This is a genomic window from Actinomycetospora chibensis (assembly GCF_028737215.1).
Taxonomy (GTDB): Bacteria; Actinomycetota; Actinomycetes; order Mycobacteriales; family Pseudonocardiaceae; genus Actinomycetospora; species Actinomycetospora chibensis.
The window spans coordinates 1-87,406 of the sequence record NZ_JAQZAM010000020.1 but is presented as its reverse complement, the minus strand read 5'-3'; the positions used below and the strand labels follow the sequence as shown (position 1 = coordinate 87,406).

The following is an 87,406-nucleotide window of genomic DNA, read 5'->3' as shown; positions in this document are numbered from 1 at the left end:
ACCTTCCGCGCCACCCTGGCCTGGCTCTCATGAACCACCAGACACGCGCTAGCGGACCACCGTCGCGTCGTCGTGACCGCTCTCCCCCGCGGCGCGCAGGCTGCCGCAGGAGCGCTCGACCTCGTCCCAGACCCGGCGCGCGTCCGGGTCGGTGCTGATCCACTGCCCCGCCGCATCGGCCGCCTCGCGGTCGCCGTGCTCGGCGAGGACGTGCAGGTCCACCAGCCGGTCCAGCCACGGCGCCCGTCCGACCTCCAGCGCCACCAGTTCGGGAGCGGCGTCGTCGTCCCAGGGATTGCGGGTCAGCATCCGTCTCTCCTGCCGTCGTGGCGTGTGTGTGGGCCTGTGTGTACGCCGCCCCGGGCCGTCCGCCGGGAGGTGTGAGCGGGAGCACGGATCGCGATCGCCGAGCGGACGGGGACTGTCGACCGGGCCACGTCGGGCCGTCTGTCGGTTTCGGCAGGTGGCCCCGACGAGAACTCTGCGATCAGGTACCCCGTGTACCGAAGGTCGCCCGGACCCGCGTCCTCCCCACCGCACACGCGATCCGCAGGCCCGCGCCGGGCCCTGGAGGACCTTTGAGCATCACCCCGAGTGCCACCACCACGACGATCGAGACCACCGCGCACCTCTCCGACGCCGACGTCGAGGCGCTGGGTGCCGAGCTCGACGCGATCCGTGCCGAGGTGATGGACGACCTCGGCGACGACGACGCCCGCTACATCCACCGCGTGATCGCCGTGCAGCGCGGCCTGGACGCCGGCGGCCGGGGACTCCTGCAGTTCTCGCTGCTACCGCCCGCGTGGCTGGCCGGCACCGCCGCGCTGTCCGTCTCCAAGATCCTCGAGAACATGGAGATCGGGCACAACGTCCTGCACGGCCAGTGGGACTGGATGAACGACCCCGAGATCCACTCCACGAACTGGGAGTGGGACTCCGCCTCCTCCGCCGAGGGCTGGAAGTACTCCCACAACTACGTCCACCACACGTACACCAACGTGCTCGGCAAGGACCGCGACCTCGGCTACGCCGCCTTCCGGATCGACCCCGACCAGCCGTGGAAGCCCTGGCACCTGCTCCAGCCCTTCTACAACGTCGCGCTGGCCGCCGGGTTCGAGTACGGCATCGCGATCTACGACATCGAGCTCGAGGAGGTCGCGGCCGGTCGCAAGCCGTGGGCGCAGGCGAAGACCGAGCTCGGCGGCCTCTGGCGCAAGATCCGTGGCCAGATTCTGAAGGACTACATCGGCTTCCCGCTGCTGTCCGGCCTCGCCGCCCCCACCACGCTGCTCGGCAACCTCACCGCGAACGTGACCCGCAACGTCTGGAGCCACGCGGTGATCTTCTGCGGGCACTTCCCGGCCGGCGCGGAGACCTTCACCGAGGACCAGCTCGACGGCGAGACCCGGGCGCAGTGGTACCTGCGCCAGATGCTCGGGTCGGCGAACCTCGAGGGCTCGCGGGTGTTCCACCTGATGACCGGCAACCTGTCGCACCAGATCGAGCACCACCTGTTCCCGGACATGCCGTCCAACCGGTACGCCCAGGTCGCGCCCAAGGTCCGCGCGCTGTGCGAGCAGTACGGGCTGCCCTACACCAGCGGCTCGCTGCCCCGCCAGTACGGCAACGTGCTCGCCACCATCGCCCGTCTCGCGCTGCCCGGCGGTGGCACCCCGACCGACCCGGAGACCCCGCCGACCACCACCGCGACCCGCGGCGACCCGGTGCGTGCCGAGCCGACGGCCGCGTGAGCACGGGCCCCGGGACCCTCGAGCACCCGGTCGTCGACCCCGACCCCGCCGGCGGGGCGGTGACATCGCGCGGGACACCGCGGGCCCGCGGGTGGATCCACCTGTGGGCGTCGGTGGTGGCCGTGGGGCCGGGGATCGCCCTGGTCGTCCTGGCCGCGTCCACCGTCTCGGCGGCGGCGGCGACCGCCACCGCGGTCTACGCGGTCACGGTCCTCGCGCTCTTCGGGGCCAGCGCCGGCTACCACCGGGGACGGTGGGCCTCCGGGCGGACACGCGAACGCATGCGCCGTCTCGACCACTCGACGATCTACGTGTTCATCGCCGGCACCTACACACCGATCGCGGTCCTTGCGATGTCCACCCCGACCGGCCCGATCATCCTCGCCGTCGTGTGGGGTGGAGCCCTGGCCGGGGTGGCCCTGACCCTGCTGTGGCCCACCGCACCGCGATGGGCCGGGGTACCGCTGTACCTGGCACTGGGGTGGGTGGCGGTGTTCGCACTGCCCGACCTGCTGAGCGTCGGCGGCGTCGCCGTCCTCGTGCTGGTGGTCGCCGGTGGCCTGGTCTACAGCGTCGGAGCCTTCGGCTTCGCGCTCCGCCGTCCCCACGGGCGGCCTGCCACGTTCGGGTTCCACGAGTACTTCCACACCGCCACCGTGGCCGCCGCACTGTGCCACCACGTCGCGATCTGGCTACTGCTGTACGCGTGACGACACAGGATCGGCCGGCGCGACCGAGAAGTCGGCGTCGTGGTTGCCATCCGTCGCTCCGAGCGCCATGCTGATATCACGGTTGTGGGCAATCGAGGTCGTCGGACACTCGCCCCACGACCTGGCGGTCCCCCAGCCCCGGAGCTGTCGTGCGTCACCTCCCTGTGACGCCCCGACGTCCGGAGAGGCTGCCCGGCCTGATGACCACGATGCGAACCCCGCCCACCGAGTCGGTGGACCCCTCGAGCAGGCTGATTCTGGCGCTGCACCATCCCCGGCCCGGAGCCGTGCTGGTCCGCGCCCATGGTGAGGTGGACCTCGGCACGGTCGAGGACCTGCGGGCCGTGCTGGAGCGAGCCGGCCGGGAGCCCCACCCCGACACCGATCGCGAACCCGATCACCTGGTCTGGGACCTGGACGGGATCACCTTTCTCTCGGCGGCCGGGGTCGGCGCCCTCGCCGAGGCCGGCGACGCGGCCCGCCGGCGTGGCGCAGACGTGCACCTGATCGCCTCGACCCGCCCGGTCCGTCGCGTGCTGTGCCTGTGCGGCCTGGACGAGGAGCTGCCGATCGCCCCCCGGCTGGTCGACTCCCTCTCCCCGGGGACACCCGGGATCCCTGCTCCCCGGAGCGCGACGTGACCCGCCACGATGACCGGCCCGCGGCACCGGGCCTGGCCGAGGCCATCGCCATGGGCCTGCGCGCGCTGCGGGACCTCACCGCTCCGCCGGCCGGGGTCACCTCGGGCGACCTCGAGCACGTCCTGCGGGTCGCCGCTGCGCGCCACGAGACCTCCTGCGGCCTGACCTCGGGCGACAGCGCGGTCCCCCGCCCCCTCGAGAACGCGGCCGTCGCGGTCCGGACCGCCTGTGCCCACCTCAGCGCCGGCGACCTCCCGGACACCTACCTCGCCCTGTGCACCGCGCGCGACGCCCTTCCGCTCGAGCTCCTCCGAGCCGAGCAGCCCGTCCTGCGGGACCCGGGCTCTCCCGGCGACGCCCAGGTCCGGCGTGCCGGTGCGGTCGCCGGGAACCGGCAACGCGCGCTCGGCGAACGCGCCGCCGTCGAGCAGGCCGCCGGCGTGCTCGCGCAGCACGCCGACACCTCGGTCGACGAGGCGCTCGCCCTGCTGCAGGCCCATGCCGAGCGGCACCAGTTCGTGCTCGCCGAGCTCGCCGCCGACGTCGTCGCCGGCCGCGTCGACAGCACGGCCGTCGCCGGCACGGCCACCGGGACGCGCCACCGGCGTCGAGAGCCGGTCAGTGACCGGTCCGTGTGAGAGGTCTGGCCCGATGGTCTACCGTCCGTGGTGTCGTCGTGACCCCGAGCCGTCGGCTCGCGAAGCCCCGGACCCGGCTTCGGCGTGGACGCAGAGCGGATGGCTGCGCGTGCCGGCAGGGATGTTCCGTGAGCAACGAGAACGACGCGTTCGAGGGTGCCGCACCGGCCGACGAGGCTCGGCGGCGTCGTCTGGCGGCGCGCCTCGACGATCAGACCGCCCGGGCGAACGGTCGAGGGCGGCGGTCGCGACCGACCCGGGGGACGACCGGGGTGCGGGAGCGCCTCCAGCAGGTGTGCGTGGTCACGGTCCACGTCGTCGGGGTGGACGGCGCCGGTGTCACGGTGATGGGCAGCGTCGAGGCCGGTCTGGACGGGCACCGCGACCAGCTCGCGGCCACCGGTGGGTTGGCCCGCCGGCTGGAGGACCTCCAGCTCACCGCTGGCGAGGGCCCGTGCCTGGACGCCTTCCGGGAGGGCAGACCGGTCCTGATCCCGGACCTGGCGGGCGAATCGGGTCGCTGGCTCGGGTTCGGACCGGAGGCGGTGGGGGCCGGAGCCGCGGCCGTGTTCTCGCTGCCCCTGCAGGTCGGCGCGATCCGGCTGGGGACCTTCGACCTGCACCGCCGGACCGCGGGTCCGCTCACGGACGAGCAGCTCGCCGACGCGCTGGCGATGGCGACACTGGCGACCGAGGCGCTGCTCGAGCTCGCCGAACAGGACGGTCCCCCGGACCCCGGCGGCGGTCGCGAGGTGGCTGCGGGGTGGCTTCCGGACGTGCACGCCGACGTGCACGCCGCCTCGGGGATGGTCTCCGCCCAGACGGGATCCGACGTGCGTTCGGCGCTGCTGCATATCCGGGCGCACGCCTTCGGCAGCGGCGAGCCGATCCACGAGGTCGCCCGGCGCATCATCGACCGCGACCTGACCTTCCCGCTCCCTGACGACAACGGTCCCGGACACGGACCCACCGCACCCGACGAGGAGGGAGAGCCGTGAGCAACGGCCGAGAGCCCCAGGTCATCGACACGTTCCTGGCGCTCACCGACACCCTGACCCGCGATTTCGACGCTCTCGACATGCTCACCACGCTGAGCGAGAGCTGCGTCGAGCTGCTCGACGTCTCGGCCGCGGGGGTCATCCTCGCCGACGGCCAGGGCGGCCTGTCCGTCGCCGCGGCGTCCTCCGAGCGCACTCGGCTGCTCAGCGTCTTCGCGGTGGCCATCGACGCGGGCCCGTGTGTGGACTGCGTGCGCACCGGTCTCCCGGTGATCAGCGAGGACCTCAGGACCCCGACCGCCCGCCAGCGGTGGCCGCGCTACGTCTCCGGCGCCGACGAAGCCGGGTTCCGCGCGACGCACGCCCTGCCGATGCGGCTGCGCGACGACGTCATCGGTGTGTTGACCCTGCTGCACACCGACCACCACGCGCTCACCGACGCCGATACCCGCCTCGGCCAGGCCCTGGCCGACGCGGCCACCATCGGCCTGCTGCACGAACGCGCCGTCCGCCATGCCGAGACCGTCCAGGAGCAGCTCCAGGGCGCCCTCAACAGCCGCGTGATCATCGAACAGGCCAAGGGCGTGCTCGCCGGCAGCACCGCCCTCGCCCCGGAGGACGCGTTCACCGTGTTGCGCAGCCACGCCCGCGGGCAGGGCATCCGACTGACCGACCTGGCCCGCGGCGTCGTCGACGGCACCATCGACCTCACCAGCGTCGTCCGGCCGGCACTCTGACGCGACCGGCCTGGTCGTCGAACACGGCCTCGGCGTCGGCGGCCTTCCTGCGGATGCACCCGGCCGACGAGCGCGAGGGGTCACCCCCGTGGAAGGCGATCCCGCCGTCGGCGAAGAACGTCGAGAAGGGCATCGGGGCGGGGCGGCCCTCGGCGGTCCGTGACGCGAGGAGATCGCGGGGCGGGCGCCCTGCACGTGCCGCTTCCCCGTCCCCATCGACTCGAACGGGTCGGCCCCGGAGCCTCCGGACGGGTGACGCCGGGATCTCGAGCAAGGACGCTCTGGACGAGGATGAGCGCGTGCCGTCACCGGACATCGCCGTGGGCCGCGTCTACGACCCGCGGGAGCCCGACCGCCTCCGGGTCCTGGTGGACCGGCTGTGGCCCCGGGGCCTGCGCAAGGACGCCGCCGACCTCGACCGGTGGGCCAAGGACGTCGCGCCGTCGAGCGAGCTGCGCTCCTGGTACGGGCACGCCCCCGACCGCTCCGACGAGTTCGCGCGCCGCTACCGCGCCGAGCTCGCCGAGCCGGAGCGGGCACAGGCCCTCGACGACCTGTGCGCGTGGCAGGACGGACGCGACCTCACCCTGCTCACCGCCACCAAGGACCTGTCGACGAGCCACGCGACCGTCCTCGCCGAGGTCCTCGCGGGCCGGCCTCGACGGCCCTGATCCTCGTCGAGCGCGGCCCGGCGGAGGAGGATGGCCGGTTCCTCCGAGGAAGGAGCCCTGAGATGTCGAAGGACGAGATCGAGCAGAAGGCGACCCTGTCGCGCCAGGAGGTCGCGCGGTGGCTGGCGGATCTGGCGAAGGCGATCGAGAGCGGCGGCACCATGCAGGTCTCGCTCACCGGCCCGCCCGTGACGCTGGAGCTGCCCGAGGAGTTCCGCTGCGAGCTGGAGGTCGAGCCCCACGGCGACACGGTCGAGCTGGAGATCGAGCTCACGTGGCCGAGGACCCGCGCTCGGGCCCGTCACGACGCGCCCACCGCGGCTACTCTCGCCCGACCGGAGTGAGATCGATTTCCCAGGAGAGGAGGCACCCATGGCGGGTGGAAAGATCGAGCAGAGGGTCATCCTGTCGCGCCAGGAGGCCGCCAAGTGGCTCCACTCGCTCGCGAACGCCCTCGAGAACGGCGGCACGACGGAGGTGGCGCTGGTCGGACCGGGCGTGGCGCTCAACCTGCCCGACGAGTTCGAGGTCGAGCTGGAGCTGGAGCCCTACGGCGACAAGATCGAGCTGGAGTTCGAGCTCATGTGGCCGAACTCCGGCGCCGAGCCGGCGGCCGAGGAGAAGCGCTCGAGGGTCGCGGCCGCCGACGGCCTGCGCTGATCAGCTCGTCTCGGCGGTCAGGGCCTCGTCGAGGATCGCGACCCCACGGTCGATCTCGGCGTCGGAGGCCGTGAGCGGCGGGGCGATCCGGAAGATCCCGCCCATGCCCGGCAGCTGCACGATGTTCATGTGCAGGCCGAGGTCGGCACAGCGCCGGGTGACGGCGCCGCCGAGCGCGTCCGCGTCGCCCGATCTCCCGTCGCTGCGCCCGCCCCGACCCACGTCGACCAGCTCGAGCCCCACCAGCAGCCCGCGTCCCCGGACGTCGCCGATCACCTTGTGCCGCTCGGCGAGCTCGAGCAGCCCGCCCTGCAGGCGGTCGCCGAGTTCGCGGGCGCGCTCGTCGAGGCGGTCGCGGATCAGCACGTCCAGCACGGTGTTGCCGACGGCGGCGGGCAGCGGGTCGTTGACGTGGGTGGTGAAGAACAGGAACCCGCGGTCGTGGGCCTCCTGCTCGATCGCCTCGCTGGTCAGCACCGCCGCCAGCGGCAGCCCGGCGCCGAGGGTCTTCGAGAGGGTCAGGATGTCCGGGATGATCCCTTCCCCCGTCGCTCCGCTCGCCCTCTTACCGTCGCGCTCGAACGCGTACCAGTCCCCGGTGCGGCACAGGCCCGTCTGCGCCTCGTCGACGATCAACAGCATGCCGCGCTCGTGGCACTTGTCCCGCAGCGCGGCGAGGTAGCCGGGCGGGAGGTCGATGACGCCTCCGGAGCTCAGGATCGGCTCGACCAGGCACGCCGCAAGGCTGCCGACCGACTGCGCGTCGATCAGGTCGAACCCGAGGTCGAGCTGGCGTCGCCAGTCCAGCTCCCCGTCAGCGTCGACGAGGTCGGGCCGGAACCGGTCGGGCACCGGTAGGGCGAAGTTGCCGGGCGCGGCGGGTCCGTACCCCGTGCGTCCGGCGACGTAGGTCGCGTTCGCGGCCGCCCCCGTCATGCCGTGCCAGGACCGGGCGAACGAGACGATCTCGTGGCGGCCGGTGACGAGCTTGGCCATCCTTAGCGCCGCCTCGTTGGACTCGGCGCCCGTGGTCAGCAGCATCGCCTTCTCCAGCGGCGCCGGGAGCGTCTCCGACAGCCGCCGGGCGAGGTCGAGGACCGGGCGGCTCAGCATCCCGCTGTAGAGGTGGTCGAGGCGGCCGACCTGCTCGCGGACGGTCGCCACGATCTCCGGGTGGCCGTGCCCGAGGATCGCGCTCATCTGGCCGGACGTGAAGTCCAGCAGCTCGCGCCCGTCCTCGGTGATCACCGTGCTGCCGCCGGCCCGGTCGGCGATCCCGGGGCTGAACCCGCCCCGGCCGGAGTACCGGATCAGATGTCGCTCGCGCTCGGGAGGGGTGGGCTCCGGCATGGTCGGCGACGCTACGGCCTGGACGTCGCCGCCGTCAGGTCCTCGTCGCCGTGCCGCCGGGGGAGACGACCGTCACGGGACACCGACGCTTGACCATGCCGCAGCGGCACGGTCTTCACTGTCGTCGGCACACCGGTCCCGAGGCCCGTCGACAGGAGGAGCAGCCCCCATGGCGTGGAGCACCCGGCAGCTCGCCGAGCTCACCGGCACCACCCTGCGTACGGTCCGGCACTACCACGAGGTCGGCCTGCTCGAGGAGCCGAAGCGGCGCGCCAACGGCTACAAGCAGTACGGCGTGGCCCACCTCGTGCGCGTGCTGCGGATCAAGCGACTGACCGATCTCGGGCTCTCGCTCGCCGAGATCGCCGAGATGGGCGACGCCGACGAGCACCCCGAGGCGGCGCTCCGGAGGCTGGACACGGAGCTCGCCGCGACCATCGAGCGGTTGCAGCGGGTCCGCGCCGAGCTCGCCCTCATCCTGCGCGAGGCGGCGCCGACCGACCTGCCGCCCGAGATCGCCCCGGCCGCCGCCCGCGCGGACCTCTCGGACGCCGACCGCTCCTACATGGTCGTCCTGTCCCGGGTCCTCGGGCCGAAGGGCATCCAGGCCTACGCGAACCTGATGACGAACTACCAGCACGAACCCCTGATGACGGAGTTCGACGAGCTCTCCCCCGAGGCCGACGAGCAGACCCGCCAGGACCTGGCCGAACGGATGCTCCCCCACGTCCGCGCCCTGCGGGCCGAGCACCCCGAACTGCGGACCGCGGACGAGGACGCTCCACAGGGCGCGAAGTTCGCCGCCCGCACCATGGGTCAGGCGATGGTCGAGCTCTACTCCCCGGCCCAGCTCGACGTCCTGAAGCGGGTGGGGCGGGTGATCGCCGAGACGCCGGTCGAGGGCGACTGATCCGGGCGGATGCTTCGGAGACCGAAGCATCCGTGTCGGGGGAACGGGTGGCGGTGCCGAGGACACCGGCGGACACCGCCCGCGCTCAGCGGGCGTTGTGGAAGATGATGCCGAGCACGTGCCGCTCGCCGGTGTGCACCGCCGAGACGCCGTGGCGCATCTGCACCCGGTGGTGGCCGCGCGAGCCCTGCTTCGGGCGGTGGCGCACCGGGAAGACCACGGCCTGGCCCAGGCCGGGGCGCGCCACCATCGGGCGCGACTGCTGGCGGGGTCGCTGCTCGACGAACACGCTCTCCCCGCCGGTGAAGTCGACGTCGGGCGTGTTGAGCATGACGAGCACCTGCAGCGGGAAGGTCAGGTCGCCGTAGACGTCCTGGTGCAGGCAGTTGTAGCCGGTCGGGCCGTAGCGCAGCACGAGCGGCGTGGGCTTGTGCTGGCCTGCTGCCGCGCACGCCTCGACGAGCCCGTCGTGGCACTCCGGGAAGGTGTCCTCCCCGAGCAGCCCGGCCCAGCGGTTCGCGATCTGCGCGAGCGGCGGGTACAGCCGGGTCCGCACCGTCTGGACCAGCGACGGGAGCGGATCCGCGAAGTAGCGGTAGCGGCCCTCGCCGAACGACAGCCGCGCCATGTCGATGGTGGACCGGAACGCGTCCTCGTCGTCGAAGACGTCGATCATCTGCCGGCACTGGTCGGGGTCCAAGAGCGGCGCGGTCATCGCGAACCCGTCGCGATCGAGGCGGGCGGCGAGGTCGTCCCAGTCGACGCGGTCGAGGGCGGGGAGCTCCTCGGTCGTGGTGGGACTCGTCGTCATCGGTTCTCCTGGAGGGTCGGCCACCGGTCGTGCTCGCGGGACGGGCACCACCGCGCAGGGTCGGGGCGTCCGTCGCGCCGTGGCACGAGGGAGAACCCCGATCGGGTCGTGGGCGTGGCACGCGCGGGCCCGGGTGTCGGAGCGCCATCGGTCATGAGGCACCGTGCGGACAGGCATTCCGCTGCGGAAACGGCGCCCGCCGAAGCGTCCTGGGAGGAATCAGAAGTATGTCCGACACGACTCGCAACGAGACCGTGGCGACGGACGATCCGCCGGTCGGGGACGGCGAGGCCGGGACCGGGACCGACAGCACCACCGCGACGGAGAGCGCCACCCCGGCGGACAGCACGCCCGACGAGGACGCCGACACCCCGGCCGCCGCGGTCGACGATGACGACTCGGGCAATTCCGACGACGACCTCACCGACGAGGACGACGACGAGGACGACGACGAGCCCGCGGGCCGTCCGATGGGCCTCGTCATCGCACTCGGCGCCGTCGCCGCGCTCGCGGTGGTGGCGCTGGCGGTGACGGCGCTGCTCTACCCCGGCTTCCTCGTCAAGCCCGGTTCACCGGACGCGCGGGCGACGGAGATGACCACGGCGCTCGCGAACAAGGACGCGGCTGCGCTCGAGTCGCTGTCGTGCCACGACCAGCAGGGGCTGTCGTCGAACCCGTTCCCGCCGGACGTCATGTCGATCGTCCAGTCGGCGACGCCGAGCGGACCTGCGGAGCTCAAGCTGGACACGCAGGCCCGGGCACCCGTCGACATCGTGGTGAGCGCCGGGGGACAGACCCAGACCCTGCCGGCCGATCTCGTGCTGGCCGTGACCGACGGCAACTGGTGCATGACGGGCGTCTCCCAGCGCGGGTGAGCTCAGTGGACGACCGGGAGTCGGGCCGGGGATGATTCGGGCAACCGCCGACCCCGCCCGACCCCCGAGGACCCTGTGGACCCCGCGGACCAGCACCGCCTGCGTGACCTCGCGCGGCTGCGCCGTGTCCGCGACCGGATCGACCGCGAGTACGCGCAGCCGCTCGACGTCGAGGCGCTCGCGCGCGGCGCGGCCATGTCGGCGGGGCACCTGAGCCGCGAGTTCCGGCGCGTCTTCGGCGAATCGCCCTACAGCTACCTGATGACGCGGCGCATCGAGCGCGCCATGGCCCTGCTGCGCCGGGGCGACCTCAGCGTCACCGAGGTCTGCTTCGCGGTGGGCAGCTCGTCGCTGGGCACCTTCAGCACCCGCTTCACCGAGCTCGTCGGCATGTCGCCGAGCGCCTACCGGAAGCAGGCGGCGGGCCCGGGTCCGGGGATGCCGCCGTGCGTGTCGAAGCAGGTGACCCGACCGGTCAGGAATCGAGAAGCACGGGTCTCCGGGGCGCCCCTAGCGTCACCGTCATGAGCACACCCGACCTCACCATCCACCACGCCTTCCTCCCCCACACCGACAACGACGCCTCGCTCGCGTTCTACCGCGACACCCTCGGCTTCGAGGTGCGCAACGACGTCGAGTGGAACGGGCTGCACTGGCTCACCGTCGGCCCCGTCGACCAGCCCGCGACCTCGATCGTGCTGTACCCGCCCGCCGCCCAGCCCGGGATGACCGAGGAGGAGCGGCGCACCGTGGCCGAGATGATGGCCAAGGGCACGTTCGCGTCGATCAATCTCGCCACCACCGACCTCGACGGCACCTTCGAGCGCCTGCAGTCCGGCATCGCCGACGGGGCCGAGGTCGTCCAGGAGCCCACCGAGCAGCCGTGGGGCATCCGCGACGCCGCCTTCCGCGACCCCGCGGGAAGCATGATCCGGATCTTCGAGGTGAAGTGACGCATCCACCCGCAGGAACGGAGCCCCCGATGAGCACGGCCATCCGCACCGACGCGCCGGCACAGGCCGCGGCCGACAGCCACGACCTGATCCGCGTCCACGGCGCGCGCGAGAACAACCTGCGCGACGTGAGCGTCGAGCTGCCCAAGCGCCGGCTCACGGTCTTCACCGGCGTCTCGGGCTCGGGCAAGAGCTCGCTGGTGTTCTCGACGATCGCCGCCGAGTCCCAGCGGATGATCAACGAGACCTACAGCGCGTTCCTGCAGGGGCTGATGCCCACCCTCAACCGGCCGGACGTCGACGTCCTCGACGGGCTGACCACCGCGATCGTCGTCGGCCAGGAGCGGATGGGCGGCGACGTCCGCTCCACCGTCGGCACCGCCACCGACACCGGCGCCATGCTGCGCATCCTGTTCAGCCGGCTCGGCGAGCCGCACATCGGAGGGCCGCAGGCCTTCTCGTTCAACGTGGCGTCGATCAGCGGGGCGGGAGCGGTCACCCTCGAGAAGGGCGGCCGGGAGATCAAGGAGCGCCGCGAGTTCAGCATCACCGGCGGCATGTGCCCCCGCTGCGAGGGCCGGGGTACCGCGTCGGACTTCGACCTCACCGCGCTCTACGACGACGCCAAGTCGATCGACGAGGGCGCGATCACGATCCCCGGCATGAGCATGGACGGCTGGTTCGGCCGGATCCTGCGCGGCTGCGGCTTCTTCCCGGCGGACAAGCCGATCGCGCAGTTCACGAAGCGGGAGCTGAACGACCTGCTCTACAAGGAGCCGACGAAGCTCAAGATCGAGGGCATCAACCTCACCTTCACCGGGCTGATCCCGCAGATCCAGAAGTCGTTCCTGTCCAAGGACCGGGAGGCGATGCAGCCCTACGTCCGCGCGTTCGTGGACCGGGCGGTCGTCTTCGCGGAGTGCCCCGAGTGCGGCGGCACCCGCCTGTCCGAGGCCGCGCGGTCATCGAAGATCGCGGGCGTCCACATCGGCGAGGTCAGCGCGTGGCAGATCAGCGACCTCGCCGACTGGATCCGTGGGCTCGACGAACCCTCCGTCGGGCCGCTCCTGTCGTCGCTCTCGGAGACCCTGGACTCGTTCGTCGAGATCGGGCTCGGCTACCTCTCCCTCGACCGCCCGGCGGGCACGCTCTCGGGCGGCGAGGCGCAGCGCACCAAGATGATCCGGCACCTCTCCTCGGCGCTCACCGACGTCACCTACGTCTTCGACGAGCCCACCATCGGGCTGCACCCGCACGACATCGACCGGATGAACACGCTCCTGCTGCGCCTGCGCGACAAGGGCAACACCGTGCTCATCGTCGAGCACAAGCCCGAGACGATCGCGATCGCCGACCAGGTCGTCGACCTCGGCCCGGGGGCCGGCACCGCCGGCGGGGAGATCGTCTACCAGGGCAGCCTCGACGGGCTGCGGGCCAGCGGCACCCTGACCGGCCGGCACCTCGACGACCGCGCCACGCTCAAGACGTCGGTGCGCACGCCGGACGGCGCGATGGAGGTGCGCGGCGCGGACTCCCACAACCTGCGCAAGGTCGACGTCGACATCCCGCTGGGCCTGCTCGTCGCCGTCACCGGCGTGGCCGGCTCGGGCAAGACCTCCCTGATCCACGGCTCGGTGGCGAAGCGGGACGGCGTGGTGCTCGTCGACCAGACCGCGATCAAGGGCTCGCGACGCAGCAACCCGGCGACCTACACCGGCCTGCTCGAGCCGATCCGCAAGGCGTTCGCCAAGGCCAACGGCGTGAAGCCGGCGCTGTTCAGCGCGAACTCCGAGGGCGCCTGCCCGAACTGCAACGGGGCCGGCGTGATCTACACCGACCTCGGGATCATGGCGGGCATCTCGACCCTGTGCGAGGTGTGCGAGGGGAAGCGCTTCGACGCCTCGGTGCTCGAGTACACCCTTGGTGACCCCTCCCACCCCAAGGACATCAGCGAGGTCCTGGCGATGCCGGTGGCCGAGGCCGTGGAGTTCTTCGGGGCCGGCGACGCGAAGACCCCCGCCGCCCACAAGATCCTCGTCCGGCTCGCCGACGTCGGGCTCGGCTACCTCACGCTCGGCCAGCCGCTGACGACGCTCTCGGGCGGCGAGCGTCAGCGGCTCAAGCTGGCCACGCAGATGGGCGAGGAGGGCGGGGTCTACGTGCTCGACGAGCCCACCACCGGCCTGCACCTCGCCGACGTGGAGCAGCTGCTGGGCCTGCTGGACCGCCTCGTCGACTCCGGCAAGTCGGTGATCGTCATCGAGCACCACCAGGCGGTCATGGCGCACGCCGACTGGATCATCGACCTCGGCCCGGGGGCGGGGCACGACGGCGGCCGCGTGGTGTTCGAGGGGACACCGGCCGACCTCGTCGCCGGCCGTTCCACCCTCACCGGCGAGCACCTGGCGGCCTACGTCGGGGCGTGACCCGAGTCGTCATTGTTGACGACGTACAGCGCCGATCGGGTGATAAGTACAGACGTCTCCTCGGCCTCGCTGTCACCGTGGGTGACCTTCGCGTCGTCATCGGAGGTCCCCATGTCGCTGAGCACCCTGCCCCGGTCCGTCCGCACGCCGTCCGGGCCCCGTCACGAGCACACCCGCGCCTGCTACTGGGACCACCTCGAGTGCCGCTGGGCCTGCACGCCGCGGGAACGGACCGTGCCCGCGCCGCGACGATCCCCCGAGCGCTGACTCACTCCGTCGCCGCCGAGCGCCGGGGCAGCCTCGTCGCCCCGATGACGGCGACGAGGCAGAAGGCGAGCGTCCACCAGAAGGTGTCGGCGAAGGCCAGCGCCACCCCCGGCTCCCCCCGGTGGGCGCGCGCCTCGAGGCGGGTCTGCAGGACCACGGCGAGGACCGCCGTGCCGATCGAGCCGCCGAGGACGTTGAGCAGGTTCAGCGCGCCGGAGGCCCGCGGGAGCTGCGCGTGCGGCATCGACGAGTAGACGATGTTCATCACCGGCGCCCCGATCATGCCGAGGCCGATCCCGCGCACGAGCAGTGACGCGATGATGAGCGGGTCGGACGGCGCGCTGCCGAGCTGGGTGAACAGCACCGTGCCGAGGGCGATCAGCCCGATGCCGGTGAGCACGAGGGTGCGCGGGGCCACCTTGTCGATCGTCCGGTTCACCACCACCGAACCGAGCGCCGCCCCGAGACCCTGCGGGACGAGAAGAAGGCCGGCGGCGAACGGCGTCAGGCCGCGTCCCGCCTGGAAGTAGAGCGGCAGCAGGAACACGGCGCCGTACACCGAGGCGCCGAGGATGATCAGTGCGCTCGCCGCGGCCCCGAACGGTGGGCGCGTGAACAACCTCAGGTCGATGAGCGGGACGCCACGCATCCGCACCGCGTGCACCGCGTAGGCCATCAGCAGGACGACGCCGCCGACGAGGCCGAGGAGCACCGGGACGAAGTCGAGGGAGCGTCCGTTGCCGACCTCCGTGAGCCCGAACACGAGCGCCGCCACCCCCGGCGGGAGCAGGGCCGCACCCAGGACGTCGAACGGGGCGCCCTGGGCCGCGGGCGGATGGGGCGCGACGAACCGCAGGGCCAGCAGCACGGCGACGAGACCGATCGGCAGGTTGACGTAGAACAGCCACGGCCAGCCGGCGACGCCGAGGATCGTGCCGCCCACGATCGGCCCGATCACCGGCGACAGCAGGGGGATGACCCCGACGATGCTGATGATGCGCCCGATGCGCTTCGGTCCGGCCTCGCGGGCGACCAGGGCCTGGCCGACCGGCGGGAGGAGCCCGCCCCCGAGCCCCTGGATCACCCGGAACACGACCAGGCTCTCGACCGACCACGCGAGGGCGCACAGCAGCGAGCCGGCGAGGAACAGCACGACCGCGGAGATCCAGGTGCGGCGGCCCCCGAACCGGTCGACGATCCAGCCGGACGAGGGCACGGCGAGCAGGAGCGCGAGCAGGTACGCCGTCGTGACCCACTGGATCTCGGTCACCGACGCCCGGAACTCCTGCGCCAGGGTGTCGATGCCGACGTTGACGATCGTCGCGTCCAGCGTCGCCATGAAGGTGCCGAGGACGAGGACGAACGCCGTGCGCAGGAGTCGTCCGTCGATCTCGGTGGGCGCGGGGGGCGGCTCGGAGGCCTCGGGCGGGGAACCGGCGGCGGTCACGAGGTCGGGGTCCTCCGAGGTGTGGGCGTGGGGGTGGGGAACGGGGACGGATCCGGACTCGGCCGAAGGATAGGGTGCCCTAACAACCAGCGCCCGGTGCGGCATCCGGCGAGACGACCCAGGAGGGACCGACCCATGGACCGCGAACGACCCCGCGAGCGCGTCGCGGAGGCCCGACTCGGCGCCGGGGGCGCGAAGGTGCCCTACCCCATCCGCATCCGCCGCCTCGAGGTCGTCGGCCGGCAGACGATCACCCCGACGATGCTGCGCCTGACCCTCGGCGGCGAGGACCTCGTGGGCTTCGAGAGCCACTCGGTCGTCGACGAGCACGTCAAGATCGTTTTCCCGGACCCGGACGGCGGGCTGCGCGTCCCCGAGCCGAACGGGTCGATGGTCCGCTGGCCCCACCCCATGCCCCCGACCCGCGACTACACGGTGCGCCGCTACGACCCGGCGGTCGGTGAGCTCGACCTCGACGTCGTGCTGCACGCCGGCGGCCTCGCCTCGGAGTGGGCGGCGCGCGTGGGCCCCGGCGAGCCGGTGTGGGTCGCCGGGCCGCCCGCGGGGCTGGCCGTGCCGGAGCACTACGACCGCTACCTGCTCGCGGGCGACGCCACCGCGCTGCCCGCGATGGCGCGCTGGGTCGAGGGGATGCCGGCGACCGCCCGCGGGTGGGTGTTCGTCGAGGTCGCCGACGCCTCCGAGGAGGTCGACCTCGCCGCACCCGAGGGCGTCACCGTCACCTGGCTGCACCGCGACGGCGTCGCGGCCGGGCGGAGCGACGTCCTGGCCCGCGCGGTCCGCGGCGTCGCGATCCCCGCCGGGGAGTCGGTGTACGTGTGGGTCGCCGGCGAGGCCGGGTCGATCAAGCCGCTGCGGCGCTGGGTGCGCGACGAGCTCCGCCTCCCGCCCGCGGACTGCTCGATCACCGGCTACTGGAAGGTCGGCCTCGCGATGTTCGACGAGGACCACAACCCCGGCGACGGGGAGGACCACGGACACGGGCACGGGCACGGGCATGACGAGGCCGCCGTGGGTTAGCGGGCGCCGGGATCGGAGGGGGTGTCGGCGAGGGCGTCGGCGACGATCGGCCCGATCGCCGCCCACCCGCGGGGCGCCACCATCGCCGCGTGGTCGCCCTCGACGGGGTGGGCGACGAGGCGGTCCGGTCCCACGAGGTCGCGCCAGGCGTCGGCCAGCCGGTCGGCGTCGGTGCCGTCGGTGCCGGGGGCGCCCGCCGCCGCGAACAGCATCAGACGGCCGTCGTAGACGGGCGCGTGGGAGTTCGTCCGGATGGCGACGGTCCGCTCCACCGCGGACCGCACCGCCGCGAGCAGCTCCGGCGCGTCCTCGGCTGCCCCCGGGGGCAGCGCGGCGCGCAGCTCGCGCTCCACGACGTCCGCGGACGGCCCCCGCCCGTCGGCCCGCTCGGCGGCCAGCGGCCCCGAGTCGATCATCCCGGCGAAGGCGACCTCCTCGCCGTCGCCGGCGAGCAGGGCCGCGAGCGCGTGCACCACGTTGCCGCCGAACGAGTACCCGAGCAGGTGGTACGGGCCCTCCGGCTGGATCCCGCGGATCGTCTCGAGGTAGCTCGCGGCGAGCTCGTCGATCGTCGTCGCGGGCACCGGAGACCCCTCCAGCAGCGGCAGCTGCAGCCCGATCACCGGCCGGTCGGACGGGAGCTCGCGCACCAGCCCGGTGAAGACCGTCGCGAAGCCGCCGGCGGGGTGGACGCAGAACAGCGGCGCCGGACCGGTGCCGACGGCACCCCGCAGGGTCAGGACGTGGTCGCGCGGCAGGTCGATGCCCGGCGCCCCGGGGTCGACGTCCGGCCCGACGGTCGCGAGCGCCGCGATCCCGGCGACGGTGCCGCCCTCGAGGACGTCGCGGACGGACAGGGCCACCCCCTGGCGCCCCGCCCGCGAGACGAGCGCGAGGGAGACGATGCTGTCGCCGCCGACGTCGATGAACTCGTCGTCGAGCTCGATCGCGTCGTTCTCCAGCACCTCGCGCAGCACGCCCAGCAGCACGGACTCGGCCGGCGTGGCGGGCGCGCGCGACGGCGTCGACACGTGGTCGGGGGCCGGCAGCGCGCCGCGGTCGAGCTTCCCGCTCGGGCCCAGCGGCAGGCGGTCGAGCGGCACCAGGGCGGTCGGCACCATCGCGCTCGGCAGGACCGCCGCGAGCTCCGCGCGGAGCGCGGCGGGCTCGATCCGCGCGCCGTCGACCGGGACGACGTAGCCGACGAGGCGCCGTTCGCCGGGACGGTCCTCGCGGACCTCGATCACGCCCGCCCGCACGTCGGGGTGGCGCGCGAGCGCGGCCTCGATCTCGGCGGGCTCGATGCGCACCCCGCGGACCTTCACCTGGTCGTCGGTCCGGCCCAGGTAGACGAGCTGGCCGTCGGCGCGCCAGCGCACGCGGTCGCCGGTGCGGTACATCCGCTCGCCCGGCGGGCCGAAGGGGTCGGCGACGAACGCCTGGGCGGTCTGCCCCCGCAGGCCGAGGTAGCCGCGGGCGAGCCCGGGCCCGGCGAGATAGAGCTCGCCCATCATCCCCACGCCGACGGGCAGCAGCCCGCTGTCGAGGACGTAGGCGCGGACGTCGGGATCGGGGCGCCCGATCGGCAACGTCCCCTCGTCGGTGTCGAGGGCGGGCTCGGCCGGATCGTAGCGCCAGGTCACCGCGTTGATCGTCACCTCGGTGGGGCCGTAGGCGTTGAAGAGCGCCCGCCGCCCGTCGCCCCAGCGCCGCGCGAGCCCCGGGTCGAGGCGCTCGGCGCCGACGACGAAGAAGACGTCCGGGTCGACCTGCGCGTCGTCGGGCATCGCGGCGAGGAACGACGGGAGCAGGTTGATCCCGGTGACGCGGTGCGCGGCGGCGTAGTCGAGCAGCTCGTGGCCGGGCAGCCGGACCTCCTCCGGGGCGATCACCGAGGTCCCGCCCGAGAGCAGCGGCAGCATCATCTGCCACACCGCGACGTCGAAGCTCGTCGAGGCGAAGTGCAGGTAGCGCTCCCGGTCGGTGACGCCGACGACGTCCTCCTGCAGCGCGATGAGGCCGGCGAACCCGGTGTGGCTCACCGCGACGCCCTTCGGGCGGCCCGTCGTGCCCGAGGTGTAGATGACGTAGGCGAGCGCGTCGGGCGTGAGACCGCGGCGCGCGTCGGCGGGGTCGTCGTCCCAGGTGGCGGGCTGCTCCCCCACCAGCTCCGGGTCGTCGAGGCGCAGCACGGCCACCGCGTCGGCGAAGGGCAGGCGCCCGAGGTCGTCCAGCACTCCCCCGGTGGTCACGGCCGCCGCGGCGGCGGCGTCGCCGACCATGTACTCGAGCCGGTCCCGCGGGTAGCTCGGGTCCATCGGTACGTAGACCGCGCCGGCCTTGACGATCCCGAAGACGGCCACGACCATCTCGACGTCGCGCTCGAGCAGCACCGCGACCGGCTGCTCGGGCCGGACGCCGCGGGAGATCAGGGCGTGGGCGAGGCGGTTGGCCCGCCGGTCGAGCTCGGCGTAGGTCAACGCGCGGTCGCGGCACTCCACGGCGGTCGTGTCGGGCCGCCGGCGCACCTGGGCGGAGAACTCCTCGAGGCAGCCCCCGCGGACGCGGTGCCCGGCGACGTGGTCGGTGCCCGCGGCGAGGACCCGGGCCTCCTCGGCCGGCTCCAGCAGCCGCAGGCGCGACACCGCACGGTCCGGGTGAGTGATCATCTCGCGCAGCAGCGTGCGCAGCCGGTCGCTGTACTCGCGCACCGTGGCGGGGTCGAAGGCGCCCGGCTGGTAGCCGAAGCGGATCACGATCTCCGGTTCGGGCAGCACCACCACGTTCATCGGGTACTGGGTGCCGTCGTCGGTGTCGACCCCGGCCAGCTCGATCCCCGGCGTGAGCGTCACGCCGGTGCGGGCCGACATCGGCAGGTTCTCGGTGACCATGAGCGTGTCGAAGAGGTCGCCGACGCCGACCGCGCGCTGCACGTCCGCGAGGCCGACGTGGTGGTGGTCGGTCATGGCCATCGACTGCTCGTGCATCGCGGCGAGGACCTCCCGCACGGTGTCCCGGTCGGAGTACGCGAGCCGGACGACGACCGTGTTGCCGAGCTGGCCGATCATCGTCTCGATGCCGTCGATCTGGCCGGAGCGCCCCGACACCGGGCTCGCGAACACCACGTCGTGGCGGCCGGTGAGCCGGGCGAGCAGCAGGCCCCACGCGGTCTGCACGACCGTCGCGAGCGTGAGCCCGTGCGCCCGCGCGAAGGCCCGGATGCCCTCGCTGAGCTCGGCGTCGAGCGCGGTGTGCAGCCGCTCGGGCCGCTCGAGGGCGGCACCCCGCGCGGCGGGCGCCAGCCGGGTGCCCTCGTCGATCCCGGCCAGCAGCTCGCGCCACGCCGCCAGCGACGCGCTGCGGTCCTGACGGGCGAGCCAGCGCAGGAAGTCGGTGACGGGCGCGGTGCGCGGGGCGGGGGCGCCGCCGCCGATCTCGTCGTAGATCGCGAACAGCTGGCGGCAGACCAGCGGCATCGACCAGCCGTCGAGCAGCGCGTGGTGGTTGGTGAGCACCAGCCGGTGCTCGGTCGCGCCCAGCGTGACGAGCACGAACCGGATCAGCGGCGGCCGGGCGGGGTGCCAGGGGCGGTCCAGCTCGGCCCGGGCCGCGGCGGCCACCTCCCGCTCCTGCTCGACGCGTGGCCGGGACGACACGTCGACGTGCTGCCAGCCGAGGACGACGTCCTCGGGCACCACCTGGACGACCGCGCCGGTGGCCGCCGTGGTCAGGACGCTGCGCAGCGCCGGGCTGCGGGCGAGCAGCTCCTCGGCGGCGTCGCGCAGGCGTCCCGGGTCGAGACTGCCGACGAGGTGGTGCACGCCCTGGACGAGGTAGACCTCGGCCTCGCGCTCGTCGCGGGCCAGGCTGTGCACGACGAGCCCGGCCTGCAGGTCGGTGGCGGGGAGCGCCTCGCGGAGGCGCAGCCCGTCCTCCAGCGGGTCCACGTCGGCCGGGTCGACGAGGACCTCGGGCGCCTCGTCCCCGTCCTCCGCCCCCTCGTCCGCCTGCCGCGCGAGGGCGGCCAGGGACGCGACGTCGGGCGCCGCCAGCAGCTCGCGGGGACGGAGCTCGAGGCCGTGCGCCCGCAGGCGCGAGCACACGGAGATCGCGGTGATGCTGTCGCCGCCGATCCCGACGAAGTCGTCGTCCACACCGACCCCGTCGAGCCCGAGGACGTCGAGCCCGATGACGTCGGCGAGGACCTCGCACAGGACGCGCTCCTGCGCGGTGCTCGGCGCCCGTCCCGTCCGGGTCGTCGGGGGCGCCGGGAGGGCGAGGCGGTCGAGCTTGCCGCTGGTGGTGGTCGGCAGCGCGTCGAGCACCACCACGGTCGAGGGAACCATGTGCTCGGGCACGCGCGCCGAGAGCGCGCGCCGTACCTCGTCCGACGACGGCGCGCCGCCCGGCTCGGGCACCACGTAGCCGACCAGCTGGGGACGGCCGGTGCCGGTGCGGATCGCCGCGGCCGCCGCGCGCACGCCGGGCAGCTCGACCAACTGCCCCTCGACCTCGCCGATCTCGACCCGGAAGCCGCGGATCTTCACCTGGCCGTCGCCGCGGCCGAGGTAGTCGAGCCCGCGTCCGGGGACCCAGCGGGCGAGGTCGCCGGTGCGGTACATCCGCGCGCCGGCCGGGCCGAACGGGTCGGCGACGAACCGCTCGGCGGTCGTCCCGGGGTGCCCCAGGTAGCCCCGCGCCAGGTGCGGCCCGGCCAGGTAGAGCTCGCCGACGGCACCGTGCGGCACCGGCTGCAGGGCGACGTCGAGCACGTAGGCGCGCGTGCCGGGCAGGGGGTGGCCGATGGTCGGGGCGCCGGTGGTGACCGGGGCGACCGTGGCGTCGACCGCGGCCTCGGTCGGGCCGTACATGTTGCGGGCGGCGACGCCGGAGTCGGCGACGCGCTGCCACAGCGCGGGCGGGGTGGCCTCGCCGCCGAGGATCAGCAGCGACGGCGGGTGCCCGCCGGTCAGCAGGCCCGCCTCCACCAGCTGCGCGGCCATCGACGGTGTCGTGTCGACGACGTCGATGCGGTCGCGGGCGTACGCCGCGAGCAGCTCCTCGGCGTCCTTGGTCAGCTCGGTGTCGTAGACGTGCAGCTCGTGCCCGCCGAGCAGCCAGAGCAGCTGGTCGATCGAGGCGTCGAACGCGAACGAGTAGGTGTGCGCGACGCGCAGGACACCGTCGGGCACCCTGCCGGCCACATCGGCGGCGGTCTCCCGGTGGTGCGCCAGCAGCCCGGCGAGACCGCCGGCCCGGCCGAGCACGCCCTTGGGGCGCCCGGTCGAGCCGGACGTGTAGATCACGTAGGCGAGGCGGTCCGGGGACTCGTCACCCCGCGCGAGCGACCCCGCCTCCTGGGCGTCGGCGTCCGCACGCAGGTCGGCCACGTCGACGGCGCCGAGCTCGTCGACCGCCGTGTCACTCCCCAGCACCAGCGCCGGGCGGGCGTCGTCGAGCAGCTCCTCCTGACGCCGGCGCGGGTGGGCGAGGTCCAGGGGGAGGTAGGCCGCCCCGGCGTCCATCACCGCGAGGAGCGTGACGACGAGGTCCACGCCACGCGGGAGCGCGAGCGCGACGACGTCGTCGGTGCCGATGCCGCGCGCTTGCAGGGCCCGGGCCGTCCGGTGCACGCGGTCGACGAGCTCGACGGCCGTGAGCCGGTCCGGTCCGCAGACCAGGGCGGTGCGGTCGCCGACCTCGGCGCGCAGCCGGTCGAGCGCGGTCGGCAGGTCGTCGGGCGGGCCGGTCGGCGCCGGTCCCGGTCCCGTCCACTCCCCCACCAGCCGGTCCTGCTCGTCGGCGGGGAGGAGGTCGACGCGGCCGATCGGCGGCGCCTCGTCCGAGGTGAGCGCGTCGATCACCCGCAGCAGGGCGTGCGCGCGCCACTCGACGCCGGCCTGGTCGGTGAGCCGGTCGTCGACCTCGAAGCCGAGCCGGATGCCGCCGTCCGCGGTGGGCGTCGCCGTCAGCTCGAAGTCCTGCGGCGGGCCGCCCGCCACGTTGCGCATGACTCCGGTCGACCCGGCGAAGTCGATCGTGTAGTCGAAGGCCTTGAGGTTGATGCCGCCGATCAGCATCGCGCCCAGCCCGGGCACCCCGAGCTCCCGCGGGAGGTCGGCACCCCGGAAGCGCTGGTGGGAGCGCATCTCCCTCATGAGGCCCGCGACCCGGCGGGCGAGGTCGTCGAGGCGGTCGTCCCCGCGCACGGTGACCCGCAGCGGCAGCAGGTTGACGGCCATCGCCGGGGTGCGCAGCGCCGCCCTCCCGACGCGGCACATCAGCGGCATGCCGATGACGACGTCGGTCTCGCCGTGGGCCCGGTGCAGGAAGGCCGCGAAGCAGCCGATGAGGACGTCGGCCCAGGTCGTCGAGGTCTCGTCCCCGAGGGCGCGCAGCCGGGCGAGCGTGTCCGGCGCGACCACGACCGACGCGGCGACCGTGCGCTCCGGCGCCCCGGACGCCGTGCGCGCGGCACCCGTCGGGTCGGGCAGCGGCGAGAGGCGGTCGCGCCAGTAGGCCCGGTCCTTCTCGTAGCGCTCGCCCGCCCGGTACTCCTGGTCGGCCGCGACGAGGTCGGCGATCGCGCCGAACTCGGGCGGCGGACGGTCGGTGCCCCGGACCAGCGCCGTGTAGTGCGCGGCCGCCCGCCGGGCCATCATCGCCGCGGAGTACCCGTCGATGATCACGTGGTGGTAGAGCTGCACCCACCACACGGCGCGGTCGGAGAGGCGCAGCAGCGTCTGGCTGTCCAGCCGGCGGTCCACCAGCCCGCGGCACGCCTCGGCCGCCCGTGCCCGGATCGACGCCACGGCCGCGTGGGCCGCCGTGACGGGGTCGGGCTCGGCGCGGAGGTCGACGATCTCGGGGGGCCGCGCGCGGTCGTCGGACAGCGACTGGCGTGGGCCGTCCGGGGTGTCGTGGAAGCGCAGGTGCAGCGTCTCGGCCTCAGCGAGCGTGGCGCGGACGGCCTCTGCCAGGGACGCGAGGTCGAGCGGCTCCGTCCCGTCGATCTCCACGACGTCGCCGACGAGGTAGTGCGGGGAGTCCGGCTCCAGCCACTGCGCGTTCCAGATCCCGAGCTGGGCGCCGGTCAGCTCCAGCAGCGCGTCCGCAGGGGTCCGCGTCCGGACAGCAGTACTCAACCCGTCCTCCTGTGTCGCCCGGCCGGAGCCGCTCCCGAAGTCGGTTAGGCATGCCTAACCCATCATTCCGAGCCCCGTTGCCGCAAGCGAGCCCGGACGTCGCATGAGTCACGGTGAGTGTCAGGACCACCACGTCGGGCGATCGCCCGTCTGGTGTCTTATGGAAGGCTGCCCTAACGTCGCGACCGACGCGCGGTCGACGACGCCACCGACGAGAGGAGTGACCAGTGGGCCCTGTGGGCGAGCACGCCACGGCCGTCGGGCGAGGGATGCGGGAGGGATCCCGGCGCGCCGGCGGGGGCGCCGGGCGCCTCCCCGCGGCGCGCCTGCTGCTCGCGGGGCTGGCGGCCCTCCTGGTGCTGACCGCGTGCGGCGGCGAGCCCGCCGGCGGCGCGGCCCCCTCGGGCCCCACGCGCACGGTCGACTCCGAGCGCGGCCCCGTGCAGGTCCCCGCCACGCCGCAGCGGATCGCCGTCCTCTCCGGCAGCCTCGCCGGGGACCTGTTCACCCTCGAGGCGCCGGTCGCCGTGGCGGAGCCCCGCGTGCTCGGCGTCCCGCCGGACGCCACCGGCTTCCCGCCGAGCTGGTCGGCCCAGGCGACGGCGCAGGGCACCCAGCGGCTCGCGAGCGAGGGCGCCGGGCTGTCGATCGAGCAGATCGCCGCCGCCCGCCCCGATCTGATCATCGGCGGCGGGCAGGGCTTCACGGCCGCGCAGGCCGCGAACGCCTACCCGCAGCTGCAGCAGATCGCGCCGACGGTGCTGCTCCCGGCCTTCACCCAGTGGCAGGACCAGCTGACACGGATCGCCGACGTCGTCGGGCGCCCGGACCGCGTGCCGGGCCTCCTGCAGGCCTACCAGGACCGGGCCGCCCAGGTCCGGGGCGCCCTGCGGCTGCCCCCGCAGCCGACGGTCTTCCTCTACCAGGCCCGCGACGGCAAGCCCTACGTGATCACCCCGACCGCGGCGCTCCCGCGCATCGCGAGCGACCTCGGCTTCGTCCCCGACGACGTCCTCGCCAAGGCGGGCAACCCGCCGCTGTTCGGCACGGGCGACTCGTTCGAGACCAGCCCGGAACTCCTCCCCCGGGTCGCCGACGCGCCGACCGCGATCGTGCTCCCGATCGGCCAGCGCCCCCTCGCCCAGCTCCGGGCGGACCCGGTCTACGCACGGCTGCCGGCATTCAGCAGCGGCCAGGTCTACGAGCTGCCCTCCACAGCCTTCCGTCCGGACTACGCGGGCGCGATGAGCACGCTCGACGCCTTCGCCGCCGAGTTCCGCTGACCGCCTGGCCCAGAATCCGGCCGGCCCAGAACCCGAGCGGCCCAGAACCCGAGGAGCCCGTCGATGCGCGTCGTCCTGTTCGGCTACCAGAAGTGGGGCGCACGGCTGCTGGCCGCGCTGCTGGAGTCCCGCCACGAGGTGGTGCTCACCGTCAGCCACCCGGAGGAGGGCGAGTGGGCACCCGCGATCTTCGAGGAGTCGATGGGCGACCTCGCCCGGGCCCACCACATCCCGGTGGTCTACCGCGAGAAGGCGGTCGACGACGAGCTCGTCACGGCGATCGAGGAGTCCGGGGCGGAGATCGGGCTGGCCTGCAACTGGCGCACGTGGATCAGCCCGGAGGTCTTCTCCGCGCCCACCCGCGGCACGGTCAACACCCACGACTCGCTGCTGCCCAAGTACGCGGGCTTCTCCCCGCTGAACTGGGCGCTGATCAACGGCGAGAGCCAGGTGGGCATCACCGCGCACTGGATGGACGCCGACCTCGACCGAGGCGACATCATCACCCAGCGCACGGTGCCGGTGACGCCCACCGACACCACCGAGGACCTGTTCCACCGCACCGTCGGCCTGTTCGGGGAGCTCTCGCTCGACGCCTTCGACCGGATCGAGCACGGCCCGCACGACTGGCTGCGCCAGGACCCCGAGCACGCATCGTTCTTCCACAAGCGCGCCGACCCGGACAACAGGATCCACTGGGAACGGCCGGCCCGCGACCTCGTCAACCTCGTGCGCGCCCAGACCGGGCCGTACCCGAACGCCTGGTGCCTGCACGAGGGCCGGCGGCTGCGGGTGCTCGAGGCGTCGGTGTCGAAGGAGAAGGCCGGCGGCACGCTCGGGCGCGTGTTCGCCCGGGAGGGCCGCGGCGTCATCGTCGTCGCCGGGCCGGACGCCTGGCGGGGTGGTCAGCACGGGCTGGTGCTGCAGCGGGTGCGCGACGACGAGGGCGTCGAGCACGTCGCCGGCGACTGGTTCCGGCGCATGGGGGACTACCTCGCATGAGCGTCTCGCCGCCGGCCGCCCCGAAAGCCGACGAGCGCGGGACGCCCCCGCTCGCGGGCGGGGCGTCGCGCGCGGCGGGCCTGGTGGTCGGGGTGGGGCTGCTGGTCCTCGCGACCCTGCTGTCGCTGGCGGTGGGCGCGCTGCCGGTCTCACTGACCCAGGTGATCACGGCGTTCACCGACTTCGCGGGCACCGACGCCCACGTCGCCGTGCGGGAGCTCCGGCTGCCGCGGACGCTGGTCGGCATCGCGGTCGGCGCGGCGCTGGGCGTCGCGGGCACGGTGATCCAGGGCGTGACGCGCAACCCGCTCGCCGATCCCGGCATCCTCGGCATCGAGGCCGGCGCGGCGTTCGCCGTGGTGACGTCGATCTACGTCCTGGGCATCACGAGCGTGTCCGGGTACGCGTGGTTCGCCCTGCTCGGTGCGGCGGTGGCGGCGGTGGTCGTCTACACCCTCGGGGCGTCGGGCCGAGCGGCGGCGAGCCCGGTGACCCTGGCGCTGGCGGGCGCGGCGGTGGCCGCGCTGCTCACCGCGCTGACCTCCGCGATGGCGCTGCTCGACTCCGGCACCCTGGACGCCTTCCGGTTCTGGGTGGTCGGCTCGCTCGCCGGCCGCGACCTGGAGATGCTGGCCGGAGCGGCGCCGTTCCTGGTGGTCGGCGTGGTGCTCGCCCTCCTGTCCGGCCGCGCGCTCAACGCGCTGGCCCTCGGCGAGGACGTCGCGCGGGCGCTCGGACAGCGGGTGCCCCTGTCCCGGGGCCTCGCCGCGGTGGGCATCGTGTGCTGCGCCGGCGGGGCGGTGTCGGTCGCCGGACCGATCGGGTTCGTCGGGCTGACCGTGCCCCACGCGGCCCGCGCGCTGGTCGGCCCGGACTACCGCTGGGTGCTGCCCTACTCGATGCTCATCGGCCCGATCCTGCTGCTCGTCGCCGACGTGGTCGGCCGGGTGCTGGTGCGGCCGGGCGAGCTGCAGGTCGGCATCGTCATGGCCGCGATCGGCGCTCCGGTGTTCATCGCGCTGATCCGGCGCGGACGGCTGGTGCAGCTGTGACCCGGGCCGACCCGCGACCGATGTCGCGCCGCGTGCCGGTCCGCGCGGGCGGGTTCTCGCGGCTGCTCGATCTGCGGCTGCTCGCGGTGTGCGCCGGCGCGCTCGTCGTCGGCGTCGTCGCGGTCGCCCTGTCGGTGAGCGTCGGCGAGTTCCCCATCCCGCTGGGCGACGTGGCCGCGACCCTGGTCGGCTCGGGGACGTTCAGCGACGAGTTCATCATCGTCGGCCTGCGGCTGCCGCGGGCGCTCGTCGGCCTCGGCTGCGGGATGGCGCTCGGCGTCTCCGGGCTGATCTTCCAGACGCTGGTGCGCAATCCCCTGGCGGCGCCGGACATCATCGGCGTCACCGGGGGCGCGAGCCTGACCGGCGTCGCCATCCTCATCCTGGGCGCCCCGCCCGCCCTGCTCCCCCTCGGGGCGTTCGCCGGCGCCGTCGCGTCGGCGACGCTGGTCTACGCCCTGGCCTGGCGCGGCGGGCTCTCGCCGTACCGCCTGGTGCTGATCGGCATCGCGCTCGCCGCGGTCTCCGTCGCGGGCACCCAGTACCTGCTGGTGATCGGCGACCTCATCGACGTCCAGCGCGCCGCGGTGTGGCTCGTCGGCAGCCTGGGCGGCGTCACGTGGGCGGAGTTCTGGCCCCTGCTCGTGGGCCTGGTGCTGCTCCTCCCGGCCACCGCGGCCCTCGCGCGGGCCCTCGACGCGCTCTCGCTCAGCGAGGAGTCCGCCACCGCGCTCGGGGTGCGCGTGCAGCGCTCGCGCCTCGGGCTCGTGGTCGTCGGCGCGGCGCTGGCGGCGTTCGCGGTGGCCGCGGCCGGGCCGATCGGGTTCGTCGCCTTCATCGCCCCGCACCTCGCCCGCCGGCTGACCGGGCTGACCGGCGCGGCCGTGCTACCCGCCACCGCCCTGCTCGGCGGGGTGCTGGTGATGGTCTGCGACCTCGTCGCCCGCCTGGTGCTCGCGCCGGTCGAGCTGCCGGTCGGCGTCGTCACCGCCGTCGTGGGCGCGCCCTTCTTCCTCTACCTGCTCCACCGCGCCAACAGACCCGTCCGTGGAGGGTGACCGCATGAGCCTGCGCGCCCATGACCTGACCCTGGGCTACGGCGGCACCCCGGTGGTCGCCGACCTCTCGCTCGAGCTGCCGCCCGGGTCCGTCACCGCGATCGTCGGCGCCAACGCGTGCGGCAAGTCCACCCTGCTGCGCGGCCTGATCCGGCTCCTGGCGCCGAGTTCCGGCGCGGTGCTGCTCGACGGCACCGAGCTGGCCCGCCTCGGCACCCGGGAGGTCGCCCGGCGCCTCGGGCTCCTGCCCCAGTCCCCGTCCGCGCCCGAGGGGCTCACCGTCGAGGACCTCGTCGCCCGGGGCCGCTACCCGCACCAGAGCTGGCTGCAGCAGTTCTCCCGCGACGACCAGCACCACATCGACTGGGCCCTCGAGGTCACCGACACCGCCGGGCTGCGGCGCCGCTCGCTCGACGCGCTGTCCGGGGGTCAGCGCCAGCGGGCCTGGATCGCGATGGCCCTGGCGCAGGACACCGAGACCCTGCTGCTCGACGAGCCCACGACGTTCCTCGACATGGCCCACCAGGTCGAGGTGCTCGACCTGCTGTCCGACCTCAACCGCGAGCAGGGCCGCACGATCGTCATGGTCCTGCACGACCTCAACCAGGCGTGCCGCTACGCCGACCACATCGTCGCGATGCACCGGGGCCGGATCCACGCGCAGGGCCCGCCGTCGGAGGTCGTCGACGCGGAGATGGTGCGCACGGTGTTCGGCCTCGACGTCCGCATCGTCCCGGACCCCGAGGAACACACCCCGATGTGCGTGCCGGCCAAACGGCGACGGCGTCGCGTCGACGCCCCCGAGCAGCAGCCCACCGTGACGTGACGCTGCCCGAGGGCAGCACGAGGGAGAGGACCGCCATGGCAGAGCAGACCCCGACGACCGGAACGACCGGGAGCGTCGACCGTGACCGCATCCGGACCGACGTCGCCGCGGCACTCGGCGAGGAGCCCCAGGAGGTCGGCGACGACGACGACCTCTTCGACCTCGGCCTCGACTCCATCCGGCTCATGAGCCTCGTCGAGCGGTGGCGGGGCGAGACCGGCTCCGACATCGGTTTCGTCGACCTCGCCGAGGAACCCACCGTCGCGGCCTGGAGCCGCCTGTTCACCGGAGCGTGACGACGTGCCCAACCCCTTCGACGACCCCGACGGCCGCTTCCTCGTCCTCGTCAACGACGAGGGCCAGCACAGCCTCTGGCCGGTCTTCGCCGACGTACCGGCCGGCTGGACGGTCGTGTTCGGCGAGACCGAGGACGGTGCCGGCGCCGACCGGGCCGCCGCGCTCGAGTACGTCGAGCAGCACTGGACCGACATGCGCCCGCGCAGCCTCGCCGAGCGGATGGAGCGGGCGGAGACCTGACCCCGCCGGCTCAGCGCGGGTCGCGCCGCATGCTGAGCGCGAGGCCGACGTCGGCGGCGCCGCGGAAGATGAAGGCCAGCCCCACCAGGATCCCGATCCAGACGATGGCGGTGAACGGCGACACGAGCAGGACGAACGCGGCGATCAGGCTGAGCACCCCGAGGACGATGTTCCACCCGCGGTGCTCGGACTGCGAGAACCCGACGAGCAGATCGTGGACGCCCGCGATCACGAACCACAGGATGAGCCCCCAGACGAGCGCGACGACCCCGCCGCCCGGGTTGAAGAGCACGAGGATGCCGGCCACGAGGACCAGCACACCGAACGCGGCAAGCCACCCGCGACCCGTCGAGCCGGTCTCGGCACGCCAGGCGACCCCGATCTCCAGGGCGCCCTGCACGATCAGAGCGATCCCGAGGAAGACGGCGGCGACCACGGTCGTCGCCAGGGGATTGATCAGCGCGATCACTCCGACCACCAGGCCGAGGACGCCGGACGCGAGGATCCAGCCCCATCCGCTCGACGCCCGGCGCACGCCGGGTCCACCCACCGCGCTGGTCATCAGCGTTCTCCTCTCAGGGAACAGATCCTTCGGGGCACATCGAAGCCCTGTTCACACCCCGTGTCGAGAGGGCGCACTTGACCCGTCTGCTGCGATGATCGACGTGAGCGGAGCCTTGCTCGACCCCACCGTCGCCGTCGACGCCCACGCCGGGGAGCGTCTGGCCTCGGAACCCGTGATCTGGCTGGGCACGGTCGCGCCGGACGGCCGCCCGCACACGGTGCCGGTGTGGTTCGCCTTCGACGACCCGATCGTGACGATCTTCAGCCGTCCGGACACCGCGAAGATCGGCCACCTCCGGGCGAACGGGGCCGTCAGCATCGCCCTCGACACGGCCGGCCAGGGCGCCGACGTCGTGACCGGCGGTGGCGACGCCGTCCTCTCCGAGCTCGCGCGGGTGGAGGACGCCCTCGACGCCTTCGGGCGCAAGTACGCCCCGATGCTCGGCGACCAGCCCCTGGACGCCTGGCTCATGACGTTCTCGCAGCCGATCGTCGTCACCCTCGACCGGCTCGTGGCGTGGCGCAGCACGGCGAACGGGCTCGAGTACCGGTCGCTACCCTCCCGCGAGTGATCACTCCGACCCGCCGGGCGGTGCTCCTCGGCGGTGTCGCGGCGGTGCTCGCCGGGTGCTCGGCGGGCGTGCCGCCGGCCGGCCCTGCGGCTTCCCCTGATCGGCCGAGATCGGCCCGCACCGTGCTCGACCCGGCCGCCCTCGACGACCTGGAGCGCCGGTCAGGCCGGCGGATCGGCCTCGTCGTGCTGGACACCGGCACCGGGCAGGCGGTGCGGCACCGCGCGGACACCCGGGTGCTGATGTGCTCGACGGCCAAGGTGCTCATCGTCGCGGCGATCCTGCGCCGGCGCCTCGAGGACCCCGGCCTGCTCGGGCGCACCGTCCGCTACACCCGCGCCGACCTGCTCTCCTACGCGCCGACGACCACACGCTTCGTCGACACCGGCATGACCGTGGCCGCGCTGTGCGAGGCCGCGATCGTGGTCAGCGACAACACCGCCGCGAACCTGCTCACCGGCCTGCTCGGCGGGCCGGCGGCGACGACGGCGTTCGTCCGGACGCTCGGCGACCCGGCGACGCGTCTGGACCGCCTCGAGCCGGAGCTCAACGAGACCGGACCCGGCGACGAGCGCGACACCAGCACGCCCGACGCCGTGGCGGCGGACCTGCGCGCCCTCGTGGTGGGGGACGCCCTCGACCCCGTGGGCCGCGATCTCCTCCTCGGCTGGATGGACGGCGCGACCACCGGCACCCTGCAGATCCGCGCGGGCGTGCCCGGCGACTGGCGCGTCGGCGACAAGACCGGCTCCGGGGCCCGGGGCGAGAGCCACGACATCGCCGTCGCCCGCCCGCCGGGGCGGGCGCCGCTGGTGATCGCGGTCTACACGACCCCGGACGACCCGGCGAGCACGAACGGCAGGCAGACCATCGCGGAGGCGACGCGGATCGCCGTCGCGGCCCTCCCGCCGGGCGGTCCGGCACGGTAGGACGGGAGCCGTGGAGTACACGGTCAGCCGGGACGTGGACGCCGACGCCGGGACGGTGTGGGCGGTGATCGCCGACGTGGAGCGCATGCCCGCGTGGACGTCGACCATGACGCGCGTCCGCGTGCTCGACGGCGGGGAGCTGCGCGTCGGCACCCGCGTCCGGGTCGAGCAGCCGCGGCTGCCCACCGCGACGTGGGAGGTCACCGAGCTCGAGCCCGGCCGGTCCTTCACGTGGGCCTCGCCCGCCCCCGGCCTGCGGAGCGTCGCCTGGCACGCGGTCGAACCGACCGACGCAGGTCGCAGCCGGGTCACGCTCGGCATCCGCCAGACGGGGCCGCTCGGGGTGGTCGCGACGCTGCTGGGCCCGCTGACCCGGCGCTACGTCGACACCGAGATCGCCGGAATCGTCGCGGAGGCGACGCGGACTACGTGAGGACCAGCGTGAGGTGCACGCTGTGGTGGTCCTCGGGGTAGTCGGCGAACGGGGCGCACGGCACGAAGCCGTGGCGCGCGTAGAGCCGGCGGGCGGGGGCGAAGTACTCCTCCGCGCCGGTCTCCAGGCTCAGCCGCCGGTACCCGCGACGGCGCGCCTCGGCGACGACGTGCTCGACGAGCCGCGTCGCGGTCCCGCGACCCCGGTGCGCCGACGCCGTGCGCATCGACTTGATCTCGCCGTGGGACGGGTCGAGCTCGCGCAGGGCGCCGCAGCCCAGGAGCGAGGCGCCGTGCGTGTCGTCCCAGACCGTCCAGAAGGTCACGTCCGGGGCCCGCAGACCCTCGAGGTCGAGGGCGTGCGTGCTCTCCGGCGGCGACACCGCGCGCATCTCCTCGAGGTGCTCGTCGAGCAGGGCGGCGATCTCGGGGCCGGTGAGGTCGTCGGCGAGGATCCTCATGGCAGGGGAGCGAGCTGCGGGCGCTTCGGCGGGCGGTGGTCGCCCGTGCTACGGCCCTGCGCGCGCCGCTGCAGCCACGGCCACAGGTGCTCGCGGGCCCAGCGGGCGTCCTCGGTGCGGCGCGCGGTCCACGTGGTGGGTGCCTCGGGCGGCCAGGGCTCGCGCCAGTCCTGCTCCGGCGGGAGGCCGAGGACCTCGCAGACCCGGGCCGCGACCTTCGCGTGACCGGCCGCATTGAGGTGCAGGCGGTCGTCGGTGCGGGCCCGGGCATCGGCCAGCGGCGCCATCGCCCACAGGTCGACGAGGTAGGCGTCCTGCCGCGCGGCGATGTCGCGGATGTGCTGGTTCATCGCGGCGAGCCGCCGGGCGATGAGGTTGAGCAGCGGGCTCTCGCGGGTGTTGAACCCCGTGAACACGAGCACGTCGGCACCTGTCGCGCGCAGCGTCGCGACGGCGCCCTCGAGCCGCTCGGCGAGGGCGTCCGGGTCGGCCGACGGGCGCAGCAGGTCGTTGCCGGCCGCGCAGATGCTCACGAGCTCGGGAGCCAGGCGCACGGCAGCCGGGACCTGGGTGGCGACGACCCGGTCGAGCAGGAGCCCCCGGATCGCGAGGTTGGCGTACCCGACGTCCGGCCGTCCGCGGGCCAGGGCGGCGGCCACGCGGTCGGCCCAGCCGCGCTCGACCCCCGTCGCGGGATCGGGGTCGCCGACGCCCTCGGTGAAGCTGTCCCCGAGTGCCACGTAGCTGCGCCAGGCCCCACGCGCGGGCCGCGGGCCCGGCACGTCGAGTGACGCCTCGTTCCTCGTCACCCGCGCGATTCTGCTCCGCGGGCCCGACGGTGCGCGCCACCGCCCCGATCATGTCCGGTTCCTACCGACCGCCCGCGACGTCGAGGACGCTGCCGGTGCAGTAGGACGCCTCGTCGGAGAGCAGCCACGTCACGGCGGCGGCGACCTCGTCGGCCGTGCCGGCGCGCCCCACGGGCGCCGAGGGACCGAGACGCTCCACGCGGTCGGGCTGCCCGCCGGACGCATGGAGCTCCGTGTCGATGATCCCGGGGCGCACGACGTTGACGCGCACGCCCTCGCCCGCGACCTCCTTGGCCAGCCCGGCGCCCAGGGTGTCGACGGCGGCCTTCGAGGCGGCGTAGTCGACGTACTCCCCCGGCGAGCCCAGCCGGGCCGCGGCCGAGGACACGAGCACGATCGACCCGCCCGGGCCTCCGTGTCCGGTGGAGAGCCGTCGCACGGCCTCGCGGCAGGTGACGACCGCGCCGACGACGTTGACCGCGAGCATCCCGCTGACGCGCTCGGCGGACATCGCGTCGACCCGCGCCTTCGGGGCCACCACCCCGGCGTTGACCACGACGCCGGCGAGCGGGCCCATCGCGTCCGCGGCGGCGAACGCGGCCTCGACGTCGGCCTCGACCGCGACGTCGGCCCGGACGGCCTTCGCGTCGACGCCGTGCTCGCGGGCTGCGGTGACCACCTCCTGCGCGGCCTCGGCCTCCCCGCGATAGGTCAGGCACACCGCCCACCCGGCGGCCGCGGCCCGCGCGACCACCGCGGCACCGATGCCGCGACTGCCGCCGGTGACGAGGAGGACGGCCATCAGACGGTGAACCCGAGGCTCGACTCGCGTCCGGCGGCGCGCGCCGCACGGTGCTCGGCGATCGTGGTCTGGTCGGCCAGCGAGCGCCCCTGCCCGAGCCCGGCGAGCACCGCGGCCTCGGCGCGCTCGATCGCCTCGGCGCCGGCCAGCGCGGCGCGTACCTGGTCGGGGGTGGCGACGGCGAGCCCGTCGTCGTCACCCAGCACGACGTCGCCCGGCCGCACGGCGACCCCGCCGACGGCGACCGTGCCCTCGTCGAACCCGCGCGGGTCGCGCGCGGTGCCCGACGCCGGCGTCGACCCGCGGGCGAACACCGGCAGCCCGAGCGCCCGCAGCCCGGCGACGTCGCGGCAGTGGCCGTCGATGACGATCCCGGCCAGGCCCCGGCGGCGCGCCTCGGCGGCGACGAGCTCGCCCGCGATCGCCCGGGAGCCGCGGGGGTTGGCGACGACCAGCACCGAGCCCGGCGCCGCCTCGCCCGCCGCGACGAGCACCGGCAGGTGGTCGTCGGGGGCCACGACGGTGACCGCGGGCCCGGCCATCCGCACGTCGGGCACCATCGCCCGGATCGCGGGGTCGGGCAGGGCGAGGGTCTTGTCGGCATCGCACAGCGAGGAGGTCGCGAGGGCACGGGCGCGCGCGAGCTCGTCGGCGGTCAGGGGATCCACGGGCGGCCATGATGCTCGACTCCGCGCCGCGTGGCGACGATCCTTCTGCGGCGTGACGTCTCCCGTGATCCTCGAGGTCGCCGTCAACGGGGCGACGCCCCGCTCGGTCAACCCGCACGTGCCGCTGACCCCCGCCGAGGTCGCCGACGAGATGCTCGCGTGCGTGGCCCGCGGGGCGAGCATCGCGCACGACCACCACGAGGCGATGTTCGTCGCCGACGGCGTGCACCCGGTCGAGCCCTACGTCGAGGCGTGGACGCCGGTGCTCGCCCAGTACCCCGACCTGCTGCTCTACGCGACGATGGCCGCCGGGGCGCGCGGCATCCCGATCGAGCGGCGCTGGGCGCACCACGAGGAGCTCGCCCGCCGCGGGATGGGCGGGCTCTCGCTGGTCGACCCCGGGTCGGTGAACCTGGGCCTGACCAGCGACGGGGTCGTGGCCGAGGCCGCCGCGCCGGGCCCGTACCAGAACAGCCTGGCCGACACCGAGCACATGTTCGCCCGCTGCGCGGCGCACGGGACCGGGCCGTCGATCTCGATCTTCGACCCGAGCTTCCTGCGGGTGGCGCTCACGTGGCACCGCCACGGGCGCGTGCCGCGCGGCGCGATCGTGAAGCTGTACTTCGGGGGCGCGCTGGAGTTCGGGCTGCCGCCGACGACCACGGCGCTGGAGGCCTACCTCGAGATGCTCGAGCCGTCGGGGCTGCCGTGGTCGGTGGCCGTGCTGGGCGGCGACGTCGTCGCCTGCGGGCTCGCCGAGACCGCGGTGCGCCGGGGCGGGCACGTGCGGGTCGGGCTGGAGGACTTCGCGGGGACGACGACGCCGACGAACACCGAGCTCGTCGACGGTGCCGTCGCCCTGCTCGCCGACCTCGGGCACCGGCCGGCGACCATTGCCGAGACCCGCGGGATCCTGGGTCTGTGAGCACGGTGGTCGACCGCCTGCGGGCGGCCGGGTGCGTGTTCGCGGAGGAGGAGGCCGCGTTGTTGCGCGCGGCCCCGGGCGACCTCGACGCGCTGGTGGCCCGCCGGGTCGCCGGCGAGCCGCTCGAGCAGGTGCTCGGATGGGCGGAGTTCGCGGCGCTGCGGGTGCGCGTCGCGCCCGGGGTGTTCGTGCCGCGGCGCCGCAGCGAGTTCCTCGTGGCGCGGGCGCTGGCGGTGCCCGGCGAGGTCGTCGTCGACGCCTGCTGCGGCAGCGGGGCGATCGGGGCGGCGCTGCTGGCGGCGCGGCCGTCGCTCGTGCTGCACGCCACCGACCTCGACCCGTCGGCCGTGGCCTGCGCGCGGGAGAACCTGCCCGGGGCCGCGGGCGTGCACGTCGGTGATCTCCTGGACGCCCTGCCGGTCGCGCTCGCCGGGCGGGTCGACGTGATCGTCGCGAGCACCCCGTACGTGCCCACCGACGCGCTCGCGGACATGCCACCCGAGGCCCGCGACCACGAGCCCCGCGCCGCCCTCGACGGCGGCGGCGACGGGATCGACGTGGTGCGCCGGCTCGCTCACCGGGCGCCGGCGTGGTTGCGACCGGGCGGTCATCTGCTCGTCGAGTGCGCCGAGCACCAGGCCGACGCGGCCCGCGAGGCGCTCGTCGCGGCGGGGTTCGACGCCGTCGTGCACCACGACGACGACCGCGACGCCACGGTGATCGCCGGCGTCCTCTAACCCTCGTCGGTCTTCTCCGCGGCGCGCTTGCGGCGCTTGCCCTCGTGCATGGCCTGGACGCGGGCGACGGGGATGGTGCGGCCCTCGGCGACGAGCTCCTCGGGCAGCGCCTGGGCCGCGGGGCGGGACGTCGCGTCGGACCACGGATCGGGGCGGTCGGGCGCCGTGCGGACGGTGATCTCCGAGGGCACCACGGTGTCGAGCTCGTCCCAGGTCACCGGGAACGACACCGGCAGGCCCGGGCGCACGCGCGGGCTGTACACGGCGGCGATCGTCGAGCCGCCGGCGCGGGTGGGGTCGACGAACACCTTGCCGTCGCGGTCGGCGCGGATGAACGCCGTGGTCGCGACGGTCGGGTCGAGGCGCTCGGTGCGCACCGCGAGCGCGCGGGTGGCGCCCGCGACGTCCTCGTGGGTCGGCCCGGGCGCCAGCGGCACGAGGATGTGCACGCCCTTCGACCCCGTGGTCTTCACGACGCCGGCGAGCCCCACGTCGTCGAGCGCCCGGCGCACGAGGTGCGCGGCGGCCACGACCGCGTCGAACCCGGCGTCCTCGGGCGGGTCGAGGTCGAGGACGAGGTGCTCGGGCATGCCCATCGCGTCCGCGCGGGTGAGCGTGGGGTGGTACTCGATGGCGCGCTGGTTGGCGAACCACAGCAGCGTCGGACGGTCGTCGCACAGGGCGTAGGCCACCTCGCGGTGCGACGACTCGGCCCAGAACGACACCGTGCGCACGAAGTCCGGCGTGTACTTGGGCACGTTCTTCTGCATGAACGGCTTCTGCCCGCGCAGCGCCCGCACCACGGACAGCGGCCGTCCGGCGAGCGCGGGCAGAAGCCGTGGCGCCATCGCGTCGAGGTAGTCGACGAGCTCGCGCTTCGTCACTCCCGCCCCGGTGAACAGCTCCTGGTCGAGGTTCGTGAGCGCGACGCCGTCGCGCTCCTCGCCCGTGCTGTCGGACCCGCGCCCGCGGGATCCCGTTGCGGCCACGGCGTCACTTTCCTGCTCAGGGGCACATCGGGCAAGCGCCACACGCGGGGCGGGGGGTCCCGGCGGACGCCGTCGAGGATGAGAGAGTCCCCGCCCGGCAGCCGAGATCGGCACGGAGAGCGACGGGACGGTCACCGCGAGGGACCACCCGGACAGACCACTCGTCCGTGTCGACCCCGGTGCCGTTGAGAGGGAGGCGCCGCGCAGCGGTGCCCCGTCGAGAGGAGCAGGGTGGGTCGGCACACGTGGAGGGACGTCCGGGCCGAGGCGCGTGAGGGCGCCCATCGGGTCGGGCGTCGGATCGGCAGGCGCGCGGCGGCCCTGGGGCTCGGACTGACCGCCCTCGCCGGCATCGGCGGCGTCGGGGCGGTCGCGATGGCGGTGCCGGTCGCGCCCATGCCGTGCGAGGACAACGTCAAGGCCTGCGCCCGCCTGTCCACCAACGAGGCGTGGCTCTCCGACGGCAAGGGGACGATCCTGCGCGGCCCGGTGCGGATGAACCACGGCGCTCCGGGCAGCGAGACCCCGGTCGGCATGTTCGCCGTGCAGCGCAAGGAAGAGGTCCACCTCTCCAAGGAGTACGACAACGCGCGCATGCCGTGGTCGGTGTTCTTCGACAACAACGGCCGCGCGTTCCACGGCGGCGACCCCGCCCGCCAGTCCGCGGGCTGCGTGCGCATGGCCGACCCCGACGCCCAGGCCTTCTTCAACGGCCTCAACGTCTACGACCGGGTGCAGATCGTCCCCTGACCCATGTGAGCACTTTCCGCCCCTCCGAGGGCGGAAAGTGCTCACGGACGGAGGCGCAGGGAGCGGAGGCGGTTGAGGGCGGCGGCGACCTCGTGGCGGCGGGGGCGGGCGACGTCCTCGGACCGGCCGTCGAGCAGCGCCTCGGTCCCGCGGCGCTCGAGCTCGGCGTCGAGCAGATCCAGGCCCTCGGCCAGGGTGATCGTCCCGTCGAGCACGCCGTCTCCGAGCAGCGCGAGCGCGCGCCCGATGCCGGCGACCTGCGAGCGGTCGGCGATCTGCTCCACCGCCGAGAGGTCGACGTCGTCCTCGCCGAAGCTCAGCCGGTCCCGACCCCGCGCGGTCACCCGCCGCTTGCCCTTCGCCGTCGGGTCCAGCGACGCCGGGTCGACGACGCGCGGTGTCACCGCCGGGAAACCGGTGTGCTCCACCGTGCGCGACGGCCCGGAGGCGGCGATCTCGTGGGCCCGCGCGGTGACGTCGGACGCCCGGTAGGCGTCCATCATGATCACCGTGTCGGCGACGCCGAGGTAGTCGCCGGACCCGCCCATCACCAGCACCGTCGACACCCCGTGCTCGGCGTGCAGGGGGCGGACCCGCTCGACGAACGGCACCAGCGGCTCGGTCGCGATCAGCTGCTGCATCCGCGCGTCGCGGATCATCATGTTGGTCGCCGACGTGTCCTCGTCGATGAGCAGGACGTCGGCGCCCGCCTCCACCGCCTCGACGGTCGACGCGGCCTGGCTCGTCGAGCCCGAGGCGTTGGTCGTCGAGAAGTCGTCGGTCGGTTCGCCGGACGGCAGGTGCGCGACGAACGCGGACACGTCGTCGTGGGTCACCGCGCGCCCGTCCTCGGCGCGCAGCTTCACCGCGTCCGGCCGGGTGACCACCTGCTCGCGGCCGTCGCCGGGCACGTGGTCGTAGACGCCGGCCTCCAGCGCGCGCAGCAGCGTCGACTTGCCGTGGTAACCGCCGCCGACGATCAGCGTGACGCCCTCGGGCACCCCCATCCCGCGCACCGGCCCGGCGTTCGGCGCCTCGAGCGTCACCGACCGCTCGTCCGGCCCTGCGAACGGCGTCGCCCCGTCGAGCGGCCGGTCGTCGACGCCGCTGCGCCGCGGCAGCACGGCCCCGTCCGCGACGAACCCGACGAGCCCGCGGTCGGCGAGCGCCGCCCGTAGCGCCACGGCGTCCTCGACCGTCTCGACGAACGCCCGCGCCGCCGCGTGGTCGGCGGAGTGGACAGCCTCCCGCACCGCGGTCGGGAGGGTCTCCCCCAGCAGCGTCGCCGCCTCGCGCCCGAGGATCCGGCGCTTCGGCCCGGGGAACGGGACGCCGACCTCGAGGACCACGACGCCGTCGTCGCGGACCGTGCCCGCGCTGCGCTCGAGGACCTCGGGGCCCCCCGCGTCGACGTTCACCGGTGTGCCCCGCAGCGACCGGCGCAGGCCACGGAGCAGGAACGACGCGAGGGCGCGGCGACGGTCGGCGGTCGACCACAGGTCCGCGGGCAGGCCGGCGTCGTGCACGGTCATCCGCACCCGGCTCGGCGGGGCGAACGGGTCGGCCTGGACGCGCAGCACCTCGAGGTCGAGCGACGCCACGGACCATCGCCCGGACAGCGACCTGTAGCGGCCGTAGCTGGCGCCGTCCATCGAGCGCAGGGACGCGGCGAGATCGTCGCGGGGAGCCATGGCCGGAGGTGTGCCCGTCCCGCACCGACCTCACGCCCGGCCCCACGCCCGGCCTCACGCCCGGCCTCACGCCCGTCCGACCGGTGCCGGGGCACCGTGGGAGCCGTGCGTCGATCGTCACCCCGAGCGCGGGATCTCATCGCCCGGAGTGCGTCCGATCCGTCCCGTCCGGTCACGATGCGCGACCCGTGACCGTTCCACGGGCCACCCCCCGGGCACCGGGGGTCCGACCCCCGCGCGATAGTGGAAACGCTCACAACGTCGTGTCCGCAAGACCGAGGGGAAGCTCCGTGATCGTCCTGGGTCTCTCCGGCCTGCCGCACGCGCAGGAGCACCTGCGCCGCACCCACCCCGACCTCTCGCCGCTCGACGAGCGGATCGTCCAGGGCCTCGACAGCGCCGCGGCGCTCGTCGTCGACGGGCGTCTGGTCGCCGCCGCGTCCGAGGAGCGGTTCACCGGCGAGAAGGGCACCGGACGCCTGCCCGAGCAGGCGATCGCATGGTGCCTGCGCGAGGCCCGGGTCACGCCGGACGACGTCGACCTGATCGCCCACGGCTTCGACTACGACCGCCACCGCCGCACTTTCGAGATCACCGGCGCGCCGTTCGACGAGGTGTACTCGAGCGCCACCGTCATCGACGGGCTCACCGGCCTGGGCTGGACCCGCGTGGCCGAGCGCTTCCGCTCCGTGCGCCACCACGAGGCGCACGCCGAGTCCGCGCTGGTGCCGAGCGGGTTCGACCGGGCGCTGTGCATCGTCAGCGACGGCATGGGCGAGACCGAGTCGCTCTCGGTGTTCCGGGCCGTCGACGGGACGCTCGAGCGCCTGCACACCACGCCGATCGCGTCCTCGCTGGGCATCCTCTACTCGATCGCGACCCGGTTCCTCGGCTTCCAGTTCAACAACGACGAGTACAAGGTCATGGGGCTCGCCCCGTACGGCGACCCCGAGCGCTTCCGCCCGGTGTTCGAGAAGCTCGCCCGCGTCGACGCCGACCGCGGCACGGTGTCCATCGACTGGCCCACGAACGGCCTCGCCGACGCCGAGCAGGGCTACCCCCACGCCCGCGCCTTCCTGGCCGAGGCGTCGTTCACCCCGCGGACGCCGGACGGCGGCATCCACCGCGACGAGGCCGACTTCGCCGCCGCCCTGCAGGACCGGCTGACGACGCTGCTCGTCGAGCTGACCTCCGTGTGGCTCGAGCGCACCGGCGAGCGGAACCTCTGCCTCGCCGGCGGAACCTTCCTCAACTGCAAGTCCAACCAGTCGATCGCCGCGCTGCCGGGCGTGGACGCGATGTTCGTCCAGCCCGCCTCCGGCGACGACGGCACCGCGCTCGGCGCGGCCTGGCACGTCGCCCGCGGCGAGGGCGGCGGGCTCGCCCCGGTCACCGGCGCGTTCGACCCCTACCTGGGCCCGCGCTACGACCCCGACGAGGTGCGCGCGGCCCTCGAGGCGCGCCCCGACCTGCGGTGGACCCACGTCGGCGAGACCGCGGAGTACTTCGCCGCGGCCGCCGCGGACATCGCGGCCGACCGGATCGTCGCCTGGTTCTCCGGGCGCATGGAGTTCGGGCCCCGCGCGCTGGGCAACCGCTCGATCCTCGCCCGGCCCGACGGCGACCGGATCAAGGAGCGGATCAACGGGGCGGTGAAGTTCCGCGAGGCGTTCCGTCCGTTCGCCCCTGCGGTGCTCGACGAGGACGTCGACCGGCTCTTCGTCACCCGCGGCTTCGAGCCCGACCGCTACATGCTCTGCACCGCGCAGGTGCGGCCCGAGGCCCGCACCGTGGTCGAGGGCATCGTGCACGCGGACGACTCGGCGCGGATCCAGACGGTGCGCGACGACCTCGCCCCCGGCTTCACCCGGCTGCTGCGCGAGGTCAAGGCCCGCACCGGGGCCGGCGTCGTCGTCAACACGTCGTTCAACGTCAAGGGCCAGCCCCTGATCATGGATCCCGGCACCGCGCTCGACACCTTCGCCGGCATCGCCCTCGACCGCCTCTACATCGAGGGGTACGTCGTCGAGGGCACGGCCACCGGGGTCGCATGAGCTCGATCCGACCTCTGACGCGCGAGGACCTGCCCGCCGTCGCGTCGCTCTACGAGCGCGTCGCCCGGTCGGGCGGGGCCACGCCGCCGGCGCCGCTCGCCGGCTACCTCGAGCGCCTGTGCCTGGACGCCGTGTGGGCTGACCCGGACATCCCGCCGCTGGTCGCCGAGGGCGGCGACGGCGCGATCATCGGTTTCCTCGGCTCGTACCCGCGGCGGGTCCGGCTCGACGGCCGGGCGCTGCGCGTGGGCTGCTCCGGTCACCTCGTCGCCGAGCCGTCGAACCCCGGCATCGGCGCGCTGCTGACCCGCACGTACATGCAGGGCCCGCAGGACCTCACGATCACCGACGGGGCCACGGACTACATGCGCCAGATCTGGCGCACGCTGCGCGGCCGGGTCCGCACGGCGCCGTCGTTCGGCTGGTACCGCGTGCTGCGACCGACGTCGACGGTCGCCTCGCTGCTCGGCGACCGCGGCCGGCCCGTCCCCGGTCCCCTGCGCAGCGTCGGCGGCGGGCTGGACGCGCTCGCCCGGCGGGTCCCCCGCATCGGCGCCCGCCCGGCCCCGCCTCAGGACCCGGACGTCACCGCCGAGCCCCTGACCGTCGAGGCCCTGGTCGAGCAGACGTCCTCGGCGCCCCGGCACTGGCGGTTGCACCCGGACTACGACGAGCGGTACCTGACCGGCCTGTTCGCCGAGCTCGACGCGGTCGTCCCGGTCCGCGGCGAGGTGCTGCGCCGCCTGGTGCGGGGGCGCAACGGCCGGGTGCTCGGCTGGTACGTGGCCTTCGTGCCCACCGGCGGGATCGCCCAGGTCCAGCAGCTCGCGGCGACCGGTCCCGACCCCGGCCCGGTGCTCGACCACCTGATCGCGGAGGCCGACGCCCGCGGCGCGGCCGCGGTGGCGGGACGGCTCGAGCCGTCGCTCGCCGACGCGGTGCGCCGGCGCCGTTGCCTGATCCGGTCGAGCGCCTGGGCGCTGGTGGACTCCGACGACACCGGCGTGCTCGCGGCGCTCGACGCCGACGACACGCTGCTGACCCGGCTCGACGGCGAGTGGTGGATGGGCCACCACCTGCTCTGGCGTGAGAGGGAAGCCGCATGACCCCGACCGGACTCACGGTCTACTCGACGTGCCCGCAGTCCAAGGACGTGCCTGCTGCCGACTACCTCGACGCGGTGGCCACCACCGCGCGCTGGAGCGAGGACGCCGGCTGCGCGGGCATGCTGGTCTACACCGACAACGGCATCGCCGACCCGTGGCTGGTGTCGCAGACGGCGATCGCGGCGACGCAGCGGCTCGCCCCGCTCGTCGCGGTCCAGCCGGTGTACATGCACCCGTACACCGCGGCGTCGATGGTGTCGTCGCTGGCGTACCTGCACGGCCGCTCGGTGCACCTGAACATGCTCGCGGGCGGGTTCAAGAACGACCTCGTCGCGCTCGGCGACCAGACCGAGCACGACGACCGCTACGCCCGGACCGTCGAGTACACGCAGATCCTCACGGCCCTGCTGCGCGGGGAGACGGTGACGGTCGACGGGCGGTGGCACCAGGTGCACAACCTGCGCCTGGCCCCGGCGCTGCCGCCCGAGCTCATGCCCGAGGTGCTGATCTCCGGCTCCTCCCCCGCCGGCCGGGCCGCGGCCGAGGCGATCGGCGCGACGCCCATCCGCTACCCCGAGCCGCTCGGCGCCGGTTCCGTCACCGACGCCGACGCACCCACCGGCGGCGGCGTGCGGATGGGCATCATCGCCCGCGACGACGCCGACGAGGCCTGGCGCGTCGCCCGCGAGCGCTTCCCGGCCGACCGCGCGGGCCAGGTCGCCCACGCCATGGCCATGCGCGTCTCGGACTCGCACTGGCACCACCAGCTCGCGGCGGCCCGGGACGCAGCGGCTCCGACGCCGCGGGCCGACCTCGGCGCCGAGCCCGAGCCCTACTGGCTCGGCCCGTTCGAGAACTACCAGTCGTTCTGCCCGTACCTGGTGGGCTCGCACGACCGCGTCGCCGCCGAGGTCGCGCGCTACGTCGAGCGGGGCACGGAGGTGTTCGTGCTGGACATCCCGCCGGCGGCCGAGGACCTCGGCCACGCGGGCGAGGTGTTCGTCCGCGCCGGAGCGGCGGTCCGCGCATGACCCGCCACCTCCAGGACCTGCTCGCCGCGTCCGCCGACCGGCACGCCGACCGGCCCGCGCTCGTGGGCGCCGACGAGACCCTGACCTACGCCGAGCTCGACGCCGCGGTGAACCGGGTCGCGCACGTGCTGCTCGCGCACGGCCTGACGCCGGGCGCGCGGGTGTGCGTGCTCGCGGAGAAGGCGCCGTGGACGGTCGCGGCGCTGATCGGGACGCTGCGCGCGGGCGGCGCCTACGTGCCGGTCGACCCGGCCGGGCCGGCCTCGCGGGTGGCGCGGATCGTCGGCGCCGCGGAGCCCGAGGTGGTGCTGGTCGACGCCGGGTCGCGTGCCCTGCTCGACGAGGTGCTCGCCGAGCTTCCCGGTCCGCCGCCGGTGGTCGGCGCGATCGACGACGCCCCGGCCGCCTTCACGCGCGCCGACCTGCTCGCGGCGCCCGCGGACGCCCCCGCCGCCGCGCCCGCCGACCTCGCCCACCTGCTCTTCACGTCCGGCTCCACCGGCGCGCCCAAGGGCGTGATGATCACCCACGACACGGTGCTCGCGTTCGTGGACTGGGCGCTGCGCCACTTCGGTGCGAAGCCCGGCGACCGGATCTCGGGGCACCCGCCGCTGCACTTCGACCTGTCGACGTTCGACATCTACGCGACGCTCGCCGCGGGTGCCGAGCTGCACCTCGTCCCCGCGTCGCTGGGGATCGACCCGCGCGGCACGGCGTCCTTCATCCGCGACCGCGCGCTCACCCAGTGGTTCTCGGTGCCGAGCGTGCTGACCTACCTCGCGCGCTTCGACGCCGTCGCCCAGGACGACTTCCCCGCCCTCGAGCGGCTCCTGTGGTGCGGCGAGGTGCTGCCGACGCCGGTGCTCGCGCACTGGATGCGCCGGCTGCCCCACGTCCGGTTCACCAACCTCTACGGCCCCACCGAGGCGACGATCGCGTCGAGCTACTTCGACGTGCCCGAGGTCCCCGCCGACGAGACCCTCCCGGTGCCGATCGGGCGGGCGTGCGACGGCGAGGAGCTGCACGTCCTCGACGAGGCGATGGCTCCGGTGCCCGCCGGGGAGATGGGCGAGCTCTGGATCGGCGGCGCCGGACTCTCGCCCGGGTACTGGCGCGACCCGGAGAAAACGGCGGCCGCCTTCCGCGCCGACCCCGTCGCGGGCGAGCGGCTCTACCGCACCGGCGACCTGGCGCGCGCCGACGTCGACGGTGTCGTGCACTTCCTCGGGCGCGCCGACTCGCAGATCAAGAGCCGCGGCTACCGCATCGAGCTCGGCGAGATCGAGGCCGCGCTGGCCACCGTCGCCGGCATCCGGGAGTGCGCCGTGGTGGGCGTCGACACCGGTGGCTTCGAGGGCACGACGATCTGCTGCGCCTACTCGGTGGCGGAGGGCCACGAGCTCCCGCCCACCGAGCTGCGCAGCGCCGTCGCCGAGCTCGTGCCGCGCTACATGGTGCCCGCGCGGTGGGCCGAGCTCGACGACCTGCCCCACAACGTGAACGGGAAGATCGACCGCCCGGCACTGCGGGAGCGCTTCACCCCCGCGGGCGCCGCGACAGGAGGACGTTGACCATGCCGGACGCCAGCACCGGAGCGGTGAACGACCAGCTGATCGACCTGGTGCGTGACCGTCTCGGGGTCGAGGTGCCCTCGTCCGACACCGATCTCGTCGCCGACGGCCTGATCGACTCGCTGGCGCTCGTGACGCTGATCGTCGGGATCGAGGACACCTTCGGGTGTCGGTTGCCGCTCGACGACTTCGACATCGAGCGGTTCCGCAGCGTCGACGCGATGGCCGCGTTCCTCGCCGAGGTCGGGGTCACGGGCTGAGCACCGGATGACCGGCTCGTAGGCTGCCGGGCATGATCGTCGGCCTCACCTTCGCGGTGCTCGCCCTCGCGCTGGCGTGGGCGCTGTGGTGCGCGGTGTCCGCGGTCGTCGGCCAGGCCCCGACCAAGGCGCACCGCCTCGGTCTCGTGGCGCTCGAGGCCGTCGCGCTCGTGCAGGCGCTCGTGCTCGTGGTCGGGCTCGTCGTGCTGGGCGGGCGCTCGGCAGGCGCCGTCATCGAGATCGTCGGCTACCTGATCGCGACGCTGGTCGTGCTGCCCATCGGCGCGGCGCTGGCCCACGGCGAGCGCACCCGCTACGGCTCGGTGGTGCTCGCGGTCGCGGGCGTCACGCTCGCGGTGCTGTCGCTGCGCACGGGGCAGGTCTGGACGGTGACCGGTGCCTGAGACCCGATCCCTGTCGGCCGGTCCCGGCCGGGTGCTGCTCGTGGTCTACGTGGTGTTCGCGATCTCGGCGGGTGCTCGGGCGATCTACCAGATCGCGGTGCAGTTCGAGCGCGCGCCGGAGGCGTACCTGCTCTCGGCCTTCGCGGCGGCCGTCTACCTCGTCGCGGCGGTGGCGCTGGCCCGCGGCGCACGGCGGGTCGCGCTCGTCGCGGTGGTGATCGAGCTCGTCGGCGTCCTCGGGATCGGCACGCTGTCCCTGCTGCGGCCCGAGGACTTCCCCGACCCGACGGTCTGGTCGGACTTCGGCGTCGGCTACGGCTTCGTCCCCGTGATCCTTCCGATCCTCGGCCTGCTCTGGATCGGTCGCGTCCGTGAGTGACGTTCACGGCGACAGCCGTGAACGTCACGCACGTGGGCCGGTCAGCCCAGCCCCGTGCCCGCCACGCCGCGGCGCCAGTAGCCGTCGAGGTCGACCGCCGCGGTCGGCAGGAACGCGCGCAGGCGCCGGCGGACCGGGCGCAGCTCGCCCGCCTCGGCACCCATCCACGCGAAGCCCTCGCCGGGCGGGGGCGTGAAGCCCGCGACGACGTCGTCGAGCAGGCCGGTGGTGCCCGCCGGGGCGCCGTCGCGGTGGCGCCAGTGCACGGTGACGTGGGACGGGACGTCGGGGAGGTAGGCCTCCTCGGCGACGTCGGCGACGTCGACGGCCACGGTGATCGGCACCGGGGGCAGCTGGTCGAGCCAGCGGGCGAGCGCGGGCAGGGCCGTCTCGTCACCCCCGAGCAGGTACCAGTCCCGCGCCGCGACCGACGCGCTCGAGCGGGGCCCGTAGAGCCACAGGGCCCCGCGCGGGTCCTCGGCCCACGTCCCGGCGAGCCCGCCGCCGTGGCGCACGAAGTCGACGTCGACGGTGCCTGCGGGGGGGTCGTGACGGCGCAGCGTGTACTCCCGGTAGGGCCGGGACGTGCCCGCGGGCGGGGCGGCGAGACCGCGGGCGGTCAGCTGCGGCTCCGGCGGCTCCTCTCCCGGCGCCGGCGGGAAGAAGAGCTTGGCGTGGTCGGTCGGGCCCGTCACCGGCAGGTCGTGCAGGTCGCCGGCGAGGCGCACGCGGCGCATCCGCGGGGTCACGTCGAGCACCTCGACCACCTCGACGCGCCGCGGCCGCCGGGCGTGCTCGGAGTGCTCGACGTGCGAGACGACCGGGGCGTCGCGGACCACCATGGCCGGAGACGTTAACGAGTCCGGTAGCGCAGGTGGACCGCCCCGCTGTCGAAGCGCCGCTCCTCGACGAGCTCGAGGTCGAGGCGCACGCCGTCGGGGAGGAAGCGCGTCCCGCCGCCGACCACGACGGGGACGACGATCGGCCCGATCTCGTCGACGAGCCCGGCCGCGAGCGCCGCGGCGGCGAGGCCGGGGCCGTCGACGGTGAGGTCGCCGCCCTGCTTGAGCTCCCGGATCGCCTCGGGGTCGAGGTCGCGGGCGATCGTGGTCCGGGCGCTGGACACGGTCTCCAGCGTCCGCGAGAAGACGATCTTGTCGGCCGCCTGCCAGGTCCGGGCGAACTCGGCCATCTCCGGCGGCTCGTCGGGCAGCTCGTGGGCGGTCTCCCAGAAGACCATCGTCTCGTACATCCGGCGGCCGTAGAGGAAGGTGCGGACGGGCCGCATCAGCTCCTCGAAGTAGCGGTGCAGCTCCATGTCCTGCTCGATGCCCCAGCCGAAGTCGCCGTCGGCGTCGGCGGTGTAGCCGTCGAGCGTCGTCATCATCGAGTACATCAAGCGGCCCATACGACGCCTCCTCGTCCTGATTGCATTTCGCAACCGGTTCGGAGCGTAGCGGATCGTGCTAGGACTCGGGGATGTTCCAGGCGCTCGCCGACGCCGTCGGCGCCGAGCACGTGATCGCGGGCGACGACCCGTCGGTGGCCGACCTGTGCGCCGACGAGGCGCTCGGGGTCCCGGCCGGTAAACCCGCGTACGTCGTGTGGCCCGCCGACCGGGAGGAGGTCGTCGCCGTGGTGAACGCGGCCCGGGCCGCGGGCATCTCGGTGACCGCGCGGGGCGCAGGCACCGGCCTCTCGGGCGCCGCGACCCCCGACGACGGCGCGGTGCTCCTGTCGTTCGCCCGCATGGACCGGATCCTCGAGATCGACCCCGTCGACGCCGTCGCCGTGGTGCAGCCCGGGGTGGCGCTCGACGTCCTCGACGCCGCGGCGGGCGAGCACGGGCTGACCTACCCGGTGCACCCCGGTGAGCAGTCGGCGTCGCTCGGCGGCACCGTCGCCACCAACGCCGGCGGGATGCGCGCGGTGCGCTACGGCGTCACCCGCGCCCACGTGCTCGGTCTCGAGGCGGTGCTCGCCGATGGGACCGTGGTGCGCACCGGCGGGCGGCTCGCGAAGATTTCCTCGGGGTACGACCTCACCCAGCTGCTCATCGGCTCGGAGGGCACGCTCGCGCTGGTCACCGAGGTGATCGTGCGCCTGCATCCGCACCTGCCCGCCCGGCGCACGGTGCTGGCGCCGTTCACCGGTGGGGCCGACGCCGTCACCGCCGCGGTCGGGCGCATCGTCGGCGCGGGGCTCGCGCCGTCGGTGTGCGAGTACCTCGACGGCCCGACCATGCGCGCGGTCTGCGCCGCCGCCGACCTGACCCTCGGCCTGCCCGAGGACCTCGTGGACGCCGACCACCTGCTCGTCGAGCTCGCGGGGCGCCGCGTGGAACGGGTCGACGAGGACGCCGAGGAGCTCGCCGACACCCTGTCGGCGCTCGGCGCCGCGGAGGTTTTCGACCTGCCCGCGGGGTCGGCGCGACGGCTGGTCGAGGCGCGGGAGAAGGCGTTCTGGGCGGTCAAGGCGGCCGGCGCCGACGAGATCGTCGACCTCGTCGTGCCGCGCTCGGCGATGGCGGCGTTCCTCGGGCGGGCCCGCGCCGTCGGCGACGCCCACGGCTCGCGGGTGCTGGGCTGCGGACACGCCGGGGACGGGAACGTGCACCTCGCGGTCTTCCAGCCCGACCCGGAGCAGCTGGCGGCCACGCTGCACGGGGTGTTCGCCGCCGGGATCGCGCTGGGCGGCGCGGTGTCGGGCGAGCACGGGGTCGGGCGCGCGAAGGCCCACCACCTCGCCGAGCTCGGCGACCCCGGCGCCCTGGACGTCCTGCGGCGCGTGCGGGCCGCGCTGGACCCGGAGGGGACGCTGAACCCGGGCTGCTCGGTCCGCTGATCGACGCCCGGTCCCCGCTAGGGTTCCGGTCGTGGCGGAGCTCGTCGTCGCCCGCAATCCCGATCCGGGATCGTCGCTGGGCTTCCTGCTGTGGATACCGCTGGGCGACGGTCTGCTGTTCCGGACGTCCGGCACCTGGCCGCGGACCACGGCGCTGTACTGCCATCCCGCCGACCTCGACGAGTGGCCCGCCGGAGACGACCTCGAGATCGTCGAACGCGTCGCCCTGCGGTCGTGCGCCCGACGCGGCGCCGCCGTGGACGTCGTGCTCGACCGCGCCCGGGAGAACCGGTCCCAGATCGTCTACACCCGGGGCCGCGGGCGGGACATGGTCTTCTGGCAGTCGCCCAGGACCCGGAAGCAAGCCCGTCCCCAGGTCCGGACGCCGAGCGCCCGACCAGCCGCTCTCGACGGGACCGGCGCCGACGAGATCGAGATCGTCGTCGACGCCCACGAGCGCTACCCCTACCGGTTCGCGTCCCAGCAGACCCGCACCGTGCGGCGTGCCCTCCCGGCCGGCGACTACGGCGTCGTCCTCGGGGACACACTCGTGGCCTCCGTCGAGCGCAAGTCACTGCCCGACCTGATCTCGAGCGTCGCGAACGGGCGCCTGCGCTTCGCGCTGGGCGAGCTCTCGGCGCTCCCCCGCGCGGCGGTCGTGGTCGAGGACCGCTGGTCCCAGGTGTTCGCCCAACGGCGCGTGCGCCCGGCCCAGGTGGCCGACTCGCTGGCCGAGCTGCAGGTCCGGTGGCCGGACGTCCCGATCGTCTTCGCCGAGACGAGGCCGCTGGCCGAGGAATGGACCTTCCGCTACCTGGCCGCCGCCCTCGCGTGGGCGCTTGACGAGCACGCCGTCGGGGCGAGAGTGCCGGGCGCCACCACCGAGCTGACGGTGCCCATGGCCCCCGGGCCCTCGACCGCCGAGGTCCGGGCCTGGGCCCGAGGCGCCGGGATCGAGGTGCCGGATCGGGGCCGGCTGCGTCCCGAGGTCTGGGCGCAATTCCGCGAGGCCCGCGGAACCGTGTCCGGCGGACCGTGATCGGGACTCGTACCTCTCGTCGACGACGCGCGCTGGCCGTCCTGGCCGCCCGGCGCCGGCGAGGATGTGGCTGTTCCGGCGTCGAGTGCCAGCGTGGACGCAGGGCTGGCACGCGCGACGTGCCGCCGGGTGATCGTGAGGGCTCTCCTGACGATGAACGTCAGCGTGGCCCCCGGGCCGGCACGGCGCAGGCGCTCAGCTCTGCAGGGCCGGGCGGTCGGGGTGGTCGGCGCGGACGACGAGGTCGGCGACGGCGAGGGGGTCGACCTCGTCGTCGTAGCGGGCGTAGGCCGGCAGGGTCCAGGCCTCGTCGGCCGGGGTGCGGCGCTCGAGCACGGTGGCCGAGAGCGCGAGGTGGACCGCCAGCTCCGCCGGCAGGCCGCGGCCGAGCAGCAGCGGGCCGTCGACCACCACGACGCCCGACTCCGCCACGGCGACGCGGTCGGCGCGCGCCGCGCGGTCGACGTCGACGTCCCACAGACGCGGCAGCACCCACCCGCTCCCGCCGGGACCCAACGGTGCGAGGACCTCGCGGACCAGCCCACCGGCGTCGAGCCAGTCGTCGTAGAACGAGTCCGGATCGGTGCGCCCGCGCTCGAGACGCACCGAGGCGGGGCGCAGGAAGTCCCAGGCCGACACGCGCACGACAGGCCGGGAACGCACCCGCAGCGGGTCGACGAGAGCGTCGGCCAGCACCTCCGTCCGGGCCGGCGGGGCACCGTCGACGAGCACCCGGACCCGGCCGGGCCCGGCGCGCTCGATCGCCGCGACCAGCTCGTCGGTGAGGGCGTCGGGGGTCAGCGGGCGGATCGGCATCCGCCCCATCATCCCCGGTCCGTCATCCCGGGGCCGGGGACCTCACGTGGCCGTGCGCTCCGAGCGCGCGGCGTCCGCGATGGCGTCCTCGCCCGCGTGGTCCTCGGAGGCGAAGTCCGCCTCGTCGGCCTCCGGCGGCCGCGGGTGCATCATCAGCAGCGCCCCCATGGAGATCGCCGCGCAGATGATGATGTAGATCGAGATCCACGTCGTCGTCCCGGTGCCCGCGAGGATCGCGGTCGCGATGAGCGGCGCCGGTCCGCCCGCGGTGATCGAGGCGAGCTGGTAGCCCAGGCCGGCGCCGGTGTAGCGGATGCCGGTGCCGAAGCTCTCCGAGATCAGCGCCGCCTGCGGGCCGTACATCATGTCGTGGAAGATCAGACCGAGGATGATCCCGAGCAGGATCAGGCTCCCCGTCTTCGTGTTGAGCAGGGCGAAGTACGGGAACGCGTAGAGCCCGGTGAGCACGACGCCGACGCCGTACACCAGACGTCTGCCGAGGACGTCGGAGAGCCAGCCGAAGAACGGCACGCTCACGATGCCGATACTGGCCGCGATGATGAGGTAGAGCAGCAGGTCGCTGCGTGCGAGGTCCAGCTCCTGCGTGCCGTAGGCCAGCACGAACGAGGTGAAGATGTAGAACGGCGCCTGCTCGGCCGTGCGCACGAACATCGCCTTGAGCACGTCGCGCCACTGCGTCCTCAGCGTCTCGGCCAGCGGCAGCTTCGCGACCTTGCCCGACGTCTTGATCTGCGCGAACGCCGGCGACTCGAGCACGGTCAGTCGCACCCAGAGCCCGATCCCGATGAGCACGATGCTGGCGATGAACGGCACGCGCCAGCCCCAGGCGAGGAACTCCGGGCCGGAGAAGAAGTAGACGACCGCCGTCCCGAGCGCGAGCCCGATCGGCACACCCGCCTGCGGCCACGCCGCCATCAGCCCGCGCTGCTTGCGGGTGCCCCACTCCATGCTCATGAGCACAGAGCCACCCCACTCGCCGCCGACCCCGACGCCCTGCAGCACCCGCAACAACGTGAGGATGATCGGCGCCGCGACGCCGATCGTCTCGTAGGTCGGCAGGAAGCCGATGAGCACCGTCGCGCCGCCCATGAGCAGCAACGTGGCCACGAGGCTGTACTTGCGCCCGATGCGGTCGCCGTAGTGGCCGAAGATCGCGGCGCCGATCGGTCGGGCCGCGAACCCCACGAACTGCGTGGAGAAGGCGAGCAGCACCCCGCCGGCCGCGTTGTTGTTGAAGAACAGCGGCCCGAAGACGAGGGCAGCCGCCGTGTTGTAGAGGAAGAAGTCGTACCACTCGATGGTCGTGCCGACCGTGCTCGCGAACACGGCCCGACGCTTCAGCGTCCGGCGGCTCGTCACGGGTGGGGTGCTCATGGGCGCCCATGTTCGCCATCACACCCACACGGGGCAATAGCTCACACGGACCTGACCGAATCGGCCGATCAGATCACGGAGAAGCGATCGGTCAGTGGCTCACCGTCAGCACGCGAGATGACGCAGCTGACCTGGCGCGCACCGGAGGACGACGCCCCCGACGTGCGCGGCGCGTCGAACGCGGCCTCGGAGGGGATCACTGCGGTCATCCGCAGGTCGGCGCGGTCGACGCCCCCGGAGGTCGGCACGAGCAGCTCGGAGTCGGCGAACAGTGCGCAGTACGCCCGCCCGAAGTCGGCGAGCGCGGCCTCGCCCGGGTAGGCCACGGGACGCCCCTCGTCGATCGGGGCGCGTGAGGCCACCACCTCGACGTCGTGGGGCGTGCCGCACTGGGCGTCGGCCGCGTCGCCGAAGTCCCCGCCGCTCGCGAGCTCTCCGCGGGCGCACTGCCCGTCGAACAGGACGAACTGCTCGAGGTCGCCGCCGGGCCCGAACGTCAGCACGTCGGGCGCGGCGGTGAAGGGTCGCCAGCCGCCCATGAGGGCGCCGACGAGCACGAGCAGCACCGCGAGCCCCACGGCGCCCGCGGCCAGCACCACCCGTCGCGGCACCTCGGGGCGCGCGACCCCCCGCGCGCTCAGTTCTCCTGCTCCACGTGCATGGCCTGCTCCTCCGCGGTGCCCGGCTCGTTGTCGAGGGCCGCGACCTCGCCGATCGCGTCGTCGGCGGGCAGCCCGGTGGCCTCGACGGCGCCCGCGGCGGACGAGACGCCGAGCTCGATCTCGCGCGCGTCCTCGGCCAGGAGCTCGCCCTCGGTCGCCCCGTCGGCGCCGGTGGCGTCGAGCACGACACCACCGCCGACCCCGTCGACGGCGTTCTCCGGGTCGTCGATCGACTCGTCCAGCTCGTCGATCGGCTGCGCCGCGAGGGGACGGTCGGGGATCTCCTCGTCGGCGCCGGCCTCGGGCTGCTCCTGGGGCAGGCGCCGGTCGATGGTGGCCGGCTCGGTCTCCCACTCCTGGGTGCCGCCGAGCCGGACGTCGCGGCTGTAGCCGTCGGCGCCGTCCATGCCGTCCTCGAGCGGGTCGGCGTCCAGGCGGTCCTCGTCCAGGATCTCGGACGGCTCGGCGTCCAGGGCACTCGTGTCGTTGTCGACGACGGTCTCGGCCTGGTCCACGAACTGCTCGCTCACGCGCCCTCGCTCCTCGATGCCACTCGACGGACATCCTCCGTCGTCCGTCAGCGGTTCCCGCCACCGCCCCCTCCCATGCGTGGCGGGCGGCGGGTCTCAGCCGCGGATGCGCGTCGTGGCGTCGCCCCACTCCTTGGCACGCAGCTCGAACTTCTGGATCTTCCCGGTGGACGTCTTCGGGAGCTCCTCGACGATCTCGACGTCGCGGGGCGCCTTGTAGCGCGCGATCTCGCCCTTGACGTGCTCGATGATGGCGTCGGGCTCGGCGTCCTGGCCCTGGCGCAGGACCACGAACGCCTTGGGGCGCTCGCCCCACCGCTCGTCGGGGACACCGACGACGGCCGCCTCGAGCACGGCGGGGTGGGAGAGCACGGCCTGCTCGACCTCGACGGTCGAGATGTTCTCGCCGCCGGAGATGACGACGTCCTTGGCTCGGTCGCGCAGCTCGACGTAGCCGTCGGGGTGCATGACCCCGAGGTCGCCCGAGTGGTACCAGCCGCCGGCGAAGGCCTTGGCCGTCGCCTCGTCGTCGCGGAAGTAGCCCGACATGACGTTGTTGCCGCGCATGACGATCTCGCCCATCGTCGTCGCGTCGGCCGGCACGTCGACGAGCTCGACCGACGCCCAGTCACGGACGTCCTCGTTCATGGTCTCGACCACCCGCAGCGGCTCGGCCTGCAGCATCCCGACGCCCTGGCGGGCCTGCAGCCGCGCCCGCGCGTTCGCCTCGTGGCCGCGCCAGTCCTCCTGCCACTGGCACACCGAGTACGGGCCGTAGGTCTCGGTCAGCCCGTAGACGTGGACGATCCGGAAGCCCATCTTCTCCATCTCGAGGATGGTCGTCGGGCTCGGCGGGGCGCCCGCGGTGGTGACGACGAGCGCGTAGTCCAGGGTGCGGGCCTCGGCGGCGTTCATGATCGTGGTGACGACCGTCGGCGCGCCGTTGAGGTGCGTGACCCGGTGCTCGCCGATGAGCGCCCAGATCCGGTCGCCGCGGACCTCGCGCAGGCACACGTGGGTCCCGCCGATCGCGGTGATCGCCCAGGGGGTGCACCAGCCGTTGCAGTGGAACATCGGCAGCGTCCAGAGGTAGACGCTCGACGGGTCGTGGTACGAGTGCACGATCTCGCCGAACGAGTTCAGGTACGCCCCGCGGTGGTGGTACTGGACGCCCTTCGGCCGCCCGGTGGTGCCGCTGGTGTAGTTGATGCTGATCGTCGAGCGCTCGTCGGCGACCTCCCAGGCCAGGTCCTCCCCGTCGTCGCCGCGCGCCAGCAGGTCGTCCCAGGTCGTGCCGTCCACCGTGGCGCCCGCGTCCGGACCCTCCGGGTCGACGAGGGTGACGATCTCGCGGACCGTCTCCAGCGAGTCCGCGATCGGGTCGACGGTGGCGCGCAGGGCCGAGTCGACGACGAGCACGCTCGCCCCGGAGTGGTCGAGGATGTAGCGCACCTCCTCGCTGGACAGGCGCGTGTTCACCGCGACGAGCACCGCTCCGCCGAGCGGCACGCCGAAGTGCGCGACGAGCATCGGCGGCACGTTCGGCAGCAGGCACGCGACGCGGTCGCCGGGCGCGACCCCGCTCGCGCGCAGGCCGCGCGCCAGGCGCTGCGCGTCGCGGGCGAAGTCGGCGTAGGTGTGGCGCGCCGTCCCGTGGACGATCGCGACCTTGTCCGGGTAGACCGCGGCCGACCGGCGCAGGAACGAGAGCGGCGTGAGCGGGGTGATCCAGGTCTCCGGCGTGTCCACACCGGGATCATCGCTCAGTCGTCGTGTGTCGGGCCAGGGCCCTGTCCGTGACGGGGCCGGGCATGACGGGGTTGCGCGTAGCCGGGGCGCTCGTCGGATCCCGGCGCCGTGGGCAGCCCGGCGTCGGACCAGGCACGGAAGCCCCCGACGACGTCCGTCGCCCGGTGCAGGCCGATCTCCTGGAGCGCCGCGGCCGCGAGCGACGACGTGTAGCCCTCGGAGCAGAGCACGATCCACTGCCGGTCGGGCGAGTCCGCCTCGGCGATGCGGGCGTCGGACGTCGGGTCGAGACGCCACTCGAGGTGGTTGCGCTCGATCACCACCGCGCCCGGCACCGTGCCCTCGTCGAGGCGCTGCCAGCCCGGACGGATGTCCACGAGCAGGGCACCGGCGTCGACCGCCTCGGCCGCGTCGCGCGGGTCGAGCCGCCTCAGGCGGGCCCGGGCGCGGTCGAGGAGATCGGAGATCGCGCTCACTCGGGAGGCTGCCCGGGCGCGACGAGCTCGGAACGCGTGCGCCGCAGGACGCCGCCCTCGACGCCGTAGTACGACATGGCCGACAGCGGCGGGGAGTAGGCGTGCACGCTGACCGCCGTCTCGACCGCGCGGTTGCTGACGTCGTGGACGTGCCCGAGGCCGAACGCGACGCTGCGACCGGGCTCGAGGACCCGGCGGCGGAGCCCGGGCCCGCGGGAGGCGAGCTCCTCGGCACGGCAGGCGTCGTCGTCCTCGCCGCCGGCGGTCCAGCGCCACTCGGTCAGGCCGCCGCGCACGACGGTCAGCGCGCCGAGGGAGCCGCCGTGGTCGTGCAGCTCGGCGGCCTGGTCGCGGGCCCAGGAGATCAGCCAGACGTCGAGGTGCTCGTCGGCGTGCAGGCGCTGCGACCAGCGGTGCACGGGGTCGACCTCGACCGCGTGGCGGCCGGCGTGGACCTCGTCGGCCACCTCACGGGTGAGGGTGACGAGGTCGGCGAGGCTCGCCGGGGTCGGGCCGTCCTGCCAGCGGCGGCGGTCGGCGCGCAGGGTGCGGGGACGGGCGAACGGGCTGACGTGCGTGGGTGTGTCGACCAGGGCGGTCACGACGGTCGTTCCTCCGGGTGCGGGCGTCCACGCGCGCACGAGCCCCCGGGGTCAGGGAGGGATCGGTACGGCGCGCGGGCGACGGGACGTCGCGGCCGGGTCGGCTCGCGACGGTCGGCTCGTCAGGCCCGTCGACACCGCTCGTCGAACACGTGCGCGCGGCGGCTCTCCCAGAGGGGGCCGAGCAGGAACTGGCGCACGGGGGGTATTCGACCACGACGCCGGACGTTCGTCACGTCGGGGTCGGCGATCGGGCGAGCTGTCGGGGTGCCGTCCTAATCTGGGAGGAGACGTCCTTCCCACCACCACTTCTCCACCACTTCTCCGGAGGGCACCACGGAGCGCACCACCGAGCACGTCCCCGCGCGTGAGGACGTGCCGACCGGTCGCGCCCGCGGCTGGATGCGACGTCTCGCGAGCGACTGCTGGCGCCGCCCCTCGCTCACCGTGGCCGCCCTCACGGCCTCGGTGCTGGGCGTCAGCCTCGAGGCCGTCGGGCCCCTGCTGATCGGCACGGCGGTCGACCGCGCGGTCGCCGGATCCACCGCGGGGCTCGGCCCGCTGGTGATCGCGATGGCCGCCATCGCCGTCGTCCGCTTCGGCGCCGCCTTCCTGCGCCGCTACCTCGGGGGGCGCCTCTCGCTCGGGGTCCAGCACGACCTGCGCCGGCGCGTGTTCGGCTCGGTCTCGCGCCTCGACGGGCCCAAGCAGGACGCCCTGCGCACCGGGCAGGTCGTCTCGCGCGCCAACTCCGACCTGCAGCAGGTCCAGGGTCTGCTGGGGATGGTCCCGCTGGTCGCGGGCACGCTCGGGCAGCTGGTGGTCTCGATCGGCATCATGCTGTGGCTCTCGCCGCTGCTCACGGTCGCGTCGATGATCATCCTGCCGGTGGGCGTCCTGTTCACCGCGCGCATGCGCCGGCGCCTGTTCCCGGCGACGTGGGCCGCGCAGCAGAGCGCCGCCGAGGTCGCCCAGCACGTCGAGGAGGCCGTCACCGGCGTCCGCGTCGTCAAGGGCTTCGGGCAGGAGGACCGCGAGACGGGCCGGCTGCGCGACGCCGCGCGCCGGCTCTACGCCCAGCGGCTGCGGGCGGCGCGGTTCAACGCCCGCCTCACCCCGACGCTGCAGGCGCTCCCGACGCTCGGCCAGCTCGGGGTGTTCGGTCTCGGCGGGGCCCTCGCGGTGAGCGGGCAGATCTCGCTCGGGGTGTTCATCGCGTTCACCTCCTACGTCGCGGCGCTCGTGGGGCCCGCGCGGCTCGTCGCCGGACTGGTCGTCACCGGGCAGCTCGCCCGCGCGGGTGTGGAGCGGGTCTACGAGCTCATCGACTCCCAGCCCGAGATCGTCGACGCCCCGGCGGCCCGCGAGGTCCCGGCGGGGCCGCTCGGCGTCGAGCTGGACGACGTGCGGTTCGGGTACGCGCGCAGCGAGCCCGTGCTCGACGGGCTGACGCTCGAGATCACGCCCGGCGAGACGGTGGCGCTCGTCGGCACCGCGGGGTCGGGCAAGTCGACCGTCGCGCTGCTCGCCCCGCGCTTCTACGACGTGCAGGGCGGCGCGCTGCGCATCGGCCCGCCGGGCGAGGCCGTCGACGTGCGCGAGCTGCGCCTCGACGCCCTGCGCCGCGCGGTCGGCGTGGTGTTCGAGGAGGCGTTCCTCTTCTCCGACACCGTGCGCGCCAACATCGCCTACGGCTGCCCCGACGCCACCGAGGACCAGATCCGCGCCGCCGCGGCCGCCGCGCAGGCCGACGGGTTCATCACCGACCTGCCCGACGGTTACGACACCCGCGTCGGCGAGCGGGGCCTGACGCTGTCCGGCGGCCAGCGTCAGCGCGTGGCGCTCGCGCGCGCCCTGCTCTACGACCCCCGGGTCCTCGTGCTCGACGACGCGACGTCCGCCGTCGATCCCACCACCGAGGCCGCGATCGGCGAGACCCTCCGGGCGGTCACCGCGCAGCGCACCACGCTGGTGATCGCCCACCGGCGCTCGACGCTCTCGCTCGCCGACCGGATCGCGGTGCTCGACGGCGGCCGGGTCGTCGACGTCGGGACCCACGCCGAGCTCGAGGGCCGCTGCCGGCTGTTCCGTGAACTGCTCGCCGGGCCCGCGGAGCTCATCGACGAGCCGGGCTGGGTGCTCGACGAGCCCGCCGACCCCACCGACCCGGCTGCCCCGGGGCCCGAGGGTCGGGGCACCACCATCACCCCGGGACTGTGGCCCGACGATCCGGCGCCCGACCGCCCGGTGCCCCCGCCCGGGCCGATCACGGTCTCGTCGGGCTCGGAGGCGCTGGCCGGCGGGCTCGACGGCGCGGCGCCCACCGAGATGACCGCCGCGCTGGAGAAACTGCCACCCGCCACCGAGGAGCCCCGGCTCTACGGCGAGGACCCCACCGCCCCCGACCCGGGCTTCCGGCTCGGGCGGCTGATGCGCCCCGTGCGGTGGGCCCTCGTGCTCGCCGTCGTCCTCCTCGGCCTCGACGCCGCGGCCACCGTGGCGTTCCCGTCGCTCGCGCGCCTCGCCGTCGACGGCGGCATCCAGGCGGGCTCGCTCGACATCCTGTGGCTGTCCGTCGGGCTCGGCCTGGTGGTGGTCTCCGTCGACTGGGTGGTGGTCGCGGCGCAGACCGTGCTCACCGCCCGCATCGGCGAGGGGCGCCTGTTCCTGCTGCGCACGCGCAGCTTCGCGCACCTGCAGCGCCTCGGGCTCGACTTCTACGAGCGCGAGCTCGGCGGCCGGATCATGACGCGGATGACGACGGACGTGGACGCGCTGTCGTCGTTCCTGCAGACGGGCATGGCGCAGGCCGTGGTCAGCCTGCTCACGGTGCTCGGCGTGGCCGTGGCGCTGCTGGTCACGGACCTCGAGCTGGCGCTGGTCTCGTTCGCCGTGATGCCGGTGCTGATCGTCGCCACGCTCGTCTTCCGGCGCATGGTCTCCGCGGCGTACGCGGAGGCGCGCGAGCGGGTCAGCGTCGTCAACGCCGACCTGCAGGAGAACGTCGCCGGCCTGCGGGTGGCCCAGGCGCACACCCACGAGGAGCGCTCGGCGGCCACGTTCGCGGACAACAGCGACGCCTACCGCCGCGCCCGGGTCCGCGCGCAGCGCATGATCGCGACGTACTTCCCGTTCGCCGCGATGCTCTCCGACCTCGCGCAGGCCGCCGTGCTCGGCGTCGGCGCCGCCCGCGTCGCCACCGGCGGCCTCTCCCCCGGCATCCTCGCGGCCTTCCTGCTCTACCTCGCGATGTTCTTCGGGCCCGTCCAGCAGCTCTCCCAGGTGTTCGACGGCTACCAGCAGGCGCGGATCGGGCTCACCCGCATCGGCGAGCTGCTGCGTACGCCGACGTCGGTGCCCTCGCCGGAGCACCCGGTGGTGCTCGACGACCTGCGCGGCGAGGTCGAGATGCGCGACGTCGGCTTCACCTACGCCGGCGCGAGCACGCCCGCGCTCGCCGACTTCTCCCTGCACGTGCCGCCCGGGCGCACCGTCGCGCTCGTCGGCGCCACCGGGGCGGGGAAGTCGACGGTGGTCAAGCTCGTCGCGCGGTTCTACGACGTCACCGCGGGCACGGTGCTGCTCGACGGCGTCGACATCCGCGACCTCGACATCCCGACGCTGCACCGGCGTCTCGGGGTCGTCCCGCAGGAGGCGCATCTGTTCGTCGGCGACGTCGCCTCGAACATCGCCTACGGCGACCCGGAGGCCACGCCCGCGAGGATCGAGCAGGCCGCGCGCGACGTCGGCGCCGTGGACATGATCGCGTCGCTGCCGGCGGGGTTCCGTCAGCCGATCGGCGAGCGGGGCGGCGGGCTCTCGGCCGGTCAGCGCCAGCTCGTCGCCCTCGCCCGCGCCGAGCTCGTCGACCCCCGGCTGCTGCTGCTCGACGAGGCCACGGCCTCGCTCGACCCCGCCACCGAGGGCGCCGTGCTGGCCGCGGGCGACCGCGTCTCGCGCGGCACCGGGGAGGCACCCCGCACGACGTTCGTCGTGGCCCACCGCCTGGCCACCGCCGCGCGCGCCGACCACATCGTGGTGATCGACGGCGGACGGATCCTCGAGGAGGGCGCGCACGGCGAGCTCCTGGCGCGCGACGGTGCCTACGCGCGCCTGTGGCGTGCCGGGGCGGGCACGGTGGACGACGCGATCGAGGCGGTCGACCCGTTCGACGACGACGACCTCGCGCGCACGGGCTGATCCGTTCCCGGAGGGGATCGACCGCGGCGCGGTCCGTGCCCTGACCAGCCCGGACGGCGTCAGGAATTGTCCGGCGAACGAAATCCGGGAATCGGCCGACACCATTCGTCCCGGCGGCCGGATCCGTTCGGTTTCTCGTCGAATCCGACCATTTCCGAACCGGGCGGCCGTGGGGCGCGGAGGAGAGGCGTCAGCTCAGCACCGACGCTGATCTCGCCTCCGGAAGGCCTTCTCGTGACCCTTCGTCGTACGTTCGCCACCCTGCTCGTCAGCGGTGTGTCGGCCCTGGCGCTGGCCGGGCTCACCGCCGGTACCGCGGCTGCCGCCGACCCGGTCGCCACCATCCCCGACCTGACCGGCCAGTCGTCGTCGGTCCGGCTCGACCCGGGCTTCACCGACGCCCTGACCCAGCTCGAGGTCACCCCCGGCACGATCGGCGACGCCACGCTCGCCGACGGCAGCGTCAAGTTCCCGATCACCGGGGGCAACGTCACCGTGTACGAGCCCGGCACCGTCAACCCCTACGTCCAGGGCCGCATCGAGCACGACGGCAGCGGCCTGAGCCTGACCAAGGGTGAGACCAAGGTCGAGCTGACCGACTTCGTCATCGACCCGGGCAACCCCGCGACGCTGAGCGGCAAGGTCAGCGCGGGCGGGCAGACCATCGCCGAGTCGGCGGTGCTGTTCGACCTCGACGGCTCGACCCTGCAGCCCATCTCGACCGACGCCGCGGCCGGCACGGCCACTCTGACCGGCACCACGGTGCGGCTCTCGCAGACCGCCGCGACCGCGCTCAACCAGGCGTTCGGCACCGACGCGATCCAGGGCGGGCTGACCATCGGCGTCGCCACCATCGTCGTCAACCTGCCCGGCCAGATGCCGGCCATGCCGGCGGGCGGCGTCGAGACCGGCGGCGGCTCCACCAGCGGACCGTCCCCCGTCCTGCTGACCGCGGGCGTCGTCGCCCTGGTCGCCGCGGGTGGCGTGGGCATCGCCGCCCGGCGCCGCGCGGGCGCCCGGCACTGACCGTGCCCTGACTGATCCTGCCCTGATTGATCCTGCCCTGATTGATCCTGCCCTGACTGATCCTGCACCGACTGATCCTGCACCGACCCACTGATCGGTTACTGGCTGGTATCGCTCGCGCAGCGAGCGATACCAGCCAGTTGTCGTCGACCACCGGGAGCATGCGATGACCGAGCCCACCGCACCGACCCGTCGCCGGGTGCTGCTGGTGGTCGCCGGAGCGCTCGCGGTGCTCGGGCTCGTGCTGGGCGGCGCCGGGCTGCTGGGGGCCAACCCGCCCGCCCCGCCCGCCCCGGCCGCCGCCGTCGCCGCGGACCCGCCGCCCACGACCCCACCGGCCGCCGCGGGACCCCGCCAGCAACCCGCCACCGGGTCTCCCCCGGCCGAGATCGCCATCCCCGCGATCGACGTCTCGTCACCGGTGGACTCGGTCGGGCTCCGGCCCGACGGCACCCTCGAGGTGCCGATGCCGGGCCCGGCCTACGACCACGCCGCCTGGTACCGCGGCTCGCCGACGCCCGGTCGGGTCGGGCCGTCGGTCATCCTCGGGCACGTCGACTCGGCCGCGAACGGCCCGTCGGTGTTCTACGACCTCGGGCGGCTGCGTCCCGGCGACCGGATCACCGTCACGTCGGCGGACCGGTCGGCGCGCACCTTTGCGGTCGACGCCGTCCGCTCCTACCCGAAGGACGAGTTCCCGAGCCTCGCGGTCTACGGCGACACCGCGGGCCCCGAGCTGCGCCTCATCACCTGCGGCGGCGACTTCGACGACGCCGCGCGCTCCTACCGCGACAACACCGTCGTCTTCGCCCGGCTCGTCACGTGAGTCGCACGGCGTGCACCACGAGGTTGTCGGTGTAGCTGCGGGCGCCGCGGGCGAAGTCGCCGGCGCAGGTCACCAGCCGCAGGACGTCGGTGGCGGTCGCCCCGAACACCGCGAAGGTCGGGAACGCGTCCTTGGCCACCTGCTCGATGCGCTCGACGCCGTAGCGCGCCACCGATTCGTCCGACCGGCCGACCTCGACGACGTCCCCGGGGCGCAGGTCGCGCAGGCGGAAGAACACCGCGGGGCCGGCGCGGGAGTCGACGTGCCCGAGCAGCACGGTCGGTCCGCGGCCCGCCGGGACCGGGACCTCGGCAGGCGCCGCCCCGGCGCGCTGCGCCGCGAGCGTGCGGTCGAACCAGCCGACGCGCCCGAAGTCCTGCGGGACCTCGGCGGTCCCGTCCGGGGCGACGCCGAGCCCGACGAGCGCCGGCTCGTCGACGTCGATGGCCGGCACCCGCACCGAGATCGGCACGACCGCTCCGGGCAGGGCCCGATCCGTGGTCGTGACCTGCGGCGGGGCGGACGCCGCCCCCGGGACCGCCCCGCCGCCCGCACACCCGGCGAGCAGCAGGACGACCCCGAGGACGAGCGCGGCGAGACGCATCGTCAGGAGCTGGTGCCACGTCGGCGAGAGGCGACGGCCCCGGCCGCGGCGGCCGCGACGAGGGCACCCGCACCGAGCGCGGCCGGTGCGACGTCGCCGGCTCCCGTGGCGCCTGCGGTGGCGCCCCCGCCGGTCTCGACGCCACCCATCGGCACCGCCATCAGCTGACCGCGCACGGCGCCCGCCGAGTACTCGGCGGTGTGGGTGTCACCGAAGAAGGCGGAGGGGTTCTCCTCGATCTCGCGGACCGAGAAGCCGGTGCCCGTGTCCTGGCCGTTCGCCATCACCCCGGTGGTGAACGGGCCCTCCAGGCAGCCGGAGCTGGTGCGGGTGTCACCGTCGCCCTCGGGGTTCGGGAAGGCGATGCGCGGCGGGCCCGCGGCACCCTCGGCGGCCTCGTGGATGTGCGTCGCCGTCCGCGCCGGGCTCTGGTACTCGCCGGTGACGCCGGTGAGCGTGAGGTCATAGCAGATGACGTTCTCGTCCGAGTTGATGCGGTAGTTGAACGTGCCGGTCGCGCCCGGCTGGCCGGGTGCGGGCTGGCCGTTGGTCCCGATGACCGTGTCGGGGGTCGCCATCACGGTGAACATGCTCGTGAAGCTGTCGGGCTCGTCGACCGGGGTGTCCGCGAGCGCGGTGCCTCCCGAGAAGAGGACCGCGCCCGCGGTCAGCACGGACAGGGCGGCGAGCTTCGGGAGTGCACGGTGCACGAGGGCCTCCTGGGAACGGGCGGGATGTCCGGATCGCCCGTCTCTACGGAGCCCTCGGCGGCCGCGTTCACCACGGTCCGCCGCGATTTCTCCCGAGTTCCTCCCGATGTCGGTGAACGCCCCCGGCCGGCGACCCGTACCGACGGGAGTGACCCGTGCCGTTCCGCTCCGTGCCGTCCCGTCGCGGGCACGCATCACGACGCGGTCACACCCGGGCGATCACGATGCTCCGGACGTCGCACTGCGCAGGGGGAGCCGGGTGAGCGAGGCCGCTGGGACCGCGCACGCGCCGGTGGACCTGCGCCGGACCGAGGACCTCGAGGCCGCCTACCGCGCCCACGCCGGCGAGCTCGAGCGCTTCGCGCTGCGGCAGCTGCGCGACCCGGGTGCCGCGTCGGACGTGGTGCAGGAGGTGTTCGTGCGGGCCTGGCGCCACGCCGACCGCTACGACGCGACGGTCGCGAGCCTGCGGGTGTGGCTGTTCACCATCGCCCGGAACGCGGTGATCGACCACGTCCGCCACGCCCGGAGCCGCCCGGGCACCCCGACCGCCCCCGCCGACCTGTCGCTGGTGTCGGACCGGCCCGGGCGCGCGGGCCGGGACGACTTCAGCGACGACCAGCGCAGCGCCATCGTCGAGACCTCGGTGCGCGGCCGCCCCTACGCCGAGGTGGCCGAGGAGCAGGGTGTCCCGATCGGCACGCTGCGCAGCCGGGTCTTCTACGGCCTGAAGAACCTGCGGCAGATCATGGACGACATGGGAGTCCCGCTGTGACCACGACGCCCGACGGCCACGAGCGGCTGCGCGAGCAGCTCGGCGCCCACGCGCTCGGGGCGCTCGACGACGGGGAGCGCGCCGAGGTCGAGGCCCACCTGCGCACCTGCGCGTCGTGCCGTGCCGAGCTCGCCGAGCTGCTGCCGCTCGCCGGGCCGCTGCGGCACGTCGACCCGGACGCCGCAGGGACCGCCGGGATCGCGACCGGGACCCCACCGTCCCCCGACGGCTTCGCGGCGGTCCTCGACCGTCTCGGCGCGGAGGATGCGGAGGATGCGGAGGACGAGCCGCGGGAGGCACCCCGGCCCCGGCGCCGGGTCGCGTCCCTGCTCGCCACGGCCGCCACCGCGGCGGTGGTCGGGCTCGCCGGCGTGGGGATCGGGCTCGCGGTCGGGGCCGCGGGCGAGCCGCCCGTCGATCCGGTCGCGGTGCAGTCCCTCGACCCCGCGGTCCGGGCCACCGCGGGCACGATCGACCACACCTGGGGCGTCGAGATGGTGCTCACGGCGTCGGGCTTCGCCGAGGGGCAGACGTACGACGTCACCGTCCTCGACCGCGCCGGACGCCCGGTCCCGGCGGGCGCGTTCCGCGGCACGGGCCCGGCCGAGATGGTGTGCCGGCTCAACTCCTCGGTGCTCCGGGACCAGGCCGGCGGCTTCGTCGTCACCGACGCCGAGGGCGACGAGGTGCTGCGTTCGCGCTTCGCCTGACCGGGAACCCCGACCGGGAACTCCGTGGCCAGCCCGGTGCGAGGACGCCCTCGCGCCCCGCGCAGGTGGAGCAACGGTCGTGTGGACCGGTGCAGTGTGCGACAGGGGCCCCACCCCGGGCGGTGTCAAGCGCTAATCTGGACACGCTTCCGACGCCAGCGCGATGACTGATTGAGGCGATTTCGAGTCGTGTCGAGTAGTAGCCCGACCGCCCAGTTCGGACCCAACGAGTGGCTGGTCGACGAGATGTACCAGCGCTACCTCGCCGACCCCTCCTCGGTCGACAAGGCGTGGCACGAGTTCTTCGCCGACTACGCCCCTGCCGACAGCCAGTCCGACGGTGCCGAGCAGCAGCCCGGCGACGCCGACCAGCAGACCGACCACGCCGACACGGCGCCGGCCGGCGACGGCGCGACGGCCGCCCCCGCGTCCGCCCCCTCCGGCGGCGGCAACGGGCAGGGATCCACGAGCAGCGCGTCGTCCTCCCAGGACGCCCCCCGCTCGTCGGCCAACGGCAGCGCCCCCGCCGGCAGCACCACCGGCACCGGCTCGCCGTCCGCGCCGTCGACCGACGGCGCGCGCACGACCTCCTCGCGCAGCGGCGAGACCCCGAGCAAGCCGCCGGCCGGCACCACGAGCCCCGCCAAGGCCGCCCAGCCCGGCGCGGGCACCGACGCCGACCAGACGACGAAGCCGCTGCGCGGCGCCGCGAACGCGATCGCGAAGAACATGACCGCGTCGCTGCAGCTGCCCACCGCGACGAGCGTGCGGGCGGTGCCGGCCAAGCTGCTGGCCGACAACCGCATCGTCATCAACAACCACCTGCGGCGCTCGCGCGGCGGGAAGGTCTCGTTCACCCACCTGCTCGGGTACGCGATGGTCCGCGCCCTCGCGGACTTCCCGAACATGAACCGGCACTACGGGGAGGACGACAAGGGCAAGCCCGCCGTCGTCGACCCGGGGCACGTCAACCTCGGCCTGGCGATGGACCTGCCGGGCAAGGACGGCTCGCGCACGCTCGTCGTCGTCGCCCTCAAGGGCACCGAGAACATGAGCTTCGCGCAGTTCTGGGCCTCCTACGAGGAGATGGTGCGCAAGGCGCGCAACAACGCGCTGACCGGCGAGGACTTCTCCGGGGTCACGATCAGCCTGACCAACCCGGGCACGATCGGCACCAACCACTCGGTGCCGCGCCTCACCGTCGGCCAGGGCACGATCGTCGGCGTCGGCGCGATGGAGTACCCCGCCGAGTTCCAGGGGGCGAGCGAGGAGAAGCTCGCCGACATGGGCATCAGCAAGATCATCACGCTGACGTCCACGTACGACCACCGGATCATCCAGGGCGCCGAGTCCGGCGATTTCCTGCGGCGCATCCACCACCTCGTGCTCGGCGAGGACGGCTTCTACGACGACATCTTCGCGTCGCTGCGGATCCCCTACGAGCCGATCCGCTGGCGTCAGGACCTGCCGTCGTCGCAGATCGACCGCACCGCGCGGATCATCGAGCTGATCGACGCGTACCGGACGCGCGGCCACCTCATGGCCGACACCGACCCGCTGTCGCACCCGCAGCGCAAGCACCCCGACCTCGACATCGCGTCGCACGGGCTCACGCTGTGGGACCTCGACCGCGAGTTCCCCGTCGACGGCTTCGCCGGGCGCGACTGCCTGAAGCTGCGCGACGTGCTCGGGGTCCTGCGTGACTCGTACTGCCGCACCATCGGCATCGAGTACATGCACATCCTCGACCCCGAGAAGCGCGACTGGCTCCAGGAGCGCATCGAGCGCCCGCACGAGAAGGTGCCGGTCGCCGAGCAGAAGTACATCCTCTCGAAGCTCAACGCCGCCGAGGCGTTCGAGGCGTTCCTGCAGACCAAGTACGTCGGGCAGAAGCGCTTCTCGCTCGAGGGCGCCGAGACGGTGATCCCGCTGCTCGACGCCGTGCTCGACACGGCCGCGGCGCACGAGATGGACGAGGTCGTCGTCGGCATGCCCCACCGCGGGCGGCTCAACGTGCTGGCGAACATCGTCGGCAAGCCGGTGTCGCAGATCTTCCGCGAGTTCGAGGGCAACCTCGACCCGGGCCAGGCCCACGGCTCCGGCGACGTGAAGTACCACCTCGGCGCCGAGGGCAAGTTCTTCCGGATGTTCGGCGACGGCGAGACGACGGTGTCGCTGACGTCGAACCCGTCGCACCTCGAGGCCGTCGACCCCGTCATGCAGGGCATCGTGCGGGCGAAGCAGGACGTGCTCGACAAGGGGCCCGAGGGCTTCACCGTCCTGCCGGTCGCCCTGCACGGCGACGCCGCCTTCGCCGGCCAGGGCGTGGTCGCCGAGACGCTCAACCTCGCGCTGCTGCGCGGCTACCGCACCGGCGGCACGGTGCACGTGATCGTCAACAACCAGGTCGGCTTCACCACGGCGCCCGAGCACACGCGTTCGACGCACTACTGCACCGACGTGGCGAAGATGATCGACGCACCGGTCTTCCACGTGAACGGCGACGACCCCGAGGCCTGCGTCTGGGTGGCGCGCCTCGCCGTCGAGTTCCGCGAGCGCTGGAACTCCGACGTCGTGATCGACATGATCTGCTACCGGCGCCGGGGCCACAACGAGGGCGACGACCCCTCGATGACCCAGCCGGAGATGTACGACGTCATCGACGCCAAGCGCTCGGTGCGCAAGACCTACACCGAGTCGCTCATCGGCCGCGGCGACATCTCGCTGGACGAGGCCGAGCACGCGCTGCGCGACTACGGCAGCCAGCTCGAGCACGTGTTCAACGAGGTCCGCGAGCTGGAGAAGGCCGACCCGGAGCCCAGCCCGTCGGTCGAGTGGGAGCAGGCCGTCCCCAACTCCCTGCAGACCGCGGTGCCGCTCGAGGTGATCCAGCGGATCGCCCGCGCGCACACCGAGCTGCCCGAGGGCTTCGCGGTGCACCCACGCGTCAAGCCCGTCCTCGAGCGCCGCGGCAAGGCCGCGGCGACGGACACCGAGGAGGGCATCGACTGGGCGTACGCCGAGCTGCTCGCCTGGGGCTCGTTGCTCATCGACGGCAAGCTCGTGCGTCTGTCGGGCCAGGACTCGCGGCGCGGCACGTTCGTGCAGCGCCACTCAGTGATCATCGACCGGCACAACGGCGAGGAGTACGTCCCGCTGCGGAACCTCACCGCCGACCAGGGCAAGTTCATGCCCTACGACTCGGCGCTCTCGGAGTTCGCCGCGGTCGGCTTCGAGTACGGCTACTCGGTGGCGAACCACAACGCGCTGGTGCTGTGGGAGGCCCAGTTCGGCGACTTCGTCAACGGCGCGCAGTCGATCATCGACGAGTTCATCTCGTCCGGTGAGGCCAAGTGGGGCCAGACGTCGGACGTCGTGCTGCTCCTGCCGCACGGTCACGAGGGCCAGGGGCCGGACCACACCTCGGGGCGCATCGAGCGGTTCCTGACGCTGTGCGCCGAGGGGTCGATGACCGTCGCGGTGCCGTCCAGCCCGTCGAACTACTTCCACCTGCTGCGCCGCCACGCCTCCGACGGCGTGCGCCGCCCACTGGTGGTCTTCACCCCGAAGTCGATGCTGCGCAACAAGGCGGCCGTCAGCCCGGTGGAGGACTTCACCAGCGGCGGCTACCGGCCGATCCTGGACGACCCCGCCTTCGCGAGCGGCGACACCGACGGCGTCTCGCGCGTCCTGCTGTGCGCCGGCAAGATCTACTACGAGCTGGTCGCCGCCCGGGAGAAGGCGGGCCGCGCGAACGACATCGCGATCGTGCGGATGGAGCAGCTCTACCCGCTGGCCACCGAGGAGCTCACGGCCGTCCTCGACCGCTACCCGAACGCGGGCGACATCCGCTGGGTGCAGGAGGAGCCGGCCAACCAGGGTGCCTGGCCGTTCCTGGGTCTGTGGCTGCCGGAGCGCATGAACGGCCGCCTGCCCCACCTCACGCGCGTGTCCCGCCGCCGCATGGCGGCCCCGGCCGCCGGCGTCGCCAAGGTGCACGAGGTGGAGCAGAAGGCGCTCATCGCCGAGGCCCTGGCCGACTAGTGGCTGCCGACTAAACGTGTACTTCACGGATCGCGGGATCGAGGAGCTCGAGGACCGACGGGGCGAGGAGGAGGTCAGCCTGGCGTGGCTGGCCGACCGCCTCCGCGCGTTCGTCGACGCCCACCCCGAGCACGCGGGCGCCGCCGACCGGTTCGCGACGTTCCTGGCGCGCGACGACAGCGACGACGAGTAGGTCGCCGAGCGGAGCGAGGGGCGCCCTGACTACGTGGCACGCAGTCAGGGCGTCCCTCGCTCCCGCCGCCACCGGCGAAGGCGCTCGCGCGCTCAGACGGCGTCGACCCGGTCGGACTCCTCGTACCGCAGGACCGGGAGCAACGAGGGCTCGCTCATCGCGGGGTCGGCGGCGCAGGCGTCGAGCGCGGCGTGCAGGGCGGCCGCGTCGAACCCGGCGCCGAGGAACACGAGCCGGGCGCCGGCCACGTCGACGGACCGGGGCGCCGGTCGCACCCGGATCGCCGTCCCCACCGTCTGCACGACGAACGGTGCGGCGCCGGGGAACCGCACCACGCCCTTGGCGCGGAAGACGCCGGCCGGGCCCGCCTCGAGGAACGCCGCGAACCGCGCCGGATCCAGCGGGGCGTCCCGATCGACCGCGACGCTCTCCCAGGCGGCGTGGGCGTGCCCGACGGCCGTGTGGTCGGCGTCCTCGCGCAGCAGCGCGTCGAACGACAGCTGGCCCGATCGCGTCGGGCCGCGCCGGGCCGGCGGGTCGACGAGCAGCGCGGGGTCGAGGGCGCCGCGCACGACGGGGAGCACGGGGCCGGGGGCGGTCGCCCGCAGGGAGGCGAGCAATGGGGCGGGGTCGTCGACGCGGTCGACCTGGTTGAGCACCACGAGGTCGGCGAGGCGGACCGCCGGGTCGGGTTCGCCGGCCCTCACCGCGTCGACCACCACCACCAGCCCGCCGTACGCCGCGTGCCGCGCCTCGCCCGCGACGGCGTCGAGCAGGAGGCGCACGAGCTCGCGGGGCTCCGCGAGGCCGCTGGCCTCCACGACGACGAGGTCGAGGCGGGCAGCCGGGGCCGTGAGCTCGGCGAGCAGCGCCGCGAGGCCGTTGGCGTCGGTGGTGCAGCACAGGCACCCGTCGGCCAGCGACGTGACGGCGCTGGCCTGCCCGGCGACGAGCATCGCGTCGATCCCGATCGCCCCGAAGTCGTTGACGACGACGCCGATCCGGACCCCGTCGGCGCGGCGCAACAGGTGGTTGACCAGCGTCGACTTGCCGGCCCCGAGCTGACCGGCGACCAGCACCACGGGGACGCGACGGGGCACGCCGACCACCCTGGCACAGGGGGTCGGCGAGCCCCGGGACTCCCTACCGGATGCCGGCCGAGTTCAGCCACTCGCGGGCGACGGTCTGCGGGTCCGGGCGGTCCGGGCCGGCGAGGCGGGCGTTGAGCTGGGTCAGCTGGGTGGTGTCCATGGCCGCCGAGATCTGGTTGAGCGTGTCGGTGACGCGCGGGTCGGAGGACTTGGCGCGGTTGACCAGCGGCACGACGTTCTGGGCGGCGAAGTTCGACCGCGGGTCCTCGAGCACCACGAAATCGTTCTCGGGGATCGAGGCGTCGGTGGTGAACAGGTCCGCCGCCTGCACCGTGCCGTCGCGCAGCGCCGCCACGGTGAGCGGGCCGCCGGCGTCGAGGGCCCGGAACTCCTTGAAGGTGCAGTTGTAGAGCCGCTGCAGGCCCGGGATGCCGTAGGCGCGCTGCTGGAACTCCGGTGGGCCCCCGAAGGAGACCGTCGGGCACAGCGGCGCGAGGTCCTCGATCGAGCGCAGGTTGTTCTGCGTCGCGAAGGCCCGCGTGACGACGACGGCGTCCTTGTCCTCGGCGGGGCTCTGCTGAAGGAGCTGGAGCTGGGGCGGCAGCTTGGAGGAGACCTGCTGGTAGACCTGGTCCGACGCCGTGGCCGTGGCCTGCGGGTCGAGGAACTGCAGCAGGTTGCCCGTGTAGTCGGGCACCAGGTCGATCTCGCCGCGCTCGACGGCGGGGTAGTACGTCTCGCGGCTGCCGATGCCGAATCGGCGCTCGACGGTGACGCCCTTGCCCTCGAGGGCCGTCGCGTAGATCTCCGCGAGCAGCCGGTTCTCGGTGAAGTTCGCCGAGCCGATGCGGACCGTGCCCTGGGCGGAGGGCCCGGCGGGGGCGGTGGCGAGCGGGTCGGAGCCGCCGCCGCAGCCGGCGAGCAGCGCGCCGGCGGCCAGCACGGCCCCGACCAACAGGGCACGCGGGGATCGGATCACGGGGAGACCTCTCTGGTGGTGACGGGGTGGGGTGCACGGCGCAACCGCGCGCGGTCGGGGCCGGGCGTGACGAGGCGTCCGAGGCCCTGCAGGACGAGCTCGACGACGATCGAGAGCACGGCGACGACGAGGGCGCCGCCGAGCACCTGCGGGTAGTCGCGGACCGAGAAGCCGTCGAGGATGTAGCGCCCGAGACCACCGAGTCCGACGTACGCCGCGATGGTGGCGGTGGCGATCACCTGCAGCGTCGCGAACCGCACCCCGCCGAGCACGAGCGGAACGGCCGAGGGCACCTCGACCTGCAGGAGGATCTGGGACTCGCGCATCCCCATCCCGCGAGCGGCGTCGACCGCGCCCGGATCCGCCCCGGCGACGCCGGAGTAGGCGCCGGCGAGCATCGGCGGGATCGCGAGCAGGACCAGGGCGAGCGTCGGCGGCAGCAGCCCGAGGCCGAGCAGCAGGACGAAGAGCACGAGGACGCCGAGCTCCGGGAGCGCGCGCAGGCCGTTGGCCACGCCGACGACCGCGAGCTCGCCGCGCCGGGTGTGCCCGATGAGCGCGCCCAGCGGCAGGGCGATGACGGCGGCGATGACGACGGCCAGCAGGGTGTAGCCGAGGTGCTCGAGCACCCGGGCCGGGATCGCTTGGGGCCCGCTCCACTGCGCCGGAGCGGAGAACCAGTCGACGAGGCGACCGAGCACGCCCTACACCCCCGTCCGTGCGCGGACCCAGGGCGTGAGCGCCCGTCCCAGCGCGAGCCACAGCGCGTCGAAGACGAACGCGAGCACGATCGAGCCGATGATGCCGGCGGCGACCATGGCCGGGTACGCCTGCTGGAAGCCGTCGGTCATCAGGGTGCCCAGCGACTGCACGCCGACCAGGGCACCGACCGTGACCAGCGAGAACGCCGACACCGACGCGACCCGGATCCCGGCGGTGAGCACCGGCACGGCCAGCGGGAGCTGCACGCCGAAGAAGAGCCCGGACGGCTGGTAGCCGACGGCGACCGCCGCGGTGGTGACGGTGACCGGCACGGCGTCGAGGGCCTCCGCGACGCTGCGCACGAGCAGCGCCACCGTGTAGATCACGAGCGTCAGCCCGACGTTGAGCGGGCTGAGGATCGGCGTGCCCACCAGGATCGGGATGAACACGATCAGCGCCAGCGACGGGATCGTGTACAGCGCGCCGGACAGCGGCACGAGGACCCGGCGCGCCCCGGGCGACCGGTGCGCCCACCAGCCCAGCGGCAGGGCGATCACCAGGCCCACCAGGACCGGGACCAGGGCGAGCAGGACATGGGCGACCACGAGCTCGCCGATGTCGTAGCCGAAGGCCCTCACGGGACCGGGTCCGGCCGGAGCAGCGCCAGCACGTCGTCGGGGGCGACGCCGCCCCGGAAACGGCCCTCGCGGTCGACCGCCACGCCCCGGCCCGCCGGCGAGCTCAGCGCCGCGTCCAGGGCGCCGCGCAGCGTGCCGGCCGCCTCGGAGGCCGCGTCAGCACCCTCGGTGACGTAGACCGAGCCCAGCTCGTGGCGCGCCCCGTCGGGCCCGAGCCACGCCGCGGGACGCTCGGCCCCGTCGAGCAGGACCGTCCACTCCCCCGGCACCGCTGGACCGGCCGTATCGCCGTTCGCGCGCGTCGGCAGCTCGGTGAGCTTCAGCGCGGTGGCCGGCACGAACCCCAGGCGCCGGTAGCCACGGTCGCGCCCGACGAACCCGGAGACGAACTCGTCGGCCGGGTGCGCGAGCAGCTCGTCGGGCGGCGCGAACTGCGCGAGGCGGCCGCCGACGCGCAGCACGGCCACGCGGTCGCCCAGGCGGATGGCCTCGTCGATGTCGTGGGTGACGAACAGGATCGTCTTGCCGAGGTCGGCCTGCAGGCGCAGCAGCTCGTCCTGCAGCTCGACGCGCACCACGGGGTCGACCGCCGAGAAGGGCTCGTCCATGAGCAGTACCGGCGCGTCACCGGCCAGCGCCCGGGCCACACCGACGCGCTGCTGCTGGCCGCCGGAGAGCTGCGCGGGCCAGCGCTGCGCCATCGCCTCGTCGAGGCCGACGCGCTCGAGCACCTCGGCCGCCCGGGCCCGCGCCTCCTTGCGCGGCAGGCCCTGGAGCACCGGCACCGTCGCCACGTTGTCGAGCACGCGGCGGTGCGGGAACAGGCCTGCCTGCTGGATGACGTAGCCGATGCCGCGGCGCAGCAGCGCCGGATCACCCTCGGCGACGTCCCTGCCCTGCAGGAGCACCGAGCCCGAGGTGGGCTCGACCATGCGGTTGACGGTGCGCAAGGAGGTGGTCTTGCCGCAGCCCGAGGGCCCCACCAGGACCGTGATCTCGCCCTCGCGGGCGGTCAGCGACAGCGACTCCAGGCCGACGGTGCCGTCGGCGAAGCGCTTTCCCACGTCCCGGAACTCGATCACGTACGACGCCCCCGGGATCCGCCGGCGGCCACGAGTCGGCCACCGAGTCGACGCGTGAATCTAGCCCGAGCCCCCGACGGTCGCGACCGATCACGACGAGCCGCCGCCACGCGGTGTGACGGCGATCACCCCGCCGCGCGCGTCTCCGGGACGATCGGGCCGCGGCGGACCAGCTCGGTGAACGCCTCCGCCGGCATGGCGCGGGCGAACAACCAGCCCTGGTAGGCGTGCACGCCGAGGTCGCGCAGCACGGCGAACTGGTCGGAGTCCTCCACTCCCTCGGCCACACACACCTGCCCGATCGCGGCGGTGAGGTCCACGACCGCGCGCGCCACGGCCCGGTCGGACTCGCCGGTGGCGACCCCGCGGACGAAGGCCCGGTCGAGCTTGACGATCTGTGCGGGCAGGCCGGTGAGACGCGAGAGCGACGAGTAGCCCGTGCCGAAGTCGTCGACCGCGAAGCGCACGCCCGCGGCGATGAGCTCGTTCATCTCCCGCAGCGTGTGCGAGGGCAGGTCGGCCAGGCAGGTCTCGACGAGCTCGAGCACCAGGCGGTCCCACGGCAGCCCGGACTCGGCGACGGTGGCGCGCACGACGGGCAGGAAGTCCGGGTCGCCGGGCAGCAGGCCCGCGAGGTTCACCGCCACCGACGGCGCAATCCCGTCGGGCGCCGTGCCCGGCCACGTGGCGGCCTCGCGGACCGCGGCGCGCAGCACCCAGCGGTCGAGGTCGCCGAGCAGGTCGGCCGCCTCGGCCACCGGCAGGAACTTGTCGGGGAAGAGCAGGCCGTGCTCGGGGTGCTGCCAGCGCACGAGGGCCTCGGCGGTGACCACCCGGCCGTGGGGGTCGACGACCGGCTGGTAGTGCAGCACCAGCTCGTCGTTGACCATCGCCTCGCGCAGCTGGGTCTCCATGCGCAGCGCCTCGTCGGCGCCCCTCATGATCGCCTCGTCGGCCAGCGCGAAGCGACCGTTGCCGCCGCTCTTGGCCTCGAACAGCGCGGCGTCGGCGAAACGCATGAGGTCCCCGGTGCCCGGGTGTCCCGGCGCGGGCTCGAGCCCGGCCAGCTCCGTGGCCCGTTCGCGGCGCAGCACCTGCGCCACGGGGTCGTCGGTGGGGTCGATGTCGGGGCCCGACGGGTCGGCGCGATAGCCGTCGGGGTCCCCGACGCCGAGCCCGATCGTGGCGCCGACCGCGGCGCCGACCGTCGCCGAGATGCGCACGAGCTGGCCGTGCACGGGGATGGCGGTGCGCAGGATGCCGGCCACGGTCGCCGACAGGGCGTCCAGGCCTCCGTGCAGGTCGACGTCGGCGCAGACCACGACGAACTCGTCCCCGGCGCTGCGCGAGGCCGCGCACCCGGCGGGCAGGCGGTCGCGGAGGCGCTGCGCCAGCTCGACGAGCAGCTCGTCGCCGGCGTCGTGGCCGAGCGAGTCGTTGACGCGCTTGAAGTTGTCGAGGTCGCAGAACAGCACCCCGGTGCGCCGCGCCGTCGGTCCCGCCAGGAGCCGCGAGACCGTGGTGGTGAGCGCGCGACGGTTGGGCAGGCCGGTCAGCTCGTCGTGCATGGCCTGGTGGCGCAGGCTCGCCTCGACCCGTCGCGCGTCGGTGACGTCGGTGAACACCACGAGGTGGGTGACGCCGCCGTCCTCGTGCACCGACACCGACACGTGCAGCTCGCACCACACGGGCTCGGCGACCGCGCCGCCGGCGCCGCGCTCCCGGGTGCGCAGCGCGCGGGGGGTGCACGACCAGCTCACCGAGCCCGCCGAGCCCGCCGGACGGGCGAGCAGCGGGGTCACCGGGCCGGGGCCCGCGGCCGACTCCGCCGAGAGGTCGAGCAGCTCGTCGGCCCGCCGGCCGCGCAGCGCCTCGGGGCCCTGGCCCAGCAGGCGGCACAGCGCCTGGTTCGCCTTGACCAGCCGCTCGTCGTCGTCGAAGAGCGCGATCCCGACCGGAGCGACGGCCAGCAGGTCGGTGAAGCGCTGGTTGGAGGCCCGCAGCCGCTCCTCGGCGTGGCGCCGCGCGGTGACGTCGGCGGCCGTGCCGAGCACCGTGCCGCCCCGCAGGGCGGCGTGGAGGGCGACGATGCGCCCGCTGCCGTCGCCGAGGCGCACCTCGCACTCGAGCGGGGCGCCCTCGGTGACCAGGGCCTGCCACCGGCGCGCCAGCCCGGCGCGGTCCTCGGCGTGCAGGGCGGCGAGGAGCGTCCCGGTGCTGCGGGGGGCGTGCGGGTCGATCATCAGGAGCTCGGCGAGCACCGGCGAGAGCCACGCCGACCCCGTGGCGAGGTCGACCTCCCAGTGCCCGAGGCCCGCGATCCGCTCGATGTCGGCGGCGGACGGGGCCGAGGGGTGCGACGGGGCCGACGGGGCCGGCGGGGTCGACGCGGCCGCGGGCACCGACGGCGCCGCGGGGACCGGGACGTCCGGCACCAGCACGAGGGCGGCGCCGCCGTGGGCGTCCGGCCAGGCCACGACCCGCACCGGCAGCGGCGCCCCGGCCACGCGGCGCAGCCGGGCGGTGTAGAGGCCTCCCATGCCCTGGTCGGCCGCGCCCTGGTCGGCCGGGCCCAGGTCGCCGAGCAGCTCCCGCACGGGCCGTCCGAGCATCGTCCGCGGGTCGAGGCCCCCCGTGGGATCGACCAGGCGGGCCACCTGCTCACGGACCGCGGTGATCCGGCCCTGGGCGTCGTGGCGCAGCGCGGGGCCGGCCGGCAGGACCGGGGCGCCGGCGTCGGGACCAGCGCCCGCGTCGGGCCGGCGGGGCGTCGTCGTCGCGTGGACGACGGCAGGGCCCCGCGAGCCCGGCACCGACACCCCACCGCTCACGTCTCGACTCCTTCGCCGCCCGGGCCCCCACCGCTCCCCGGAGGAGGAACGGACCGACCACGTCTGTCTCAGCAACGAAGGAGACCCGGTCGGGGATCGGCACCATCACCGGAGTGGGGGAGGTCGCGCGGCGACCGTGGCCCGCGACGCGTCGTGCTGCATCACCTGATCGTTCAACCTTGAGTCCACCGACCGGTCGTCGCGCCGAAGCAGACGGAGTCCACGACGAACGGCAGGTGGCCCAACGCGACTCGACCGATGGAACGGACGATCACCCACGTGCGGCTCGACACCTCACGGTCGGTGCGATCTTGCCGCTACGAACGGTCCGTTCCCGGCCACGAACGACGTGCCACCGCCGAACGTGGACGATCCCTGCTCCGGGCGGGCGACACGGCATCCGGGCGCGTGGGGTCGACGGGACTGCTACCCGCTTCTCGTGGACCGCAATCCCGTCGTGCCCCACCGGTTCCTCCGGCGTCACTCAGGGGTCAGTGGTGGCCGTCGACGGCGACCTCGGCCACGTGCCGGCGCACGACCCCCTCCTCGGCGGCGGCCTTGGCCACCGCCTCGGCGACGGCGGGCGCCACCCGCGGGTCGAGTGCGCTGGGGACGATGTGGTCGGGCCCGAACTCCTCGTCGCCGGCCGCGATGTCCGCGATGGCCTCGGCGGCCGCGAGCTTCATCGCCTCGGTGATGCGCCGGGCGGCCGCGTCGAGCGCCCCGGCGAACACGCCGGGGAAGGCGAGCACGTTGTTGATCTGGTTCGGGTAGTCGCTGCGCCCGGTGGCGACGACCGCGGCGTGCTTGCGCGCGACGGCGGGGTCGATCTCCGGGTCGGGGTTGGACAGCGCGAGCACGACGCCGCCCTCGGCCATCGAGGCGATCACCGACTCGGGGACCGTCGAGCCCGACAGGCCCAGGAAGACGTCGGCCCCCTCGACGGCGGCGGCGAGGTCGCCGCGCACGCCGCGGGGGTTCGTCATCTCGGCGAGGGCGATCTTCTCGACGTTCATGCCGTCGCGGCCCTCGTGGATGACGCCGCGGGAGTCGAGCACCACGACGTCGTGCGCCCCGGCCGACAGCAGGATCTTCGCGCAGGCCACCCCGGAGGCCCCGGCACCACTGACGACCACCTTGAGGCCGGCGAGGGCGCGGTCGAGGACACGCGCGGCGTTGCGCAGGGCGGCGAGCACCACGATCGCCGTGCCGTGCTGGTCGTCGTGCATCACCGGGCAGTCGAGCGCCTCGATCAGCCGGCGCTCGATCTCGAAGCAGCGCGGGGCGGCGATGTCCTCGAGGTTGACCGCCCCGAAGCTCGGGCGCAGGTGCACGATCGTGTCGACGATCTCGTCGACGTCGGTGGTCTCGAGCACCAGCGGGATCGAGTCGAGGTCGGCGAACGCCTTGAACAGCGCGGACTTGCCCTCCATGACCGGCAGCGACGCGCGCGGGCCGATGTCGCCCAGGCCGAGGACGGCGGTGCCGTCGGACACGACGGCCACGAGGCGGTGTGTCCAGGTGTAGCGCGCGGTGAGGGCCTTGTCGTCGGCGATGGCGCGGCACACCTTGGCCACCCCGGGGGTGTAGGCGATCGCGAGGTCACGTCGTCCGGAGAGGCCCACGGTGGGCGCGACGGAGAGCTTGCCGCCCTCGTGCGCGGTGAAGACCTCCTCCTCGGTGATGTCGCGGCCGTCGAGGGACGGGGTCGTGTCGGCAGCCTCATTCACGGGGTCGCTCACGGGGGCTCCAAGCGGGGTAGGGGTCGCGGCACGTGGCCAGGATCGGTGTCGCGCCGGATCGGTCCGGGCTGCACGCGCGCCGGGGCCTGGCGCTGCCGAGGTTAGGGTCGGCGTCCGTGGAGGCGCGGGAGCTCGGTGTGCCCGGCGCGTGGCTGTTCAGCCCGCCGGTGTTCCCGGACGCGCGGGGCGCGTTCGCGGCGCCCTTCCAAGCCGGGGTGTTCGCCGACACGGTGGGGCACCCCCTGCATGTTGCGCAGGCGAACACGAGCGTATCCCGGCGCGGTGTGCTGCGCGGGGTCCACTTCGCCGACGTGCCGCCCGGCCAGGCCAAGTACGTGCAGTGCAGCGCGGGCGCCGTGCTCGACGTCGTCGTCGACGTGCGCAGCGACTCCCCCACCTTCGGGGCCTGGGACGCGGTGCGCCTCGACGGCACGACGCTCCAGGCGGTCTACCTCGCCGAGGGCCTCGGGCACGCCTTCCTCGCCCTCGCCGACCACACGGTGACGACGTACCTCTGCTCCCGGGAGTACGAGCCGGCCGCCGAGCACGGCGTCTCCCCGCTCGACCCCGCACTCGGCCTCCCCTGGGAGCGGTGGATTCCGCGCGACGAGCTCGTCCTGTCGGACAAGGACGCCGCGGCTCCCGGTCTCGACGAGGCGCGCGCGGCGGGGACGCTGCCCACCTGGGCGGCGTGCCGGGAGCGCCGGAGGGCCCTGCGGGCCCCGTGAGCCGGCTGTCGGGCCCCACCGCGGCCCCCTAGCGCGCCCGCACGCGCCCCGGGCGTGGCCACAGCCGCCAGCGCACCGGCCCGAGCACCTCCGCGGGCCCGAGGGTGCGCGAGTCGGTCGAGGACCCCGGGGCGTCGCCGACGGCGAACCAGCCGTCGGCGTCCTCCAGCGCCGCCCGTTTGACCGAGAGCTGGCCCGGCCGCGAGGCCCAGCGCACGAGGGCGACCTCGCCCGGTCGCACCCGGGACCCGGGCAGCGCGAGCACCACGTCGCCGTCGCGCAGCGTGGGCACCATCGACGGGCCGCGGACGAGCACCCGGCGCGGACGCCGTCCCACCAGCGTGATCAGCAGCTCACGGGGTGTCCTCACCAGCGGCGCTCCACGTGTCGGGGTCGGGTCACGGGGGTACGTTGACTGACGTCGGAACGATCACCATTTCCCGTGAGGAAGAGGGAGGCGAGATGGGACTGCTCTCCAGCGTCCTCCGCCCGCGCCTGGAGGCCACCGCACACTGCGACCTCCCCTGTGGCGTCTACGACCCGGCTCAGGCCCGGATCGAGGCCGAGTCGGTCAAGGCGATCCAGGAGAAGTACCAGGGCAACGAGGACCCGGCCTTCCGGGCCCGCGCCATCCAGATCAAGGAGGAGCGGGCGGACCTCGTCAAGCACCACCTCTGGGTGCTCTGGACGGACTACTTCAAGCCGCCGCACTTCGAGAAGTACCCGCAGCTCCACGAGCTGTTCAACAAGGCCACCAAGGCCGCCGGTGGCGGTGAGGGCGGCGCCAAGTCGTCCATGGACCCGCAGTCCGGGCAGCAGGTGCTCGACTACATTGCCGAGATCTCGGACATCTTCTGGGAGACCAAGAAGGGCTGAGTCCCGCGACACGACGCGCCCGTCCCGGGTCTCGGGGCGGGCGCGTCGTCGTCTGCGAGCCAGGGTAGGAGGGTGGCCGTGAGCGCGAGCTCGACGGGACGCATCTACGTGCTGCGTCACGGCGAGACCGAGTGGTCCCGCGACGGACGGCACACCAGCCGCACCGACCTGCCGCTGACCGAGCGGGGTCGCGAGGCGGCCCGGACCGCTGGTCGGCTGCTGGTCACCCTGCGCGGGCCCGACGTGCCGCCGCCGGTCGTCTGGACGAGCCCGCGTCAGCGGGCGACGGAGACCGCCCGCCTGGCCGGCCTCGAGCTCGACGCCGTCCGCGAGGACCTCGTCGAGTGGGACTACGGCGCCTACGAGGGCCGCACCACCCCGGAGATCCGCGAGGAGGTGCCGGGCTGGACGGTGTGGACCCACCCGTGTCCCGGCGGCGAGACGGGGGCCGAGGTGGCCGCCCGGCTCGACCGCGTCCTCGCCGACGCGGACCGCGAGCTCGCCGACCGCGACGTCGTGCTCGTCGGGCACGGCCACGCCGGGCGCGTGCTCACCGCCCGCTACCTCGGGCTGGAGCCGGCCGCCGGGGTCGGCTTCGCGCTCGACGCCGCGTCGGTGACCGTGCTGGGCCACGAGCGCGGCGCGCCGCGCATCGACCTGCTCAACGCTCCCGGCGGCCTCGTCGAGGCGCCGCCGCCGCCCGCGGACCGGTACTAGGTACCCGCCCATTCGCGCGCCGGGCGCGAGATCAGCGCCGCCAGCACCGCCGCGGCCAGCAGGATCACCGGCACGCCCCAGTCGGGCCGGCCCGAGGGCACCGCGGCGTAGAAGGCGCAGCCGAGGGTCAGCAGCTGCACGACGATCGACGGGCCGCGGGCCCCGCGCGCACCGCGCAGCAGGGCGACGCCGGCCACGGTGATGCCCACCCCGAGCAGGACCAGGAAGCCCCACACCGAGAAGGTCAGGCCCGCGGCCACCATCAGCGCCGCCACGACGAGCGCGACGACACCCTCGGTGAGCACTCCGAGTGCTGCGAGGCGCACAGGGCGTGGCGTCGTCACGGGATCAGCCTAGGCGCCGGGGTGTGTGGTCCACCGCTCGGTGGAGAGATCGGCGACATCCCTACCCGGCACCCCCCGGACGGACGGGGCACCCGGTCTACGGTGAGGGCCGTGCGTGCGCTGCTCGTGGCCAATCCCTCGGCCACCACGACGACGGCGGCCGGTCAGGACGTCATCGCGCACGCGCTCGCGAGCGAGATCAAGCTCGACGTCGTCGTGACCCGGTACCGGGGCCACGCCGCCGAGCTCGCCGCCCGGGCGCGGGCCGAGGCCGTCGACCTGGTGGTCGTGCTCGGCGGCGACGGGACGGTCAACGAGGCCCTCAACGGCCTGCTCGCGGACGGGCCCGGCGAGCACGTGCCCGCGCTGGGCGTGGTGCCCGGGGGGTCGGCGAACGTCTTCGCCCGCGCCCTGGGCGTCCCCCGCGAGCCGCTCGAGGCCACCCACACCCTGCTCGGCGCGATCGCCGAGGGCCGCTCGCGCAGCGTGGGGCTCGGGCGCGCCGACGAGCGGTGGTTCAGCTTCAACGCCGGCCTCGGCTGGGACGCCGACGTCATCGCCTCGATGGAGCGCGCCCGCGGGCGGGGCCACGACGCCACACCGACGCGCTACGTGGCCACCTCGATCCGGCGCTGGTCGCGCGCCCGGATCGACCCGCCGGACCTCACCGTCGAGATCCCCGGCGAGGAACCGGTCAGCGGCGTGCGCCTGGCCCTCGTGTCGAACACCGATCCGTGGACCTACCTCGGGCCCCGCCCGGTGCGCACCAACCCCGGCTGCTCGTTCGACAGCGGTCTCGGGCTCTTCGCCCTGCACTCCCTGGGGCTGCCGACCGTCCTGCGGCTCGTCCGGCAGGTCCTGCGCCGCGACGGGGCCTCCGGGCTGCCCTCGGTGCTGCGCCGCGACGACGTGCCCGCGATCCGCATCACGAGCGACGAGCCCGTCAACCTCCAGGTCGACGGCGACCACCTCGGAGAACGCAGCGACGTCGAGTTCGTGGCCGTCCCGGACGCCCTGCGCGTGGTCGTCTGAGGCCGCCGGCGGGCGCGATGTGAACTCCGTGTGAGATCTGATGGCGGCCGACGCCTTCTGAATCGAGCCGTGCTGCTGACCGCTCGTCGCGCTCGCTCACACGGGTGGACGGTTCGTCGTGCCTGAATCGTCGCTCGTCGCAGCCGGGCGCTCATGACGGTCCGCGCTATTCCACTCACCGACCGAGTTCGCCCGTCGAGCCGCTTGCCACTCGATCCTTCTGGTCACGTCCTGCAGATTGAGTCGCATCCCCCGCGAATACCGGGAAGGGCGCACCACCCGAGAGGGACGTGCACCCGGACCGGAGGGTCCGACGTTCGTGAATGTGCGAGCGACGGGCACGAGGCAGGGGACGGCGACACCGCATTCGTCCGTGGCACCGACGTCACAGTTCGAACGGGAGTTGACGTCCTCAGTCTCTCCTGACAGGTCGCGGGCCCTACACGGGGCCCACGACGAGGTCGAGACGATGACGACCACGACCGGCGCGCACCCCGAGGCGCGCCCACCGAGGAGCTCAGAACGATGGACTGGCGGAACGACGCTGCTTGCCGCGACGAGGATCCGGAACTGTTCTTCCCCGTCGGCACGAGTGGCCCCGCTCTCTCTCAGATCGCCCGCGCGAAAAGCGTCTGCCGGCGTTGCCCCGCGATGACCGAGTGCCTCACGTGGGCGCTGGAGTCCGGTCAGGACGCGGGCGTCTGGGGTGGAGCGAGCGAGGACGAGCGCCGTGCGCTGAAGCGTCACGGCATCCGGCCCGAGGTGCACACCGCCTGATCGGCGGCACACCTCGGCATCGTGGCCGGGCGCTCGCTCCCCAGGCGGCCGACCACGATCGAGACCCACGAGGGCCCCGGCCCCGTCCCACGGACGGGACCGGGGCCTTCGTGCTGCTGTGGGGCTCTCCAGGGCCCGTCCCGGGCCGCCGTGGCCCTGTCAGCGCCCCCGGTGCTGCAGCGGGACCTTGAGGACCGCCCGGGTGCCGCCGTCCTCGGCGGGCCGGATGCTCAGGGCCCCCGCCAGCTCGGAGTCGACGAGCGTGCGCACGATCTGGAGCCCCAGGCCGGTGGCCCGCTCCAGCGAGAACGTCTCCGGCAGGCCGCGACCGTCGTCGGCGACCTCCACCTCGAGGACGGCGGCGGTCCGCGTCGCCGTGATGACGACGGACCCCGAGGCCCGCTCGGCGAACCCGTGCTCGAGGGCGTTGGCGACGAGCTCGGTGAGCACCATGACCAGGGGCGTCGCCATCACCGCCGGCAGCACGCCGACCTCGCCGGTCCGGCTCATGGCCACGCGGGCACCGGGCCGGGCGAGGTCGTTCATCATCGGCAGCACGCGGTCGAGCACCTCGTCGATGTCGACCCGCTCGTCGACGGACGCCGCCAGCGCCTCGTGCACGAGCGCGATCGACGCCACCCGTCGCACGGACTCCGTCAGGGCCTCCTGCGCCTCGGCGTGCGGCGTGCGGCGGGCCTGGAGGCGCAGGAGGGCGGCGACGGTCTGCAGGTTGTTCTTCACGCGGTGGTGGATCTCGCGGATCGTGGCGTCCTTGCTGAGCAGGGCGCGGTCGCGGCGGCGGACGTCGGTGACGTCGCGGGCCAGGACGACCGCGCCGGACGGCACCCCTCGCGGGTGCAGCGGTAGGGCCCGCAGGACCGCCGACGCCCCGTGGCCCTCCAGCTCGGCGCGCTGCGACGGAGTGCCCGCCAGCGCGCCCCGCACGTGCTCGGCGGCCTCGGTGCCCTCGAAGGCGTCGTCGGCGACCTCGCGCACCACCCCCGCCAGGTCGGCGCCGACCAGCTCGTCGCTCCACCCGAGCCGGTGGAAGGCCGAGGCGGCGTTCGGGCTGGCGTAGAGCACCCGGCCCGTCGAGCTGATGCGCACCAGCCCGTCGCCCACCCGCGGCGTCGAGCGGCCCTCGTCCTTGCTCTGCGCCGTCGGGAACGTGCCGTCGGCGACCATCTGCAGCAGGTCCGCCGCGACCGCGAGGTAGGAGATCTCCAGGGTGCTCGGCACCCGGGGGGCGGCGAGGTTGGTGTCGCGGCCCAGGACGGCGATCACGTCACCCTGGCCCGAGGCCTCCCGTGCCTGCGGCGCGCGCACCGGCACCACCTCGCGGCGCACCGACCGCCCGCGGTGCCACCGCGGCTGGTCCTCGCGGCGCAGCATGGTGTCGGTCGTCGCCCGCTGCAGCTGCGACACCAGGCTCTCGGCGGGCGCGCTGCCCACCATGTCCTCGGGGTGCGCGGTCGCCGTCGTCGTCGGGCGGCTCTGGGCCATGCAGAGGAACCGCCGAGTCCCGTCCTGGCTCGTCACGGGCACCCACAGCAGGAAGTCCGCGAACGACAGGTCGGCCAGCAGCTGCCACTCGGCGACGATGCGCTGCAGATGGGCCACCGACGCCCCCGACAGGTCCGTATGGGCCGCCAGGAGGTTCGAGAGCGTCGACACCGGCCGGCCGCGGTTCCCGCTGCCCTGCATGGCGATCATCCAACCACCGCGCCGGGCGCGGTCTCCCCACGTGCGACGATGGACGCATGTCGAAGCGCGCGCGCCAGAAGCGGGACCGCAAGAAGAAGGCCAGCAACCACGGCAAGCGCCCCAACGCTTAGCCTCGCGGCAAGCCGTTCCGGCCCCTCACGCTCCTGCGTCGCGTGAGGGGCCGGCGTGCGGCGCCGCGCTCCGTCGGGGTCGTGTCTCGGTGTCGGCGGCTCAGCTGCGCCAGGACTCGACGCGCGTCTGGTTGACCTCGACGACCGTGCCGCCGGGCCCGCGCTCGACGGTGACCTCGGCCTGCTCGAGCACCGTGGCACGGATCTGCTCACGCAGCCGCTGGTGCAGCTCCGCCGGCGCGTGCTCGCCGCCGCAGCTGCGGCCCAGCAGCGTCTTGACCTTCTCCTCGAGCCCGTAGCGCGCCAGGCACGGCCCGCACTCGTCGAGATGGCGACGGAGCTGGGCGTCGCGCTCGGCGTCGCACTCGTGGTCGAGCAGGAGCCAGACCTCGGCCAGCACCTCGGAGCAGTCGGTCTCGTGGGGTTCACCGCAGCTCATCGTGCCGCCCCCTCTCCGGAGGCCACCCGCGCGCCGTCGGCGTCGCGCAGGAAGCCGCGGTCGCGGGCCGTGTCGGTGAGCGCGTCACGGAGCTGCTTGCGGCCACGGTGCAGCCGCGACATCACGGTGCCGATCGGGGTGCCCATGATCTCGGCGATCTCCTTGTACGCGAAGCCCTCGACGTCGGCGAGGTACACCGCCATCCGGAAGTCGTCCGGCAGCGCCTGCAGCGCGTCGCGGATGTCGGTGTCGGGCAGGTTCTCCATCGCCTCGACCTCGGCCGACGGCAGGCCGAGCGAGGTGTGCTCACCGGCCTGGGCGAGCTGATAGTCGCTGATCTCGTCCGTCGGCGACTGCTGGGGCTGACGCTGCCGCTTGCGGTAGGTGTTGATGTAGGAGTTGGTCAGGATGCGGTACATCCAGGCCTTGAGGTTGGTGCCGGGGGTGAACGAGGCGAACGAGGAGTAGGCCTTGAGCACCGTCTCCTGCACCAGGTCCTCGGCGTCGGCCGGGTTGCGGGTCATCCGCAGGGCCGCCGCGTAGAGCTGGTCCACCAGGGGCATCGCGTCGCGCTCGAAACGCGCGGCCCGCTCCTCGGGTGTCTCGGTGGCCACGTCGACCGTTTCGGGTCGCCCCTGGTCGGTACTGGTGTCGCCGGGGGTCTGGTCAGGCACAGCCCTCGCCGCGTCGGCCACGGGGCTCCCTTCGGACCGCGCCCGGGGCGCGGTCGGAACGTCGACGGATCCCGCGGAGACTACCCGCGTCAGCTCCCGGACATCCCACTCCGCGGACGACGTCACGCCGGGGAGCGGCGTCACGGGGGCCGTGCCGGCCTCCGTCATCGTCATCACTGCTGGCATGTCCGCGTCAACAAGGTTTCGGGGTGCGGGATTCCCGCCGGTCGCGGGGTGGGCGTCGCTAGGCTCGCCGGTCGTGGCGCGACGAGCGGCGGCGGCGACCCCGGCCCTGGTGGCGCTCGACGACGCAGGCGTCCCGTACACGACCCACCCCTACGCGGCGCCCGGCAGGGCCGCGTACGGCACGGAGGCCGCCGACGCCCTCGGCCTCGACCCGCGGCGGGTGCTCAAGACCCTGGTCGCCGAGGTCGACGGCCGCCCGGTGCTCGCGATGGTGCCGGTCGCCGGGACGCTGGACCTCAAGGCGCTCGCGGCGGCCTGCGGGGGCAAGCGGGCCGTGATGGCCGACCCCGCGGTGGCCCAGCGCCTCACCGGCTACGTGGTCGGCGGCATCGCCCCGCTGGGCGGGCGCCAGCCGCTCGACGTCGTGATCGACCTCTCGGTGGCCGAGCACGGGAGCGTGTTCTGCTCGGCCGGCCGTCGGGGGCTGCAGATGGAGCTGGCCCCCGACGACCTCGTCGCCGCCACCGGCGCCGAGCTGGCCGAGATCGGTGCCGGCTAGGGCGTGTCTGATGAATCGTCGGGTAGGGCTCTGACAAGATCTTGGTGTGC

Annotated in this window: 88 protein-coding genes; 52 read left to right on the top strand and 36 right to left on the bottom strand. The window is 74.3% G+C overall.

The window, feature by feature from the left end; all coding sequences use genetic code 11:
* Nucleotides 1–48 precede the first annotated feature (48 nt).
* A complete protein-coding gene (locus PH189_RS25335; RefSeq protein ID WP_274191622.1) occupies nt 49–309 on the bottom strand; it encodes a hypothetical protein in 261 nt (86 codons plus the stop codon).
* A 269-nt stretch (nt 310–578) separates the two neighbouring features.
* Here PH189_RS25335 and PH189_RS25330 point away from each other — a divergent pair, with 269 nt between their 5' ends.
* From PH189_RS25330 to PH189_RS25305, 6 genes are all read left to right on the top strand, one after another.
* Entirely contained in the window at nt 579–1,751 is a 1,173-nt protein-coding gene (locus tag PH189_RS25330; RefSeq protein ID WP_337994191.1) for a fatty acid desaturase family protein, read from the top strand.
* A gap of 59 nt (nt 1,752–1,810) precedes the next feature.
* Nucleotides 1,811–2,461 (top strand): PAQR family membrane homeostasis protein TrhA, encoded by a 651-nt coding sequence (trhA, locus tag PH189_RS25325; protein WP_274191629.1) that lies wholly within the window; start codon nt 1,811–1,813, stop codon nt 2,459–2,461.
* A gap of 200 nt (nt 2,462–2,661) precedes the next feature.
* A complete protein-coding gene (locus PH189_RS25320) occupies nt 2,662–3,102 on the top strand; it encodes an STAS domain-containing protein (RefSeq protein WP_274191621.1) in 441 nt (146 codons plus the stop codon).
* Nucleotides 3,099–3,740 (top strand): ANTAR domain-containing protein, encoded by a 642-nt coding sequence (locus PH189_RS25315; protein WP_274191620.1) that lies wholly within the window; start codon nt 3,099–3,101, stop codon nt 3,738–3,740. Before PH189_RS25320 ends, PH189_RS25315 begins: the two co-directional genes overlap by 4 nt.
* Nucleotides 3,741–3,868: 128 nt before the next feature.
* On the top strand, nt 3,869–4,738 hold the full coding sequence (locus tag PH189_RS25310; RefSeq protein WP_274191619.1) for a GAF domain-containing protein: 870 nt from the start codon (nt 3,869–3,871) through the stop codon (nt 4,736–4,738).
* Nucleotides 4,735–5,475: a GAF and ANTAR domain-containing protein gene (locus tag PH189_RS25305; protein ID WP_274191618.1), complete on the top strand. Its 741-nt coding sequence runs from the start codon at nt 4,735–4,737 to the stop codon at nt 5,473–5,475. Before PH189_RS25310 ends, PH189_RS25305 begins: the two co-directional genes overlap by 4 nt.
* Here the strand turns inward: PH189_RS25305 and PH189_RS30365 are convergent.
* Nucleotides 5,447–5,791, bottom strand: a complete 345-nt coding sequence (locus PH189_RS30365) for a L,D-transpeptidase (RefSeq protein WP_337994190.1) — start codon at nt 5,789–5,791, stop codon at nt 5,447–5,449. The two genes, PH189_RS25305 and PH189_RS30365, sit on opposite strands and share 29 nt — an antisense overlap.
* Here PH189_RS30365 and PH189_RS25300 point away from each other — a divergent pair.
* From PH189_RS25300 to PH189_RS25290, 3 genes are all read left to right on the top strand, one after another.
* Entirely contained in the window at nt 5,775–6,146 is a 372-nt protein-coding gene (locus tag PH189_RS25300) for a DUF488 domain-containing protein (RefSeq protein WP_274191617.1), read from the top strand. The two genes, PH189_RS30365 and PH189_RS25300, sit on opposite strands and share 17 nt — an antisense overlap.
* Before the next feature lie 62 nt (nt 6,147–6,208).
* Entirely contained in the window at nt 6,209–6,490 is a 282-nt protein-coding gene (locus tag PH189_RS25295) for an amphi-Trp domain-containing protein (protein WP_274191616.1), read from the top strand.
* A gap of 28 nt (nt 6,491–6,518) precedes the next feature.
* Nucleotides 6,519–6,806, top strand: coding sequence for an amphi-Trp domain-containing protein (locus PH189_RS25290; protein WP_274191615.1), 288 nt, complete (start codon nt 6,519–6,521; stop codon nt 6,804–6,806).
* Here PH189_RS25290 and PH189_RS25285 read toward each other — a convergent pair whose 3' ends face one another.
* Nucleotides 6,807–8,156, bottom strand: a complete 1,350-nt coding sequence (locus PH189_RS25285; RefSeq protein ID WP_274191614.1) for an aspartate aminotransferase family protein — start codon at nt 8,154–8,156, stop codon at nt 6,807–6,809.
* 169 nt (nt 8,157–8,325) lie between these two features.
* Between PH189_RS25285 and PH189_RS25280 the strand changes: the two genes are divergently transcribed.
* The gene (locus PH189_RS25280) at nt 8,326–9,066 is read left to right on the top strand and encodes a helix-turn-helix domain-containing protein (RefSeq protein WP_274191613.1); all 741 of its coding nucleotides are present in this window, start codon (nt 8,326–8,328) and stop codon (nt 9,064–9,066) included.
* An 85-nt stretch (nt 9,067–9,151) separates the two neighbouring features.
* Here the strand turns inward: PH189_RS25280 and PH189_RS25275 are convergent, their stop codons facing one another.
* Nucleotides 9,152–9,877, bottom strand: coding sequence for a 2OG-Fe(II) oxygenase (locus tag PH189_RS25275; protein WP_274191612.1), 726 nt, complete (start codon nt 9,875–9,877; stop codon nt 9,152–9,154).
* A gap of 227 nt (nt 9,878–10,104) precedes the next feature.
* Here PH189_RS25275 and PH189_RS25270 point away from each other — a divergent pair, with 227 nt between their 5' ends.
* The 5 genes from PH189_RS25270 (at nt 10,105) to PH189_RS25250 (ending at nt 14,398) form a co-directional block, all read left to right on the top strand.
* Entirely contained in the window at nt 10,105–10,752 is a 648-nt protein-coding gene (locus PH189_RS25270; protein WP_274191611.1) for a hypothetical protein, read from the top strand.
* 75 nt (nt 10,753–10,827) lie between these two features.
* Nucleotides 10,828–11,280 (top strand): helix-turn-helix transcriptional regulator, encoded by a 453-nt coding sequence (locus tag PH189_RS25265; RefSeq protein ID WP_274191610.1) that lies wholly within the window; start codon nt 10,828–10,830, stop codon nt 11,278–11,280.
* Nucleotides 11,277–11,705, top strand: coding sequence for a VOC family protein (locus tag PH189_RS25260; RefSeq protein ID WP_274191609.1), 429 nt, complete (start codon nt 11,277–11,279; stop codon nt 11,703–11,705). The genes PH189_RS25265 and PH189_RS25260 overlap by 4 nt, the downstream gene beginning before the upstream one ends.
* A 29-nt stretch (nt 11,706–11,734) precedes the next feature.
* On the top strand, nt 11,735–14,131 hold the full coding sequence (locus tag PH189_RS25255) for an excinuclease ABC subunit UvrA (protein ID WP_274191608.1): 2,397 nt from the start codon (nt 11,735–11,737) through the stop codon (nt 14,129–14,131).
* Between the two features lie 111 nt (nt 14,132–14,242).
* Nucleotides 14,243–14,398, top strand: a complete 156-nt coding sequence (locus tag PH189_RS25250) for a hypothetical protein (RefSeq protein ID WP_274191607.1) — start codon at nt 14,243–14,245, stop codon at nt 14,396–14,398.
* A gap of 1 nt (nt 14,399) precedes the next feature.
* Here the strand turns inward: PH189_RS25250 and PH189_RS25245 are convergent, their stop codons facing one another.
* Complete coding sequence (locus tag PH189_RS25245; protein WP_337994189.1) at nt 14,400–15,845, bottom strand: MDR family MFS transporter; 1,446 nt, start codon at nt 15,843–15,845, stop codon at nt 14,400–14,402.
* A gap of 135 nt (nt 15,846–15,980) precedes the next feature.
* Between PH189_RS25245 and PH189_RS25240 the strand changes: the two genes are divergently transcribed.
* On the top strand, nt 15,981–16,886 hold the full coding sequence (locus tag PH189_RS25240) for a siderophore-interacting protein (protein ID WP_274191606.1): 906 nt from the start codon (nt 15,981–15,983) through the stop codon (nt 16,884–16,886).
* On the opposite strand, the gene PH189_RS25230 is transcribed toward PH189_RS25240, so the two are convergent.
* Nucleotides 16,883–24,031 (bottom strand): amino acid adenylation domain-containing protein, encoded by a 7,149-nt coding sequence (locus PH189_RS25230; protein ID WP_337994188.1) that lies wholly within the window; start codon nt 24,029–24,031, stop codon nt 16,883–16,885. The two genes, PH189_RS25240 and PH189_RS25230, sit on opposite strands and share 4 nt — an antisense overlap.
* A 227-nt stretch (nt 24,032–24,258) precedes the next feature.
* Between PH189_RS25230 and PH189_RS25225 the strand changes: the two genes are divergently transcribed.
* From PH189_RS25225 to PH189_RS25195, 7 genes are all read left to right on the top strand, one after another.
* A complete protein-coding gene (locus PH189_RS25225; protein WP_274191605.1) occupies nt 24,259–25,314 on the top strand; it encodes an ABC transporter substrate-binding protein in 1,056 nt (351 codons plus the stop codon).
* 63 nt (nt 25,315–25,377) lie between these two features.
* On the top strand, nt 25,378–26,316 hold the full coding sequence (locus PH189_RS25220) for a methionyl-tRNA formyltransferase (RefSeq protein WP_274191604.1): 939 nt from the start codon (nt 25,378–25,380) through the stop codon (nt 26,314–26,316).
* Nucleotides 26,313–27,368: a FecCD family ABC transporter permease gene (locus PH189_RS25215; protein ID WP_274191603.1), complete on the top strand. Its 1,056-nt coding sequence runs from the start codon at nt 26,313–26,315 to the stop codon at nt 27,366–27,368. The genes PH189_RS25220 and PH189_RS25215 overlap by 4 nt, the downstream gene beginning before the upstream one ends.
* 20 nt (nt 27,369–27,388) lie before the next feature.
* Nucleotides 27,389–28,426: a FecCD family ABC transporter permease gene (locus tag PH189_RS25210; RefSeq protein ID WP_274191602.1), complete on the top strand. Its 1,038-nt coding sequence runs from the start codon at nt 27,389–27,391 to the stop codon at nt 28,424–28,426.
* Nucleotides 28,427–28,430: 4 nt separating this feature from the next.
* Nucleotides 28,431–29,252, top strand: a complete 822-nt coding sequence (locus tag PH189_RS25205; RefSeq protein WP_274191601.1) for an ABC transporter ATP-binding protein — start codon at nt 28,431–28,433, stop codon at nt 29,250–29,252.
* A 35-nt stretch (nt 29,253–29,287) separates the two neighbouring features.
* Nucleotides 29,288–29,548, top strand: a complete 261-nt coding sequence (locus PH189_RS25200; protein ID WP_274191600.1) for a phosphopantetheine-binding protein — start codon at nt 29,288–29,290, stop codon at nt 29,546–29,548.
* A gap of 4 nt (nt 29,549–29,552) precedes the next feature.
* Nucleotides 29,553–29,789 carry an MbtH family protein gene (locus PH189_RS25195; RefSeq protein WP_274191599.1) on the top strand — a complete coding sequence of 79 codons (237 nt, stop codon included), beginning with the start codon at nt 29,553–29,555 and terminating at the stop codon, nt 29,787–29,789.
* 10 nt (nt 29,790–29,799) lie between these two features.
* On the opposite strand, the gene PH189_RS25190 is transcribed toward PH189_RS25195, so the two are convergent.
* Nucleotides 29,800–30,351 (bottom strand): HdeD family acid-resistance protein, encoded by a 552-nt coding sequence (locus PH189_RS25190; protein ID WP_274191598.1) that lies wholly within the window; start codon nt 30,349–30,351, stop codon nt 29,800–29,802.
* Between the two features lie 103 nt (nt 30,352–30,454).
* Between PH189_RS25190 and PH189_RS25185 the strand changes: the two genes are divergently transcribed.
* From PH189_RS25185 to PH189_RS25175, 3 genes are read left to right on the top strand one after another with little or no spacing between them, the layout of a single operon-like run.
* Nucleotides 30,455–30,925, top strand: coding sequence for a pyridoxamine 5'-phosphate oxidase family protein (locus PH189_RS25185; protein ID WP_274191597.1), 471 nt, complete (start codon nt 30,455–30,457; stop codon nt 30,923–30,925).
* On the top strand, nt 30,922–31,854 hold the full coding sequence (gene bla, locus PH189_RS25180; RefSeq protein WP_274191596.1) for a class A beta-lactamase: 933 nt from the start codon (nt 30,922–30,924) through the stop codon (nt 31,852–31,854). The genes PH189_RS25185 and bla overlap by 4 nt, the downstream gene beginning before the upstream one ends.
* Nucleotides 31,855–31,864: 10 nt before the next feature.
* Nucleotides 31,865–32,287 carry an SRPBCC family protein gene (locus tag PH189_RS25175; RefSeq protein ID WP_274191595.1) on the top strand — a complete coding sequence of 141 codons (423 nt, stop codon included), beginning with the start codon at nt 31,865–31,867 and terminating at the stop codon, nt 32,285–32,287.
* Here the strand turns inward: PH189_RS25175 and PH189_RS25170 are convergent.
* The 4 genes from PH189_RS25170 to PH189_RS25155 form a co-directional block, all read right to left on the bottom strand.
* Nucleotides 32,280–32,747 (bottom strand): GNAT family N-acetyltransferase, encoded by a 468-nt coding sequence (locus tag PH189_RS25170; RefSeq protein ID WP_274191594.1) that lies wholly within the window; start codon nt 32,745–32,747, stop codon nt 32,280–32,282. The two genes, PH189_RS25175 and PH189_RS25170, sit on opposite strands and share 8 nt — an antisense overlap.
* Nucleotides 32,744–33,556 (bottom strand): SGNH/GDSL hydrolase family protein, encoded by an 813-nt coding sequence (locus PH189_RS25165; RefSeq protein ID WP_274191593.1) that lies wholly within the window; start codon nt 33,554–33,556, stop codon nt 32,744–32,746. The genes PH189_RS25170 and PH189_RS25165 overlap by 4 nt, the downstream gene beginning before the upstream one ends.
* A 61-nt stretch (nt 33,557–33,617) precedes the next feature.
* The gene (locus tag PH189_RS25160; protein WP_274191592.1) at nt 33,618–34,358 is read right to left on the bottom strand and encodes an SDR family oxidoreductase; all 741 of its coding nucleotides are present in this window, start codon (nt 34,356–34,358) and stop codon (nt 33,618–33,620) included.
* Complete coding sequence (locus tag PH189_RS25155) at nt 34,358–35,026, bottom strand: RraA family protein (protein ID WP_274191591.1); 669 nt, start codon at nt 35,024–35,026, stop codon at nt 34,358–34,360. The genes PH189_RS25160 and PH189_RS25155 overlap by 1 nt, the downstream gene beginning before the upstream one ends.
* Before the next feature lie 52 nt (nt 35,027–35,078).
* On the opposite strand from PH189_RS25155, the gene PH189_RS25150 reads away from it, so the two are divergent.
* Both PH189_RS25150 and PH189_RS25145 read left to right on the top strand, forming a co-directional pair.
* A complete protein-coding gene (locus tag PH189_RS25150) occupies nt 35,079–35,951 on the top strand; it encodes a beta-keto acid cleavage family enzyme (protein ID WP_274191590.1) in 873 nt (290 codons plus the stop codon).
* Entirely contained in the window at nt 35,948–36,688 is a 741-nt protein-coding gene (locus PH189_RS25145; protein ID WP_274191589.1) for a putative protein N(5)-glutamine methyltransferase, read from the top strand. The genes PH189_RS25150 and PH189_RS25145 overlap by 4 nt, the downstream gene beginning before the upstream one ends.
* Here the strand turns inward: PH189_RS25145 and ligD are convergent.
* The gene (gene ligD / locus PH189_RS25140) at nt 36,685–37,677 is read right to left on the bottom strand and encodes a non-homologous end-joining DNA ligase (protein ID WP_274191588.1); all 993 of its coding nucleotides are present in this window, start codon (nt 37,675–37,677) and stop codon (nt 36,685–36,687) included. The genes PH189_RS25145 and ligD overlap by 4 nt on opposite strands.
* 231 nt (nt 37,678–37,908) lie before the next feature.
* Here ligD and PH189_RS25135 point away from each other — a divergent pair, with 231 nt between their 5' ends.
* Entirely contained in the window at nt 37,909–38,427 is a 519-nt protein-coding gene (locus PH189_RS25135; protein WP_274191587.1) for a L,D-transpeptidase, read from the top strand.
* A gap of 41 nt (nt 38,428–38,468) precedes the next feature.
* On the opposite strand, the gene PH189_RS25130 is transcribed toward PH189_RS25135, so the two are convergent.
* Nucleotides 38,469–40,118 carry an ABC-ATPase domain-containing protein gene (locus PH189_RS25130; RefSeq protein ID WP_274191586.1) on the bottom strand — a complete coding sequence of 550 codons (1,650 nt, stop codon included), beginning with the start codon at nt 40,116–40,118 and terminating at the stop codon, nt 38,469–38,471.
* A 290-nt stretch (nt 40,119–40,408) separates the two neighbouring features.
* Here PH189_RS25130 and PH189_RS25125 point away from each other — a divergent pair, with 290 nt between their 5' ends.
* The 7 genes from PH189_RS25125 to PH189_RS25095 are packed head-to-tail and all read left to right on the top strand — an operon-like array spanning nt 40,409 to nt 46,923.
* Nucleotides 40,409–42,172: a carbamoyltransferase family protein gene (locus PH189_RS25125; protein WP_274191585.1), complete on the top strand. Its 1,764-nt coding sequence runs from the start codon at nt 40,409–40,411 to the stop codon at nt 42,170–42,172.
* Nucleotides 42,169–43,278: a GNAT family N-acetyltransferase gene (locus PH189_RS25120; protein ID WP_274191584.1), complete on the top strand. Its 1,110-nt coding sequence runs from the start codon at nt 42,169–42,171 to the stop codon at nt 43,276–43,278. The genes PH189_RS25125 and PH189_RS25120 overlap by 4 nt, the downstream gene beginning before the upstream one ends.
* Nucleotides 43,275–44,309 carry an LLM class flavin-dependent oxidoreductase gene (locus PH189_RS25115; RefSeq protein ID WP_274191583.1) on the top strand — a complete coding sequence of 345 codons (1,035 nt, stop codon included), beginning with the start codon at nt 43,275–43,277 and terminating at the stop codon, nt 44,307–44,309. The genes PH189_RS25120 and PH189_RS25115 overlap by 4 nt, the downstream gene beginning before the upstream one ends.
* The gene (locus tag PH189_RS25110) at nt 44,306–45,880 is read left to right on the top strand and encodes an amino acid adenylation domain-containing protein (protein ID WP_274191582.1); all 1,575 of its coding nucleotides are present in this window, start codon (nt 44,306–44,308) and stop codon (nt 45,878–45,880) included. The genes PH189_RS25115 and PH189_RS25110 overlap by 4 nt, the downstream gene beginning before the upstream one ends.
* A gap of 2 nt (nt 45,881–45,882) precedes the next feature.
* Nucleotides 45,883–46,140, top strand: coding sequence for an acyl carrier protein (locus PH189_RS25105; RefSeq protein WP_274191581.1), 258 nt, complete (start codon nt 45,883–45,885; stop codon nt 46,138–46,140).
* A gap of 32 nt (nt 46,141–46,172) precedes the next feature.
* Nucleotides 46,173–46,544 (top strand): hypothetical protein, encoded by a 372-nt coding sequence (locus PH189_RS25100; protein ID WP_274191580.1) that lies wholly within the window; start codon nt 46,173–46,175, stop codon nt 46,542–46,544.
* Nucleotides 46,537–46,923 carry a hypothetical protein gene (locus tag PH189_RS25095; protein ID WP_274191579.1) on the top strand — a complete coding sequence of 129 codons (387 nt, stop codon included), beginning with the start codon at nt 46,537–46,539 and terminating at the stop codon, nt 46,921–46,923. Before PH189_RS25100 ends, PH189_RS25095 begins: the two co-directional genes overlap by 8 nt.
* 41 nt (nt 46,924–46,964) lie before the next feature.
* Here PH189_RS25095 and PH189_RS25090 read toward each other — a convergent pair whose 3' ends face one another.
* Nucleotides 46,965–47,765 carry a siderophore-interacting protein gene (locus PH189_RS25090; protein WP_274191578.1) on the bottom strand — a complete coding sequence of 267 codons (801 nt, stop codon included), beginning with the start codon at nt 47,763–47,765 and terminating at the stop codon, nt 46,965–46,967.
* Between the two features lie 11 nt (nt 47,766–47,776).
* Nucleotides 47,777–48,331 carry a dihydrofolate reductase family protein gene (locus PH189_RS25085; RefSeq protein WP_274191577.1) on the bottom strand — a complete coding sequence of 185 codons (555 nt, stop codon included), beginning with the start codon at nt 48,329–48,331 and terminating at the stop codon, nt 47,777–47,779.
* Nucleotides 48,332–48,402: 71 nt separating this feature from the next.
* Here PH189_RS25085 and PH189_RS25080 point away from each other — a divergent pair, with 71 nt between their 5' ends.
* Nucleotides 48,403–49,767 (top strand): FAD-binding oxidoreductase, encoded by a 1,365-nt coding sequence (locus PH189_RS25080; protein ID WP_274191576.1) that lies wholly within the window; start codon nt 48,403–48,405, stop codon nt 49,765–49,767.
* 31 nt (nt 49,768–49,798) lie between these two features.
* The gene (locus PH189_RS25075) at nt 49,799–50,806 is read left to right on the top strand and encodes an ERCC4 domain-containing protein (RefSeq protein ID WP_274191575.1); all 1,008 of its coding nucleotides are present in this window, start codon (nt 49,799–49,801) and stop codon (nt 50,804–50,806) included.
* A gap of 195 nt (nt 50,807–51,001) precedes the next feature.
* Here PH189_RS25075 and PH189_RS25070 read toward each other — a convergent pair whose 3' ends face one another.
* The 7 genes from PH189_RS25070 to PH189_RS25040 all read right to left on the bottom strand — a co-directional run bounded on the left by PH189_RS25070 (nt 51,002) and on the right by PH189_RS25040 (nt 57,036).
* A complete protein-coding gene (locus tag PH189_RS25070; protein WP_274191574.1) occupies nt 51,002–51,622 on the bottom strand; it encodes a nucleoside/nucleotide kinase family protein in 621 nt (206 codons plus the stop codon).
* Nucleotides 51,623–51,664: 42 nt separating this feature from the next.
* Nucleotides 51,665–53,017, bottom strand: coding sequence for an MFS transporter (locus PH189_RS25065; RefSeq protein WP_274191573.1), 1,353 nt, complete (start codon nt 53,015–53,017; stop codon nt 51,665–51,667).
* Between the two features lie 68 nt (nt 53,018–53,085).
* Entirely contained in the window at nt 53,086–53,616 is a 531-nt protein-coding gene (locus PH189_RS25060; protein ID WP_274191572.1) for a hypothetical protein, read from the bottom strand.
* A 38-nt stretch (nt 53,617–53,654) separates the two neighbouring features.
* Nucleotides 53,655–54,209: a hypothetical protein gene (locus PH189_RS25055; RefSeq protein ID WP_274191571.1), complete on the bottom strand. Its 555-nt coding sequence runs from the start codon at nt 54,207–54,209 to the stop codon at nt 53,655–53,657.
* 96 nt (nt 54,210–54,305) lie between these two features.
* Nucleotides 54,306–55,958 carry an acyl--CoA ligase family protein gene (locus tag PH189_RS25050; RefSeq protein WP_274191570.1) on the bottom strand — a complete coding sequence of 551 codons (1,653 nt, stop codon included), beginning with the start codon at nt 55,956–55,958 and terminating at the stop codon, nt 54,306–54,308.
* A 14-nt stretch (nt 55,959–55,972) separates the two neighbouring features.
* Nucleotides 55,973–56,434: a rhodanese-like domain-containing protein gene (locus tag PH189_RS25045; RefSeq protein WP_274191569.1), complete on the bottom strand. Its 462-nt coding sequence runs from the start codon at nt 56,432–56,434 to the stop codon at nt 55,973–55,975.
* The gene (locus PH189_RS25040; protein ID WP_274191568.1) at nt 56,431–57,036 is read right to left on the bottom strand and encodes a cysteine dioxygenase; all 606 of its coding nucleotides are present in this window, start codon (nt 57,034–57,036) and stop codon (nt 56,431–56,433) included. Before PH189_RS25040 ends, PH189_RS25045 begins: the two co-directional genes overlap by 4 nt.
* 402 nt (nt 57,037–57,438) lie before the next feature.
* Between PH189_RS25040 and PH189_RS25035 the strand changes: the two genes are divergently transcribed.
* From PH189_RS25035 to PH189_RS25025, 3 genes are all read left to right on the top strand, one after another.
* Nucleotides 57,439–61,236 carry an ABC transporter ATP-binding protein gene (locus tag PH189_RS25035; RefSeq protein WP_274191626.1) on the top strand — a complete coding sequence of 1,266 codons (3,798 nt, stop codon included), beginning with the start codon at nt 57,439–57,441 and terminating at the stop codon, nt 61,234–61,236.
* Nucleotides 61,237–61,470: 234 nt separating this feature from the next.
* Entirely contained in the window at nt 61,471–62,262 is a 792-nt protein-coding gene (locus tag PH189_RS25030; protein ID WP_274191567.1) for a hypothetical protein, read from the top strand.
* A gap of 166 nt (nt 62,263–62,428) precedes the next feature.
* A complete protein-coding gene (locus tag PH189_RS25025; RefSeq protein ID WP_274191566.1) occupies nt 62,429–63,088 on the top strand; it encodes a class F sortase in 660 nt (219 codons plus the stop codon).
* Here PH189_RS25025 and PH189_RS25020 read toward each other — a convergent pair.
* Together PH189_RS25020 and PH189_RS25015 are read right to left on the bottom strand one after the other, a co-directional pair.
* Nucleotides 63,081–63,692, bottom strand: coding sequence for a sortase domain-containing protein (locus PH189_RS25020; protein WP_274191565.1), 612 nt, complete (start codon nt 63,690–63,692; stop codon nt 63,081–63,083). The genes PH189_RS25025 and PH189_RS25020 overlap by 8 nt on opposite strands.
* A 2-nt stretch (nt 63,693–63,694) precedes the next feature.
* Entirely contained in the window at nt 63,695–64,402 is a 708-nt protein-coding gene (locus tag PH189_RS25015; protein ID WP_274191564.1) for a CHRD domain-containing protein, read from the bottom strand.
* 259 nt (nt 64,403–64,661) lie between these two features.
* Between PH189_RS25015 and PH189_RS25010 the strand changes: the two genes are divergently transcribed.
* From PH189_RS25010 to PH189_RS24995, 4 genes are all read left to right on the top strand, one after another.
* Entirely contained in the window at nt 64,662–65,177 is a 516-nt protein-coding gene (locus PH189_RS25010; RefSeq protein ID WP_274191563.1) for a sigma-70 family RNA polymerase sigma factor, read from the top strand.
* Nucleotides 65,174–65,887 carry a zf-HC2 domain-containing protein gene (locus PH189_RS25005; protein WP_274191562.1) on the top strand — a complete coding sequence of 238 codons (714 nt, stop codon included), beginning with the start codon at nt 65,174–65,176 and terminating at the stop codon, nt 65,885–65,887. The genes PH189_RS25010 and PH189_RS25005 overlap by 4 nt, the downstream gene beginning before the upstream one ends.
* Before the next feature lie 246 nt (nt 65,888–66,133).
* Nucleotides 66,134–69,931 (top strand): multifunctional oxoglutarate decarboxylase/oxoglutarate dehydrogenase thiamine pyrophosphate-binding subunit/dihydrolipoyllysine-residue succinyltransferase subunit, encoded by a 3,798-nt coding sequence (locus PH189_RS25000; RefSeq protein ID WP_417281530.1) that lies wholly within the window; start codon nt 66,134–66,136, stop codon nt 69,929–69,931.
* 16 nt (nt 69,932–69,947) lie between these two features.
* Nucleotides 69,948–70,124, top strand: coding sequence for a DUF6104 family protein (locus tag PH189_RS24995; protein ID WP_274191560.1), 177 nt, complete (start codon nt 69,948–69,950; stop codon nt 70,122–70,124).
* A gap of 92 nt (nt 70,125–70,216) precedes the next feature.
* Here PH189_RS24995 and PH189_RS24990 read toward each other — a convergent pair whose 3' ends face one another.
* The 7 genes from PH189_RS24990 to PH189_RS24960 form a co-directional block, all read right to left on the bottom strand.
* Nucleotides 70,217–71,224, bottom strand: coding sequence for a CobW family GTP-binding protein (locus PH189_RS24990; protein ID WP_274191559.1), 1,008 nt, complete (start codon nt 71,222–71,224; stop codon nt 70,217–70,219).
* 43 nt (nt 71,225–71,267) lie between these two features.
* Complete coding sequence (locus tag PH189_RS24985) at nt 71,268–72,194, bottom strand: ABC transporter substrate-binding protein (RefSeq protein ID WP_274191558.1); 927 nt, start codon at nt 72,192–72,194, stop codon at nt 71,268–71,270.
* Complete coding sequence (locus PH189_RS24980; RefSeq protein ID WP_274191557.1) at nt 72,191–72,895, bottom strand: ABC transporter permease; 705 nt, start codon at nt 72,893–72,895, stop codon at nt 72,191–72,193. The genes PH189_RS24985 and PH189_RS24980 overlap by 4 nt, the downstream gene beginning before the upstream one ends.
* A 3-nt stretch (nt 72,896–72,898) precedes the next feature.
* Nucleotides 72,899–73,534, bottom strand: a complete 636-nt coding sequence (locus PH189_RS24975) for an ABC transporter permease (protein WP_274191556.1) — start codon at nt 73,532–73,534, stop codon at nt 72,899–72,901.
* Nucleotides 73,531–74,616, bottom strand: coding sequence for an ABC transporter ATP-binding protein (locus PH189_RS24970; protein ID WP_274191555.1), 1,086 nt, complete (start codon nt 74,614–74,616; stop codon nt 73,531–73,533). The genes PH189_RS24975 and PH189_RS24970 overlap by 4 nt, the downstream gene beginning before the upstream one ends.
* Nucleotides 74,617–74,741: 125 nt before the next feature.
* Nucleotides 74,742–77,447: a putative bifunctional diguanylate cyclase/phosphodiesterase gene (locus tag PH189_RS24965; RefSeq protein ID WP_274191554.1), complete on the bottom strand. Its 2,706-nt coding sequence runs from the start codon at nt 77,445–77,447 to the stop codon at nt 74,742–74,744.
* A gap of 491 nt (nt 77,448–77,938) precedes the next feature.
* On the bottom strand, nt 77,939–79,189 hold the full coding sequence (locus tag PH189_RS24960) for an NAD(P)-dependent malic enzyme (protein WP_274191553.1): 1,251 nt from the start codon (nt 79,187–79,189) through the stop codon (nt 77,939–77,941).
* Between the two features lie 116 nt (nt 79,190–79,305).
* Here PH189_RS24960 and PH189_RS24955 point away from each other — a divergent pair, with 116 nt between their 5' ends.
* Complete coding sequence (locus PH189_RS24955) at nt 79,306–79,917, top strand: dTDP-4-dehydrorhamnose 3,5-epimerase family protein (RefSeq protein WP_274191625.1); 612 nt, start codon at nt 79,306–79,308, stop codon at nt 79,915–79,917.
* A 28-nt stretch (nt 79,918–79,945) separates the two neighbouring features.
* Here PH189_RS24955 and PH189_RS24950 read toward each other — a convergent pair whose 3' ends face one another.
* A complete protein-coding gene (locus PH189_RS24950) occupies nt 79,946–80,287 on the bottom strand; it encodes a S24 family peptidase (protein WP_274191552.1) in 342 nt (113 codons plus the stop codon).
* A 92-nt stretch (nt 80,288–80,379) separates the two neighbouring features.
* On the opposite strand from PH189_RS24950, the gene sodN reads away from it, so the two are divergent.
* Together sodN and PH189_RS24940 are read left to right on the top strand one after the other, a co-directional pair.
* A complete protein-coding gene (sodN, locus tag PH189_RS24945) occupies nt 80,380–80,793 on the top strand; it encodes a superoxide dismutase, Ni (protein WP_274191551.1) in 414 nt (137 codons plus the stop codon).
* Nucleotides 80,794–80,871: 78 nt separating this feature from the next.
* Complete coding sequence (locus tag PH189_RS24940) at nt 80,872–81,510, top strand: histidine phosphatase family protein (protein ID WP_274191550.1); 639 nt, start codon at nt 80,872–80,874, stop codon at nt 81,508–81,510.
* Here PH189_RS24940 and PH189_RS24935 read toward each other — a convergent pair.
* Nucleotides 81,507–81,854 carry a hypothetical protein gene (locus PH189_RS24935; protein ID WP_274191549.1) on the bottom strand — a complete coding sequence of 116 codons (348 nt, stop codon included), beginning with the start codon at nt 81,852–81,854 and terminating at the stop codon, nt 81,507–81,509. The two genes, PH189_RS24940 and PH189_RS24935, sit on opposite strands and share 4 nt — an antisense overlap.
* A gap of 111 nt (nt 81,855–81,965) precedes the next feature.
* Between PH189_RS24935 and PH189_RS24930 the strand changes: the two genes are divergently transcribed.
* Nucleotides 81,966–82,886 carry a diacylglycerol/lipid kinase family protein gene (locus PH189_RS24930; protein WP_274191548.1) on the top strand — a complete coding sequence of 307 codons (921 nt, stop codon included), beginning with the start codon at nt 81,966–81,968 and terminating at the stop codon, nt 82,884–82,886.
* Between the two features lie 525 nt (nt 82,887–83,411).
* Entirely contained in the window at nt 83,412–83,663 is a 252-nt protein-coding gene (locus tag PH189_RS24925; protein ID WP_274191547.1) for a WhiB family transcriptional regulator, read from the top strand.
* 159 nt (nt 83,664–83,822) lie between these two features.
* Here the strand turns inward: PH189_RS24925 and PH189_RS24920 are convergent, their stop codons facing one another.
* The gene (locus tag PH189_RS24920; RefSeq protein WP_274191624.1) at nt 83,823–85,337 is read right to left on the bottom strand and encodes a sensor histidine kinase; all 1,515 of its coding nucleotides are present in this window, start codon (nt 85,335–85,337) and stop codon (nt 83,823–83,825) included.
* Between the two features lie 86 nt (nt 85,338–85,423).
* Here PH189_RS24920 and PH189_RS30560 point away from each other — a divergent pair, with 86 nt between their 5' ends.
* The gene (locus PH189_RS30560) at nt 85,424–85,498 is read left to right on the top strand and encodes a 50S ribosomal protein bL37 (protein ID WP_378014965.1); all 75 of its coding nucleotides are present in this window, start codon (nt 85,424–85,426) and stop codon (nt 85,496–85,498) included.
* A gap of 100 nt (nt 85,499–85,598) precedes the next feature.
* Here PH189_RS30560 and rsrA read toward each other — a convergent pair whose 3' ends face one another.
* A complete protein-coding gene (gene rsrA, locus PH189_RS24915; protein WP_274191546.1) occupies nt 85,599–85,937 on the bottom strand; it encodes a mycothiol system anti-sigma-R factor in 339 nt (112 codons plus the stop codon).
* The gene (locus tag PH189_RS24910; RefSeq protein WP_274191545.1) at nt 85,934–86,551 is read right to left on the bottom strand and encodes a sigma-70 family RNA polymerase sigma factor; all 618 of its coding nucleotides are present in this window, start codon (nt 86,549–86,551) and stop codon (nt 85,934–85,936) included. Before PH189_RS24910 ends, rsrA begins: the two co-directional genes overlap by 4 nt.
* Nucleotides 86,552–86,870: 319 nt before the next feature.
* Here PH189_RS24910 and PH189_RS24905 point away from each other — a divergent pair, with 319 nt between their 5' ends.
* Nucleotides 86,871–87,356, top strand: a complete 486-nt coding sequence (locus PH189_RS24905; protein WP_378014964.1) for an aminoacyl-tRNA deacylase — start codon at nt 86,871–86,873, stop codon at nt 87,354–87,356.
* The last annotated feature ends 50 nt before the right edge of the window (nt 87,357–87,406 follow it).

Coding starts and splice junctions, on each gene's coding strand:
- rsrA (WP_274191546.1), bottom strand. CDS start 85,937: ATGAGCTGCGGTGAACCCCACGAGACCGACTGCTCCGAGGTGCTGGCC.
- PH189_RS25035 (WP_274191626.1), top strand. CDS start 57,439: ATGCGACGTCTCGCGAGCGACTGCTGGCGCCGCCCCTCGCTCACCGTG.
- PH189_RS25220 (WP_274191604.1), top strand. CDS start 25,378: ATGCGCGTCGTCCTGTTCGGCTACCAGAAGTGGGGCGCACGGCTGCTG.
- sodN (WP_274191551.1), top strand. CDS start 80,380: ATGGGACTGCTCTCCAGCGTCCTCCGCCCGCGCCTGGAGGCCACCGCA.
- PH189_RS25295 (WP_274191616.1), top strand. CDS start 6,209: ATGTCGAAGGACGAGATCGAGCAGAAGGCGACCCTGTCGCGCCAGGAG.
- PH189_RS25090 (WP_274191578.1), bottom strand. CDS start 47,765: ATGGTGGTCCGCGACGCCCCGGTCGTCTCGCACGTCGAGCACTCCGAG.
- PH189_RS24925 (WP_274191547.1), top strand. CDS start 83,412: ATGGACTGGCGGAACGACGCTGCTTGCCGCGACGAGGATCCGGAACTG.
- PH189_RS25320 (WP_274191621.1), top strand. CDS start 2,662: ATGACCACGATGCGAACCCCGCCCACCGAGTCGGTGGACCCCTCGAGC.
- PH189_RS25080 (WP_274191576.1), top strand. CDS start 48,403: ATGTTCCAGGCGCTCGCCGACGCCGTCGGCGCCGAGCACGTGATCGCG.
- PH189_RS25335 (WP_274191622.1), bottom strand. CDS start 309: ATGCTGACCCGCAATCCCTGGGACGACGACGCCGCTCCCGAACTGGTG.
- PH189_RS25290 (WP_274191615.1), top strand. CDS start 6,519: ATGGCGGGTGGAAAGATCGAGCAGAGGGTCATCCTGTCGCGCCAGGAG.
- PH189_RS25250 (WP_274191607.1), top strand. CDS start 14,243: ATGTCGCTGAGCACCCTGCCCCGGTCCGTCCGCACGCCGTCCGGGCCC.
- PH189_RS25085 (WP_274191577.1), bottom strand. CDS start 48,331: ATGGGCCGCTTGATGTACTCGATGATGACGACGCTCGACGGCTACACC.
- PH189_RS25160 (WP_274191592.1), bottom strand. CDS start 34,358: ATGGCCGTCCTCCTCGTCACCGGCGGCAGTCGCGGCATCGGTGCCGCG.
- PH189_RS25255 (WP_274191608.1), top strand. CDS start 11,735: ATGAGCACGGCCATCCGCACCGACGCGCCGGCACAGGCCGCGGCCGAC.
- PH189_RS25025 (WP_274191566.1), top strand. CDS start 62,429: ATGACCGAGCCCACCGCACCGACCCGTCGCCGGGTGCTGCTGGTGGTC.
- PH189_RS25280 (WP_274191613.1), top strand. CDS start 8,326: ATGGCGTGGAGCACCCGGCAGCTCGCCGAGCTCACCGGCACCACCCTG.
- PH189_RS25200 (WP_274191600.1), top strand. CDS start 29,288: ATGGCAGAGCAGACCCCGACGACCGGAACGACCGGGAGCGTCGACCGT.
- PH189_RS25110 (WP_274191582.1), top strand. CDS start 44,306: ATGACCCGCCACCTCCAGGACCTGCTCGCCGCGTCCGCCGACCGGCAC.
- PH189_RS25270 (WP_274191611.1), top strand. CDS start 10,105: ATGTCCGACACGACTCGCAACGAGACCGTGGCGACGGACGATCCGCCG.
- PH189_RS25170 (WP_274191594.1), bottom strand. CDS start 32,747: ATGAGGATCCTCGCCGACGACCTCACCGGCCCCGAGATCGCCGCCCTG.
- PH189_RS25020 (WP_274191565.1), bottom strand. CDS start 63,692: ATGCGTCTCGCCGCGCTCGTCCTCGGGGTCGTCCTGCTGCTCGCCGGG.
- PH189_RS25000 (WP_417281530.1), top strand. CDS start 66,134: ATGTACCAGCGCTACCTCGCCGACCCCTCCTCGGTCGACAAGGCGTGG.
- PH189_RS30365 (WP_337994190.1), bottom strand. CDS start 5,791: ATGTCCGGTGACGGCACGCGCTCATCCTCGTCCAGAGCGTCCTTGCTC.
- PH189_RS25105 (WP_274191581.1), top strand. CDS start 45,883: ATGCCGGACGCCAGCACCGGAGCGGTGAACGACCAGCTGATCGACCTG.
- PH189_RS25070 (WP_274191574.1), bottom strand. CDS start 51,622: ATGCCGATCCGCCCGCTGACCCCCGACGCCCTCACCGACGAGCTGGTC.
- PH189_RS25260 (WP_274191609.1), top strand. CDS start 11,277: ATGAGCACACCCGACCTCACCATCCACCACGCCTTCCTCCCCCACACC.
- PH189_RS25215 (WP_274191603.1), top strand. CDS start 26,313: ATGAGCGTCTCGCCGCCGGCCGCCCCGAAAGCCGACGAGCGCGGGACG.
- PH189_RS25120 (WP_274191584.1), top strand. CDS start 42,169: ATGAGCTCGATCCGACCTCTGACGCGCGAGGACCTGCCCGCCGTCGCG.
- PH189_RS25115 (WP_274191583.1), top strand. CDS start 43,275: ATGACCCCGACCGGACTCACGGTCTACTCGACGTGCCCGCAGTCCAAG.
- PH189_RS25285 (WP_274191614.1), bottom strand. CDS start 8,156: ATGCCGGAGCCCACCCCTCCCGAGCGCGAGCGACATCTGATCCGGTAC.
- PH189_RS25190 (WP_274191598.1), bottom strand. CDS start 30,351: ATGACCAGCGCGGTGGGTGGACCCGGCGTGCGCCGGGCGTCGAGCGGA.
- PH189_RS25275 (WP_274191612.1), bottom strand. CDS start 9,877: ATGACGACGAGTCCCACCACGACCGAGGAGCTCCCCGCCCTCGACCGC.
- PH189_RS25100 (WP_274191580.1), top strand. CDS start 46,173: ATGATCGTCGGCCTCACCTTCGCGGTGCTCGCCCTCGCGCTGGCGTGG.
- PH189_RS25130 (WP_274191586.1), bottom strand. CDS start 40,118: ATGGCTCCCCGCGACGATCTCGCCGCGTCCCTGCGCTCGATGGACGGC.
- PH189_RS25210 (WP_274191602.1), top strand. CDS start 27,389: ATGTCGCGCCGCGTGCCGGTCCGCGCGGGCGGGTTCTCGCGGCTGCTC.
- PH189_RS25205 (WP_274191601.1), top strand. CDS start 28,431: ATGAGCCTGCGCGCCCATGACCTGACCCTGGGCTACGGCGGCACCCCG.
- PH189_RS25065 (WP_274191573.1), bottom strand. CDS start 53,017: ATGAGCACCCCACCCGTGACGAGCCGCCGGACGCTGAAGCGTCGGGCC.
- PH189_RS25240 (WP_274191606.1), top strand. CDS start 15,981: ATGGACCGCGAACGACCCCGCGAGCGCGTCGCGGAGGCCCGACTCGGC.